Consider the following 113843-nt stretch of genomic DNA (forward strand, 5'->3'; position numbering starts at 1 on the left):
CCCGCTTTGTAGGTGTTCCAGCAGCTGCGGAATGTATTTCTGCGAGTGCTGCTGCCCCATCCGGAACGTCAGCGCCTTATTCATGGCCGCGCCCATCGGAACGGCGTCGATCAGACCGCCGTAAACACCCACGATGGATACCGTGCCCCCTTTCCGGCAGGCCACGATGGCCTCCCGAAGCACGATGGGCCGGTCGGTTTCCAGCCGCACGAACTGCTTGGCCTTGTCGTAGTAATAGTCCAGCCCCTCGCTGACGGCTTCCATCCCGACGGCGTCGATGCAGCTGTCGGGTCCCCGGCCGCCGGTCATTTCACGGAGGGCCTCCTGAATATTCACCTGCGAGAAGTCCAGCACCTCGGCTCCGCTGATTTCCCGGGCCGTCCGCAGCCGCTCCGGTTCACGGTCGATGGCGATGACGCGGGAAGCGCCGAGCAGGAAGGCGCTCTGAATCGCCATCTGGCCTACCCCTCCGCAGCCCCAGACCGCCACCACGCTGCCCGGCCTGATGTTCGCCATGTCCGCAGCCATGAAACCGGTCGGTACCGCGTCCGAAACGAATACCGCCGACTCATCGGTAATATTCTCCGGAATCACGAAGGCCCCATGGTCTGCAAACGGGACGCGGATGAACTCGGCATGGGAACCGGCATACCCGCCGAAGGCATGAGAGTAACCGAAGATGCCGGCCGTGGCGTCGCCGTATACTTTTTCAGGCATCCAGGCGTGGGGGTTGGAATTGTCACAAAGCGACCATTCCTGGCTTTTGCAGTAATGACACTCCCCGCAGCCGATGATCGACCCGACCACAACCCGGTCGCCCTTCCGGAGTTTTTTGACTTCCGACCCTACTTCCACCACCTCGCCCATGAATTCATGGCCGATGATGTCGCCCTCCCGCATGGAAGGTACATAGCCGTTGAGCAGGTGCAGGTCGGACCCGCAGACGGAGGAAAGTTTGACCCGGATGATGGCATCCTTCGGATTCAGAATGGCGGGATCGGGAACGCGCTCGGTGCGGAGGTCCCCGATGCCGTTATAACATAAGGCCTTCATGCTTTTCGTCGGTTGATGCGTATTCGGAGGAGGGTTTGTCGAGCGGCTGGTTTTCCTTCAGCCGACCGGAGGTCTGGCCTTTGATCGTGGCGATTTCGCCGGTCTCCATCAGTTGCTTGAACCGCCGGAGGTCCTGCTTGATCATCTGTTTGAAGGTTGGGTTGAACAACTTCATGATGGCCCCGCCCAATTGCCCGACCGGCGGCCGGTAATGGATGACGGCGTGAATTTCCGTTCCCTCGCCGTCCGGCGAATCCACAAACCGCACCTCTCCTGCATTGTCGATCCGGGCACCCTCGACCGATTTCCAGACGAGCCGTTCGTTTTCAACCTCCTCGATGATGCGGGCTTCCCATTCGACCTTCCCCAGCACCGAAGCCAGCTTCGTATCGGCCAGTTTGGCTACCCAGTGCGAACGTCGGGGGTCGATTTGAGTTACTTCTTTCAGGTGAAACATGAACCGGGGCAGATTTTCCAGTTGCCGCCAGTACTTGTAAACCTCTTCCCTCGGTCGATTGATGGTCAGGCTTTTGGAGATTTCGATGGCATCGGGCACCTGATTTTCGGCTTCTGCCGTATTACGCCCGATCCGTTCGCTGATGGGGCAATGGCCCGAGGCTCCCCGGTAAGCCAGGTACCCCCCCGCCAGAGCCGTCAGCAATGATCCCTGCCGAAGGCCGAACGTCAACAGAAACGCTCCTCCGGCCGCCGACCAGATGCGCTCCGTCGAGCCGACGTTCAGTCGGCTGGAACCGCTCACTTCCGGTTCGATCTGGCCGATTCCCAGCACCTGGGAAACCGGTTTTTTCTTGTCTGTCATACCTGCATTTGGTGTTTAAGGTTGGGACAACACTAACCCGGCACCGGTAGCCGGTGGGGCTTTCTTTCTGAACCGGAAGCCCGTCGGGATGTTTAAAAAAAGAGTGATCGGGCAGGAAACGCAGCCCGGATTTTTGTCGTTTATTGATATTCTTTGAAATATTTCATAGTATCGTCCTGTGTTTTTACTTCAATCCATCCTTCTGAGCTATGGGAAAAGGAGACGTTAAATCAAAACGCGGTAAAATCTGGCGGGGCTCCTATGGGGTCAAACGGCGGAGAATCAAAGGCGACAAAGCCAAAGTAGAAAAGGCCGTCAAGTCCGAATAACCACTCGAATCCGTACGAAGCCCCGCCCGTCGCGGGGCTTCGTACGGATTTCTCCTGCCTCCCTTAAAATCATTCCGTTCTATGGCAAAGTTAAGAACCCATCGAGCCGCCTTGCCGATTTCCAATTCTGTTGCACAAACATCAATAAAATCATCTGTTCCATCACCGGCTTCCCGGGTCCGATTTCGGAGGCCGGCCTTTGCTCTGCCAGTTCTGGCCCTTGTGGTGCTGTTCGCCTACTCGTTCGGCTTCTCCAACGATTTTGTGGATTGGGACGATGCGGAATATGTTTTCGGCAACCCCTATGTCCTGAACCCCACCCCTCAGCGTTTGCGAACGCTGCTCGACGCCGTGGTGGCGCTGAATTTCCACCCGCTGACCATGCTTTCCTTAGCGGCCAATTCCGCCCTGTTCGGCCCCGGCCCAACCTCGTTCATTCTTACCAATACCCTGATTCACGTCCTGAATACAGGGCTGGTCTATGGGCTGGCCTACCAACTTTCCCACCGGAACCGGCAGGTCGGCCTGTATACGGCCCTGATCTGGGGCCTGCATCCCATGCATGTCGAATCGGTCATCTGGGTTTCCGAGCGGAAAGATGTGCTGTACACCTTCTTCTTCCTTTCGGCCTGTCTGACTTACCTGAAATACCAGTCCGCTCCGGCAGCCGGGAAACCGGCCGGTTATCCTCTTCTTTTCATCACCTATATTTTTTTTGTACTATCATGTTTATCTAAAGCCATGGCCGTGGTTTTTCCGGTAGTTCTCCTGCTTCTCGACTTTATGCAGGCCGGTCCAGAAACCGGGTGGCAGGGGCGGCCTGGGGTAAACTCTCTGCTGGAAAAGCTTCCCTTCTTCGCGGTAGCCATCCTGTTCGGGCTCATTGCCGTGGATGTGCAGGCCGGTGGGGATTTTCACGGTCTGCTGGTTCGGATTTCCGAAAAGAAAGACGCCGTCGGCCAGGAACCGTTCGCAGCTCGCTGGCTGGTGTACGGCAGCTACGGCTTCACGATGTACCTGGTCAAACTCCTGCTCCCTTTCCGACTCTCGGCCTTTTACCCCTACCCGGAAGTCGTCACCCAAATCGAGGCCCGGCACTGGATCGGGCCGGTGGTTTTCCTGACCTGCCTCTTTCTTTGCCTGCGTGCCATCCTGAAACCGCAAACCGCCGGGCACCGGCTCCTCGGTTTCGGCCTCGGATTTTTCCTGGTTACCATCTTCCTGGTTCTTCAGTTCATGACCGTGGGAGCCGCCCTCATGGCCGACCGGTATAGTTACCTTTCCTATTTCGGCCTGATCTTCGGAATCGTCGCCGGAATATTCGCGGAAGGGAGACACCGGCCGTCGCTCATCCGGTGGAGAGAACCGGCTATTCTGCTCTTTGCGGCCCTGTGTTTCTACCTCACCACCCGCCAGGTTCAGGTCTGGAAAAACACCGAAACCTTATGGACGAACGCCCTGCGGTATTACCCGGAAAACGATCAGATCCGGGAGGGCCTGGGCGACTATTTCGGCAAACGAAACCGGATCGACGAGGCCCAGGCCCAGTTTGAAGCCGCCCTGGTCAACGGCAGCAACCGTTATCATTGTTATGAAGGATTAGCCAATGTGTACGGCCTGAAAGGCGACTTCCCGAAAGCTCTGGCCCTTTACGATCAGGCCATTCGCATGGATTCCACCAAAAGCGACGTCTTTTACAACCGGGGGCTGACCCTGAACAAGGTAGGCCGCTTTACGGAGGCCCTGCGCGACTTTGACCGGGCGCTGACGCTGGCTCCCGAACGGGATACCATCGTTCTGGCGGCCCGGGCTTATTCCCGAATGCAGTTGAAGCAGTACGGCCCCTCCCGGGATGATTACGACCGATTCCTGCTGCTCAAACCCGACGACCCGACGGCCTTCCACAACCGGGGCGTCGACCGGTATTATCTGGGTGACCTGAAAGGAGCCGTTGCCGACCTGCGGAAAGCCCTTGCCCTCAAACCGGACTATGAGGAGGCCCGGCGGAATCTCAGCCGGCTGGAGCGTTTAAACCGGTAAACTACTCATCGCTCGATGGTGATCCCTTCAGCGTTTTCCATCCGGGCGATGAGGCCCCAGCCGAAGAAGTCGTTGGTCAGCGCAATCAGCATTTCATTTTCACCGGCCTTCAGGGGCACTTCAAAGGAGGAGTTTTCGACGGAACAGCGTCCCCCCGGCTTTTTCATGATGGGCTGCCCGTACAGGTTCTTATCAAAATAAACCGGCTGCCGGTTGACGAAGACCCAGACTTCGTCGCTGAACCCGAAATCCAGCCGGCGTTTTTCATCGGTTTTGGCGGTGATGCGCGTCCGGAGCCAGATCAGACGGCGGCCCTCCGTTTTGCCGAACCGGCGCGTCAGATTGACCAGCCCCCGGCGTTCGGCTTCGACCGGCTCCCAGGCGGTTTCGGCCGTAGGAAGATCTTTTCCGGTCAGTTCCTGTCCGTAAGGCATCGATACCGGCTGGGTGACCGACCACTTCCGAAGGTAGCGCGGGTCGTGGGCGGTGGGGTCGATACCGGCCGTGGGAGCCAGCCCCTCGACGGCCTGCGGTTTGACCACGAGGTTGGCAATGACGGCTTTCCCCTGAAAGGCCAGACCGCCCTCCTTCGTATTGCCTTCCAGCTTCGGCACTTCGAGGGCCGGGCGGTTCAGGTCGTTGATGTACACCCGCATCTGTTCGCCCGAAATGACCAGTTTGACGTGGTTCCACTGATTGCGCCGGAATGACCCCGGACCCTGATAATATTCCAGCATGTCCCAGAGGTTGACCCCTTTGAGGATGGGCGCATACTGGATCGCCCAGCGGATGCCGGGGTCTACACCCCCGTCAACCCGCAGGTAGAAATATTCACTTTCCTGGTCGTTCTGACGGCGGAAATAAATTCCGGCAAAATTCGGGTCTTCGGGTTCCATGTCGAACTCGATGGTGCCGTTGGAAAAGTTGAGGTCTTTCAGCACCACCCGGTCCGAACTGGTCAGGAGCTGCAGCGCCGGGACGGCTTTGTGCTCCAGAAACCGGGCCTTTTCCGGTGGAAACTCCCAGCGGCCGGCCTCCATCGGAACCCGGATTTCAGCGGGTGATGCGGCCACGGCTCGCGCGGCCGATTTGTTTTTCTGGGCAAAAGCGGGAAGGGAAATCAGGAGGGCCAGGACCAGCCCGGTACGATGAACAAGATTCATGAGAATTGCCGGTTACGTTTACCGGTAAAGCTCCGCATTGGCTTTCAGGAGCCCCGTTCAGAAGTACGGCAAGTTCGTCCAAATTTCAACTCACTGTAAATGAATAGCATTAGGCAAGTTCAACGGTCGGTTAAGAGGTCGTCCGGGGAAGTGGTGAAGTGCCTGAAGGCACTACGTCGAGGGTTGCCGTCTATCGATAGCTTTAAACATTCGGTCGCTCTGCGACCCAAAGTTGGGCATTGTCTTCCGACCGGTTAAGTCATCCCGATGGGTTTGTCATCACTCCCGGTTTTCCATCATGCCCGGTTTGTCATCCCGACAGGGTGGGATGGCAATAGATTCGGGATGACAAAAGAAAAGGGAGATCAGATTGAAAGGAGAGGAGAATGGCGCTTCCCGAAACCAATTTTACCGGACCAGAAGCACGGAGCCACGTTTTTCCAGGGGGCGTTTACCCACCCGGGTGATCTCCAGCCGGTAGGCATAAGAACCGGCAGGGAGGGCAATTCCCTGTCGGGTGCCGTCCCAGCCGTCGGAGGTTTCGGTGGCCCGGAAAACCACCTCGCCCCAGCGGTTGAACACGGTGAGCCGGTAGGCGGAGATTCCCTCGGCCAGCGGAGCAAACCGGTCGTTGATGCCGTCTCCATTCGGTGAAAAGGCGTCGGGAACAAAAAAGGCCGAATCCGCTGAGGCCGGGGGCTCCGGCGCTGGGGGCACATAACAGACTTCCGGAGAATACCGATTCACCGAACAGGTATCCACCGACGACAGGCGGAAGCAGACCACCTGGGCGACCTCCGCCGGGAAACGAACCGCACCGTTTTCGATCTCGAAAATTTCAGCACCGGCCCGGAACGAACCGCCCGGAAGCCGCTGTTCGACGCGAAACGCCCGCCCGCCCGGATTCCGAATCTGAAGGGCCAGTTCCCCTGCACCGACCCGACTGACCGCTGCGATTTCCGGAACCTGCCCGGAAGTGGACGGCCGGAACGAAAGCCGGGTCGTGCCCCCGCAATTCCCGTATTTATGAACCCCCTGCACCGCAATGACCCGGCGGTCGTCGCCGGTGAAACGATGGACCGCCGAGGGTCGAAGGCCGTCCAGGGAGTCGGTCCGGCCATCGCCCCAATCGACCCGGTAAAAATCGTACTGGTACCGGGCCGCGTTCGGGATAGAGAGAGAAACCCGGTTTCCGCAGGATTGAACGGACACCTCGGGCGGCAGGGTGTCGTACACCTGCACGATCGAACAGGCTACCAATTGCCGCCCTTCGTGTTCAGACAGTTGTAGAATCCGGTACAGACCCGGCAGTCGGTAGGTGTAGACGGAATCGGTCGTAATCTGAGCCGGACGGACCGCTCCGCCCTGATAATCATAGACATAGCGGATATTTCGGGCGTCTTTCAACCCACTCGCGGTTTTCACCCGCAGGGGAACGCAGCCGATGCCCGGCGTTACGTACAGAGAGCCGGTGAAGGTTCCGGCTGCGGGGGTGCACTGATCCGGCTGGGCCAGAACCGCGGGTACGGCAAAAAGCATAAAAAAACCGCAAAGAACGCAGAGTAAACTCTTTGCGGTCCTGGCGGTTTTCATGGCTCCGGTTTCTAAAGCTTCAGGTCAGTTTCACGGACTGGCCGGATTTGGCCGCCCGGTAAATCGCTTCCACGATCCGGATGTCCTTCAGACCTTCTTCTCCGGGCACGGGCATGGCCCGGTTGTTCAGGATGTGGTCGGCATCGTCGTCCATCTGGTTGGCCTGCTGCCAGGGCACCTGATACGGATGGTCGATGACAATCCCGCCCGTGGCTTCTCCTTTCACCCCGGCGTAGGCCGAATACGGCTCCATATTCAGGGTTCCTTTTTCGCCCACCACTTTCAGATAGTTGACGTTCTGGCCGAAGCTGGTCCTGATGTTGGCCACGGCCCCGCTCGGAAATACCAGGCGGGCCACGGAAGTCTCATCCAGCCCGTTTTTGTAAATTTCCGGCCGGCTGGTCGATTGTTCGGCCGTCAGCGAAATGGGTTCTTCCCCGGTGGCCAGCCGTGCTCCCTGCAGCGAATAAACACCCATATCGTACATGACGCCCCCGCCGAGTTCCTTTTTCTGCTTCCAGTGGTTGGTGCGGTTTTCGACGTACCCGGCCGCACAGTTGACGGTCTTGATTTTTCCGATTTTTCCGTCCCGCAGGAGTTTGACGTACTGCTTGGTATTCGGCTCATGCTGAAGCCGGTAGCCGATGGCGAGCTTCTGTTTGTTCTTGCGACAGGCGTCGATCATGTCCTGGCATTCCCGTTCGGTGATGGCCATCGGTTTTTCACACCAGACGTGCTTTCCGGCATTCGCGGCCCGGATGACGTACTCCCGGTGCATGGAAGGCGGCAGCACGACATAGACCACATCGATGTCCTTGTTGTTGGCGATCTGGTCGAAGTTCTGATAGTTGTAGACGTTCTTTTCCGGGAGGTTATACTTCTTCATCCACTGCTCCGCCTTGGAGGGGGTGCCGGTTACGATCCCGGCAAGGTAGCATTTTTTCGTCTGCTGAAGGGCAGGGGCCAGAAGGTCGGTGCTGTAGTAACCCAGACCCACCAGGGCGATGCCCAGCCGGTCTTTTTTCTGCCATCCGGCGAGGGTCAGCGGGGAATAGGCGACGGAGGCCGCTACCAGCCCCGCCTGCTGAAGGAATATTCGACGTGAAGCCATAAGGGTCAGAAGTTAAAACCCGGCACCCGTCAAACCGGGTGCCGGGTGGAATGGTTATTCGTTTCCGGTCAGACCGTACTGCTTGAGCACATCGGCCGGCGGGCCTTCCCATTGGTTGGGGGTGTTCCCCATGTAACCGATGTCCTTGATGCCCATCTGGCTGGTAAAAAAGCCGGTGGCCGTAAAACCACGCATCAGGTTGAAGAAAGATACGCCCTGGCTTACCTCCGGCGTCGCTTTTTCGGGATAGGCGATCAGCTCGACCATCTCGATCTGCTGGGCTTTCAGGCATTCGGCGAACTTCTTGCCGTAGCGTTTCACCATCTGGTTGTCGAGCCAGCGGAGGCCGCCCCGGAAGGGCGTCTGGAGCCGCGGCTGGTCTTTCACCATGAACTCGATGAACGCCGGAACCCCGGCCTGCGAGGCACTCCCCGACCGGCTGTCGGCCGGAATGATGATGTCCGAAAGAACGGTCAGGGTCTGAAGCTCCTGCGGGGTGAAAAATTTCTCCGCCATCAGCTTCGCGTCGCGCTCGGCCTCAAATTTCTGACGGCCGCCCGGAATTTTCACCGGTTTGACGTCGGGGGGCGTCAGCGTCTCGGCAGCCGCGATCTGGGGGTTCAGGCCGGCCAGACCTAAGCTGCTCAGGGTTATGGTTTTAAGAGAATCTCTCCGTTTCATAGCTTAGATATTCTTCTGTTTAACCTGATCGATGATGTAATCGGATACCCGCCAGGAGTTGGCCAGGATGGTCCAGGTCACGTTTTTATCGCCCTGTGAAGGGAATGCGGCCGCATCGACCACGAACAGGTTCTTGACGTCGTGAGCCTGCGAGTATTTGTTCAGCACCGAGTTTTTCGGGTCGCTGCCCATCCGGGCGGTACCGACTTCGTGGATGATCTTTCCGGGCGCTTCCAGACCGTAGTTGTTTTCCGGACCGGGTTTGTTGCCCATCGGCATCCCGCCCAGGGCATGAATGATCTCTTCGAAGGTATCCTGCATGTGCTTGGCCTGCTTGACCTCGGCATCCGACCATTTGTAGTTGAACCGCAGCGTCGGAATCCCGTACTTATCGACCGTGTTCGGGTCGATTTCGCAGTAGTTGCTCTCCAGAGGCACCGGCTCACCGCGACCGGCCATCCCGATGTAGGCGCCGTAGAACCGCCGGTAGTCATCTTTCAGACCCGCACCGTAGCCGCCGGCCGGTTTCATCTTGCCGTCGCGGCCTGCTACCTTGCCGTTCAGCCCTTCGATGCCCATCCCGAACCCGTACATCGGCATGCCCATACCGCCCCCGTACTCGATGTGGTAGCCGCGCGGGAAGTCGAGTTTGGAGTTGTCGAGCCACCAGGGGGTAAAGACGTGCATCCCGCCGACCCCGTCCTCGTTGTAGCGCTTGCGGTCCATCAACGCCGGGATAAACGCACCCCGGGAAGCGCCAGTGGAGTCGTTCAGGTACTTGCCGACCACTCCGCTGGAGTTGGCCAGACCGTTGGGGAAGCGGGCTGATTTGGAATTCAGCAGCAGCCGGGCGGTTTCGCACGTACTGGCGGCCAGCACCACGACCTTGGCCTGCACGGTCTGCTCGGTCATCGAAACCGTATCGACGTAGGAAACGCCGGTCGACAACCCGGTTTTGGCGTCGGTCAGGACTTCGCGGGCCATGGCATTGTTGATCAGCGTGACCTTGCCGGTTTTCACGGCCGGAATACAGAGCACCGACGAGGACGAAAAGTCGGCGTAGGCCTGACAGCCCCGGCCGCACTGGGCGCAGTAGAAACAGGCTCCGCGTTCGTTGTTGATGGTTTTGGTCAGGATCGAAAGCCGCGACGGTATCACCGGGATACCGATGTTCTTGCCGGCTTTTTTCAGCATCAGTTCGTGCAGTCGGGGTTTCGGGGGCGGCAGAAAGATACCGTCCGGTTCGTTCTTCAGACCTTCCTTTGAGCCGAATACCCCGATCAGTTTATCGACCTTGTCGTAGTACGGAGCAAAATCGTCGTAGCCGAGGGGCCAGTCTTCTCCGATACCGGTCATGGATTTGCGCTTGAAGTCGTCCGGGCCGAAACGCAGAGAAATACGGCCCCAGTGGTTGGTCCGTCCGCCGAGCATCCGCGAACGGAACCAGTGAAATTCGGTTCCTTTTACCGCTGAGTAAGGTTCACCTTCAATTTCCCATCCGCCGTAGGCTGCATCGAAATCACCGAAGGCGCGGGTGGTTCCGGCACCCCGACGGGGAGATTCGTACGGCCATTTCAGCTGGGTAATGTACTTGGGGTCGGCCGGGTCGTAATAGCCGCCTGCTTCGAGCAGGACAACGTTGGCCCCGGCCTTGGAAAGTTGATAAGCTGCCATTCCGCCCCCGGCTCCGGAGCCTATAATGGCAACATCATAAACCTTCGGAGCCTTTTTAATCTGAGGAATGTCCATTGAATTAAGGTTTAGTGAGGAGATCACTGTTTTGTTACTATAAAGCAGCCTAAAAGTACTATGATTACCGCAAACAATCTATAGTTAAGGGCAGAATACAGCCGATTCCTCAAAAAGTCATGAGGTGGGGCCAAAACCGGATACGCCGGAAGTCCGGACGGACTTCAGGGGAAGAAAAGGAGGGGTGCGGTATCAAATCCGCAGGAGTTTCTGCTCCAGCAGTCGTTTTTCGGGACCGGAGGTGGTCAGTTCCAGGGCCATCCGATAGTGCGGTCCGGCCCGGTCGGGCTGGCGGGTCTGTTCGTAGAGGTCACCCAGGACCGCGTGGTAATACTGATTTTTCTCCAGCCCCTGGATCTGAAGGACCGTGATCAGGGCTTCCATCGGCCCTTCGGCCCGGGCCAGGGCCACCGCCCGGTTCAGGGCCACGACGGGGGTCGGTTTCCTTTCCAGCAGTAGGTCGTAATACTGAAGAATAAGGGTCCAGTTGGTAGAGGCAAAATCCGGGGCTACGCAGTGCTGCATGGCGATGGCGGCCTCCAGATGGTACTCGGTCAGCTCCTCCCCTTCCGCCGACCGGGCCAGGTATTGCCTGCCGCGCTCGATCAGGTCGGGGTTCCAGCGGGTCCGGTCCTGATCTTCCAGCAGAATCACGTCGCCTTCGCCGGAGGTGCGGGCATCGAAGCGGGCGGCCTGAAAGCACATCAGGGCCAGCAGGGCACCGGCGGCCGGGGCGTCGGTGAGCGGGTGCCGGGTCAGAAGCAGGTTGAGCCGCATGGCCTCCGAACACAGGTCCTGGCGGATAAGCATGTCGGGATGGGACGAATTATAGCCCTCGTTGAATAACAGATACAGACTTTTCAGGACGGAGCGCAGCCGGGCCGGGAGCTGAGGGCCGGACGGCACTTCAAGCCGGATTTCGTCATTGCGGATTTTCTCTTTGGCCCGATAGAGCCGTTTGGTGATGGTTTCCTCGCCGGTCAGGAAGGCGCCGGCGATTTCCCGGACGCTCAGCCCGCAGAGGATTTTCAGGCACATCGTTACCTGCGCTTCAAAGGCCAGGGAAGGATGGCAGCAGGCAAACAGCATCCGGAGCTGGCTGTCCGTAATCTCCTCCTCGAAAAAATACCGCTCGAACATGGCTTCCTCCTCCCGGCTTTCCCGGGCCATTTCTCCGCTGATTTCCCGAAACTGCTTTTCCCGCCGAAGCAGGTCCAAGGCCCGGTTTCGGGCCACCCGGTAGAGCCAGGCCGAGGGATGGTCCGGGATGCCGTTGAAGGGCCAGGTCCTGAGAGCCTGAACCATCGTATCCTGAACAATGTCCTCGGCCTGTTCGACCCGGTCGAACCCCAGCAGGCGGGTCAGCACGGATACGATCCGGCCCGCTTCGTGCCGAAACAGATGTGCGACCAGCTGAGTGGGTTCGGTCATCTTCAGGCAAAATTCATGATCTGCCGGACTTCCACCGAATTACCCGGCCCCTCGAAATGCGGGCAGCCATGCGCCAGTGAAACCGCTTCGTCGAAGGATTCGGCCGTCATAACCAGGTAACCGCCGACGATTTCCTTGCCTTCGGTGTACGGCCCGTCGGTCACCACCTTACCTCCTTCGGTCATCACCTTCCCGCTCGGGAGCAGGGCTTCGGTTCCGATGAGTTTGCCCTGGGCCGCGATACCGCCGATCCATTGGTTCCATTTTTCAATTTCGGCCTGGATCTGTTCAGGCGATTTCTGGTTGAATTCGAGTTCGGCCGAGTTCGAACTGTGGAAGACGAGCATGAATTTTTCCATGATAAACAGGTGGTTTGAAAGTGAACAAGTTGATTTTCCTCCTTAAGACGAACGGGGAAACGCAAACCGGACACGTAAATAAAAAAAATTTTATCCTGTACCTTTGCGGCATGGCTGAAACCGGAACCCATATTGAAACCGCAAAGAAATTACTCGAAGCCGGGGAGGTGATCGGTATTCCGACCGAAACGGTATACGGTCTGGCCGGCAACGCCCTGGACCCGGAGGCCGTCCTGAAAATTTTCCGGGTTAAAAACCGGCCTTCCTTCGACCCGCTGATCGTGCACACGGATACGCTCGGGAAAGTGGAACAGTTCGTCAAAACCCTTCCTGACCCTGCCCGTCGGCTGGCGGACCGCTTCTGGCCGGGGCCGCTCACCCTGCTGCTTCCCAAAAAGCCGGTCATTCCCGATCTGGTGACCTCCGGGCTGGATCATGTAGCCGTTCGAATTCCCAACCATCCGCTGACCCTCCAGCTGCTGGCCCGTCTCGACTTTCCGCTGGCCGCTCCGAGCGCCAACCCGTTCGGATACATCAGCCCGACCGCGGCCGGCCATGTCGTCGACCAGCTCGGCGATCAGATCCCCTACGTACTCGACGGAGGCTCTTCTCAGGTCGGTATCGAATCCACGATCATCGGTTTTTCGGAAGGCGGCCCGGTCGTGTACCGGCTGGGAGGAATGTCGCTCGAACAGCTGGAAAAGGTGGTCGGGAAGGTGTCGGTTCGGAGCCATTCGACCTCCAACCCGAAGGCGCCGGGGATGCTCAGCAGTCACTACGCTCCACGCATCCCGGTGGTGCTTCAGACTCCGGAAGCGGCCCTGAAAGACCATCTGCCGGAGCGAATCGGCGTGCTGGCCTTCCGGCATATTTCGCCCCTGATCCCAGCCGAGCAGCAGCAGATTCTTTCCCCGGCGGGCGATGAAACCGAGGCCGCCCGTCATCTTTTTGCTGCCATGCGTTCGCTGGACGCAATGAACATAGACATTATCGTTGCAGAATTGTTACCGGATATGGGACTGGGCCGCGCCGTCAACGACCGACTGCGCCGGGCCGCCGTGAAACTGTAATATGCCTGACTTCACTGAACCTGCGGTTTTCTGGTCGACCGCGTTTTTTCTCTTCTGCGGTATTTTCGGGCGGTATCTGTTGTTTGCCGCCGTATTTTACTGGGTATTCAAAGTGTCTTTCCGTCACCGGTTCGCCGAACGTGAGGTGCAGAACCGCCCCCGCCGGGCCGGGCAGGTGGGCAGGGAAATCGGCTGGTCGCTGCTGACCTCGCTCATTTTCACCGCTATCGGCATGGGCCTGGTGCTGGCCTGGCAGATGGGCCTAACCCGGATCTACCTGGACCTGGGCGACTACCCGCTGCTCTGGTATGTGGTGAGCATTCCGCTGGTGCTGTTCCTGCACGAGACGTACTATTACTGGCTGCACCGGTGGATGCACCGGCCGGGGGTATACCGGTGGCTCCACAAGACCCACCACGAAAGCATTACCACCTCGGCCTGGACCTCATTTTCGTTTCACCCCCTGGAGAGCCTGCTTCAGGCGGTATTTATCCCGGCCATGGCGTTCCTGATGCCGCTGCACCTGTCGGCCATCGCCCTGATTCTCACCATCATGACCACCACCTCGGCCATCAACCACCTGAATACCGAAATCTACCCCCGGGATTTCAACAACCACTGGTTCGGCCGGTGGCTCATCGGCGCGACCCACCACAGCCTGCATCACTCCCAGTTCCGGTTCAACTACGGGCTGTACTTTACGTTCTGGGACAAGTGGATGAACACTGAAAGTCCGGATTTTATCAGACTGTTCCGGCAGAAGACCGGACCAAAAAAAGAAGCGAAGATCCCCTCGGATTCCTGAAAACCCGGTGGTTCCTCACTTCTTTCCGGACATACCGTTCCGGCATCACCTCAGCACTGGTTTCAGGCTACCCTGCCGGCCGGCAGTGGTTTTTCGGAAAAGTTATAGGAGGTTTTGGTAGCTGCTTTGGCGGGCGCCGGGCCGGACTTCCAGGTAGCCCCGGCCCGTTTTCCCGATGTCCCCTTGGATTTGAACTTCACCCTCGTCGGGCGGGCGGGCTCCAAGCCCGGGCTTGCCGCACGGCCGGATCGACGTGCCGGTGCCAGGGCCGGAGCCGCCGGGGCATCGGGAACCTCCGGTGCCTGCGGTGCAACCGGGGCGATGGCCGGTTCAGGCAGGTCGGCAACGACGGCCGGTTCCGCCGGAGAAGCCGGCTTCGGGGGGCGGGGCATATCAGCCGGGCTGTCATACCGTTTACCGTTGTACCAGTAGGCCCCTTTTACCCCGGCCGGGGCCGGTTTCGGACTTTTCGGGACTTTGGCCGGGCGCGGGGTCGCGGGGGGCACGGGGGCGATGGCCGGAGCCGGTTCCGGGGCTTCGGGCGGTTCCGGCATTTCAAGCGTATCGATCCGGTTCAATTGCAGATGCAGCTGCTGCACCTCGTTCAGGTGCCGGGCCGATTCTTCGATAATCCGGGAGGCCCGTTCTGAAAAGGCGCCCATCGAGTCGTGCAGCACCCGCAGTTTTTCCTCCGTCAATTCCCGGAGTTTCTCATGCAGGCCGTTTATTTCCCGCTCGTTCATTTGTTCGAGCCGTTTCTGGTTCATCGCAATCTCTTCCTCGACCTGCCGGAGTCGTTTCATTTCGGCGGCCGTCAGTCCGTTTTTACCCTGCCCGCGTTTCATTTCCAGCGTAGCGGCCTCCTGTAACTTTCGATCCATTTCGACCTGAATCCGGCGCATTTTCTCTACTTCCTGACGCATAACCTGATCGGACCGCTTCATCGCTTCGTCCTGGAGCTTCATTTCCTGATCGAGCCGGGACAGGGGCACTTCCAGTTTCTGCAATTCACGGTCGAGCCGTTCCATTTCCATTTCGTGCCGTTCCAGATTTACCCGAATCTGTTCCTCGACCTTCGGGTCCAGCGTGTCGTTCTCCACGGTAAGGATGACCTTTTTTCCGTTCGGGTCCGTTTCGATCCGGTAGGTTTCCCCTGTCTTCACTTCAATTTTCTCCGTGACCTGAATGGTGGTATCGCGATCGGTTCGCCGGGTACCGGACCCGGCCGGTTTGCGGACCTGCTGCCCCACCACCAGACCCGCGAAAAGGAGCAGGCAGACGGCAACGGCGATTCCGTTGCTGTTCAGAGCCGGTTTTTCCTCGGCGATCCCGATCACGCGCTTTACCCGCTGGAGCAGCGACTGTCGGCGGGCTCCGAACGCCATGGCGAGGACCGGAGCCGACAGACTGGCCTGCCGGCGTTCCTCGATATGGACCAGCGCCTGCGCCAGACTCGTCCGGTCACCGCACAGCCGGATCGCCACGTCGTCGCAGCAGTGTTCGCGTTCCTCCCGCACCCGGGCCGAAAGCCACCAGGTGGCCGGATGGAAGAAAAAGACCACTTCCACGACGGACTGAAGGATATTGATCAGGTAGTCGTATCGGTAAATGTGGGCCAGTTCGTGGGCCAGAACGGCTTCCAGCTGCCGGGGAGACAGGCCGGTCAGCAGACCGACCGGAAGCAATACCACCGGTTTAAGCCAGCCGATGGTCATCGGAACCGGGATTTCGGCGGACTCTATCAGCCGGACCGTTTTTGAAACGCCGAGGTCGGCGGCCAACTGTTTCAGGTAAGTCGACCAGGCTTCGGGAGCGGGCCGGACGCCCTGCCGGGTCAGGCGCTGGACCATCATCCACCCCCCGATGAGCCGGACCAGGAGCATACCGGCCCCCAGAATCCAGAACCCGACCACCAGCGGCAGATACTGGTTGAAAAAGTGGTTGAGGCCGGAAAGCCAGGAGGTGGCCGAAGACGCCATTCCGGTTTCGGCCGCCTGCCAGACGAGGGCCACCCGGCGGCCATCCGGCATCATGGTCAGGCTCCGGCCGGGACTGTGACAGACAGCCATCGTTCCCAGAAAGAGCAGCATCTGAAGGGCCATAGCTCCCATCGCGATGGTATACCTCACGGCCGCAGGCCGGAACCGGGTCAGACGCAGCAGCAGGGCAGCCCCGAGCGTAAGGGCGGTTCCCTGCCAGATCGAGTGGAGGAGGGCCCATCCCAGGGCAACCACCATCGGCTCCGCGAAAAAGTCAGAAAATGTCGTCATAGCCTTGTTTTTTAAGGGCGGATCGGGGTTCGCCGGGCGGTTATTTCAATTGGTCGATCAGTCGTTTCAGTTCATCGAGTTCCTGGGGGGTTGCCTTGCTGTTGCCCAGGGCCTGCATGACCAGCTTCATGGCCGATCCCCGGAAGGCGGTATCCACAAACCGGTCGATCAGGTGCTTCTGCGTCTCCTCTTCACTCAGGAGAGCCTCATAAACGTGGTATCTCCCCTCCTCGGTACGGCTCAGGATTGCCTTCTCATGCATGATCTGCATCAGTTTGAGGGTGGTGGTGTATCCCACCTCCTTCGCCTGGTTGAGCTGCTCGTTCACCTGGCGGACGGTGCTGGGACCTTTCTCCCAGAGTACCTGTAAAATTTCGAGTTCGGATTCGGTCGGTTTCATAATCGGACTGGAAGTAACCTGATGTTGTTCAACGGTTCGGACGCGGCCTGTCAAGCATTACGAAAGGCTTCGTAACAAAGGTATACGAATCATTTCGTAGATGTCAAGCTTTATCTACGAATTTTTTCGTAATAAAAGTTAAAAAGTGTTTCCCTTCAGAGGTTGTTTGGGGAAGGCTTGGTCATCGCGGAGCTTTGTCATCCCGAGGAACGAGGGATCCTGGAGCAGGGCGATCCGGTCTGAGTGGGTGCCGAAACGGAGAACCACCCCCCGACCCCCTCCTTGCTAAGGAGGGGGAGTGCTCCGCCAGTTTCCAGAGATCGCGAAGCTACCCCCACCTTAGCAAGGAGGCCGGGCCGCCGTTGCGGGGCGGGGGGTGGTCTCCGGACGCAGGAGGACGTTTGTGGCTACGCATGGCCCATCTGCCTGAGCCCCGAGGCACAGGGTCCCTCCTGCGTCGGGATGACAAACATGCGGAAGGACAAACCGGTCGGGATGGAAAATACCGCCCTCACGGTTCTGACTGACGCTTCCCCGGAGGTGGTCCAGAGAACCCCTTGCTTCCCGGGAATAAAAAAGCTTGCAAACTTCAATCAATAAAACTATAATTATCGTTAGATGAAAGACTGAGAAGTTCAAACCCCTGAAACCCATGAAACTCACCATAACTCTTTTTTGCCTGCTGCTTTGCCTTCGGACGTTGGCCCAACCGGTTTGCCTGAGCCGGGAGGAACATGATAAGGTAGCCGCCCAACTGGCCAGACAATATACCCTTCTGGCCGATCAGGTAGACCCGGGAAACCGGACCCGGTCGCCGGGCATTCGGATGGATTGGGAGAAAACCGAAGGCGAGAAAAAGATGGCCGGGATTTATTCGGAAGTAACCAATGCCGTTCGGGAGGAGTTCAGGAAAGCCGGCCTGCTTCAGGACGGCGCCTATGATCTGATGCTAACCCTATATGGAAATCCGGACGGCTCGATCCGGCAGGGAAGCTTCTTTCTTGCCGTTCTGGGGAACCGGCCGGACACGGCCGTCCAGAATGCGCAGGAGCCGATGCGGGCGCTGGTGTGCCGCTGGATGGCGGATTACCGGCTTCCGGTGACGGTGGAACGGCCGTTCCGGCTGGGAATGAATGTGCCGATCGGAAAACTTGTCTCCGCCCCCCGCCGTCCCCGCCGGGGACCGGGCATCATGGCGACTCTGGAAGACGCCCGGAAAACCGACCGGCCCGACACGGTTCGGTTGCTGGCCCTCAATAGTCTGGGACTGAATACCGTTCCGGAGGAAATTTACCGGTTTCCGAATCTGGAAGATCTGGACCTGAGCAACAATGCCCTGACGAAAATCCCGGCAAAAGTCTTCGGTATTCCCAAACTCCGGCAACTCAACCTGACGGGAAACCCGCTGGGGAACGAGGGGCTGAAAGGGGTGCCGAACGACCACTTAAAAGTTCTCAATCTGCAACGAACCGGCCTGACCACCATCCCGAAGGCAATTCTGGAAAACCGGGGGCTGACGAGCCTGTGGCTGGGATACAACGATCTGTCGAAAGGACTGGATATACGGCTCCTCCGCAGGCTCCGGCATCTGAACGACCTCAACCTGTACCGCTCGAACCTCTCCGAATTGCCTTCCTCCCTCGGTCGGCTGAAGCGGCTGGAAGTGCTTGATCTGTATTACAACCAGATCCGGGGGCTGCCTGAAAAACTGAGTCGACTGCGCCGGCTGCAGCAACTGGCCGTGTCGCACAACCGCCTGGCTGCTTTACCGAAACGGATCGGAAAACTACGCTCCCTCCATACCCTCTATACGCACCATAATTCTCTGAGCGCGCTCCCGAAAAGCATCCGGAAGCTGCGCAAACTGCAAATCCTGGACATCAGCGACAACGCCTTTACCCAAATTCCCGACCATCTTGCCGGCCTTTCCGCCCTGGAAGATCTCAACCTGGGCCACAATCGCCTGGCCCAGCTGCCTCCGTCTCTCGGCCGGCTCAAAAACCTCCGGAAATTGTATCTGCGCGGAAATCCGGCCCTTGACGGCAACCAGGCCACGGCCGCGCTGCCCGTGATCCGGCAGCTAGAAGGAAACCGCACGGAAGTGCAATACTAATGGAATTGTAGAATGATTGAATTTTGAATGAGTGAATGTTAACATTCGATCATTCTACTGCTTTTTTGATCTGTTTGATGCGTTCGTTGAAGCTGAGGTTGTGGAAATCGACGTCGCGGACGCAGATGGTGTTCAGGAAATCCATCACTTCGGGGGAGTGCGGGATCCTCTTGCCGGTCAGGACGCTCACATATTTAGAAGTCATCCACAGGACGTTTTTCAACTGTTTGCCCCCGTCATCGGTCATATAGTACTCGGTGACGAGCGTATCTTCGTTGCAATAAATCAGCCTCGACCGAATCCGGATCCATTCGCTGACCATAGCCGGGCGGACATAAGCGATTTGATGCTGATACACCACCCAAGAGGTATTGTACTCGCGAAACAACTGCAACAGACTGAAGTTATAGAGTTTGGCAACCTGGTCTTCGCGGGCATTGAAGTAATAATCGAAATACTTTGAATTGTTAAGATGCTGAAGAGGGTCGCAATCCTGGAAACGGATCATCACACGGGATTCGGTTTCAGTCGGATAGGTTTTGCTGGGATCGAGAATGATCATGGACAAATGGGGGATGGAATACCGCTTAAGACTTTTTTGGGCAAAAATACCAACAATCCTCGTCCTGTATTCCGTTCCCTACTTTTCGGTTACCTTGTTTTTTGCTATTTTTACCATAAAAACGACAATTTTTGAGAAAGAAAATTTCGTACATGCAGCACCTATGAAAACCTTACGTACGCTTGCCTATTCGCTTACCCTTTTAATTACCTTCTGCGGCTTTACTCCTACCTTCGACCCGGACGCCGTTCTGGGCACCTGGTTGAACGGGACCCGGCGCGGTCATGTGCAGATTTACAAACAGGGAGATGCCTACTATGGGAAAATCGTCTGGCTGAGAGAACCCAACGACCCCCAGACGGGTAAACCCAAAACCGACCGGAAGAACAGCCTGGCCGTGCTCCGCAACCGCCCCATTCTCGGTCTCGACGTCATGAAGGGCTTCATGTATGACGGAAAGAATGTCTGGGAAGACGGCAAAATCTACAACCCGGAAGACGGCAAGGAATACAGCTGCAAGATGACCATGCGCACCCCCAATATTCTCGATGTCCGCGGGTATATCGGCATTTCCCTCCTGGGCAATACGCAAACATGGACCCGGGTAAAATAGTTATAGGGTTAATTACTCACGTTAAAACCTTATAATTGCCATGAACGAGACAACCATGAAAGGCGGCTGGAATGAGCTGAAAGGCAAAATCAAACAAGCCTACGGCGACCTGACCGACGACGACCTGGCCTACGAGGAAGGCCAGCAGGACGAAATGTGGGGCAAGCTCCAGCAGAAAACCGGTAAAACAAAAGACGAAATCCGGAAAGCCATTGCCGACCTTTAAGCAAAAATGGCCCATAATGAAAAGAGACAGCTTTCGGGCTGTCTCTTTTCATTTTCAGGGAGTTCGACGCTGAGAAAACCGGGTCGGCCCTAATTTTTGTTAAATCTCCCTCATTGCCCCCCTCCCGCCTTGCTAATGCGGTGAGAATCGTGTAATTATACCTTCCTTTACTTCCACAGTTCCTTAACGCTTTCACCTTTACCGTATGCTTCCTCAACGCTTCAAGGCCCGATGGCTGCCGGTTCTGGCGGCCGGCCTGCTCCACTTTCACTTCCTTTCCGCCCAGAACCTGCCCGAGGGCGTGACAAAAGTAACCTCCGTGGAAGGGATCACCGAATACCAGCTGAAAAACGGCCTGCGGGTCCTGCTGTTTCCCGATCCCTCCAAACCGACCGTCACGGTGAACATGACCTACCTCGTGGGGTCCCGGCACGAAGGCTACGGCGAAACCGGCATGGCTCACCTGCTCGAACACCTGGTCTTCAAAGGCTCCACCAAACACAAGAACATCCCGCAGGAACTAACCGAACACGGCTGCTGGCCCAACGGCACCACCTGGTACGACCGCACCAACTATTTCGAGACCTTCTCGGCCAACGACGAGAATCTCAAGTGGGCGCTCGACCTCGAATCGGACCGCATGGTGAACTCGTTCATCGCGGCCAAAGACCTCGAAACCGAGTTCAGCGTGGTGCGGAATGAATTCGAGATGGGTGAAAACTCCCCGCAGTACGTTCTGATGGAGCGGGTGCTGGCATCGGCCTACCTCTGGCACAACTACGGCAAGTCGACCATCGGCAGCCGGGAAGACATCGAAAAGGTTCCTATCGAAAACCTGCAGGCGTTTTACCGCAAGTTCTACCAGCCGGACAACGCCATCCTGCTGGTGGCGGGCAAGTTCGACGAAGCGAAAACCATCGGCCTCATCGACCAGTATTTCAGCCCCATTCCGAAACCGACCCGGGTGCTGCCTAAAACCTACAGCGTGGAACCCACGCAGGACGGTGAGCGCTCGGTCAGTCTCCGTCGCGTCGGCGATACCCAGGGCGTGGCCTGCGCCTACCACACACCCTCCGGCTCGCATCCCGATTATGCCGTACTCGACGTGCTGGTCGAACTGCTGACGAATGAACCTTCCGGCCGGCTGTACAAATCGCTGGTGGAAGGCAAGAAAGCCGCCTACCAGTATGGCTGGACGCCCTCCCTCCACGACCCCGGCTTTGCCTACTTCTACGCCGAGGTCCGCAAGGAACAGTCGCTCGATTCGGCCCGGACCCTCATGCTCGGTACCTTTGACGAACTGGCCCGCCGGGCTCCGACCGCCGAGGAAGTCGAGCGTTCCAAAACCAAACTCCTGAAAGACATCGACCTGATGTTCAAGAATGCCGACCGGGTGGGCCTGAACCTCAGCGAATGGATGGCGGCCGGCGACTGGCGGCTGATTTTCCTCTACCGCGACCGCCTGAAAAAAGTAACCCCGGCCGATGTCCAGCGGGTGGCCGCAGCTTACTTCAAACCTTCCAACCGGACCGTGGGCGTTTTCGTCCCGGACCAGAAACCCGACCGCGCCGAAATCCCGGAATCGCCCGACGTGATGGCCATGGTAAAAGATTATAAGGGAGACCAGAGCCTGTCGGCCGGAGAAGCCTTCGACCCCTCCCCGGCCAACATCGACGCCCGCACCAAACGGGGCCAGGAGGGATTAGGAATTAAATACGCCCTCCTGCCGAAATCCACCCGGGGCAACTCCGTCAATCTGTCGCTGCGACTGCGCTACGGCGATGAACAGAGCCTGATGAACAAGGGATTGGCGGCCCGCTTTGCGGCATCGATGCTGGAACGGGGAACGAAGACCCGCACCTACCAGCAAATCCGGGACGAACTGGACCGGCTTCAGGCCCAGGCCAGCGTGTGGGGCTATGGACAATCGGCCGACATCCGGATCGAAACCTCGAAGGAGAACCTGCCCGCGGTGATGAACCTCGTGATGGATTGCCTGAAAAACTCCACGTTCCCGGCGGCCGAATTCGAGAAGCTGAAGCAGGAAGCCCTGGCAAACATCGAGTCACAGAAACAGGAACCGCAGGCCATTGCCCAGAACGTGGCCGAGCGGCTGATGAACCCCTACCCCAAAGGCCACACCTTCTACACGATGACCTTCGATGAGGAAATCGAAGCCATCAAGGCGCTCAAGCTGGAGGAGGTAAAGCAGTTTTACAAGGATTTCTACGGCGCCCAGAACGCCACCATCGCGGTGGTCGGGGCCTTCGACGAAGCCGCTATGCGTAAAACCATCCGCGACGGCCTGGGCAGCTGGAAAGCCGCCAAACCGTATACCCGGATCCCGTTATCCCTCTTTGCCGACGTCAAGCCGGAGGTGAAGTCCATCCAGACCAATGATAAGGCCAACGCCATGTTCGTTGCCGGCATGAAGCTCCCGCTGCGCGACGACGACCCGGACTTTCCGGCCGTTTACATGGCCAACTACATTCTCGGCGACGGCTTTCTGAACTCCCGGCTGGCCACCCGGGTCCGGCAGAAGGAGGGCATCAGCTACGGGATCGGGTCATTTCTGTACGCCGACGATAACGATAAGGTCGGCAATTTCGGCTCCTACGCGATCTATAACCCGGAAAACGCCGAAAAGCTGGATCAGGCGTTCCGGGAAGAGGTGGAAAAACTGCTGAAGGAAGGCGTCACGGCCGAGGAACTCAAATCGGCCAAAGCCGCCGTCCTCCAGAACAATCAGGTCGAGCGTTCGCAGGACGGCATTCTGGCCGGAAAATGGACCCAGTACCTAACCAAAAAGGAACCGCGCACCTTCGCCTACGACGCCGAGCTGGAGAAACGAATCGCAGCACTGACCCCCGAACAGGTCAACGCGGCCGTGAAGAAATACATCGATTACTCCAGGCTGACGATGGTGAAAGCCGGTGATTTTGAAAAGGCGTCTAAAAAACTGACCGAGAAACAGGCTCCCGCGAGTGTGGGCGGAGCAAAAAATAAGTAACTTATTTTCAGACTGAAAGAGTAAATTTCGGTAACGCGGGCCACCGGTCCGCGTTACTTTTTTGCCCGTTTTCCTTCTAAAAGGGTAACATTTCTGCACTTTTCATGGAGGACAACGGGCGGTCGAATCCTTTCGGCCTGATAGCAAGGTTATTGCCGGAATGGGGTCAGGCGGCCGATGAGCTGTATCGGAATTATCATACCATAGACCGGATCATCTCCCAGGCCGGACAACTGCCGCTCCGCCGTAAAGACCGCAGGCGGCTCGTCGACCTGCGGACCCGCCTGCTGGATACACTGGCCGCCCTGATTCAGGACCTCCCTTCCTCCCACCGCCGTCTGGGCCGGAGCGGACGGGCGTGGCAGGACCATTTCCATGCCCATGCCGAAATGCTGAAGGGCCTCAATGCGGAGATCGGTTCCATCCTGAGCGACGTACGGACACGTTACCCGCAGGTAAAAAGCGGGCCGGACGAAACGCTTTGACGATCCGGCGGCAGATTGTATATTCCAAACCATTGCCGATGAACGATTCCATTCTGGTAAAAGAACTGATTCACCGGCTGAAAACCACCGGCGATCCTGCCCTCTTCGATACCCTGTTCCTGCTGTACGTGTATCGCTACCGTCAGGTCCTTCAGAACACCGTATACTTTACCGTCCGGGAGTCGGACCGGCGAGACCTGCCCGGACCGCTCAGATAGTTTCCCGCTATTATTAAAATTAATCGTTACCATTTAAAAAATTAATCGGCCAGCTCTGGAAATATTTCTATTTCTTTGCTGTTGAATCGGTATTAGAGCAACGTCGATGAATGATGAATACGGTTTTTGTTAAAAAAGTAAGCTCTCCCCGGGTAACCCTCTGGCTGGCCCTGGCCTCGGTTTATACACTCTGGGGCTCAACCTACCTGTTTATCCACTTCATGACCGAGAAGATGCCGCCCCTGTATATGGCGTCGCTCCGGTTGAGTACGGCGGGCCTGATCCTGTATCTCTACGCCCGGCTGACCGGTACGCCGGTTCCCGGCCTGAAACAATGGCTGTCGGCCGGAAGCATCGGGATTCTGCTGCTGACCATTGCCAACGGCTGCATGTCGATGGCGATTCAGTATGTGCCGACGAGCATCGCGGCCCTGATTTCGGCCACCGTCCCCCTGTTCATCATTCTGTTCAACTGGATCGGCTTCAGCCATGTGAAGCCCTCCCGGCTTTCGCTGGCGGGCCTGGCGGTCGGGCTGATCGGCGTTTCGCTGCTGGTGCGGCCCGCCAATGCCGGCACGGCCTCCATGAACCACATTGGGGTCGGCATCGGCCTGATCATGATCGGAAACATTTCGTGGGCCTTCGGAACGCTCCTGTCCTCGCGGCTCTCGCTTCCTTCGCAGTTGATTTCCAGTGCCATCCAAATGCTGGTCGGCGGGGTCATGCTGTTCATCTTCAGCATGTTTACCGAGAACGTCAGCCCTATCAGCATCAGTGAGGCTCCGGTGAAGGCCATCGGCGCCCTCGTCTATCTCATCATCTTCGGCTCGATCATCGGGTTCTCCTCCTTTGCGTGGCTGGCCCGGAACGCTTCTCCCCAACTGGTGGCGACCTATGCCTATGTCAACCCGGTGGTGGCGATGCTGCTCGGCTGGGCTTTTGCCGGCGAAACCCTCACGGGTCAGTCGATTCTGGCGGCATTGGTCATCCTCTCCGGCGTCGTGCTGATTACGCTCGGCAAAAAATAGGGCGGTTCGTATTTACACCGGCGGAGGGCTGACGGAGGTCCAGCCGCCGTCGACGACCAGACTCTGGCCGGTAATATGCCGGGATTGCGGGGCAACCAGAAACAGGGCCGCATTCGTTATATCGTCCACGGTAGCCGGCCGGCCCATCGGCGTAATCTTCGACCAGATCGGAATGTAGGAAGGATCATCGAGGGTCCGCTCCGTCTGTGTGGCCCCCGGCGCTACCGCATTGATGGAGATGCCGTGAGGGGAAAGGTCCAGTACCAGGTTTTTAGCGAGCATTTCCAGGGCGGCTTTCGTCATGGCGTAGGCGGCCAGCCCCGGGTGCGCCTGATGCCCCACGACCGACGACATCAGCAGGATGCTTCCGCCCTGCCCCTGCTCCCGCATCTGCCGGGCTGCGGTCTGCGTCAGGAAAAAGCTGCCCCGCAGGTTCAGGTTCATCACCTTTTCGAACGCTTCGGGCTGATAGTCGAAAAAGTCTCCGAAGATGGTAATCCCGGCATTCGCTACGACGATGTCCAGCCGACCGAATTCCTCCACCGCTCTTCGGATCATCTGCCGGATGAAGCTGACGTCGGAAGCGTCGCCCGGCCAGGCCAGGCAGCGACCCCCTTCGCCCTGAATGGCGTCGGCGGCTTGCCGGGCCAGGGTTTCATCGAGATCGTTGAGAAGAACGGAAGCGCCCTCGCGGGCCAGCCGACGGGCGATGGCAAAACCGATGCCCTGCCCCGCTCCGGTGACGATGGCAGTCTGGGTCTGGAAAATCATACGGAAAGATCAAATTCGGAAGTCGGGCGCAAAATAGAAGAACTCACCCATTCTTCCGCCAACTTTTTTTCAGGTTTCGATGTTTTTCATGTAGATACATTAAATTACAAGGAACCTGAACGATGACGATTGACTATTCTGAAACCAAAACTGCCCCGACGCAGCACGAGGTACTCGACGTAATCCGGAACCGCTGGAGCCCCCGCTCCTTTGCCGATCGCCCGGTGGCGCAGGAAGACCTTGAAACCTTATTTGAAGCGGCTTCATGGGCGCCGAGCGCCATCAACGAACAGCCGTGGCGCTATATATACGCCCACCGGTCCGATACCGAAACCTTTGAAAAACTGCTGGCCTGCCTGGCTCCCGGCAATCAGGTCTGGGCCAGAGATGCGGCCGTTCTGGTGCTGAGTGTGGCCCGAAAAACCTATTCCGCCACCGGAAAACCGAACCGGACCCACCTGTACGATACGGGTGCCGCCAACCTGGCGCTGCTGCTTCAGGGCACGGAAATGGGAATTTTCGGGCACCAGATTGGTGGTTTCGACCTGAACAAAACGGTTGAAACCGTTCAACTGTCCGACGATTTCGAACCGGCGGTTTTCATTGCCCTCGGGTACAGGGATTCGTATGAAAAACTGGCGGAACCGTTCCGGACCCGGGAAATGACCCCGCGTTCCCGTAAAACCGTTCAGGAGTTTACTTCCGAACTTTAATCAGTAACTATCCGAACAAAAAATCCCGGACGGCCGTCCGGGATTTTTTGTTTAGGGTGCTTAAAACCCTCTTATCAAATTTTAATCGATCCTTAAGCCGGCTCTAAGTTTTGCAGAATTTCTTCCGGAACGGACCGTCGAACAGCGTCTGCTCCCATTATCTGCAAGGATCATGAATGCGAATCTTCACCCGAAAGAATCCGGCACGTTCGCCGGCTCCAAACCCGGCCTGAGCCCGGTGGTGATTCTCTACGGGATCATTATTCTGCTCGGAATCGGGGCCGGTTACCTGCTTTTCCGCAACTGGCACCTCAAAAGGCAGTTTGCAGGGGAGCGGACCCGGCTGCTCGATTCCGCCCAGACCAACCAGCTCGCCAACGACCGGCAGCAGCTTACCTTCGGCATGAAAACGTTCGTCTGGGCGGTCCGGAATTCACTCCTGCAGAACAGACCGGGGGAAATCCGGGAGCACTTCAAGACGCTGGTCAAAGACCGGGGGGTGAAGGAAGTTCTGCTGGTCGATCCGGCCGGCCACGTGACGCTGTCGACCAATAAGAAAAATGAGGGCATCGACTTTGCGAAGCGGTATCCCGCCCACCTGCTCCAACAGCAGGACGTGTATTTCAACGATACTTATCCGTACGAGCTGTCGGCCCCGATCCACTCAACCGACCGGCGTCTGGGCACCCTGGTGATGTTCTACACTCCGACCCCGATCCTGCCGCTGGACGAATGAAAAAAAGCGATTCCAGGATATCCAGAAGGAAATTAAAACGGAGAAGGCGGCAGTAACTTACCGGGGTTCATGATCTGGAGCGGATCGAGACCGGCTTTGATGGAACGCATCACGGCCAGAGCCGGTCCGTGTTCGGATTCCATATACGCCAGCTTCCCGATGCCGATGCCGTGTTCGCCCGTACAGGTGCCTTCCATCTCCAGCGCCCGCCGGACAAGCCGTTCGTTGACGGCCCGGGCTTTCGCCAGCGCATCCGGATCGTCGGGGTGAACCGGGATGGAAAGGTGAAAATTGCCGTCTCCGACATGGCCCAGAATGGGGGCCAGCAGGCCCGATTCGGCAATGTCCCGCTGGGTTTCGGTGATGCAGACCGCCAGCCGGGAAATGGGTACGCAGACGTCGGTGGAGAACAGCCGGCAGCCGGGAACCAGCGTCTGCACGGCCAGGGCCGCATCGGTTCGGGCCTTCCAGAGCCGCTCCCGGGCGCTTTCCTCCTCCTCCCCCACGAAGCCCTCCGCCCCGAACCCGAAGGCAATGGACCGGGTGCGGTCGGCCTGGCGCTCCACTTCGCCCGATGACCCGTGAAACTCCAGAAAAAGGGTCGGCTCCTCGCGGTAAGTCAGGCCCGAATACCGGTTGATGACGCGCATCATGGTGGCATCCAGCAACTCCACCCGCGCCACCGGCACCCCCTGCTGGATGGTCCGGATGGCGGTATTGACGGCAGCCTCCACCGTCGGGAAACTGGTGACGGCGGCATAGACCGACTCGGGGTAACCCGAAAGCTTCAGGGTCAGGTCCGTTATGATTCCCAGCGTTCCCTCCGACCCGATGAACAGACGGGTCAGGTCGTAGCCGGCCGAAGATTTGCGGGCTTTGGAGCCGGTTTTCACGACCGATCCGTCCGGCAGTACCACCGTCAGCGACAGCACATTATCCTTCATGGTTCCGTACCGGACGGCATTGGTCCCGGAAGCCCGGGTGGCCGCCATGCCGCCGATGGTGGCGTTGACGCCCGGACCGATGGGAAAGAAAAAGCCGGTCCCCTTCAATGCCTCGTCGAGCTGGTTGCGGGTAACCCCGGCCTGGACCGTCACGTACATGTCGGCCGTATTGATCTCCGGAATCCGGTTCATTTTTCCCAGATCGACACTGATGCCGCCCCGGGTGGCGACGATATGCCCTTCGATGGAAGTCCCGGCCCCGAACGGAATCACCGGCACGCGATACCGGCTGCAAATCCGCAGGATTTCAGAAACCTCTTCGACCGATTGGGGATAAACGACCGCATCCGGCGGCATACAGGCATGGTAGCTGAACCCGGCTCCGTGCTGGTTCCGGACGTCGGTATTCTCGGAATACCGGTTCGATAAAAGGGCTTTCAGTTCAGTGGTGAAGGACATTCCGGTTTCCGGGTTCAGGCCATGGACCGGGACAGGTTCCGGCCGGACGTGAAGCTAACCATTTTGCCCGAAAGTCGCGGTCTGTCGCCCGTTTCAACGCACCGGAATCCGGATTTCCAGCTGGTCGGGCCGGGCCGGGTCGATCACGATCCAGGATTCGTGGTCGCGGATGTGCAGGAGGCTTTCCCGAACGGACTCCTCGATGATGGCCACCGGCATCAGGCCGCCGGCATTCCGGGAGGCTTCAAACCGGGTAAGAAGAAACCGCCCACCGGCTGCCGGACGGTTCAGAAAATCCATCCGGCTCAGAAAGGCCGCCTTCGCTTCTCCCTCCACCAGAAAACCGCCTTTGACGTACATCCGGGTTTTCGAGGCTGCGCAGCCGACGTTCGAACTGCTCAGGACCACCGGGCCGCCGATGATCGGCTGAAGCTCGAACAACCGGATCAGCCGCCGTAAAAATCCGGCTTCGCCCTGAGGCAGGTTGGGGTAACCGAGGAACTGAAAATAATACCGGGAAGGCGGCAGATGCTGGATGGAATACCGGTTTTCGAGCATCTGCCGGCGCCAGAGCGTCCGCAGTTCGGTCATGCCCTGCGCATCCCCGGCCAGGCTGTCGGGCACAAACAGATCCGCTTTCCGGCGAACCGCCGACGGTGCGTGGTTGAATTCCTGTGAAAAGGCCTTGCTAAACGAATGTTTGGACCCGTAGCCGACGAGTTCGCCGATATCGCCGACCGAATAGGCGGAGTGTTTCAGGTAACCGAAGGCGTGTTCCAGCCGCAGCCGACGGATAAACTGACCCAGGCTTTCCCCCATCGAATCCGCAAACTGGTGCTGGAGGTAAAAGTATGACACCCCCACCTCTTCACAGATGTCCCGGATGCCGAACGGGCGGTCGAGTCGGGATTCCACGAATTGCACCACCCGGTGCACCTGGTTCGTCTGGATTGGAGGAGCAGAGGTCTGGACCAACATAATAGCAATTTTGGACAACTCCGGAGGCCGCAGCTCTTCGGACTTTTGCAGTGATTTTGATAACTCTTTAAAATTCAGCATTCAGACCGCCCGGAAACAGAGGAACTACATCTGCGGACGAGGGGCCGGATGCAAGGACGATTCTTGACAACAAATACGATGATGCGATTCCGTACCTTCCTTCTGCTGGGTTTCCTTTTCATTCATTCCAAAGCCTCCGCCCAGGTCCGGCACATCCTGAGCGGCACGGTCCGCGATGCCGCCACCGGCGAAGTGCTCATCGGTGCGACCGTTCAGGTTGCCGGCCATGCCATCGGCGTCACTACGAACGCCTACGGGTTTTATTCACTCTCCCTGCCGGCCGGTCCCCACCGCCTGTCGGTCACTTTCCTCGGTTACCGCAGCCTGGAACAGCCGGTTTCTCTCAACACCGACCAGAAAGCGGATTTTAGCCTGGAAGCCGTCACCCAACAGATGGAAGAGGTGACCGTCACGGCCGAAAAACCCGGCGACCGGGTCCTCAATCCTGAAATGGGCTCGACGCGCCTGTCTTTCCGGACGCTCCGGGCGGTTCCGGCGATGCTCGGCGAGGTGGACCTGGTCCGGACGATGCAGACGCTGCCGGGGGTGACGACCGTCGGGGAAGGCTCGGCCGGGTTCAACGTCCGGGGCGGAAATGTGGACCAGAACCTGCTGCTGCTCGACGAAGCCCCGGTGTACAATGCTTCCCATCTGATGGGGTTCTTTTCGGTGTTCAACCCCGACGCCGTAAAAGACGTGAAATTAATGAAAGCCGGAATCCCGGCCCGCTACGGGGGGCGGCTCTCCTCGCTGATGGAGGTACGGATGCGGGAGGGCAACTCCAAACGGTGGGCCGCTACCGGGGGCATCGGCACGCTGTCCAGCCGGCTGCTGGTGGAAGGGCCGCTGGTGAAAGACCGGGGGTCGGTGCTGGTGGCGGGCCGACGCTCCTATTCCGACCTGGTGCTGCATCTTTCGGGCAATGAGGACCTGAAGAAAAACTCGGTTTACTTTTACGATTTCAGCGCCAAGGCCAATTACCGGATCGGGGCCAGAGACCAGTTATTTCTTTCCCATTATTCGGGCCGGGACGTTTTCAGGGTAGATTTCGAAGGCAACAAACTGAATCTCCGCTGGGGCAACCGGACCGGCACCCTGCGGTGGAACCACCTGTTTTCGAACCGGCTATTCGCTAACCTGACCGCCGTATTCAGCGATTACGACTACCGCATCTACATCCCGGCCGGAGTGCAGGACGACGCCGAAATCGAGATATCCAAAGGGGTTCAGGGAGCCAACTGGACGTCCCGGATCGCCAGTTACAACGCCAAAGCCGACTTTACCTTCTACGCCAACGCCCGAAACACGGTCACCTTCGGCACCAATTTTCTTCAATACCGATTCGATCCCGGAAGACTGAAAGCCGAGGGCGACCGCTCCACGGTTCACGAAATCATCCTGCCTTCGCAGCACGCCCGCGAATACGCCGTCTATCTGGAGAACGAGCAGACATTCGGGAACAAGTGGGCCGCTCAGTACGGTATCCGGCTGTCGGCCTTCGAATACCTCGGGCCGGGTACGGTGGTCGATTACCCCCGAACGCCTTCCGAAACCGGCGGGCCGTCCGGCGAGCGACGTTTTGAAAAAGGCCAGGTCATCGCATCCTACCTGCATCCCGAACCCCGGCTGGCGGTTCGGTTCAGCCCGGCGGCCGGCCGTTCATTGAAAGCGAGTTATAACCGTACCGCTCAGTATATCCACCTGATCTCCCCGACCACGGCGGCCTCTCCGCTGGACATCTGGTCGCCGTCGACCAACAACATCCGGCCGGGGCTGGCCGACCAGCTTTCCGTCGGGTATTACCACACCCTCAGCCGCTGGGAACTCAGTGGGGAAGTGTATTATAAAACGCTTCAGAATCAGATCGATTACCGCCCCGGGGCCGAAGTGAAGGTAAATCCGAAACTGGAAGCGGAACTGCTGTACGGCCGGGGCCGGTCTTACGGGCTGGAGGTGTATGCCCGACGGCACACGGGCCGGCTCACCGGATGGGTCAGTTACACTCTTTCCCGCTCCGAACAGCAGGTCGACGGCATCAATACCAACCGGTGGTATCTGACCAAATTCGACCGGCGGCATATGCTTTCCATAGTCGGCACCTGGGAGGCCGGGAAGCGGCTGAGCGTGTCGGCCACCTTTACTCTGAATTCCGGCACCCCCGTCACCGTACCCAACGCCCGGTATGAAGTGGAAGGCGGCACGATTTCGGTTCCGATCAACACCCGCAACCGGCGCAACACGTTCCGCCTTCCCTCCTATCATCGGCTGGACCTTTCGGCCACCTGGAAAAACCGGCCGAAACCCGGGCGTCGGCGGCAGGCCGAATGGGTAGCCTCGCTCTATAATGTGTATGGCCGCCGGAACCCGTTTTCGATCTATTTCCAGCAGGGAAGCAACGCCCAGGCCACCGAAGCCGTCCGGCTCTCCATCATCGGCACCGTTCTGCCCTCTCTCACCTACAACTTTACTTTCTAAAGCCATGAAATCGACCCACCGTTTCCTGAAACTCCTGCTTTCTGCCGTGGCCGTCCTGCCTCTGGGCGGCTGTGAGGATACCATTTCCGTGAACCTGAAGGAAGGCGAACGGCTCGTGGTGGTAGAAGGCTCGATCACCGACCGGCCGGGGCCCTACACCGTGCGGCTTTCCACTACGGCCCCGTATTTCAGCAATCAGCCGACGCCCCGGCTGTCGGGAGCGGAGGTGGTCTTGTCCGACGACCGGGGCGACCGGGAAGTGCTGACCGAAACCGGTCCCGGACTGTACCAAACGCACCGTTTACAGGGCCGGGTCGGCGGGAAGTACGCCCTGACCGTTCGGGTGAACGGGGAAGAATACGAGGCCCAAACCGAAATCCGGCGGGTGCCGGTCATCGACTCGCTGCGGTCGGGCTTCCGGAAGGCAACCGAAGCCCGGGACGCGGGGTATTTTCTAACTTATTTCGGTCCTGAACCCGCCGGCGGACCGGATTTTTACCGCGTCAAAATTTTCCGGAACGATACTTTGCTCAACGACCCGCAGCTCGATCTGTTCTTCTTCAGCGACGACCATATCGACGGCAACTACCTGAACGGGCTGGAACTGGGCGCCGGGCCGTTCCGACCCGGAGACAACGCCCGGGTGGAACTGCACGGCATCACGGAAGAGACTTTCCGGTATTTGAGAGAATTGCAGAAGCAGATGCGGAACGACGGACTTTTCTCCAGCCCGACCGCCAACGTGCGGACCAACATCCGAAATACCCGGCCCGGCGGCAAACCCGCCACCGGCTGGTTCGGCGGTTCGGCGGTCCGGACCGGAACGCTGGTCATCCGAAAATAAAAGGCAGAAAATCGTCAGTGGGAATCCCGCTTGACGACCGGCCCGGAGCTGCCCTGCAAAAAGTCGAAGTCGGCGCCTTCATGGGCCTGGGTTACATGGCGGATATACATTTTCGTATAGCCGCGCTCGTAGCCGAGGTCGATGGGCTGGAAAGACGCCAGCCGAAGGGCCAGTTCTTCCGGCTCGACGTGCAGGTGCAGCAGCCGCTGGTCGACGTCCAGCGTGATCAGGTCGCCGTCGCGGACCAGAGCCAGATTACCCCCAATGGCCGCTTCCGGCGAAACGTGCAGCACGACGGTCCCGAAGCCGGTCCCGCTCATGCGGCCGTCCGAAATCCGGACCATGTCATGGACGCCCTGCGCCAGCACCTTGGCCGGCAGCTGCATATTTCCGACTTCGGGCATGCCCGGATAGCCCTTCGGCCCGACGTTTTTCAGGACCAGCACGCAGGACGGGTCCACATCGAGGTTCGGGTCGTCGACGCGTTTCTTATAGTCGTCGATGTTTTCGAAAACCACCGCCCGGCCCGTGTGGCGCATGAGTTCGGGCGTTGCCGCGGAAGGCTTCAGCACTGCGCCGTAGGGACATAGATTGCCTTTCAGCACCGCAATGCCGGATTCCGGCTTGAACGGTTCGTCCACCGAGGCAATGACCTGCCGGTTATAGCATTCGGCGCCGGCGGTATTTTCCCCGAGGGTCTGGCCGTTGACGGTCATGGCGCCGGTATGCAGGAATCCGTGCAACTCCCTGATGACGGCCGGCAGGCCGCCCGCGTAGAACAGGTCCTCCACGAAATGCTCCCCGGAAGGCTGGAGGTTCGCCAGCAGCGGGATCCGGGCTGAAAGAGTATCGAAATCGTCGAGGGTCAGCTGAACCCCCATCCGGCCCGCGATGGCGGTCAGGTGGAGGATGAAATTGGTCGAGCCGCCGAGGGCCGCGTTGACCATGATGGCGTTCTCGAAAGCCTCCCGGGTCAGGATGTCGGAGGGCCGGACGTTCCGCCGTACGAGGTCAACGGCCTGCATGCCGGCCATGTGGGCCAGTACTTTCCTCCGGGAATCGGCGGCCGGGATGGTGGCGTTGTCGGGCAGGGCCAGCCCCAGCGTTTCGACCATGGCGGCCATCGTGGAGGCTGTCCCCATCACGGCGCAGTGGCCCTGGCTGCGGGCCATGCAGGCTTCGGCCGCCACGAATTCCTCCTGCGACATCTCCCCTTTCTTATTGGCTTCGGCAAACCGCCAGAGGTCGGAGGTGCCGATGTTTTTTCCCTTGTATTTCCCCGCCAGCATCGGCCCCCCGGAGACGACGATGGTCGGCAGGTCGACGCTGCACGCGCCCATGACCAGCGAGGGCGTCGTTTTGTCGCAGCCGCAGAGCAGCACGACCGCATCCAGCGAATTCCCCCGGATCGACTCCTCCACGTCCATACTGGCCAGATTCCGGAACAGCATGGTGGTGGGTTTCATCTGACACTCGCCCAGTGACATGACCGGAAATTCGAGCGGAAAGCCGCCTGCTTCCCAGACCCCGCGTTTGACGGCCTCGGCCAGTTCGCGGAAGTGGGCGTTGCAGGGAGTCAGTTCGGAGAAGGTATTACAGATGCCGATCACCGGTTTACTTTCGAAGAGGTGATGCGGGAAGCCCTGGTTTTTCATCCAGGCGCGGTAAATAAAGCCGTCTTTACCGGTGCGGCCAAACCATTCCTGTGAACGAAGCTGCATGCTTGCTTGAAAAGATTCGTTAAGAGTTCGGTGCCGAAATTTAGGGAGATTTCCGCACAATTCGGGACTTAGCCGGTTTTTCCTGCCGCTTTCCCGAAAAGGAATGCGCCGGAACCACTCCGGCAGGATTCGGGTGCGTTGAATCGAAAGATAAACCGTCAGGGGTGGCTGGTAGTTAATCCCAGTACTTCCTGATTCGGGGAGATTTGAAGGGTTGATCAGGAAAAGGAAACGTGTTTCAACGATCAATTCAACATTTTACACCATGCAAACCCTTTCATGCAGTTTCCGAACGCTACTCTTTTTTGGTTTACTGGCCGGCGTTACGGCCTGTTCGCGAAACCCGGTTACCGGAAAGAAGGAATTGATTCTGATGTCGAAGGAGCAGGAGATTGCCCTCGGTCAGCAGTCACACCCTTCAGTGGTGGCCACAATGGGCCTGTACGACGACAAAAAACTCAGCGACTTCATCAATGAAAAGGGCAAGGCCATGGCCCGTATTTCGCACCGGCCGGACCTTCCCTACCAGTTCTACATCGTGGATTCGCCGGTCGTCAACGCCTTTGCGGTACCGGGCGGTTATGTGTACTTTACCCGGGGCATCATGGCCCACTTCAATAACGAGGCCGAGTTTGCCGGGGTGCTGGGCCATGAAATCGGGCACATTACGGCCCGCCATTCGGCCCGGCAGCAGACCACCCAGTTGCTGAGTACGGCCGGTCTGATCGCCGGTATGGTACTGGCTCCCCAGTTGGGGCAGTTCGGGGAGGCCGCCCAGCAGGGGCTCGGCCTGCTGATGCTCAGCTACAGCCGGGCGCACGAGTCGGAGTCGGACAAGATCGGGGTGGAATATTCAAGCAAGATCGGTTACGACGCCCACCAGATGGCCAATTTCTTCGGTACCATTAAACGGATTCAGGAAAATTCCGGCGAGGCCATCCCCACCTTCATGTCGACCCACCCCGACCCGGGAAACCGATTCTCCAAAGTTCATGAAATGGCGAAGGACTATCAGGCCAAGAATCCGCAGAAATATGAAGTGGACCGGGAGAATTATCTGCGCATGATCGACGGCATCATCTACGGCGAGGACCCCAAACAGGGTTTCGTGGAGAACAATATGTTCTACCATCCGGAGATGCGGTTTCAGTTTCCGGTGCCGAACGGCTGGCAGCACGAGAATTCCCCCGCCCAGTTCCAGATGGCGTCCAAAAACGGCGAAAACGCCATGATTCTGACCCTGGCGAAGGGCAATACCCTGGATGAAGCCGCCCAGACCCTTGTCCAGCAGCTGGGCCTGAAGGTACTGGAAAGCGGCAAAACCTCCCTGAACGGCCTTCCGGCCTATGTGCTCATCTCCCAGCAGCAACCCCAACAGCAGCAGGGTCAGCCGCAACAGCAGCAGGACCCGCGGACGGCCGTTCAGATCGGCACCTGGCTTATTCAGTACAACAACGCCATCTTTGCGCTGCATGGGCTCGCCTACGCGAAGGATTTCGACAGCGCCTTCCGGACCTACCAGAAGGTGGCCGGAGGGTTTCAAGCCCTGACCGACCCTGAGAAGCTCAACCGGAAGCCGGAACGGGTACAGGTTCGGGCCGCCCCGCGCGACGGCTCCTTCAAAGACGTAATGACGGCCCTGGGAATGCCTTCCAACCGGATTGATGAACTCGGTGTGCTGAACAGCCTGAAGGCCAACGACAACGTGACGCGCGGTTCGCTGCTGAAAACCATTGGAAGGTAATCGCGTCCGCGATTACCTTCTTTCCGGTTTTTACCTGCCGTTCATAAAGAAAAACTGTTTCAACTCCTCCGACCGGCGGTATCTTCGCAGGTGACCATGCCTCACCTATGAGAATACGTTTACCGGTTATTGCCCTGCTCCTTTGCCACTGGACCGCGAAGGGGCAGGATGCCACCGTTTTTTCTCCCGATTCCGTTAAAAGGACCCTGGCGGCCGGCGGTATTTCGACGCTGCTGCGGATCGACGGACGCCTGAACGAACCTGAATGGCAGACGGTTCGTCCGGCCGGGTCGTTCGTGATGGTCGAGCCGTTTCAGGGCAATCCCGTCAACCACGACACCGAGGTCCGGGTGCTGTACAACCGCCAATATCTGTACGTCGGCGCCTTCATGCGGGATTCGCTCGGCCGGAAAGGCCTGCGGGTCACGGACTTCCGTCGCGACTTCAACATCCGGTCCCACGATCTGTTCGGCCTCGCCATCGACGGCTTCAACGACCAGCGCAACGCCATGGTCCTGATGACCAACCCCTACGGCACCCAGCGCGACCTGCTGTCGTTCGACGACGTGCTGTACGACAACGACTGGGACGGCCTCTGGCGCGTCCGGACCACCCGCACCGATTCAGGCTGGGTAGCGGAAATGGCGATTCCCTGGCAGACGCTTCGGTATCCCCGTTCTGCGGACTCGACCCGGAACTGGGGTATCAACTTTTTCCGGAACCGGCGCCTTACCAACGAAATCTCGGGCTGGTCGCGGTATCCCCGGTCGTTCAGTCCGCTGCGGATGGATTATGCCGGACGTATCACCGGCCTTCAGCCGCCCCCGCCCTCGCCCAACATCCGGATTCAGCCCTACCTGCTGACCTCGTTCGGCCGCCGGAAGGGAACAGACCTCGGCAACGGGACCGACCAGTCGCTGAAGCTGGGCGGGGAGGCCAAATGGGCCATCAACCCGAACACCGTCCTGGACCTGACCTTCAATACGGATTTTGCCCAGGCCGACGCCGACCGGCAGGTCAACAACGTCACCCGGTTTTCGGTATTCTTCCCGGAACGGCGGCAGTTTTTCCTGGAAAACGCAAGTCTGTTCGGGGCCGGCCTTCAGCCCAGCGACGACCTCTCCGGCGGCTCCATGCGGATTCAGCCCTTTTTCAGCCGGCGCATCGGTCTGGATGAAGCCGGCAACCCTCTTCCGATCGACGCCGGCGCCCGGCTCGTCTACCGGTCGCTGAAGCGAAACTTCGGCGGTTTGCTGATGCGCCAGCGGGAAACTGATCAGAGCCCGGCCACCAACTTTGCGGTGGGGCGCTATTCGCAGAATTTCGGGAAGCAGAACCGCATCGGCGGGCTGGTGACGCTTCGTCAGGAAGCCGACCTTCGGGTGGGAGCCGATTCCCTCCGGCCCGGCCGGACCAGCTGGGTGAGCGCCGTCGACGGCTTTTTCCGTCTGAATGCTTCGCACTCCCTGAACACCATGCTGATCCAGTCGGCCTCCACCGACGGCCGTCGGGGAAACGGCTTTGCGGGTTATGTGCAGTATTATTACACCTCGAACCAGTGGAAACTGTGGTGGACGCAATCGGTCGTGACGCGCCACTTCAACCCTACGGTCGGTTTCGTTTCCCGGAATGACGTCATCGCCACCACGCCGGGGCTTTTCTGGTACAACCGCGGCCGCTGGATTCCCTTCAAAAAACTAATCCGGGCCTTCGAACCCGGTGTTTCGGTGGAGATGTATCATCAGGCTTCGACCGGGCGGCTGATCGAAAGCGTGGTCAGCCTGAACCCGATTTGGTTCAACTTCCAGGGGGGCGGCTATTTCGGCTTCCTCATCAACCCGACCTACCAGTACCTGACCGAGCCGTTCGAACCGCTGGGCGTCACCATTCTGCCCGATCAGTACCGGTATACGCGGTATCAGTTTTATCTCGGCACCAACCAGGCGGGCAAGGTATCGGCTTCGGCCAACGCGGAAATGGGGCGGTATTACAACGGCCGGCTCTCCACCGCCGACCTGAGCCTTCGCTACTCCCCGATTCCCCACATCTCCCTGATCGGACGGTATGTAACCAACCGGTTCCGGAAGGTGGGTGAAGAACGTACCTCCGCCAACGTGGACCTGTATTCCGTGGAAGGCCGGCTGGCCCTCAACCCGCGTTTGCAGCTGATCGGCTTCTATCAGCACAATACCGCCGACACCCGCGATAATTATAACATCCGGCTGGCCTGGGAATACCGCCCGCTGTCGTTCCTGTACCTGGTGTTCAACCAACGGGCTTATACCACCCTGAGCCGCCAGCAGGAACAGAACGTCATTGCGAAACTGAGCTACCTGAAGCAGTTTTAGAAAAATCACTCAGCCTCGGGTGATGTCCTGCCGTTCCATCCATTTCCGGAAAGCCGGGGCGGTTTTCTGGCTGATGGTCAGTTCCGTACCGAAGGGCGGGACCAGCACCAGCCGGATCTTCCCGTAGTCGAGGCTCTGGTAGGAATAACAGGCCGAAAGCTGGACGATATTCTGGCGGTTGGCTCGGAAAAACCGGGCAGGGTCCAGCCGCTGCATGATCTGATGCAGCGGCTCGTCGAGGTGATAGCGGGCATTGTCGAAGGTGAACAGCCAGGTAATCCCGTCCTGAACACTGATCAGGCCGACCGCATCCAGCGGCACGTTGATCCGGCGCTGCCCGTGAATGCCGATCAGACTTCCCGCAAAGACCGTTTCTTCGGACAGGGTGCCGGGCCTTTCCAAAGCCTCCGGCCGGTTCCGAAGGTAATACGACAGGCCGGTATACAGAATGTTGACGAAAGTCAGAAACAGCACGATCACCGGAAATTCGGTTTGGAGAAAGGAATCCGTCCCGAAGACGTGGTCCGGGTCGATGAAGGCATATTGCAGGAAAGCAATGCCGTAGGCCAGCAGGCAGGAGCCGCCCAGACCTATCACCAGTTGAGCCGTGATTCGTTTCCCGTGCCCCGACTCCCACCCCACCCGGTCGTCCAGCAGACCGGTTACGAAGCTGATGTACTGAAACAGCAGAAAAGCCGCCGTCAGCGTAATCAGCAGGTCGCGGTAATAAGGCCAGGTGCGCAACAGGTTCACGAAGGGAACGTTGTTGAACGTCACCAGGAAAAAGGCGATGAAGGCCGCCCCGCCGACTTGAAACCACCGCTCCCGCGTCATGGATCGAAAAAGTTTTCAGGAAAGATAGGCCATCCGGCGCCAGATCCACTCTACCGGCCCGAATTCGTGCCGTCGGAGCCACCAGCGGCTGAAGATCGCCTGCACGAAGAAAATCACCAGCGACCAGACCAGCAACTCCTCCGGCATCAGCCTGCCGATCCGCCCGGTTCCGTAAAAAAGTGCGAACGCCAGCACGGTCTGCCCGAAATAGTTGGTCAGCCCCATTCGGCCGACCGGCGCCAGAAACCGCAGCAGCCGGTTACCCAGCGGACCATGATACAGTTTTACGAACAGGCCGAGGTAGAACAGACTGTGCAGAACCAGCCCGCCGGACACCGGAAATACCACCACCGCCATCCAGGGTTCCTCCATCGGGAGGGTGCCCTTTTTGATCGCCCAATAGAGTACGCTGCTCAGCAGGCCCAGCGTCCCCCCGGCCCGGAGCCACCGGTTGATTCGGCCCTGATGGTCGGCCGGGTTCCGAAAGAAGCCGATTTTTGCCAGCCACACGCCCAGCAGCATCTTCCCGAACATCGACACGAGGGTGATCGGCATATCCTGAATGAAATTATGCAGCGGGTCGATGATCCAGTTGGCTCTTAAAATCCGGGGATATGAGCCTTCGGTAAAAGATTGGAACACAAACGCCGGCAGCGGCATTTCGTCGATGGTTTCCGGAGCGGTCCGAAGCGGCAGGACGCCGTTCAGAATAAAGACCAGCGGGGTCAGGAACAGGATGAAAAGCAGGGAAAGCCGCAGGGTGGCCCGAGCCGAAAGATGCCCCACCAGCAGCAGGGCCGGACCCAGCAGGGCATAGTGCCGGACAATATCTCCGAACCAGAGCAGGTAAGCATGGAGGCAGGCGATGAGGAAAAGCAGGGCCATCCGTTTGACGTAAAACGGCCCGAACCCGACCCCCCGGGCGAGGGCACGCTGCCGCTGAATGGCAAAACCGGCTCCGAACAGGATCGAGAAGATCGTCACGAACTTCGTATCGATCAGAATGGTCAGTCCATCCGTCAGCAAACCGTCCGCCCGGCCGTCGGCCGGAAGCCACTCGTACCGCGAAAAAGACCAGCTGTTGACGATCAGGATGCCGAAGAGCGCAAACCCGCGCAGGGCGTCCATGAGTTGAATCCGTTCGTGGGAACGGACGGGCTGAAAGACCGCTTTCGTTTTCAGGGTGTTCATAGGCGGGTGGTGGCGTATAGAATCCGGTCGGCGAGAAATTGCTGGAGCGATTCCGAGTAGGGATATTTACCGAGGTCCTCCCAGGCCGGCACCCGGCCTGGGCTGCCCTTCGGCAGGACGAGCAGGCCGTCCAGCACCTCACGGCCTGCGGGAACCCGAACCCGCCGGAGCGTGGTGTCGGGTTGCGCCCGGGCCGTCTGAAGGATGAACGAAAAGAAAATGAGAAGGGTAAGAGCTGCTTTTTTCATCGTAGATCGGTTTATGACCGATCGCAAAGGAAAAAGCGTTTTTTAACGATACCGAGGGCGAAAACCGACTTCGGAAGTGAAGTAGAAATTTTCGGGAATGAAGTAAGGACAGGCCGTGCCGGGACTATTCCCCCTTCCAGAATACCTTGCCGGTTTTGGTGATGTAGACGGTTTTCAACCCGCCGAAGAGACTGCCGGTTTCCATCCGGGCCAGGCCGTGGCGGTACAGGCTGACGCCGGTGTAGGTCGGCTTTACGACTTCCCTGCCCGTCCGGTCGATGAAACCCCAGCCCCGGTCTTCGCCCTGCACCCCGGCCAGCCCTTCCCGGAAGATGCCGACGAATCGGTAGGGCAGTTCGGCAATGGTTTTGCCGCTCCGGTCGATCAGACTCCAGTGCCACTGTCGGCGGTCGGCCGACAGCCTCGCGACGGAGGCAATGCCTTCATACATGGTATGCCCGTCCTCGTACCGGTCGGGTTTGATCACCCACCGGCCCTTCGCGTCGATGAACCCGATGTAGGGACTGTCCAGCGGCCGGACCATCGCCAACCCCTCATGAAACGGCTGCACGAAAGAGAAGTCGGGCGGGATAACGAACCGGCCCGAATGGTCGATGTACCCGGAGGGACCGTCGTCGTAGGTGGTGTAGACACTGGCGAGGCCCTCCGAAAAGACGGAAGCCGTACAGGACCGACTGAACTGGGGCGCGATGACCATCTTCCCGGCCTTGTCGATGAAGCCGTTTTTGCCGCCCAACTTCACACAGGCCAGCCCCTCGGAAAAGGAGGCCGCATCTTCGTATTGAAGCGGGATGACCTCCTTCCCTTCGCGGTCGATGAAGCCCCATTTTTCGTTCCGGGCCACGGCCGCAAGGCCGTCGCTGAAATCCAGCATCCGGTCATAACCGTCGGCCACTACCCGGCCGGTCGTATCGATGAGGGCGTAGGTACGGGCGTATTCGGGTTCCACCGTCAGTTTCTGCACCACTGCCCGGCCCTCGAAAAAATCACCGGCGGCAAAAAATACCGGTTTGATGATCCATTCCTTTCGGGAGTTGATGTATCCCCATTTTTCCTTACCGCCTGCCGGATACAGGGCATTCGGCGGCAAATTTTGAACCTCCTGAAGCAGTTGGGGATTGGAGTCTGCCGCCTGATCCCGAAGTTTCAGCCAGAGGTACCGAACGGCCCATACCGCCCCGACGGCGGCCAGCAGGTAAATCAGTTTCATACGTCCAGTTCCCGCAGTAAGCCGGCGAGGTCGAGCGGCCGGGTATACATCAGTAGGGATCCGTCCGGGTTGGCAGGCCAGAGTTCCTTCGGGCGATCCCAGTACAGCTCGACGCCGTTCTGATCCGGGTCGTTCAGATAAAGTGCTTCGGACACGCCATGATCGGACGCACCGGTGAGCGGATAATGGGCGTCTCTCAGCCGCTGGAAAGCTACGGCAAGGTCCTTCCGGGTCGGGTACAGGATGGCGGTATGAAACAAACCGGCGCTGCGGGCCGGAGCCGGAGGGCCGCCCTTGCTGTACCAGGTGTTCAGACCGATGTGGTGGTGATACCCACCCGCGGAGATGAAGGCGGCATCCTCCCCGTAGAAGGTAGTCACGGTAAATCCGAGCAGGTCACAGTAAAACGCCAGGGACCGTTTCAGGTCGGAAACCTTCAGGTGAACGTGCCCGATTTGAGTGTGGGCGGGTATCGTGTAATCCATGAGTGGGAAAAGTTTCGGTAAAGCAAACGCTCAGGAATCCGATCCGGTGGCCGGATGCAGGATCCGGGCCGTAACCAGCAGCTGGCCGAGGTGGCGGCTGGTATGCTCGGCGGCATGGAACAGCAACCCCAGCACCGTCGAGGGAATCTGCGCTCGTCCGACGCCCCGGCCTTCCGTCAGCGTCTGCTCGTCGGTGGCCTTCAGCTGCTCCAGCGCCCGGTCGACCTGCCCGGCGAAACGGGCCACGAGGGCCTTCACCGGTTGTTCGCCCGGGAACGGCTTTCCCTCGGCCGCCAGGGCTTCCCGCTGGGCCTCGTCGAGCGGCCGGGCCTGGGCATAGGTGAACAGCCGGTCGAGGACGCCGGAGAGGTGCTGGAGGTGAAAACCGACCGCAGCCACCCCGGCCGGGCGTTCCCAGAGCAGGTGATCGGGAAAACCGGCCAGGGCACGCTCCACTTCCTCCCGGGCCTGAATGAGGGTGTGCGCCACCGGCTGAAGCAGGGGCGGGATGCCGGGAACCGGCCCTCGCTGCCAGGCTTCCCGGGTATCGGGCTGAGTCATCATCGGAACAGGTTATTGCGTTATTTACTTCAAAGCCGCTAGGACCCGCCGGATCAGCTCGTCGGGGCTGCCCTCATGCCAGCGCCAGACGATCACCAGGTCGTGTTCGGGATCGATCCAGATCAGGTTCGACCCGGCTCCGATGGCCGCAAAACTGCCGGCCGGGGCGCTGGGCCAGGCCTTTCGTTCGGTGTTCAGCCACCACAGGTAGCCGTAGTCGGGGCCGGCGGGGCCGCGCGTCACGGCTTCTTTCAGCCAGCCGGAGGAGACGATCTGCCGGTCGGCCCATCGCCCGTTGCGCAGGATAAGGTACCCGAACCGGGCCTCGTCGCGGGTGCTGATCCAGAGGCCTCCTCCCCACCGCGAGCCTCCGCTGACCGACGACATCCGCCGGCCGTCGATTTCCACCCGGGCGTTCGGATAGGTCACATACTGCCAGGTGTTCGACGCGCCGATGGGGTCCATGATCTCGTCTTTCAGGACGTTGGGCAGCGGCTTTTTCCAGAGTTCGAGCAGGGACAGCGCCAGCCGGTTGACCCGGACGTCGTTGTATTCGTAAAACGATCCGGGTTCCTGGAGCGGACGCGGTTTGCGTTCGCCCCGACCGAAGGCTTCCTTCCCGACAAAATCGTGTTTCTTACCCCAGAGTTCGCCTTCCCATTCGCTGGTCTGGCGGGCGTGGTGCTCCCAGGTCACCTTTCGGTTCTGCCCGGAGTCGTACCCGCCGTCGTGAATGTACCGGGCCACCGGGTCCTTCACGGTTTGGATCATGCCCCGGTCGATGGTGATTCCGAGAATCGTCGACAGGACGCTTTTCGCCACGCTGTAGGTCGGATCGGGCCGTTGGGTTTCTCCCCATTCGGCCACGATATAGCCATGGCGCAGAATCAGGCCGTTGGTGGCCGCCCGGTCGGACGGAATCGGACCGAGCAGGCTGCCGAAAATATCCTCTTGCGTCGAGAAGTCCCGGGGCATCTGCTTCGTTTCCTGCTGCCGGGCAAAGGCGACGGCCTCCTGTAGTTTAGTGTTGTCCATACCCACCTGGCCCGGCTTTCGCCGTTCCCAGGCATCTCCAGCCGCCGGAAAATAGGGTTGGGTAGCGGGCTGGGCAACCGGCTGGGCGGAAGCGAAAAACCCGACGAAAAGAAGGCCGGCAATCAGCCGAACGGCACGCATACGGTATTGAAATCTAAGGTTAAGCCAGATTCTTTTTGAAGAAATTGATGGTTCGCTCCCAGGCCAGTTTGGCGGCCGCTTCGTTGAAGCGCGTGGGGGCGGTGTCATTATGGAAAGCGTGCTGGGCGCCGTCGTACACGTAAAGTTCGTATTTCACACCGGCTTTTTTCAGCGCTTCCTCATAGGCCGGAATCCCGGCATTGATGCGCTCATCCATCCCGCCGTAATGCAGTTGAACCGCAGCCTTGATTTTCGGAACATCTGCAACGTCCGGCTGGCGTCCGTAAAACGGCACGGCGGCTTTCAGTTCGGGCGAATGCACCGCCAGCTGGTTGGCCATGGCCCCGCCCCAGCAGAACCCGACCGCTCCGAGTTTGCCGTTGCTGTTCGGGTGATTTTTCAGAAAATCCAGGGCTTTCAGGAAGTTCTGACGGGTTTTGTCCGCATCGAGTTTCCCGAACTGTTCGCGCATCTGGGTCTCGTCGGCCGGGGTGCCGCCCGTCGCGGAGAGGGCATCCGGAGCCACCGCCAGAAAACCGGCCAGGGCTACCCGGCGGGTGACGTCCTCGATGTGGGGATTCAGGCCCCGGTTTTCGTGGATCACCACCACGGCGCCGTGCTTCGCATTGTCTTTCGGCCGGGCCAGATACCCTTTCATGGCCGTATCCGTACCGGGGTAGGTGATGCGTTCGGTCACGATCCGGTCGTCCTGGCCGGAGATGGTTTCGGCATGGGCGTAATTCACTTCCAACATCGGAAGAATCGCCAGGGCCGCGGCCATGCCGCCGGTCATTTCGGCGAGCCGTTTCAGGAATACATCCCGTTTCAGGGGTTTGTGCGTGTATTCGTCGAAGAGGTTGATAATGCGCTGATCCATAAACGTATCGGTTTTAGGGTTTGGTTATTTCACCTTATACAGGCGGGCACCGAAGAGGAAAATGACAAGGTAACAAATGATCGGCAGGTAGTAGGCGGCCGCCACGTCGCGGTCGGCCACCAGGCCCATCACCGGCGGAAAGAGGGCGCCCCCGACCACCCCCATCACGATGAAGGAGGAAGCCTGCTGCGTATGCGGCCCCAGGCCCTTCAGCCCGAGACTGAAAATGGTGGGAAACATGATGCTGAAGAAGAAATTCAGCAGGATCAGGGCGACGAATGACGGCCAGCCGAGGTCCTGGGTGATAATCAGGCACATGGTAATGCTGCCGAGGGCAAAAGCCGCCAGCAGTCGGTTCGGGGCGATGAACCGCATCAGGAAAGTCCCGACGAAACGGCCCACCATCATCATCACCATGCTGAAAGCAAAGTAATAGGCGGCTTTTTCGGCCGTAAAATTCATTTTCTCGACGCCGTAATTGATAAAGAACGCCCAGGTGCCGCCCTGTGCGGCCACGTTGAAAAGCTGGGCGACGGCGGCCCAGATGAAATGGGTATGCTGGAAGAGGGATTTGGGCTGTTTCAGTACGGCCGGGTCGGTCGGGACCGCATAGGCGTCGGCTTCGGCCGGAACCGGATCCACGGCGTGGGCGTCCTGCACCGGGGGTACCTTCACGAAGGAGAAGGCCGCGGCTATGGCGATGATCAGCCCTCCGATGATGACATACAGCATCTTGACCGACTCCAGGTCGTTGGAGTGTTCCTGCCCGGCCCGGAGGATGAAATACCCGCCGATGACCGGTCCGATGACGGCTCCCAGCCCGTTAAAAGACTGGGCGAAATTGATGCGCTGGTCGCTCGTACGCTGGTCGCCGAGGCCCGCCACGAACGGGTGAGCAACGGTTTCCAGCGTCGCCAGCCCGCAGGCCAGAATGAACAGGGCAATGCGGAAGAAACCGAAAGAGGCCGCATTGGCCGCCGGAACGAACAGAAAAGCACCGAGGGCATAGAGGGTCAGGCCCAGCAAAACACCGTTTTTGTACCCGAACCGCTTCATGAACAGCCCGGCCGGAATTCCCATGACCGCATAGGCCCCGAAAATTGAAAACTGCACCAGGCCGGATTCCGCCTTGGAGACGTGAAGGACGCTTTGAAAATGCCGGTTCAGGACGTCGCCCATCGTGATGGCGATGCCCCAGAGCATAAACAGGGAGGTGACGAACACCAGGGTAAGGATGTACTTTTTCTCGGTGAAGGGAGCTTGGGTTGCAGAAGCTGCCTGGGTCGTCGGCTGCGCCATGAATGCTGGGTCAGGTTAAATGAAACTGGAAATTTCCCGAAGGTAACAGACCTCCGTTGTAAAATGAAATTCGGAACCGGTTCGGGCCTACCAAAGCCATTTTAACCGCAAATCAGTTTACCCATCATCAGGCTCAATCAAACCTGAACGAACGTATGGAAATTTCGGATGTCAATACCAAACCGGTTCAGTCGCTGGCCAGCGGGCTGGCCGGCGCCCTGGCCCTGACGCTGGTTCACGAAACGGCCCGGCGGTTTATCCCGGAAGCGCCCCGCGCCGACCTGCTGGGGATGCGCGCCATTGCAAAAATTATGGAGAGTGCCGGCCAGAAGCCGCCGGCCGACGACGAGCTGCATACCCTGGCACTGGCCGGTGACGTGGTTTCCAATGCCGCCTATTATAGTCTGGTCGGGCTGGCCCGCGATCAGGACACGCGGCTGGTCGGGTCCGCGCTGGGGGCGCTGGCGGGGCTGGGGGCGGTTCTTCTGCCGGGACCGATGGGACTGGGAAAGGCGCCCAGCGCCCGGACGCCCGCCACCGTCGCCATGACCATCGGATGGTATTTTATCGGCGGTCTGGCGGCCGGAAGTCTGCTGCATTGGTGGCGTAAACAGGCCTGAGTTCGTGCGGGTCAGGAACCCGCACGCTCCGTTCCTCCTCCCCCTTTGGTCCGACGGGCCGAGGGTCTTCTCCGGTTGTCGCGACGGTTTCGCTGGGGCTGCTGCTTGTCGCTCCGGGCCGGGTTGTACGACATGGTCTCTCCCAGCTGGGGAGGCAGCGTTACCTTCGTAACGGTCTGTCCGATCAGCTTTTCGATCATCGCAAACTTTCGGTGTTCGGTTTCGCCGATGAAGGTGTAGGCAATGCCGTCGGTTTCGGCGCGGGCCGTGCGGCCGATGCGGTGGACGTAATCCTCCCCGTCGTGGGGAACGTCGTAGTTGATGACGAGGTCGATGTTGTCGATGTCGATGCCCCGGGACAGAATGTCCGTGGCTACCAGAATCTTCAGCTGACGGCTCCGGAAGGCGCCCAGCACCCGCTCGCGCTCGGCCTGCTCCAGGTCGGAGTGGATGGCCTCGGCCAGAAAACCCGACTCCTTCAGCTCCCGGGCCAGATGCTTCACATTCTCCTTCCGCGAGCAGAAGACGAGAACGGACGGAAAGTTATGGGACTTCAGCAGGTGTTTGACGAGAGGCACCTTCTGCTTGTTATAGACCACGAAAGCTTCCTGCACGATCTTGGCCGGCGGTTTCGACAGCGAGAGGGTGATTTCTTCCGGCTGGTTCAGAATCTTACGGGCCAGCTCGCGGATCTTCGGCGGCATGGTGGCCGACAGCAGCAGGCTTTGCCGTTTGGTGGGCAGGAACGAGATGATCTTGATGATATCTCCGTAAAAACCCATGTCGAGCATCCGGTCGGCCTCGTCGAGGATCAGAAACTGGAGCCGGTCGATGTTGACGTACCCCATGTTGAGGTGGCTGATCATCCGGCCCGGCGTGCAGATCACGATGTCCGCACCGGACGAAAGGGCCTGTCGCTCCGTGCTGAAAGAGGCTCCGTCGCCCCCGCCGTAGACCGCAATGGAACTGACCGAGGTAAAGTAGGAGAACCCTTCCAGGTTCTGGGCGATCTGTATGGCCAGCTCCCGGGTCGGCACGATCACCAGCGCCTTAATGTGGTCATCGGGGTTGCCGGTGGTGATTTTCTGGAGGATGGGTAACAGATAGGAAGCCGTTTTCCCCGTTCCGGTCTGGGCCGATACGATCAGGTCTTTTCCGGCTAAAATAAGAGGTACGACTTGCTCTTGTACGGGCGTGGGCGTATCATAATTCATGGCGTCGATGCCGTCCATCAGGCGGTCACTGAAGCCAAAGTCTGAGAATTTCAAGCGGTTTTACTGTAGGTTATGTGATCAATCTGTCAATATAACACCATAAACCGGACAAATGCAAGTGTCCGGCCCGGGCACCGGCCTTTGTCCGGAATGCGGAATGGGCCGGAAGCCCAATTCGGAAGGTGGAATTCCCTCAAACCGGCCGGTTTCCGGAATGTGGAAGCGGTTTAGACCCCCTCTGCCAGTTTTTTCATTTTTTCGAGGCCGGTCTTCGCCACCGTCAGGGCGTCCTGGGCGTAATAGGTCTTGTTGAACAGCTCCAGCGAGAGGACGACGGTCTTTCCCGGGGTTTTGATGGTTTTCAGCGTCTCCCGGATCGGGGCCACCCCATCGCCCGGATAAACCCGGTCGGCATCCACGATGGTTTCGCGGGGCGGGTTGGTCGGGTAATCGTTCAGGTGGAAGATGTCCATCGCCGGCTTCCCGACAAACTGAAGGCTGGCCGGGCTGGAACCGCCTTTGTAGAGGTGGTAGATGTCCAGCAGGACGCGGGCGGAGGGATGGCCGCTCTCCAGCGCCACATACATGACCTCGCTGAGTTTGCTCAGGTTTTTGGAGAAACCCCACAATTCCAGCTGTGGCACCACGCCGGTCCGGTCGCCCAGTTCAAGGATGGCCCGGTACCGTTCGGCGGCTTTTTTCAGGTCCAGGCCGGCGCCCTGGGTGGCGCCCATGGGCGGGGCCGCGATCCGTTTGCAGCCGATCTGGGCCAGCAGTTCCATCTCCTGCTTCAGCTGGTCGAGTCCTTTGGTCCGGGCCGCGTCGTCGTCGACCACCCACTGGGCAAAGCCGATGGCGTCCTCCACGGTTAGACCCAGGTCTTTCAACCGGTTGCGGGCATCGGCGACGGTTCCGCCGTTCTTAAGGTATTCCTGCAGGGAATTGATCCAGATTTCGACCGAGCGAAAACCGGCTTTGGAGGCCGTTTCCAGCTCTTTAACAAAGCCCAGGTTCTGCCCCCGGATGGTGCTTACGTTCAGACAGTAGGTAAAGGCAGGTGGAGCGGCAGGGGCGGCAGCCATGGCGGTAGCGGGCAATAACGCGCTCCCGGCCGTAGCGCCGAGGGCCGCAAAAGATTGACGACGGTTCATGAAAATCAGGAATAGGAACGATTCAGGGCGTAAAATACGGATTTCCCGGAATTTGCCGTTCACTTTCGGCAAAATGCCCGGTTTCCGTCAGAATCTCTCGACTTCGAAACTTTCATATGCCTGAAGCGGAGCCTGGGCTACCTCCAGCCCGCTCACCTGCGCCCGGGGCGGTCCGATGCGGCACCAGTCGAGGAAGGTCTCCAGTTGATCGGACTCGCCTTCGACTTCGATCAGCACCGTACCGTCGAGTTCGTTCCGGACCCGGCCCGTCAGACCGAGTTCGAGCGCCGTCTGCCGGGTCGACTGCCGGAAAAAGACGCCCTGGACTTTTCCGAAAACGCGAATGGTCAGGTGTTTTTTCATGAAAGTAAAAACGTATAGATGTTAGCGTAAACGGTACACGGTTCGGCTCAGGGTTGCCCGCTATCCTGAAAAAGGCCGGCCAGCTCCTGCCAGGAAATCAGGCCGATGGCCAGTAGAGCCAGCACCAGCCCCACTTTATTGATCGGCAGCAGCTGCTCTCTGAACCAGATCCGGGCTACCAGGGCCGAACAGAGGATGACCCCAATGTTATAAAGCGGATACACGAAAGCACCGTTCCCGCCAAATTGCGACAGGGCCAGAATCAGGGTATAAAAACTGAGAAAATTGGGCACCCCCAGCGTCAGGGCGCCGATCAGATTCCGGCCTTCCAGCTTCTCCTTTCCCTGGATCAGCCGGATCAGAAGGAGCAGCAGGCCCGCCGAAATAGCCCCCAGGACCATGGTGAGCGTCACCACCAGCGTCCGGTCGCCGGACTGGATATACCGGATGTTCATGTAGTTGATCATCGTGTTCGTGATGCCGTACATGGCGAAAACGGCCAGCGGCAGCAGAAGGTCCGGACCGGAAACCCGGCCCGACCTCGCTTCCTCCTTTTTGAAGGTACTCAGGCCGACGGCCACCAGCGCCAGGATCAGGCCGGAATAGTTCAGCAGGTCGAACGCCTTTCCGCCGGTGCCGAAAACGAAGAGGCTGAACGTCACCGGAATGACGAGCGACATATTGTTGGCCAGGGACGTTGCCGTGATGCCCATCCGCTGGGTGGAGGCACCGGACAGCATGAAGGTGATGATGAAGCCCACCCCGAGGGCCAGGGCCAGCCAGGTCCAGGTCTGGCCGAAATCGATGGAAAACGACTGCCCGGCCGGCAGCAGCGCCAGTCCGGTCAGGAAACAGACGGGGTAATTGAAAACGATGGCCTGAAAGGTATTGACCCCGAAGCGGGGAAACAGGCGGAAATTCAGTAGGAGAAGAACGGATAACAGGACGCTCAACAGCAGAAACAGCATTATCGGGACAGGTTCGGGTGGCGGATTAATACTATTTTAATGAACGTCGGAAGGAGTTTAATTGACGTTTAATCAGGTGACTGCAACTTATTCCCATCTTTACAAAACCAAATATCTGCCTGCCGTATGAAAGCTGCTCCCCTGCCTGATAATGAACCCGAACGACTGAAAGCCTTACAGGATTACCACCTGCTGGACACACTCCCTGAAGAGGTTTTCGACGAAATTACCCGCATCGCCACCGAAATCTGCCGGACTCCGATCTCCCTCATCAGCCTGGTCGATGAAAACCGGCAGTGGTTCAAATCCAGACAGCGGCTGAAAGCCGAGGAAACTCCCCGCGACCAGTCCTTCTGCGCTCATGCCATCCTCGATCCCGACAAGGTGATGGTCGTGTCCGACGCCCGGCAGGACGAGCGGTTTTTCGACAACCCGCTGACCACGGGCTACCCCAACGTGGTTTTTTACGCCGGCGCCCCGCTGCTCGATTCCGAAGGCCACGCCCTGGGGTCACTCTGCGTCATCGACAACCGGCCCCGCACACTGACCGAAAACCAGCTACTTTCGCTCAAATCCCTCGCCAAACTGGTGATGGCGCATTTTGAGTTACGTAAAAAGCAAATGGAGCTGCTAAAGAAACAACAGGAACTGGACGAAGCCAACCGGATCAAAAATAATTTTAAGTTTTTCCTCATCAACCACCTGAATCCCACCCTCCGGACCATGGAGGATCAGATTGAAGGGCTTTTTTCGTCGGATCCGGCGCCGGAACAGATGGCCCGGGTCCGTTCCCTTAAAGAATCCGGGAATGAACTCAAAACCGCCGTCGAAAACCTGATGATTGAAAAACAATAATGTAGTTTTGTCCGATTTTTGACAGACTACATGATTTGGTACGAAGAAGAAGTTAAAGGCCTTGAATTGAAAATCAGGGAGCTGCCCGCCACGGCTCATCGGACGGTATTTTACGGCAGTTCCTCGATTCGGTTGTGGGAAACGCTGGCGCACGATTTTCCCGACCGGCACACCCTGAATCTCGGTTTCGGCGGTTCGACGCTGGCGGCCTGCAGCTGGTTTTACGAACGGCTGGTCCTTCCGGCACGGCCCCGGACCATCGTCTTCTACGCCGGCGACAACGATCTGGGCGACGGCCGCCATGCCGAAGAAGTATACCTGTTTTTCTGCGCGCTGATGGCCCGGGTGCAGCAGACCCTCCCCGACGTCCCGCTGACGTTCATGTCCATCAAACCCAGCCCCGCCCGCTGGAACATCATCGACCGGATCCGGTTCGCCAACTTCCTCATCCGGCAGAAAATCGAAGCTACGCCCGGCTTCCGGTTCATCGACGTTCATACCCCCATGCTCGATTCGCACGGCCGTCCCCGACGCGACCTGTTCGATACCGACGGTTTGCACCTGAGTCCCAGAGGGTACGCGCTCTGGAAGCAGGTCCTCGCTTCCAGCCCCGAAATTTTTTAACAATATTTTTAAACAGGCCTCATTCCGGACAGTTGAAAACTATGCAAATTGACCGGCGTTTGAACGAGTGACGATGCACCGCGAATACCAAAAATGGTTCAGCAAACCGCTGAACCGCCGAATGGAGCTGCTGGTTTTCGGTCATTCCGGGGCCCGGGTGCTTGTTTTTCCGACCCGGAAGGGGCGCTTCTTCGATTTTGAGAATTTCGGGATGGTCGAGGCCCTCCGGGAAAAGCTGGATCAGGGGTTCATTCAGTTGTTCTGCGTGGACAGTGTAGACGCCGAGGGGCTGTACAGCCGCCAGGTTCCGCCGGAAAAGCGGATCCAGCGGCACATTCAGTACGAAAAGTACATTCTGGAGGAAGTGCTTCCGTTCACCCGCCATGCCAACCCGCAGCCCTTCATGATTTCGATGGGGTGCAGTTTCGGAGCCTATCATGCGGTCAACCTGGCGCTCCGGCATCCCGAGTTTTTCGGTAAGGTAGTGGCTCTCAGCGGCCGGTACGACCTGTCGACGCCGGTCGGGGAATTTCGGGGGCTGTTCGACGGATACTATGACGAAACGATCTACTACCATACCCCAACCCATTTTCTGCCTAAACTGAACGACGACCGCATTCTACAGCTGCTGCGCCGGATGGAGTTCACCATCGCCATCGGCCGGGAAGACCCTTTCCTTGAAAACAACATCGCTTTCTGCCAGGTCCTGAGCGAGAAAAAAATACCGCACGATCTGTATATCTGGGAAGGCCGCGCTCACAAGGCCGAATACTGGCAGAAGATGGTACAGTTGTATCTATAGCAAAGAAAAAGGCCGGATTTACCGGCCTTTTTCGTCTGAAAGTCAGGTTATTTTCCGGCGGCCGGCAGAAAAACCGTATCGACGGAATGGATAACCCCGTTGGTGGCTTCGATGTCGGCCCGGTTGACGGTGGCCGTATTTCCCTGAGCGTCGGTCAGTGTAACCGTTTCCCCCTGCTTGCTGACGGTGAGTGTGCCGCCCGCGAGGGTTTTCAGTTTCTGACCGTCCTGCAGCTGGTCGGCCGTCAGGTTGCCTTTGACGACGTGATTGGCGAGCAGCCGGATGAGCTTACCCTTGTTGGCGGGCTGCATCAGCGGGTCGAGCGTTTCGGAACCGATTTTCCGGAAGGCTTCGTTGGTCGGCGCAAAGACTGTGAAAGGGCCTTTTCCGGCGGCCTGTTCGGTTAGGCCGGAAACCCGCAACGCCCGGAACAGCATGGTGTGATCGGCAGACCGGGCGGCACTCAGCGCCAGGTCACGACCGGTCGAACCGCCCGGTAGCATACCGCCCCGCGATTCACGGCCCCGGCCCATGTCGCCGTAGGCGTTACCGGCGCTCTGGGTCGAGACGGAGGTGTTGCTGGGGGGCATCACCGTCGTATTGGCGCTGGTTCCGGTGCTGTTGGAACCGGTCGCACCGGTTTGCGGGGCGGTGCCGGTCCGAAGGGTCGAATCGGGACTGGTCTGGGCAACGGCCTCCTGCTGCATTCCTACCCAAACGCCGACGGCCAGCGCGGCTGCGATTACTGCTTTTCTTTGCATCTTAGACAGAATTTAGTGAAACAAAAACGTTGAGAAACAAAATACCTTCCGAGTAAACACAGAAGCCTCCCGGGATGTTATTTCCCTGATCATAGGGTCAACGGACGTTGGCCGGCAATATTTTGTCGGTCTTTTTTCGTGGGAAGTAAACTTATCGTAGGTCGGGGAGCCCCATTTGCTTCCTACCCCAAATGATGTAACCTTTGTTCTTTACTAATTCGTTTGTTATGGAAATTACGAAACACAAAGTGGCCGGGATCCACTACACCCTTCGTGACAATGAAGGCAATGTGCTGGACTCCAGCGAAGGGCGGGAGCCGCTCTACTACCTGCACGGCGAAGGTAACCTGATCCCCGGGATGGAAAACGGCCTGGAAGGGAAATCCGAAGGCGATAAATTTCAGCTGAAGATCACTCCGGAAGAAGGGTATGGGGTCCGGGATAACGAGATGATCCAGGAGGTACCCATCAGTGCCTTCGGAGGGCAGCCGGTGAAGGTCGGTATGCAGTTCCATACCAATCAGGGCCATGTCGTGACGGTCACCAAAGTCGGTCTGGAGCAGGTCACCATCGACGCCAACCACCCCCTTGCCGGGAAGGAACTCAACTTCGACGTGGAAGTGGTGGAAGTCCGCGACGCCACGGTTGAAGAAGTAGCCCACGGCCATGTTCATGGCGAGGGCGGACACGACCATTGATCCGGCCGGTCTCCAGTAGGTGGTAGGCAGGTCCCGGGAGACTCCCTGTCCCGGAATGCCCACTGCCTACCTGGGGCTGCCTGCCGACGCTTTCCTGCTGCCATCTAAACCTTTCTCTTTTATGAAACTCCTCCTCCCTCTGGCTTTTGCCGGTCTGCTGACCGTCAGGGCTGCGGCTCAATCCGCCGTTGCCACCCCGGAACTTCAGATTCAGACCGCCCTCCTGGCCGCACCGGCCGACAAACGGGCCGACGCCACGGTGTACGGATACACGGCCAAACAGGAAATGGTCGTATTACGAAAAGGCTCCAACGACTTCGTGTGCCTGGCCGACGATCCGGCCCAGAAAGGCTTCAGCGTCTCCTGCTACCACAAATCCCTCGAACCTTTCATGGCCCGCGGCCGGGAACTGAAGAAAGAAGGCAAAACCACCCAGCAAATCATGGAAATCCGGGAGCAGGAGGAAAAGGCCGGTAAATGGAAAATGCCGAAACAGCCTTCCACCCTCTTCGTGTATTCCGCTCCGGATTCCAGCTACAATGCCACGACCGGCTCCGTCCGGAACGGCTATCTGCGGTACGTGGTCTATATCCCCTACGCCACGGCCGAAACCACCGGCCTGCCTTTGAAACCCGAAATGCCCGGGATGCCCTGGCTGATGGACCCCGGTACGCACCGCGCCCACATCATGATCAACCCGCCCGCCGGGAAATAGCCGGCCCGGTTTCTTAAAGGATTCGCCCGCTTGCTCAATATCAAGGCGTTGTCTTGATATTGAGCAGAGACTTCCATAGGTTCGGAATCACCCGAACCTTTTTCTTTTTCTGCTGAATCATGAAAAAAACGACGTTTCCCGCACCCTTCGTTTACCGGATCGGCGCTTTCCTGATGCTGAGTCTGGTGGTGGTTTCCTGCCTGGAGGATCACGAAGGCCCCGACCCGGCCTCGGCCTGCATCATGTCGACGGGTGCTCCCCGGCCCTACCCCTGTGAGTTCGTGCTGGAAAAACTGATCATCCTCAACAAGGACGGAACGACGATGGATGAGGTGACGTCCACGGACGGGATTCTGAACCTCGACCGCACCCAGGCCAAGCTGGTTTTTGAGGAAACCATGTTCTCCTATTTGAAGGTGGACGTCAAGGCGGTGATCAAACGGGTGGCCAATCCGTCGTTCACCTCTCCCGATAATTACCGGTTTATTTCTACCTCGGTGCTGGAGGCTCTTACCTCCGATACGCAGACGACCATCGCCGGCCCGGTTCCGGTCACGGCCGCCGTCGGCAGTTCGGTGGAGGTGCCGTTCGAGTGGCAGTTCAACTATCAGTTCTCCGGAGGAATCCGGACGCTGTTTGCTCCCCCCCGCGTTTTTTACATTCAGAACGTGGCCACGTTTCCGATGGTCGGCGGCACCATCAAGGTCCGCGACAAAGCGGAAGCCTACCTGAACTTTACGGTGACTCTTTAAGGGCGCGGCTTTCGGCCCAGCGCATTCGGTAGGCGTTCATGGCGGTTTTGCCGAGGGCGTCGATCATCCGGTAATTGACCACCAGCCCCACGGCCGCTCCGATGCCCGGAATCAGCTGGGCCATTTTGGCGAGGTCGATGTAGTCGCGGTATTCCTGCTGAAACGTCCGCCAGTCGAACTGGTGAATGTCGTCGGGAAGTTCCTGGCTGCGGGCCTGCCAGTGGGTCATCAGGAGATACACCTCCCGACGGCGTTCCTGGCTGGAGAAGGCCAGCTGAAAGATGTGCATGATGTAGAGCCGTTCCCGGTAGTCGTTCACCGAATAGCCGTAGAGGGAAGCGATCTCAAACAGAAGTTTCATCTTCAGGGCCAGAAACAGCGGGAAGTCGGCCAGGCCGAGCAGCAGGCCGGCCGCCCCGGTCAGCCCGCCTTCGGCGGCTCCGGCGGTTTTGTAAAAATCGATCCGGGCCCGGACCCGGTCTTCCCGTTCCTCCAGGCTGAGAGGCCCTTCCACCGGCAGGCGAGTGAGAAATTCGGCGCCGAACAGCACCGCCCGGGTCATCTGTTTGATGGTGGCCGTAATGGCCTGATGGAATTTTTCGGGAATGATCCGGTTCATTCGGGTCTGCAGGGCTTTGGAAAGCCGGTTGACGGCAGACGGTCGGCGCAGCATGCGCTGCCGCCAGGTGCTCAGTTCGCGGAGGACGGCTTCTTCGTACGGGGGAATGGGGGTGGTCATGGGTTATCGGGGTTGTCGGCGGTAGTTGTGACGCACTCCGCTTCCGATTCTGGCGTGATTCGACACCTGATTATACCCCTCAAACGTGGAATTGTCAACTGTCGTATTGAAAGTGTCCATGCTCAGCTGAATGGCGGTCCGGCTGGTGTCGGTCGTGACGAACTGGCTGCCGGCGGTGATCCGGCTGTTTTTGATTCTTGCTCCGATGATGCTGCTGTTGTAAAACCGGGTGTTTTTCACCAGCAGTTCGGTCTGGTGGCCGTTGTAGTAGCGCAGGTTGCCGCCCCGCAACGTGGCCCCTTCGAGGGTAACCCGCCGGGAGCCGGTATTTTCGTAGCTGACCAGCACATCCCGGTCGAACTCGCAGCCCGCCCCGATCACGGTTTCCTCTTCCGTATAAAAACCGCCGGCATAATTGCAGAATGCGTTCCGGGCCAGGGTGGCGCTGGTTTTCGCGTTGGTCAGGGTGACGGGGCCGGTGAAGGACAATACGCCGTCGGTTTCGGCGTTTTCAAGGCCCTTCCCACAGCCTTTGGCCATAAAACCCGCCACCCTCACCCGATACCGGTGATTGATCCCCCGGACGGCATGGACGCAGTTTTCGGCGGTACCGTTCCGGATGTCGGCCTTGACGCGTTCGGAGATGCCGAAGCCGTTGGTGAAGCCGACCGCCCGGCAGTTCAGCCAGGTCACCTGATGGTCCGAATCGGTCTGCTCTCCTTCCGACCAGAAACCGGCGAAGGGGCTGATGCCTCTGGTCTGGCGGGCCACGCAGTCGGCAAAGATGGTTCCGGGGGCATTGTCACTGTCGAAGGCGTCGGCGGCACAGTCGGTGACGGTGCAGGATTCGAACCGGGTGTTGCGGGCATAGTCTCCGGCGATGAAGGGGGATTTGCCCCCGGCGTCGTGGTAACGCTTCTGGCCCGACGCCCGGCAGTTCCGGAAGCCGTTGGCCGACGACGGTCCTTCTCCCCCATTGAACAACAGCCCCGACACGACGAACGAAGCGGCATCGGCATTGCGGACGCTGACGCGGTCTCCCCAGCAGTTGGTGCAGCCGCCGAAATAAATTCCTCCTTCGATCGGGCTTCGGTCGCAGTCGATGGTCAGGTCCCGAACGGTGACATTCCGTTTGCGGTTGGCCAGGAAAGCGTACCCCCGCTGGGTATTCCGGACAATGACGGTCCGGTCCAGGCCCGCGCCCCGGATCGTGATGCCTGATGCGGTAATCTCGACCGGTCCCTGAAGGAAGCGCCCGGCCGGGTAGGTCAGGACGCCCCCACCCTGCTTCCTCAGGTAGTCGATGGCCCGCCGGGCCGCTGAAGTAAAGTCGGTTTCTCCGGATTTCTTATATTGCAGAATGGAAACCGTCGGGAGGGCCCATGCGCCCGAAATACCGAGGCCGAAAAACAGCAGTAATCCGGAAATTTTCTGTGCCATTGTAAAAAAACAAGAATTAAACTGAATTTTTCCTGAACAACTGACGTTTACTATCTACATCCAAGTTATTTTCTGACGAGTAAACCAACGTTTTATGAAAAAAGCGCTGTTGATCTTCTTTGCACTTTTACCAGTCAGTCTTGCCAGTGTAGGAACCACTCCCGAAAAATCCTCTCACGTATTTGTCGATCCGAAAACGTCCTGGTTAACCATTTATGATGAACTCGGTCTGGAAGCCACGGGCCTTCGGAAAGACGTTTATGAATATGCCCTCCGGGGATTGCTTAAAAATTCATTTTCAAAATCGGTCCTGAGCATCGTCGACCTGAGCCAGCCTTCCAGCAACAAACGGCTTTACGTGATCGACCTGGCGACTCATAAACTGCTGTTCCATACGTACGTGGCCCACGGCCGCAATTCCGGCCAGTTGATGGCCAACAGCTTTTCCAATACGAATTCTTCCTATAAATCGAGCCTCGGTTTTTACCAGACCCTCGGTACCTATCAGGGTAAACACGGCCTTTCGCTTCAGCTGAAAGGACTGGAGAAGGGTTTTAACGATAACGCTTTCGACCGGGCCATCGTGATGCACGGCGCCGATTATGTCTGTGAGGATATTATCAAACAGACCGGCCGGCTAGGTCGCAGCCAGGGCTGCCCCGCGGTTCCGAATGCGTTGAGCAAATCCATCATTCAGGCCATCAAAGGGGGTTCCTGCCTCTTTATCTATTCTCCCTACGAAGAATACCTGAAAAAATCGAGCTTTCTGATTTAAACGGGCTTTCGTCCTGAATCAGAACGACGCTCCCCCGGATCATTTCCGGGGGAGCGTCGCCGTTTTCAGGGGTATCGAACCAGATCAGCTGTCCAGTCCGTAAACGTCTTTATAAACCCGCAACTTTCCCTGAGAATCGATGTCCGCCCGGTTATAGACTACGAAGACCGGGAACGGTTTGGGAAGGGAGAGCGTCTGCGGTTTCTGGTCGATCAGGCAACGGTCCATGAAACCCTGATCCAGCACCTGTTTTCCCATCAGGTAATTGGCCAGTTCGACCGGCTTCTGCACCCGCATACAACCGTGGCTCCGCCAGCGGTCGCTGGTCTGGGTGAACAGATCGCGGGCGTTCGTATCGTGCAGGTAGATGGCTCCCGGCCCCGTCAGGTTGAATTTCACCAGCCCCAGGGAATTGCTGCAGCCGGAAGCCTGCCGGAATCGGTAGGTAAAATTCTCCGGGGTCATGCTCGCCCAGTCGATGGAGTAAGGATCGACCACCTGTTCCTTTTCATCCAGGACCTCCAGGTTCTGGCTTTCCAGAAAATCGATATTTCTCTGCACCTTGGGCAGAATTTCGTCAACGGCTATGCTCTTCGGAACGTTCCAGTACGGATAGGTAATAATGTCCGTCAGGTAGGTCGTAAAGAAAGGCGTCCGGGAGTCTTTCTTCCCGGCGATTACCTGCATCGGCAGCAGGCATTTTCCGGTACGGTCGTAGATGTTCAGTTCAGCGGCCGGAATGTTGACGACCAGAAATTTTTCGTACCCGAACCGGTTCAGATACCGGTAAAAATTCAGCGTTTGCCGGATCAGATGCAGCGTATCGCTGGACGGGTTGTTCCGCAGCTGGTGGTAGCTGTTCACCAGGGCCGGATACATGCCGAAGACCGGCGTCTTTCTCAGGGAGTCGAGCGCCGACCGGCCTTCATCCTTTTTCAGCATGGCGATGGCCCAGGTCGTATCGACCTTTTCCGGCAGCTTGGAATAAGAGATACGGGAAGGCTTCTGTCCAAACCGCAGTTCGAGCAGCAGATCGGTAAATTTTTCGCCGAATTCCTTCTTCGTATCCGACGCCAGGAACGCGTACCGGGTGGTATCGATCCCGACCGAGTCGGCGGCCCGACAAAGCTGCCGCATCACCTTTTCCGCCTGGCTGCGGTCCCAGCCCGTGGTAGTCACTTCATTTTTATCGAACCAGCCGAATTGCCGTCCCGCGAGCCAGACGGCAAGGCCAAGCACGGCGATGCATACGCCAATTATCAGGATTTTACGATTTTCGTTCATGATTCCTTTTTCATGTAGTTATTGACCCACATTCATTGGTAAAACAACCAAATTAGGCCGGGTGTTTCACCGTTGTGGGTTTTCGGACAGGTACTTACTGGGAGTCAATGGCTTAAAAACAAAGGCTCCCTATCGAACAGCACGATAGGGAGCCGGAATACAAAGAGCTGAATCCGGATCAGTCCCGGCGACGGCCCCCGAAAAGGTACATGACCGTCCCGACGATCAGGCCGATCCCGACGGCCCGGGCCACATGATAGGAAACTGGAGACGGCATATCCACGATGCCTTCTTCATCGGTGTGGGCCGGTTGTTTTGCGTACCGGCCGCCCTCAGGCACCTCCCGGCTGTCGAAGTGAGCCACCAGGTCGTCGAGCATCTGGGGCAGTTGAATACCCCGGATGGCTTTCCCATGACCCGTACCGGCGGAAGTCGGGTTCAGAGCCGCCAGCGCCTGGATCGACCGTTTCGCGGCCTGCCAGTCGATGGTGAAATACGCCGGCGGTCCGTGCAGTTCTTCCTTCTGGGTCATGACCGAAAAGGCCGAATTCTGGTTGGTGGCGGTGAAGGCGTCACCGGCAAGAAGCACCCGGTCGCCCTCGCGGAAGAAGGAGACATGGCCGGGCGCATGGCCGGGTGTATGAATCCAGCGCCAGCCGTTCAGTTCAGGCACCGATCCGTCTTCCGGCAGCGGCCGGACCCGATCCCCGAAGTCGTACGGACCCGTCGGGAACATCCAGGACATATAGGCCATGGCTCCTCCTCCGACGGCCGGGTCCGGGGGCGGATAGTTGGATTTGCCACGGAGGTAAGGCATTTCGAGCGGGTGTGCGTAAATCGGCACGTCGGTCCATTCCTTGAGCAGCGGTTCCAGCGCTCCCACGTGGTCGAAGTGGCCGTGGGTCAGCAGGATGGCCTTCGGCGGGTTATTTTCCCCGAACAGTTCGGCGGCTTTCTGCCGAATCGAACCGGCTCCCAGCGAAAGCCCGGCATCCACCAGGACCCAGGGACTACCGGGTCGGGGTTCCCCAACAAAAAAGACATTGACAAAAATAATTTTCATTCCGGCCACGTCCGAAGCGACCGAATAGGCCTCCAGTTCTCCGTCCGTCTTCGGCTTGGCAGTCGTCTGCGTTTCCATGCCCCACAATGGTTTGGTTTCAGGGTTCAACACCGCCGGGCCAGGATTGTTGGTTTTAGTTATTTACCGTTTCAAACAGCAAAAACTACCATTCAGATAATAACCCGTTCGTGAAATGGACCGGCCGGGACAACTTTGTGCCGATGAACGAACAACAACTACTACCATGAACTTCTTAACTACTGCACAAAAAAGCCTTCTGACCCGGCTGGGTCTGCACTCCCTCTGCGCGGCCCTGATCCTTTCCACGGCCGTTTCCTGCAAAAAGGAAAACGACGTCGAACCCAACCAGGGGAAAGTGGTTTTCTGGACGCAGAACTCTGCCGTCACGAAAATCAAGGTGGATTGTTATGTGGACGGCGAACTGATCGGCACGCTCAGCAAGATCTCTTCTTCCAAGCCCTCCTGCGACGCGGCCGGCCTGCCCATCGCCAAAGTCGATGCGGGCGAGCACGTGCTGGAATTCCGGGCGGCCAACGGCCAGAGCTTCGAGGAAAGCTTTGAGGTGGAAGCCGGTAAATGCACGGATTTCGAACTTTATTGATTCGGTCCTCACCATAAAAAATTTGAAGGGGTCGGCGTTTTCGCTGACCCCTTTTCGTTATTCTGGCACCAAAAATGTAACTTTGAGGATTGAAACCACCGTTCCGAATGAACCTTCAGAAGTTGACCAAATATACTCCGATGCTGCATGAATTACGGGCTTCCTGGGGTATGTTGCAGGCCGGAAAATACCTCCTGGCCGAATCGGTTCAGAATCCCTCCAAATACCCCGACTTTTTTGCCTACGAAAAGGACATTGCCGAACTGAAGCGGATCGAGCAGAAACTGGACCGCCTGTACGACGAGATCAAGGCGACTGAACTTCTGCACGAAGCCGCCGTCCTGACGGGCAACTTTCAGGAATATTCGAGAAAGCGCAACAACCGCAAATCCTGACCCCCGGCCGTCATTCCCCATTGACCACCCGGAGCCCCTTCTGCCGGTAAAGCGCCAGTACGGCCGGTTCAGCCTGATCGTCGGTGACCAGCACCTGGACCAGACCGATCGGGGCAAACTGGACGTATTTATCCTTTTCCAGCTTCGAAGAGTCGCAGAGCAGGTAGGTACAGCGGGCGTGCCGGGCCATCGCCAGCGTCATCCCGGCTTCAATTTCGCTGTGGGCACTGAGTCCGTTCTCCGCCGAAATACCGTCCACGCCCAGAAAAGCCCGGTCGGCCCGGTACCGGGACACGTGTTCGTCGGCCATCAGCCCATGCACGGCCTGCCGTTCCTTATCCACCTCCCCTCCTGCCAGATTGACCGTTACTTCCGAGTTCATCAGCTCGTTGGCAACCGGTAAGGAATTGGTCACCACCCGAATGCGCCGGTTTCGGATAAACTGGCACAGCCGAAAAACCGTACTGCCGCAGTCCATGAAAATCACCTCGCCATCCTGAATCTCCCGGGCCGCCAGCCGGCAGATGTAGTCCTTTCGTTCGGCATTGGCGGCCGCCTTATTTTCGAACCGTACCGGACCGGTCGCCAGGCTTACGCTCATGGCTCCGCCGTGGGTCCGGTAAATCAGACCGTCGCCGGCCAGCAGACTCAGATCCCGGCGGACCGTGATCTCCGAGGTCTGAAGCAGGTCGGCCAGTTCCCGCACATCCACTGACCCTTTCGCTTCTACCGTTTGTAAAATCAACCGCTTGCGGTTTGGGAATCTCATGCAAATGGTATTTATTTGTTCAATATTAATCAAAAACGATCAAAAATAATCATGAATCCACGCATTCAGGTTCTGAAGGAAGAAATTTTATCCGACAACTGGTACATTTTGCGAAAGGTGACCTTTAACTACCGCCGGAAAAACGGGACATGGGAAATGCAGTCGCGGGAGGCCTATGATCGCGGCAACGGAGCCACCATCCTGCTCCACAATCCGGAAAAGAACACCGTCATCCTGACCCGCCAGTTTCGCCTGCCGACGTATGTAAACGGCAACGGCAACGGCATGCTGATCGAAACCTGTGCCGGACTGCTGGACAATGAAAACCCGGAGGAGGCCATTCGCCGGGAGACGGAGGAGGAAACCGGTTTCGTGATTCATACCATCCGGAAGGTATTCGAAGCCTACATGAGTCCCGGATCGGTGACGGAAAAACTGTACTTCTTCCTGGCCGAATACTCGGATCATACCGAAAAACGAAACGGCGGAGGGATCGAGGAAGAGGAAATCGAGGTGCTCGAAATACCGCTTGCCGAAGCGATGAGCATGATTGAAGAAGGCCGTATTGCCGACGGCAAAACCATTATGCTGCTTCAGCATCTGGCCCTTCGGCAGCTCCAGACGGTCTGACTCCCCGGGATTCGGGAATAAAGTGGCAGCGACGGCGGCCGGGATGCAACCCGACCGCCGGTTTTTTTATCTTTGACCGGACTCCTTCCAACCCCGGCCCATGAAAACCCGACTCCTTGCCATCCTCACCCTGCTATTCCTCCTGTATTTCCCGGTATTGACCCGCGCCCAGAATCCGGCCCCGCCGGAGATCGACCGGCTGGTGAGGCAGTTGATGGATAGTGCCGGCGTGCCGGGTTTATCCCTGGCCCTCATCCGCGACGGAAAACCAACTTACAGCCAGGCTTACGGGCTGGTGAAAAGCGATTCGACGCAGAAAGTAAGCCGATCGACGATCTTTGAAGCGGCTTCCCTGAGCAAGCCGGTATTTGCCTTCGCCGTGCTTCAACTGGTGGAGGAAGGCCGGCTGGACCTCGACAAACCGCTGGCCGACTACCTGCCGTATCCCGACGTCGCTTCGGACGAACGGTACCGAAAAATCACGGCCCGCATGGTGCTCAGCCACCGCACCGGTTTTCCGAACTGGCGCGGCTCCCGCCCGCTGACCGTCAAAAATGATCCGGGAACCAAATTCGGGTATTCCGGGGAAGGCTTCGTCTATCTCCAGAAAGTCGTTGAAAAGATCACGGGCCGGCCGATCAATGCCCTCATGACAGAGCGGGTTTTCAAACCGCTGGGGATGGCACGGAGCAGCTACCTCTGGCGTGCCGACTTCGAGCCGGATTTTGCCCGGCCGCACAACCAGTTCGGCTTTCCGTTCACGAAGGGCAAACCGGAAAATGCCAACATGGCGTATTCCCTGCAAACCACCGCCGACGATTATGCCCGTTTCCTGTCCGAAATCCTGAATCCGACCCACCTGAAACAACCGACTATCCAGGCGATGCTGAATCCGGAAACCCGGCTTCCCGTCCGGTTCAACCGGGATACGACCCTTTCCGAATCACTGTTCTGGGGGCTGGGCTTCGGGCTGGAGAAAACGCCGGCCGGCGATTATTTCTGGCACTGGGGCGACAATGGTACCTTCCGCTGCTTCGTGGCCGCCGATCGGGGGAGAAAAAATGCCGTGGTTTACCTTACCAACAGCGCCGGCGGGCTAAGTTTCATTAACGAGCTGACCACCGCCCTGATCGGAGGCCCGCACCCGGCGGCCGGTTTTCTGGGATACGATTCCTACCGGGACCCGGTCGGCCTGTTCGCGCGGAGGCTTCAGACCGGAAGCGTTCAGGAAGCCCTGAACGCGTTGACGGGCCAGCCCGGAAAACCGGCCCTTGATGAAAACCACTTTTTTTCCATCGGGAATCAGTTCCTGGAGGCAGGCCAGTTTGAAAAAGCCCTGGAAATTTTCCGTTATAATGCGGATACCCACCCGGCTTCGGCCAATGCCCGGTATGGATATGGAGTGGCGCTGCTTCTGAGCGGACAGCGGGAGGAAGCCGTCCGGCAGGTGCAGAAAGCCGTTTCGATGAAGCCGGCCGTTGGAAAGTCCACGCAGATCCTGGCGGGTCTGGACAGGCTGAAACAACCGGCCGGAGGGACCCGGCTGGTGCTGAAAGGGTTTCCCGACGCCCGGCTGGTGACACTGGCCGGCAGTTTTAACGGCTGGGACAATCTCCATACGTTTTTCGAGAAAGCGGGAGGAGAATGGGTTTGCCATCTGGATCTGAAGCCCGGAACCTACCCGTATAAAATAGTAGTCGACGGTAACTGGATCACCGATCCCGGGAACCTTTCGACCGAAAAAGACGACCAGGGGAACGTCAACTCCCTGCTGACGGTAAAATAAGACGACCCCGGCTTCGATAGTGGTTAACCGGAGCCGGGGTCTTACAAATGTACGGGGATAGCGGAATCGTTACAGCGTTCAATAGGGTTTGAGCATCGCGTTACGGCGAATGATCAACGGCAGGCCACTCAGGTAAAATTCATCGATGGGTTGTGAGGAAAGCCGGCGGAAGCGGTCTTCCAGTACTTTGATATCCAGGCGTTCAGATTCAGTCTGTCCGGTTTTATAAAGTTCATCTCCCATCAGGCAGGAAATCATAAAAAAGCGGTCGTAGGTCATTTGGATAGGAACTGGTTTGGTGTCTTTCTTATGACTACAAAATTCCTCTAAAGTCATTAAATCGGGATGTAAACAAGATTAACCGGTCATTAAATGGGTCCGGAAGGCCGTTCCATCATATTAAATTCCTGTTAAAACCGTGCCAAACTTATGGTTTTCCGCTAAAAAAAAACGGAGTAATCAAAAGCACAATCAATTCTGAAGAATCGGTGTTATTCTACCGTCAGCAAACTATCCATCCGTCGAATGAACACGCTCGCCGACCCGTTTACCGAAATGCTGAAATCGCTTTCCGCCCTTCGGAAATACGTCAAAATCTTTTATTTCAGCGATTTACACGAACTGTTTTCCGTCACCTCCCTCATTAAGACGTACCACGAGGATGCGCAGGGTGACAGCATCTCCCTGGCGTCCGGTGAAACGATTCCGGTAAGCCGCCTGGTCAATGTAGACGGGGTGTATCCGCCGGACAAGGAAGACTACGCCGAATGCCTTGCCTGCCGTATTTAGGGGAACCTTCGCAGAAAAAACAATATTAATTTGGTAGGGAGAGGACAAATCCCGTTATTTACAGAAATTTAAACAAGTCAATGCAAACAGGAGTAGTTAAATTCTTTAATGAAACCAAAGGATACGGTTTCATTAAGCCGGACGCGCCGGGTGAAGACATTTTCGTTCATTCAACTGGCCTTGTGGATCAGATCCGCGAAAACGACAAAGTAAAATTTGAAGTAGAACGCGGACGCAAAGGTCTCAACGCAGTCAACGTAGAATTGGTATAATCGCAAGATATATCGTTTTCTTCAGACGAAAGAACATGCCTCCCGGCATGTTTTTTTTTGCCCAAAATCTTCATTCCTGCTTATTTGCGGCTTTATTTCGCGAACCGCTTCATGAATCCACCCCTTGAACAACGCGTAGCCGGACTGCTCAGTCTCAACGTCCGGCAGGTCGCCAATACTATCCAGCTGCTCGAAGGCGGGGCGACAGTCCCGTTTATTGCCCGCTACCGCAAGGAAGTCACCGGCCAGCTGGACGAAGTTCAGATTGCCGCCGTCCGGGACACCCACCAGAAACTGGTCGAACTCGACAAACGCCGGGAAGCCATCCTGAAATCCATCGACGAGCAGGGTAAACTCACCGAAGAACTCCGCCGTAAAATCGAAGACGCCGGCTCACAGACCGAACTCGAAGACTTCTACCTGCCCTATAAGCCGAAACGGAAAACCCGGGCCACGACCGCCATCGAAAAAGGGCTGGAGCCGTTGGCCCGGCTGATCTACCTCCAGAGAGAACCCGAGGTGGAGCGGAAAGCGCGGACGTTCCTCAACGACCAGATAGCCTCCGTGGAGGAAGCCCTGCAGGGTGCCCGGGACATTATCGCCGAATGGATCAGCGAAGACGCCGACGCCCGGCAGCGCGTCCGAACCCTCTTCGAACGGGAAGCCCTCATCCGGTCGGTAGTGAAGAAGGGGAGGGAAACCGAAGGCGCTAAATACCGTGACTATTTCGACTTTGCCGAACCGCTGCGCCGGGTTCCCTCCCACCGCCTGCTGGCCCTCCGCCGGGGCGAATCGGAAGGCATTCTGTCGGTCGGCATCGCCCCCGACGAATCGGCCGCCCTGGAACGTCTGGAACGGCAGTTTCTGCGCGGGGTGCCGGAAGCCCGGGAACAGGTTGCCCTGGCGCTGAAAGACAGCTATAAACGACTGATCCGGCCGTCGATCGAAACGGAATTCGAACATCTGTCGAAACGGAAAGCCGACGAGGAAGCCATCCGGATTTTTGCCGATAACCTTCGTCAGCTGCTGCTGTCACCCCCGCTCGGTCAGCAGCGGGTGCTGGCCATCGACCCGGGTTACCGAACCGGCTGCAAGGTGGTCTGCCTCGACGCCCAGGGCAGCCTCCTGACCAATGACGTCATCTACCCCGAAAGCAAACGCCAGCCGGCGGAACAAACCCTGCTGAGTCTGGTTTCCCGATACCGGATCGAAGCCATTGCCGTCGGCAACGGGACGGCCGGGCGGGAAACGGAAGCCTTCGTCCGCAGCCTGAATTTCGGCCGGACGGTGCCGGTATTCATGGTCAGTGAGCAGGGCGCTTCGGTCTATTCGGCTTCCGAGGTGGCCCGGGAAGAATTTCCGACCCAGGACGTCACGGTGCGGGGGGCGGTGTCGATCGGGCGCCGGTTGATGGACCCCCTGGCCGAGCTGGTCAAGATCGACCCGAAATCCATCGGAGTAGGACAGTATCAGCATGACGTCGAACAGAACGACCTCAAAAACAGCCTCGATCAGGTGGTGGAAAGCTGCGTGAACCAGGTCGGGGTTTCACTCAATACGGCCAGCAGCCACCTGCTGCGCTATGTGTCCGGGCTGGGCCCTCAGCTGGCTCAGAACATCGTGGATTTCCGAGCCCGGAACGGCCCCTTCAAATCCCGCGACCAGCTGAAAAAGGTGGCCCGGCTGGGACCGAAGGCCTTCGAACAATGCGCCGGTTTCCTCCGAATCGATCAGGCCGCCAACCCGCTGGACAACAGTGCGGTCCACCCGGAAAGTTACCCGGTGGTCGAGCGAATGGCCAGAGACCTGCAATGCACCGTCGGAGACCTCATTAAAAAACCGGAGCTTCGAAAGCAGATTCGACCCGAACAGTACGTTACGGAAACAACGGGCCTGCCCACCCTCCGCGACATTCTGGCCGAACTGGAAAAACCCGGCCGGGATCCCCGCGAACCTCTGGCGGTATTCGAATACGACGACCGGGTCAAAAAGCCGGAAGACCTGCACGAGGGTATGGTGCTGCCCGGGGTGGTTACCAACATTACGGCTTTCGGCGCTTTTGTGGACATCGGGGTCAAGCAGGACGGTCTGGTACATGTTTCCCAGCTGTCGCACCAGTACGTCACCGACCCGAGGCTGGTGGTGAAGGTGCATCAGAAAGTGACCGTTAAGGTTCTGGAGGTGGATTTGCAGCGGAAGCGCATTGCATTAACGATGAAAATTTGATAGGTTGTCAAACGATAGCCTACTGGTCAAGGAAGGTATGCAGGAAATCATCTTGCGGGCTGTATCCCGCCCCCTCTGGTTTGTGGTCGCACTGGCGCTGTTCGTTTCGTCCTGTTCGTTTTTCCGTTCTTCCCCCTACACGCCACCGGCCCGGCGCAAAGCTCCGGTAACGGCAACCCGGAAACCGGCGGCCAAACCCCTGAAAGTAGTCGATACGAAAACCTACCAGAAAGGGTATGTCCCGCAGGTGGTCAGAATTGCCCGGACCTACACCGGCACCCCGTACCGCTCGGGCGGCTCGACCTCAGACGGGATGGACTGCTCGGGGCTGATTTTTGCGGTTTTCAATACGGTCGGGCTGGAGATGCCCCGGATTTCCTGGCAGCAGTCCGAAATCGGGTATGAAGTCGAGGTCCCGGAGATCCAGGCGGGGGATATTCTCTTTTTCGTTCCCGACAAGGGGAAAGCCGGCTACGTATCCCACACCGGCATCGTGACGGAAGTGCGGGGAGAAACCAACATCGTATTCATCCATGCCTCCTCCTCCCGGGGGGTTCGGGAAGACAATCTCTTTTCGGATTATTTCAAAGGGCGGTTCGTCAAGGCCGTCCGGCCGTTTTAAAGGTCCCGCCAGTGAAACCGGGGTTGGGCAGGCGTTGAAACCGATCCGGTTTTCAGGAAAGCATCGATCCCGTTCAGGGCATACAGAAACATTTTCGGAAGCGGTATGAGGGGCAGGGTCCGGCTTCGGCCCGTCAGTTCGTCTTTCAGGCCGGACAAAGGAAGGTAGCGAATTTCGGCAATTTCTTCTTCCTGAAATTCAAATCCGTTCACCGGCCGGTCGGTCCGCCAGAGATAGACGGCGGTATGCTCCCGGTCGGTCAGGCCGCTGCCTTCGTCAAACCCGTCGACGACCATAGTGTATAGAAAATGCAGGTCTTCAAGCCGGATCGTTACCCCAAGTTCCTCCTCCAGTTCCCGCCGGGCCGTTTCTTCGTAGGTTTCCCCGGCCGAAACATGCCCCCCGAAGCTCAGGTCCCACACGGAGGGAAACAGGTCCTTATCGGCCTGCCGCAGGTTGCACAGCAGTTCGTTTTCTCCATTCAGGACGTAGACATGGGTGGTCCGGTGCCAGTCGCCGTCCCGGTGAATCTGCGGTTTCGGTTTGGAATACCCCAGCGGGCGGTTCGCTTCATCGACGACATCCAGCCATTCCATAGGATCGGTTGTGATTTCCGGTGCAATACCGAAAAAACAAAAAAGCCGCTTGGGGCGGCTTCGGTTTTTGGTGGAGATAGTCGGATTCGAACCGACGGCCTCTACAATGCCATTGTAGCGCTCTAGCCAACTGAGCTATACCCCCGAATTGTGGGTGCAAAGATGAGAGACAGTTTGCAAAAATGCAAATCAATTTTTGAACTGTCGAATGGTTGAATGATCGAATTGGGCTTCGCCAGACCCCATTTCGGGATGTTTTCAATCATTCATTCAATCATTCAACTACTCAATCATTGTTCAATCATCTCAGCATCAGCGATGATGTAGTTCAGCTCGTAGATATTGTCGGCGTTCAGCTTCAGAGTACCCGTAAACGTCCGGCGTTCATCGGTTTTAAATTTCCGGCCGGTTTTTTTGAATTTCAGGGAAACGACCGATTCCGGACCGGCGCCCCCGCAGAAGAAACAGGCGCTGTAGGGAAAGGCCGAAAGCACGTAGGAATTGGATTCGATGTCGACCGGAAGGACGTAGCCGGTCAGTTCGACGGACTTGCCGTTCAGTTTCTGAATGCTGGGGCCGAAGGTCGGATACAACATGTACACTGACTCTTCCGGGTACCATTTTTTCTTGAACGTCACATCGCGCAGCGTCTCCCACGACAGCTTCACCGGTTCGGCTACGACGGAGGGGTTACCGGACTTGATAACCGGGGTAAAAGCGGTGGAAGCAAACAAGGCTAAAAGGGTAACGAGAGCAGTTATTTTTTTCATGAGCGGATGTCACTGAATCGGTTTATCACAAATCTACATCGTTTTGCCCTTTTAAAACAAGCCCCGAAACGGATTGGTTCGAAACAGGCCGTTTTCAAATCATCGGGGCCGTTTCACCGCCAAATATTTGTTTATTTTGTTACCTTTACCATATCAACGTGGTTGACTATTAGAACCGTGTCGGAATTACTTAACGTTTCAACAGAGACTGACCAGCCTTCAGCCCGTCATTTCAGCCGCCTGTTTATTATCACGCTCGTCATTGTGGCCCTGCTTCTGACGGTCGGCGAAGTGGTGACCCAACTGATTACCCAGCACCAGGTGGACCGGGTAATGGTGATTCGCGTGGCTGCCATGCAGCGCCACCAGAGCCAGCAGATCGTCAACAAGGCCCTTCAGCTCAGCAGTTCCGCCAACAGCCCGCGATTCTACAGCATCCTCTCCGAACTTCAGCAGATCTATGCCGTCTTTGAAACCAACCACCGCTACGTCGAGCAGGGGCGGATTCCCGGTCAAGACATCGTAATCTCGAACAGCGACAGCGTTCAGTACCGTTACCGTCAGGTTCGCCCCTATTTCGATTTTTTCCGTCAGAGCACCACCCACCTGATCCGCAAAGCCCGGCAGGCCGGCAGCGCGCGGAACCTCCACGCCGATGAGGAACTGGCGGTTCTTCTGGCCAACGAAAGGCCGTTTCTCGAAAAAATGGACGCGGTTATCCAGCAGTACAACCGCGAAAACATTTATTACCTGAATACCCTCCAGAAACTGGAAATCTTCATTTACCTCTTTACCATCACCGTACTCGCCCTGATCGGCTGGTTCGTGCTGCGGCCGGCCGTCAGCAAGTTTCAGGAAGTGATTTCCCAGCTGGTCGAAGCCGAAAACCGGACCGCCACCACCAACCGCAAACTGCTTTCCCTGAACCGCACCCTCAAAGAAACCCGCCAGCAGCTGTTCGACGCCACCCGGCAGCAATACCAGCAGCAGATGGACGAGCAGAAAATGCGGACCTCCTACCTCGTGGCCGGACAGGAGGAAGAACGGAAACGGCTTTCCCGCGAGCTGCATGACGGCATCGGTCAGATGCTGACCGCCATCAAACTCCAGGTCGAAAGCCTGGAGAAAAGCCTGAACGGCCCGGCGAAAGAGGTGAAGAATCTGGCGGTGCTGAAAACCCTGATCGCCCAGACCATCCAGGAAACCCGGAACGTCTCCAACAACCTGATGCCGACGGTTCTGAGCGATTTCGGGCTGATTCCGGCCGTCAAGATGCTCGCCGATACGCATGACAAGAACAGCCCCATCGAGGTGAGTTTTCATACGAACCTCTCCAACGTCCGGCTGGATAAAAGCGTGGAAATCGGGCTGTACCGGATCGCCCAGGAGGCCGTCAGCAACGCCATTCGCCACGCCGAACCGCACCAGATTACGATCGATCTGTTCGAGAAAGACGATTACCTGCACCTGATCGTCAACGACGACGGCAAGGGCTTCCGGATTCACCGGAGCCGCAAGGAAGAGAATAAAAGGCCGTCGCAGGGCATTCACAACATGCACGAAAGAGCCGCCCTGATCAACGGGAAGTTCAAGATTTCGTCCGCGCCCGACAAAGGCACCAAAGTCCAAGTCAGTATACCTTTTAAACTCGCTTACCAGGAATATGAGTACACTCAAACTAATGCTGGTCGATGACCATTCCATCGTCCGAAACGGAATCCGATCACTGTTGGAACAGAGCGATGAATTTACCATCATAGATGAAGCCGGCGATGGCGAAGAGGCCCTTGAAAAACTCAAAACACAGCAGCCGGACATCGTTCTGATGGACATTTCCCTGCCGGGAATGTCGGGGATCCAGACTACCCAGATCATCTCGCGTTTATATAAGAATGTGAAGACGCTGATGCTCTCGATGCATAACAACGAGGACTATATCCTGCGCTCGGTCGAAGCCGGGGCCTTCGGGTATATTCTGAAGGATTCCTCCAGCGATGAGATGATGAAAGCCCTCCGGACCATCTCCAGCGGGGAGAAATACTTTAGCTCCCCCGTGGCGACCATCATCCTGAACGGCTACATGCATCAGCTCAAAAAGACGGAACGGAGCAGCAAAATGCGTCGGTCGAAACTCTCCAAGAAAGAAAAGGAGATCCTCCAGTTCCTCGTCGACGGCATGAGCAGCCGCGAAATTGCCGAAAAGCTCCAGCTTTCGGTCCGCACCGTCGACAACCACCGCGCCAATATGATGCGCCGGCTTCAGGTGAAAAATGCGGCTGAACTGGTGAAGATGGCCGTAGAAGAAAAATTAATTTGAATTATTAATTGTTTAGTCTAAAATTTCGGCGACTTATCCTCGGCCCAGGCCGACCGATAAGTCGCGGGATTTTTCTATTAATTATATAGGATAACTAAACAACATACGACCATGGCATTACGATTAGGCGACATCGCCCCGGACTTCACCGCCGAAACCACCGAAGGTACGATCCACTTCCACGAATGGCTGGGCAACTCCTGGGGCATGATCTTCTCCCACCCGGCCGACTTTACACCCGTCTGCACCACGGAACTGGGCCGCACGGCTTCCCTGAAAGACGAATTCGAAAAGCGGGGGGTGAAGGTCGTCGCCGTCAGCGTCGATCCGCTCGACTCCCACCACGAATGGATCAAGGACATCAACGAAACCCAGAACACGACGGTCAATTTCCCGCTGATCGCCGATCACGACCGGAAGGTGGCCGAACTGTACGACATGATTCACCCCAACGCCAGCGAAAAAGCGACGGTGCGTTCGGTGTTCATCATCGGCCCCGACAAAAAGATCAAGCTGACGCTGACCTATCCGGCTTCGACGGGTCGGAACTTCTTCGAAATCCTGCGCGTGATCGACTCGCTGCAGCTGACGGCCAACTACCAGGTAGCTACCCCGGCCGACTGGCAGGAAGGGGAGGACGTCATTGTCGTTCCGGCGGTCAGCACCGAAGACGCCGTGAAGAAATTCCCGAAAGGGGTCAACATCGTCAAGCCGTATCTGCGGACGACTCCCCAGCCGAATAAATAATTAGGAATTTTCCTGAAAAGGCGGATCCGGCGGGTCCGCCTTTCTTTTTTTCGGGTCATTCTTCGATCATTATTTCTAACATTTTTGAAGAATCGCCGGTTGTCATTACTGTTACATCAAACATGCTTCGTTATGACAACTGACGTAAAAAAAGGCGCAAAAAATTTCAATCCCCAGCACAAGGAGGGACCGGTAGCCGAGGCTATCGAAGAACAAACCGCCAAACTGCCTTCGGATATCTTCCTGTGGGCGGCCCTGGCCTCGATGGGGGTTTCGCTCTTTTATAAATTCCAGGGTGAAAACGACAAGAGCCTGTTTGTGGGCCAGTGGCCGGCTCCGTTCCTGCTGCTGGGTCTTTACAACAAGCTCGTCAAGCTGGAAGGCCACGATTAATCGACCGGTATCCCGAAGGGAAAATAAAAAGGGGGAGGCAAATGCGGAATTTCAATTCCCTTTTCCTTCTCCCTTTTTATTTTTGCCCCGACTATGGAGCAACTCATTCTCTTTCTTTACCGGAAACGGAAGGCCCTGATTGGGCCGCTGGTGGTGGGAATGGTGGTGGTGACGGCCCTCTGGTGGTTTCCCAAAAAGAAGGAAATCAATGAGTTGCAATGGCAGTATGTCCAGCCGTTCGGCATCCGGGTTCCGCTGAAATACACAGTCCACGGCATCGACGTCTCTCACCATAACCATCGAATCGACTGGAAGCGGGTCTGTCAAATGCAGGCCGGCGGTCTGGCTCTCCAGTTCGTGTTCGTAAAAGCCACCGAGGGGGCTACCCTGGTCGACCGACGATTCCAAAGTAACTGGCGCGAAGCCCGGAAGGCCGGCCTCCGGCGCGGTGCCTATCACTTTTACCTCCCCCGTCGCGACCCCGTCAAACAGGCGCGCAACTTCATCAATACCGTCACCCTGGAATCCGGTGACTTTGCCCCGGTTCTCGACTTCGAAACGGATGCCGCCGGGAAAATACCGTCTGACCGGCTCATCGCCGACCTCCGGCTCTGGCTGAGCATGCTGGAGGCCCATTACGGCATCAAACCGATAATTTATACCAACCGACATTTTTATCTGCTTTACATTGAGGGTAATTTTGACGACTACCCGCTCTGGATTGCCGACTATACCACCGAACATCCCAAAGCGTTCCAGAGTGACCGGCTGTACCTCTGGCAGCATAACAAGGGCGGGTGGGTCGACGGAATCCGGGGGCATGTCGACTTCAATGTGTTCGTTCACGAACCCGAGCGGATAAATGAGATCTGTGTGAATTAATGAATCAGTTGTAACCTTTACTTCCAGCGATGCTCTCCAATCATTCTTTCCTGCAACTTCCTGCTTATCAACAGCTTCAAGACCACTTTGAGCAGATTAAAGACCGGCACATGAGGGACCTGTTTGCGGAAGACCGGGATCGGTTTTCCCGCTTTTCTCTCCGATTCGAAGACATCCTGGTCGATTTTTCCAAAAACCGTATTACCGACGAGACCCTCCGGCTCCTCCGCCGGCTGGCCGGGGAAGCGGGGCTCTATGATGCCATCGAAAAGATGTTTTCCGGGGACCGCATCAACGTGACCGAAGACCGGGCCGTGCTTCATGTCGCGCTCCGCAACCGCTCCAACTCCCCCATCGAAGTAGAAGGCAAAGACGTCATGCCGGAAGTGAATGAGGTTCTGGACAAAATGAAGGTGTTTTCGGAGCGGATCATCTCCGGAGAATGGAGAGGGTATACCGGAAAGCCGATCACCGACCTGGTCAATATCGGCATCGGCGGCTCCGATCTCGGCCCGGTGATGGTAACCGAAGCCCTGACGCCTTTCAAGGTACCGCACCTGAATGTCCATTTCGTGTCCAACGTCGACGGGGTACATATCTATGAGACGCTGCAACGGGTCGATCCTGAAACCACCCTGTTCATGATCGCTTCCAAAACCTTCACGACCCAGGAAACCATGGCCAATGCGCACAGCGCCCGCCAATGGCTGATCGGGAAAGCGGGCCAGGAAAGCGCCGTGGCCCGCCATTTCGTTGCCGTCTCGACCAATCGGTCCGAAGTGGAAAAATTCGGCATCGACCCCGCCAATATGTTCGGTTTCTGGGATTGGGTGGGCGGCCGGTATTCCCTCTGGTCGGCCATCGGGCTATCCATTGCCTGCTCGGTCGGGTTTGAAAACTTCCGGGAACTGCTGGAAGGCGGCCACGCCATGGACCTGCACTTCCGCAATGCCCCGCTCGAAGAAAACATCCCGGCCACGCTGGCGCTGCTCGGAATCTGGTACAACAATTTCTTCGGGGCCGAGTCGCAGGCGATTCTTCCCTATGACCAGTACCTGCACCGGTTCGCGGCCTATTTTCAGCAGGGCGATATGGAAAGCAACGGTAAATCCGTCGACCGCGACGGCAACCCGGTCAATTACCAGACGGGCCCCATCATCTGGGGAGAACCCGGCACCAACGGCCAGCACGCCTTTTACCAGCTGATCCACCAGGGGACCAAGCTCATCCCCTGCGACTTCCTGGCACCGGCGATCACCCATCGGCCCCTCGGAAACCACCATCAGTTACTGCTTTCCAACTTTTTTGCGCAAACCGAGGCCCTGATGAACGGGAAGTCCGGGGAGGAAGTGGTGACCGAATTCCGAAAGGCCGGAAAATCCGAGCAGGACATCGAACTGCTGAAACCGTTCAAGGTGTTCTCCGGAAACCGCCCGACCAATTCCATCCTGGTAAAGAAAATAACCCCCCGGACGCTCGGCAGCCTGATCGCTCTCTATGAACACAAGATTTTCACGCAGGGCGTAATCTGGAACATCTTCAGCTTCGATCAGTGGGGCGTCGAACTGGGCAAACAGCTGGCCAACCGAATTCTGCCTGAACTCGCCGGGGAAGCGCCCGTTACCACGCACGACAGTTCCACAAATGGTTTGATCAATTACTACAAAGAATTAAGAAATGCCTAAACAATCCAAAAGATGGGCAGTTATAAGGGTGTATGTCAATCATACACCCTTTTTTTGTGCAACTTCAACAACGTTATGACAATGAAAACCAAAAGTACCTTGCTTGCGCTGTGCCTGGTAGGAACGTGGGGCGCATACGCTCAGACAAGCACTACGTATTCGTCGGATTCTTCGCGTACCAATACCACGACGACAAACACGAATGCCATCGGCACGGATTCTACGATCCGTTCAAATTCTACAGGTTCTACGGGTTCAACGGGTTCGACCACCGGTACCACCGGATCAACCGGTTCGACCACCATGGACAACAACTCTTCGAACACCTCCAGCCCGTCGATGTCCAATTCCTCGACAAACAGCTCGATGGGTACGACCGACAACACCTCAACAGGCACCTATCAATCTACGACCTCCTCTTCCGGCAGCAACCGTTCACGGGAAGGGCGTCCGAAGTACGACAAGCCTTACAAAGCCTTTACGGGTGGTTTTTATGCCGGTGCCAACACGACCCGCTACCGGGGTGAAGATGTAGACGGCAATAACCTGAACGGTCGGCTGGGTTACCAGATCGGTGTCTTCGCTCGCGGGGGCGGTCGTCTGTACGGTCAGCTGGGGGTTGAATATTTTGCGACCAGTTCCAATTTCTTCAACCCGGGCGACGGTCAGACCCTGAACGACATTTCGGGTAAGATCGACACGAAATGGATCCAGGTTCCGGTTCTGGTCGGTGTGAAACTGGCACAGTCCGAGCGTGGTATCTCCGCCGTGCGGCTTGCCGTCGGTGCCGAGTATGCTAACCGGCTGAGTTCCAGCAACAACGTAAACATCGACGAGGGTGAAATCCGGAGCGGCACCTTCCTGGGTCTGGCCAATCTCGGCTTCGACATCGGGCCGCTGCTGATCGACTTTGTTTATCACCACGGATTTTCGGATGCCGTGCGGGGCTTCAACAACTCGCAGCGCCGGACACTGGGCCTGAACGTAGGCTTTAAGTTTTGATTATACGTCATCAACAAACCGTTTGGGCTCTGCCGGTATCGGCAGAGCTTTTTTATTTTCTACCTGCCGCAGCGAACAGGGATTCCAGCGATTGCCGCCGTTTGCCCTTCTGAAGCATCCGGGCCAGGTTCAGGCCAATACCCCGTTGGAAATCGGTCCGACGATAGACCCAAACCTCCCCTGCCTTCAGGTCATACACGTTGGAATAGGCCGTCAGTTCCTGCTGGTGGGTTTTCGATAAAATCCGCACCGCATTGGCTACCGTCGCCGACGAATCCCTTGCCAGTAGGTCCGCAGCGGTTTGAAACCGGCGGCAGACCGGCTCGTTGCCGTAGGAAGGATCGACCAGGTTGAAGTTGGTCAGAAGCTGAAACGGTTGGCCCTCTCTCCGATGAATGACCGGTTTACCGTCGTATGCGCCGAGAACGGCCGAAGCTCCGGATCGATCGGCCAGCAGGATATGCGCCCGTTCGAGGTCGGGCAGACGGTATTGGGTCAGGAAGGTCAGGGCTGCCTCAACGGTCGGGCAGCGTTCCAGCAAGGCCCGCCAGACGGCTCCTGGAAAAGCCGGTTTGTTTCCGAAGTCCAGCGGTACGAACGGGGTGGCGGTCCCGTCGAAAAACAATCCGGCGGTATTCATGCCGCCCTGAAGCGCATGGTCCGAGGAAAAGGCAAACCCGATAAAGCCGTATCGGCCGGCTCCGGCCGGTTCAACAATCACTTCGGCATCCCGGGCAGGCCAGTCTTCGTGATTGGCGATCAGGACGTTCCGCCCGTCGGTCAGTACCAGAATCAGGCAGGCGGAAACGGGTTGAAGCAGGAGAAGCAGGATCGTGGTCAGGACGGTCCGTCTCATGGCGTCAGCAGGGTCCGACTGAATTTCACCTGCAGGTCGGGATACATCTTTGGGCCGTTGCCGGTAAAGTCGGCATAAGCGGCCAGCCCCGCCTGCACCGTCTCCGGCCAGTTATCCCGACGGATGCTTCGGACCAGCGTCCAGTCGCCAGCGCCTTCTTTCCGGGTCAGAAACCGGAATTCATTGCCCCGTCGTTCGATCCGGAGCCATTGGTTGTCCGACTCCGTACGGATGGGCTGTACCGCCGACCGCCCCTGTATGGTATTCTGAATCAACAGTTTGAGATTCTGATTTCCCCCCGTCCCCAACCCGAAGAACAGATGGTCGGGGGCATCATCGTGGTCCGGTACCCGAATCAGCAGACCTCCGGCCTGAAACCCGCGGTCGGGCGCCTGCGTGGTATCCCGGGCTTTTCGAACCTGTACCAGGGCCTCCAAACCGAAATCCCCCGTTCGGTTCTGGTACAGCATTCCTCCCGTGCGGTCATCCCTCCAGGCCGATTTGACCAATGGTCTCAGAACCAGGGTGGACGGCTGTTCCATTACCTGCAGGAAAGGCGCCTGAAGCTTTTTCCAGACCGTATCCTGCCGGAGGCTCGGGCCGACGACCGCCCCGCCCAGTTCCCGGGCTACCTCCCGAATGGCGGTAGTCGGGCTGATTACCGGCAGGGCGCCCCAGAAGGTTTCGTCATAGTCGGTGGGGAGATTGATGGCCAGATTTTGCGGGAGCCAGCGGTCCGCGACCACGGGCGGCTCGACCGGCCCGGCGCTTCGGCCGGTGATCACCAGTTCGCTGGTGATCACTGCCTGAACGTCAAGGTCTTTTTTAGGCTGTCGATACTGAAAATGAAAGGAAAAGGCGGCATAGGTCATTTCCCAGATGCCTTCCCGAAACCGGTAATCGGCCCGCACATCGAGTCTTTTCCGGACCAGATCGATCCGGAGCAGACCGGCAATCAACTGGTCCGAACCACTCAGGTGCCGGAGGTAAGGAAGGCCGCGGGGACTGAATCCGGCTTCATACCGCACCACGGCCGCAGTGGCGGAATCGAGGTACATCACCCCTTTCTGCAACGCTTTCCGGACGCCTTCCCGCTGGTCGAACCGGACGACATATACCGGCCGCTCGTCCAGCACCGTCATCGAATCGAGCGTGTAATCGTAACGATCCAGAAATTCATTCTGTAAAAAAGTGGGCGGGTTCAGCCGAATGTCAAACCCAATGGCCTCCTGCGGCCCCCCACCAGGGTGGAAATCTTCGAACAGCCGGGTGGCTTTCACATTCCGGCCGGACCGTCCCTGCACCAGTTTCAGCAACACTTTTTCCTTCTTTCCGGGAAAAGTAAAAACCTCGAAAACGGCTTCGGACAACGCCATATCCGCTTCCTGATCGCGGATGATTTCCCGGTAAAATGCCTGAGACTTACCAGGTTTTTGTTCGTATCGGATCGGGATGGCTTCAATAGCTTTCCGCACCAGGGCCACGGCTTTCGGAAGGACGACGTTTACTTCCGCCAGTTGAATGACGCCCGGTTTCAGAATTACCTCCATCGGCGAGGTCGCCGGCAGTCGAAGCCGCTGAAAACCCAGCAGGGAAAAAGTCAGGGAATCGCCCGGTCCGGGAAATGAAAGCCGGAAGACTCCCTCTTCATTCGTCACTGTTCCGACCCGGGCATCGGAACCGGTAAAAACATAGACTCCGGCCAGCGGTTTTCCTTCCGGGTCCGTCACCCGGCCTTTTGCCCAATGGACTTGCCCGATGACCGGTAGGCCAGTAAAAATAAGGAGAGCCGGCAAAAGAAGCCGAATGCGCGTGAATTTCATGCTTCAAAGCTACCTTCCGCCGGCCCCACCGTGTTCCGGTTGTTCAAAGCGAACGTCTTTTCCGGGCAATTTTCGGTATTCCGACGGACTCAGGCCGGTTACTTTCTTAAACGTGGTGTTAAAGGCCGTCTTGGAATTGAAACCGGCTTCGAAACCGACTCCGACGATGGAAAAGTGCGCTTTGGCCGGGTCGGTCAGGAGTTGTTTAGCTACCTCCACCCGGTAGCCGTTGACCAGATCGGTAAAACTTTTTCCGAGCTGTTCATTAATGACTTGAGAGACATAAAACCGGTTGATTCCCAATTGTTTGGCCAGCCCGTCGAGTGTCAGGTCCGGTTCAAGATAGGCTTTCTTCTGTTCCAGATAATTCAGGATTTGCCGGAGATATTGCTCCTTGTCAGGGGCGGTGAGGGCCGAGTTCTGATACCGGGCCTGCTCCCGGGCGGCTTCCTGCCGGGGTTTGACCAGATCCGGCTGAACCAGCGCCCAGTAGGACATCACATACACCACGCCCACACACCCCACCTGAACTACCGGCAGCAATCCGGCCGCAAACGGCATTCCGAAAGCCAGCAGGTACGTCGTGATAAAGGCCAGCGCATACACGCCCAGTAAAAGGAGCAGCAGGCCGTTCATCCAGGCCAATACCGCCCGGTCCGCGCTTCCGGCCTGCCGGGCCCGTCGTACCCTTCTCAGCGATGCCAGCGTATACCCGATCAGCTGAAGAAAGAAGAAGTTGGCCATCCCGAATTCCACCAGGTCGTTCCCTTCGTTTCCGATCAGGCTCCAGAGAAGCAGCAGCGCCCAGTAGATTGGGGTCGTCGATGTATGGCGGAGGATGATCCTGAACCCGACCGGATCGCCCAGAAAAGACCGGACATAAAAATAAAGGAGCGGACCATACAGAAAAACCAGCCCACCCAGGGCCGCATTGGCCCAGAACGGCAGGATGGATTGGTAAAAAGGTTCGGTCAGGCCGAGGGCGAACAGGGCCACAAACAGCGCCCAGAACCGGTTGGCGGCCCGGTTGTTCTTCCGGAAAACCAGCAACAGGGCCAGCAATCCTCCCTGGACAACCCCCAAAATGGATATGATTTCAAACCACTGCATCCTCCGGCGCGTTGATTCCGCCTTAAAGATGCAATTTTATCCCGATTGGCTGCTCCCCCAATCTGTGTGGGGGTTTCGGCTCAGAAGAGACTCAGCGCCCGTTCCAGCAGGGTGTCGCGGCCCCGCAGCCGGTCCTCCTCGGTCTGATCGACCCGAAGGTCGGGTTCGACGCCGTTTTCGATGATGAAACCGTCCGGCAGATAGGTAATCGAGGAGGAAAAATTGAAGGACCAGCCGTTGGGCAGTTCCCAGCCGACGGGGGAGCCTCCGCCCCCGCCGGTGCGGTCGCCGACGACGGTCACGCCCGGAAAGGCTTTCATCATGGCCGTGAAGAAATTGGCCGCGCTGTAAACCGTCCGGTTCGTCAGGATTACGACCTTTTTCGGAAGCGGCTTGCCCGAGGGTTCCAGATAAGCCTCGTCCGGGGCCGTGAAGTCGTTGGGGCCGGGGCCGTTCTTGTAGAGGGTAGTATAGACGTGCCGTCGCTGATCGGCCAGCCGCCGTCCGAGCCGGAAACCGTTGATCGGGTTGCCGCCCTCGTTATTCCGGATATCGATGATGACGCCCTGCGCCCCGGCAAATTTGTCGGCCAGGTAATCCAGTTGGGCGTCGGTGATCGGCTGGATAAAGCTCCCGTAATAAATGTACCCGACCGTCCCGTTTTTCAGCAACGTATTGACCATCCGCCCCGTCCGTTCAGTGTCTCTCCAATAGGATTTGTCCAGCAGATGCCGGTCGAAATTGGCCGGCGCGTCGATATACCAGTTGTAGTAATACAAATCGAACTCCGATCGCAGGTTCACATGGCCGTCGCGCAGCACATCCAGCATATCCGACATGAGGTTCCACAATTCCCGTTCGGTGGTCTGGGGCGTAACCCGGGGGCGGTAAACGGCATACACCGAATCCCAGTCGATGTGTTTGTAGGCAAAAAAGGAATAACGCTCCTTCAGCGTCGTCCAGAGGACGTCGAAATTTTTCTCGGGCGTATTGGGCGGGTCCTTCTCGATAAAGACCTGCTCGCAGCCTGTCAGAAAACCAAACACCAGCAGGAACAGACTCAGTTTCAATGCTTTCATAAACTGATCATTTCAGGTTGTGTGGGATGCGCGGCTCAAAGCCGGATCAGAAGTTGAACGGATAGGGAATGCCGGCCGATGGTGGCCGGAAAAGGCCGGTCGTACTGATAGAAACTCCACTCGTAGGTCAGCCGTAGCTGATTTTCACCGGCAATCGGGTAGGTCAGCCGGGTGGTGGAGAGCAAAGCCGGAAACCGGTTCAGGGTGACGATCCGGGCGTCCTTCAGCCTCTCCCCAAGAAAGTCGTTCTGCGGGTCGATGTAGTTGTAAAGATTGAGGTAACTGGGCCGGATAACGTGACTCAGAAGCGGCAGTTCTCCCATCCAGGATAGCCGGGCGGATTTCCGGCCCAGCCGCACGGTTCGTTCGACGCCCCCGGTGGCTTCGAGGGAGTTGGCAATCAGAAAGGAGATCATGCCGGTGTCGTTCTGCTCGGTGACCCGGATGGAATTGTGCCAGCGCCAGGCCCCTCCCAGAAACCACCGCCAGCGGTCGGATTCGTCGGAAAGCCAGCGGTTGTGGTTGTAAAAAAGGTCGGCCCGGTAAACCGTGCTTTGCATCGGCCGCAGGGCCGTCGCGTTTTTGGAGTGAAGCTTTCCGAGGTCGCCGGTCAGGCTCCAGCCGGAAAAGGACCGGGATTTCCGTTTCTCGTAACTCAGGCCGATCAGAACGGGGTTGCCCCGGTAGGTCAGGGGCGATACGGTCGGGTCCCGGAGGGTATAGAACGAGGACCCGACCGCGAGGCCGCCGTATCGTTCTTTCGGGGTCTGGCCGAAAGCGGCCTGAAGCCCTGACACAGCAATGAAAAAAAGGAATCGAACCATGTGGACTGGCGGTATTTTCGGGTAAACATCCGCAGTCGGTTCGGCTTCCCTGTTCCGATTGATATGATCGAACGTCAAATAATTAATTTAGTCGGCTACGGCCGTCACTTTTCGGAGGATTTCTTCGGCGCTCAGTTTTTCCTGCGTTCCGCTGACCATGTTTTTTAGCGTCAGAAGGCCGGTTTCCAGTTCCTCCGACCCGATCAGCACCACGAACGGAATACGTTTGGCGTTGGCGTAGTCCAGTTGTTTCTTCACCTTGGCGGTATCGGGGTAAGCCTCGGCCGGGATGTTGTTCTCCCGAAGACGGGTCAGCAGGGGCAGCCCCGCCTTCCGGGCGGCTTCCTCCAGATGCACCACCAGTACGCGGGTCGATTGCAGGCCGGTTTCGGGAAAGAGGCCCAGTTCCTCCATTACATCGTAAATCCGGTCGACGCCGAGCGAAATCCCCACCCCTGAAAGGCCCGGCATCCCGAAGGCGCCGGTCAGGTTGTCGTAGCGGCCCCCGCCACTGATACTGCCGATCTGCACCCCGTTGGCCTTCACCTCGAAAATGGCTCCGGTATAATACGAGAGGCCCCGGGCCAGGGTCACGTCGAGCTGCATCCGGGCGTCCGTCAGACCGTACTGTTCTACCAGTTGCCAGACCTCCGCCAGTTCGGCCACCCCTTTCAGACCGGTTTCAGAAGTCGCCAGCCAGGACCGCAGTTGCTGAAAAGCCGCCGGCGTGTCCTCGGGGAACCGGAACATGGGTTCCAGCCGGTCGATGGAGCCCTCGGAAAATCCCCGCTGGCGGAGTTCTTCGATCACTTTCTCCCTGCCGATTTTGTCGAGTTTGTCGATGGCGACGGCCAGGGGCCCCTCCTGCCCTTCGGCCCCGACCACTTCCGCAATACCGGTCAGAATTTTGCGGTTGTTGATTTTGACGGTAAAATCCTGAATGCCGAGGTGGCGGAGACTTTCATGGAGCATCAGGACGATTTCGGCCTCACAAAGCAGGGAATCGGTGCCGACGACGTCGGCATCGCACTGCATGAATTCCCGGTAGCGGCCTTTCTGAGGGCGGTCGGCCCGCCAGACCGGCTGAATCTGATACCGCTTAAAGGGCATCGTCAGGGCATGGCGGTTCATGACCACAAACCGGGCGAAGGGCACCGTCAGGTCGTAACGCAGCCCTTTTTCAGAAATTTTCAGGGTGAGTTTCCGGGGACCGGCCTGCCAGTCGGCTTCGTTCAGACCGTTGGTATATTCGCCCGAATTCAAAATTTTAAATAACAGCTGGTCCCCTTCCTCCCCGTATTTGCCCATCAGGACGGACAGATTCTCCAGGGCGGGCGTTTCAAGCGGCTGAAATCCAAAGCGCCGGAACGTTTGCCGGATGGTTTCCAGCAGAAAGAGTCGCCTGCTCATCTGTTCCGGACCGAAATCGCGGGTGCCGCGGGGTAAACTCGGTTTTTGCATGCCGCAAAAATAGTAGCTGGGATTGGTTTATTCCCCTGTTTCCCTTAATTTTGCGGACTATTTGGTAACAGATTAATCAAACCATACGATCATGGGTGTATCAGAACTGAAACGGAAAGACCGGAAAAATAAAGCGCGTGCCAACAACAAAGTGGCCAAAATCAAACAATTGCTACGTCGGCCGGACATCAAGAATGTGGACGTAGAAGCCATCAAAGCTTCCTTTGCCGAGAAGAAAGGCCAGGCGTAACCGGGAAACGGCCGGTTGCGAAAAGGCGTCCTGCCGTTCGGTTGCCGTCGACTGTTCAGCAGCATTGAACTGAAATTTCAATACCTCGTTACGGTCGCCGGACGGGGTTTTGTTTTTTCTGGCGCTCCCGAACCTCTTTTCTGAGCTGCCGGCGGATGGTGCGCCGGACGTCGGTGCGAACCCGGAAAATGATGGCTTGCCCGAACAGCGACAATCCGGTGTTGATCACCACCAGGCTATATGTTCCGAGCAGGAACCAGCGGTTGAAGGGTTCTCCCGTATGCTTCAGATTTGCCGCTTCGCTGAAAACGCATAGGCCATACCCGATCAGAATTAGACTGAACGGTGCCAGCAGAAGCCATTTGGTGCGCGTACTCATGCGCTTGATCAAACGGCGGCCGGGGGGTTTGGCGGATGTGGGCATTGGATTCACGGTTCAAATGAATGAAACCTTATTAACCGGGAAAAACACCTGAATAGTGCCCCTGGGGTTAATAATAGCTTAACATAACAATTTGTTAACGAATAACCATCGTTAATTAGCAAACGCGAACGCATGGCGACCATTTTTTCATGAAAAAACTCATCAGCTTCGTCCTGAGAACCGTTCCCCGGCCCGTTCTCCAGCGGGTCAGTCACTACGCCATGAAGGTGATGGCGGTTTTTTACCGGGGCGACAAAGTCGAGTGTACGGTTTGCGGCAGCCATTTTCGGGAGTTTCTGCCCTACGGACGGAATGTGGCCCGGCCGAATGCCCTCTGCCCGAGCTGCCTTTCGCTGGAACGTCACCGGCTGATGAATCTGTACCTCAAACGGCGGACCAACTTTTATCAGGCCCCACTGAAAGTCCTGCATGTGGCCCCCGAACACTGTTTCATCGACCGCTTCGAGAAGCTGCCGAACCTGGACTACATCACGGCCGACATCGAATCTCCGCTGGCCAAGGTCAAGATGGACATCCACCAGATCCCATTCCCGGATAATACCTTCGACGTGGCTTTCTGCAACCACGTCATGGAACACGTCGACAACGACATTCAGGCCGGCAGCGAACTCTACCGGGTGCTGAAGCCGGGCGGCTGGGCGATTATCCAGTCACCGGTGGATTACTCCCGGCCCACGACCTACGAAGACGCGACCATCACGGACCCCAGGGAGCGCGAAAAACATTTCTGGCAGAGTGACCATGTCCGGCTGTTCGGGCAGGATTATGCCGAGCGGCTTGCCAAAGGCGGCTTCACCGTTCAGGAAGACCGGTTTGTGTTCGAACTGCCTAAGGAAGAAGTCCAGCGGTATGCCCTTCCGGGTGGGGAAATCATTTACTTCTGTCAAAAAGAAAAGTAGTAATTCCGCTTTAGGGCGTCAGGAGGGGTATTCCATATTGACCCCGGTTTCCTGATGGCCTTTCGGTTCGCGCAGTCGTTTCCAGCCCTCCTTCAGAAAACCGACTCCGTACCCGGTCAGCTGCACAAAAGCGGCTGCTACACTCAAAAACCCCACTTTCAGGCTTTTTTCCTTCCGGGTCGCATCGATCAGGATCAGCACCGAAAACAGCAGGAGGGCTCCGGTTGCCAGTACGCCCGGCAACTGATGAATGAACCACCAGAAGGGCACCGACATCCAGAAAAGGGTAAAAAGCGCCGGAAAAAGATGAACCAGTTTCAGTTCTGAAGGATAAAACCGGGAGATATTGATCCGCGCCCGGCCAAAAAACCGGAGCTGCCGGAAAAACTGACCGAAGTTCGTCCGGCGTTTGTGGTAGATGAACGCTTCCGGGATCAGGCCGGTTTTGAAGCCGTGGTCGATGATCCGGATGGCGAATTCGATGTCCTCCCCCATCCGGCTGATCCGGTAACCGCCGATGGTTTCGTACACGCTCCGCGACAGCCCCATATTGAAGCTGCGGGGGTGATAATTCCCACCCAGGTTCTTTTTACTACCCCGGATGCCGCCCGTCGTGAAGGGCGAGGTCATCGAATAGCTGATGGCTTTCTGGATGGGCGTAAAATCCGGATGGGCGGCATCCGGCCCCCCGTAGGCATCCAGCCAGGCGGTCTTCAACTGCCGGTCCACAGCCTCGAAATAATGGGGAGGCACCAGCGCGTCGGAATCGAAGATGACGAAATAATCACCGCTGGCCCGCTCGAAACCGTAATTCCGGGTAAAGCCCTGCCCACTGTTCGGCTTGAAAAAATACCGGATATCGAAGGTTTCCCGAAAAGCCGCCACCACGCTCTCCGCCCGCTCGACCGATCCGTCTTCGATGACCAGAATTTCGTCCGGCTTCCGGGTCTGCCGCGACAGACTGTCGAGCAGCTCGCGCAGTTCGTCGGGGCGGTTATAAACCGGAATGATGACGGAATAGCGGATGTTCATTCCCTTAAAGTACTTCCTTCAGCGACTCCTCATTGGCCTGAATGACCTGATCGACCAGATCGTCCGTCAGGGCTACCGATAGAAACAGGCTCTCGAACTGCGAGGGAGCCAGATACACGCCCCGACGGAGCATGGCGTTAAAATACCGCCCGAACAGGGGCAGATCGCAGGTTTTGGCGTGGGCAAAGTCGGAGACCGGCCGGTCGGTCATGAACAGGGTGTACATGGACCCAAGGTGGTTGATGGTGAAATTCAGGCCGAGTTTTTCCAGCGTCTGCCGGAAGCCGCCGACCAGCCGGGAGCCGATTTCTTCGAGCCGGGTATAGACTTCCGGATGGCCGTTCAGATACCGGAGCATGGCCAGCCCGGCCGACATGGCTATGGGGTTCCCCGACAGCGTACCGGCCTGATACACCGGCCCGACCGGCGACACTACCTCCATAATTTCCTTCCGGCCCCCATAGGCACCGACCGGCATACCGCCCCCGATGATCTTTCCCATCGTGGTCAGGTCCGGCCGGATGCCGAACCGCTCCTGCGCCCCTCCTTTCGCCAGCCGGAAGCCGGTCATGACCTCATCGAAAATCAGCAGGATGTCATATCGGTCACAAAGATCGCGCAGGCCCTGAAGGAATCCGGGTTCGGGCAGGACACAGCCCATGTTCCCGACGACGGGTTCCAGAATGACGGCCGCCACCTGGTTGGCGTTGGCCTGGATCAGTTGTTCGACGGCCGCCAGATTGTTGTACGGGGCCGTCAGGGTGTCCAGGGCGGTGGCCCGCGTAACGCCGGGGCTGTCCGGTGTACCCATCGTGATGGCTCCGCTGCCGGCGGCAATCAGAAACGAATCGCCATGACCGTGGTAACAGCCTTCGAATTTGATGATTTTGTCGCGGCCGGTGAAGCCCCGGGCCACACGGATGGCCGCCATGGTGGCTTCCGTGCCGGAATTGACCATCCGGACCATCTCGACGGAGGGCACCATTTCGACGATCAGCTCGGCCATCTCCACCTCCTTCCGGGTTGGTGCCCCGAACGAGAAAGAGTGCCGGATGGCCTCCCGAATGGCTTCTTCGACCGGTTCGAAGGCGTGGCCGAGAATCATCGGCCCCCAGGAGTTGATCAGTTCGATATAGCGGTTGCCGTCTTCGTCAAAAATATAAGGGCCTTTGGCGGATTTGATGAACAGGGGGTTGCCGCCCACCGCCCGAAACGCCCTGACCGGGGAGTTGACGCCACCGGGAATCAGTGTTTTCGCCTTTTCAAATAATTGCTCGCTCAGCGACATGGGAATGATTGAATGATGGAATCATGGAGTGATTGAATTCCATCATTTGATTTGGGTGAATTTTGTGCCGTCAAATTTAACGATGGGAACGACCTGGTTTTCATTTCCGGCGGTATAATCGAAACCGGAAAGCAGAAATCCCTCTTCCGGCGCCCCCCTCATCTGGTTCCGGCCCATCAGTTGACCCCGGTTCCGGGCCAGCGCCCGGCCGAAGAAAAGAAGCATATCATAGCCCTGGTAGGCATAGGTCGACGGAATGATGTTCCGCTGTTCCAGGTACTGCTCGCCGAATTCGTTCAGCTCGGGTCGCTGCGGATCGACAAAATCCGGATACAACAGGTAAAGGTCCGTCCGGGTAAAGGTCGAAAGCGGCTCCTTTTCAAAATCGAAGCCGGAGGAGGTGGCAATTACCGGGACGTTGATTTTCCGTTGAGCCAGCAGTTTAACCAGCTTCGGCCCCATAGACTCATCGCTGAACGCCAGAAAAACGTGGGCGGGTTTGTTCGTCTCCGAAACCCGGATCATTTCCGGGTCCCCAATTTTCAGGGCGTCGATGAGCTGGAAGCCCTGCCGGCGAAGTTCATTCTGGTACAGGGCGGCCAGCGTAGAGTCTTTGCGGCTGGTTCCGAAGTAGACGGCGGCTTTTCGTCCCGGTGACAGGCTTCGGGCAAAATTGGCTGTTTTTACCGCCTGCTGATTCAGGGAGGGGGCGGCCAGAAATGCCAGCGGCTGGTTGGCCACCAGGTCGCTGCTGGTCGAAATCGGATTGACCAGAGGAATGCCGTTCAGGTTCGCGTATTCCATCGCAATGCGGTTCGGCTCGGCGTAGAGCGGACCAATCAGGAGATCGTTCTGGGCAAAACCCGGATTCACGATCAGACCGGTCATTTTGGCCGGGTCGTTATCGACGTCGTACGCAAACAGATTGACGGTGATCCCCTCCGACTGAAGGCGGTTTTTAGCCATCTTCATGCCGTTGTACAGATCAAGCGCGTACTGGTTGGAACGGGCACGCTCCTCCGGATCGAGGTCATTAACCCGGAAAGGAAATAAAACCGCCACGTTAAAATAGCCTTTGTTCCGATTGCGTTCGGGTTTACCCGGAACCGTTGTGCTGCTGGTTTCCACCTCAACCGGTTTTGGCCGGCTGGAGGCCGTCGGGACCCCGAAGCGGTTGGTGAGCCGGTCGGAAAGCTCCAGGTCGGCGGTGGCGGTGGACGACCGCTGGATGAGGTCGATCAGGGCCAGGGCCAGATTCCGGTTGTTCGGGTAGGCCTTCTGCAACTGTTTCAGCCGGTTGAGGTCGGAGATCTGGCTGAAATAATACGGTTCCATGCGATTGATCTCCGTTTTCAGGGACGCATCGGAAATCCGGCTCAGGGCTTCCAGTCCGTCCTCAAACTGGCCGCTTTCCAGACTGGCCGCGGCCAGCAGGTAATGGGCATCGTCCATCTTTTTCCAGTCCGGAAAACGGTCCTTCAGCTGCTTCAGCATCAGCCGGGCCTCCGAATACCGTTTCTGTTTATATTCGGCCAGGGCGTAGTAATAGTGGGCATAAGGGGCAATGCCGCCGTTCTGGCGCTCGGTCAGGGGCGCCAGTTCCGCTTTGGCTTTCGTGTAGTCCCCCTGTTGGATGAACCGGACCGCCGACCGGTACCGCCTTTCGCCGGGGTCGGTCTGGGCCTGAACCATCCCTTCGGCTCCCAGTAGAGCCAGAAGCAGAAACAGGAACCCTGATAAAGTGGTGTGACCAGTAACCTTGTGCATGTGATTCGCTGAAATGGAAGCAGGACAAAACTAACAAAACCAACACGTCTGTGCTGGTTTTGTTAGAACATCTTCTCGAAAACAGGGCGAAATCTCAGGACTTTTTGCTTCGGCGTTTCGCTTCCTCAGCCTGTTTTCTGGCTTCCTCGGCCTGCTGGAGAGAGCGTTGAAGCATATCCTGAAACTTGGATTTCTTTCCTTCACCCCGGACAAACTTTTTCCGGTTTTCTTCGAGAACCGCCTTGAGTTTATCCTCGTCGACAAACCGGCGGATCAGCTGCTGCTGGGTAATCGTGACGACGTTGGACACAAAATAATAGAACGTCAGACCGGCCGGGAAGGAGTTCAGGACGAACATGAACATCAGCGGAAAAATATAGCTGAGGGCCTTCATATTGACCGGACTGCCCGGCTGGGCCGGCGTCATCTGGTTGTTATACCAAGCATACACAAGGCTCGATGCCGTCATCAGCACCGTAAACAGGCTCAGGTGCGACCCGAGGAACGGAACCGTGAACGGAAACCTGATGAATGAGTCGTAGGTGGAAAGGTCGTTCGACCACAGGAAGGATTTCTGCCGCAGTTCGATAAGGTTGGGAAACAGGAAGAACAGCGCCATCAGGATCGGCATGGTCGCCAGAACCGGGATACAGCCGCTGAGCGGGCTGACGCCCACCTGCTGATAGAGCTTCATGGTTTCGGCCTGCTGCTTGGCCATATCGTCACCCACCTTCTCCCGGATGGCGTTCACCTCCGGCCCCAACACCCGCATCTTGGCCATGCTCACGTAGGAGCGGTAGGTCAGCGGGGTCAGGATCAGTTTGACAAAAACCACCAGCGCGATGATCAGGACACCATAGTTTCCGATAAACTGCTCGAAGAGGTTGAACACCGGCACGAAGAAATATTTGTTGACCGGCTTCAGGAAGGCATACCCGAGGTAAACGTTCTGGTCGAATTCGGGGGCCACCTCATCCAGAATCTGGTAGTCGTTGGGACCGAAATAAAACCGGTAACTGCCTTTGCCGGAACTCAGGTCGGCCATCGGCAGCCAGACGTCGGCCACCGCCGTTTTGACGTAGGTCTGGTCTTCGGGATCGACCACGGTTTTCAGATTCGCCTTCGGAAACGGACTGGTCCTGGCAATGAACCCCGCCAAAAAGTATTTGTGCTTGATGGTAAACCAGCGAACCGGTTCTTCGAGCGTCGTCTCCTGATTGCCCGACCCTTCGGTCAGTTTGTCGAAGTTTTCGTCGGCGGTCAGGTAGTTGATGGTGGCCGATTTCCGATTTTCTTCGAGGTCGTTTTCAAACTGCCGCATCCGGTCTTCCCAGATGAAACGAACGTCCTCGTTCCGGACCAGATTCTGCAAACCATTCAGTTTCAGATCATATTCCACCACATACCCTTCGGCCGGGATGGTGTAGGTCTGCTCAATGGACTCCGTCGGTGAAAGGGCCAGCCGGAAGGTAATCCGCTGCGCTCCACCCTGAACGGTGGTGGTCGCCGGCGCGGTGGTCTGAAAATACAGCTTTTCGAGGTTGGTTTTGCCGGTTCGGGTCGGCAGTTCCATCGTCATCCGGCTGCTGTTCTGGTCGATCAGAATCAGCGGTTTCTGATCGTAGGTCTTGTATTTCTTCAGCAATACCTCCTTGACCCGGCCTCCCAGCGTACTGAAAGTCACCCGGATATCCGGGTTCTCCACGACGATGTCACGGCTCTGGCCGGTCGCGGCCGACGCAAAATCGCCGTACAGGGCCCGGGCAGCCGCCGAATCGACGGGGGCATCGGCTTTCCGGGCGGCAGCCGGGGCGGATTTGGTGCTGGTTTTGGCCTGTTCGGGTTTCTTTTCCGGTGCCGGCTTGGGCACCAGCAGTTGATACCCCAGCAGCATTGCCAGAATCAATACAATCCCAATAACTTGATTACGATCCATTTGTCAATTTGAACCGCACCGTCTCCCGACGGTGCGAATAAACGTATAACTGCACAGTCGGGAGACTGTGTTTGAAGAGAACCGCAAAAATACGGCTTTCCCCGGCTTAACCAACATTGGCCGACGTTTCGACCATGCGCTTCTGCTGCGAGTAAACCAGCGACGCCCGCACGAAATGGACGAACAGCGGATGCGGATTCATGACGGTGCTTTTCAACTCCGGGTGGAACTGGACACCCACGAACCAGGGGTGGTTTTTCAGTTCGACGATTTCTACCAGGCCGGTTTCCGGATTGATCCCGCTCGGAATCATGCCTGCCTTTTCAAACCGGGTCAGGTATTCGTTGTTGAACTCATAACGGTGCCGGTGTCGTTCGCTGATCGGGTTCTTCCCGTAAATCTGGGAAGCCATCGAATCCCGCTTCAGTTTGCAGGGGTAGGCGCCCAGCCGCATCGTACCGCCCTTGTTGGTCACCTTCTTCTGGCTCTCCATCATGTCGATAACCCGATGCGGGGTATTTGGGTTCATTTCGGCCGAGTGTGCCTCGTTCAATTCCAGCACATTACGGGCAAATTCGATGCAGGCGCACTGCATGCCAAGACAGATGCCGAAGAACGGAACGCCGTTTTCGCGGGCATACCGAATGGCGTTGATTTTGCCTTCGATGCCCCGCTCTCCGAAACCGGGTGCCACCAGAATACCGTCCAGATCACGTAATTTTTCGGCCACCTGAACGGCGTCGCCGAGCGTTTCGGACTGAATCCACTCGATGTTGACCTTGCATTCGTTCTGGGCCCCGGCATGAATGAAGGCTTCGGCGATGGATTTGTAGGCGTCCCGCAGTTCGACGTACTTCCCGATCAGGCCGATGGTGATGGCATCGGTGGGATTCTTCAGACGGCCCAGAAAGTCCTTCCACGAGTCGAGGTCGGCGTCCTGGTCGTTGTAGATGTCGAGCATATACAGCACCCGCTGGTCGAGTTTCTCCTTCTTCATCAGCAGCGGAACGTCGTAGATGGTTTCGGCGTCGATGGCTTCGATGACCGAGTTGACCTGCACGTTACAGAAGAGAGCGATTTTACGACGGATGTCGGGCGGCAGGGGGTGTTCGGTCCGGCAGACGATGATGTCGGGCTGTACTCCGTTTTCCAGCAGCATCCGGACGGAGTGCTGGGTCGGTTTGGTTTTCAGCTCACCGGCGGAGGCCAGGTACGGCACCAGCGTCAGGTGGATGACCAGCGTATCGGTTTCGCCCAGCTCGAATTTCAACTGGCGGACGGCTTCGACAAACGGGAGCGATTCGATGTCCCCGACGCAGCCCCCGATCTCCGTGATGATGACGTCGTATTCGCCGGTTTCACCCAGCAGGCGGATATTTCGTTTGATCTCGTCGGTAATATGCGGAACCACCTGAACGGTTTTCCCCAGAAAGTCGCCTTTCCGTTCCCGGGTGATGACGTTATTGTAGATGCGGCCCGTGGTGATGTTATTGGCCTGTGAAGTTCCGATGTTCAGGAAACGCTCATAGTGGCCCAGATCGAGGTCCGTTTCAGCTCCATCGTCGGTCACGTAGCATTCGCCGTGTTCATACGGATTCAGCGTACCCGGGTCGATGTTGATGTAGGGGTCGAATTTTTGAATCGTGACCGAGAGGCCGCGAGACTGAAGCAATTTGGCAAGCGAAGAGGCAATGATCCCCTTGCCTAATGATGAAGTTACACCGCCCGTAACGAAAATGTACTTAGCGGTTTTCTGACCGGATTGAGCCATGTCTGAAAACGGAATATCGTTGTTACGGGATGTAAAGGTACGAAGATTTCAGAGGAAAAAGGTAACAACCCGGGGGAAAAAGTTGCCGCCTTCCAATAATCCTCTGAGGCTCACAGCCGCCGTTCAGCTCAGCCGATCCCGGAAGCTTTCGTAACCGTAAGTACGGACGAGCCGGAAGGTTTCATCCTCCTGCCAGATACCAATGGAGGGCAGGTTAACACCGTTAAACGTGGTGGTTTTCACCATCGTGTAATGAATCATATCGTCGAAAATCACCGGGTCTCCGGCCTTCAGGGGGGCATCGAAGGAGTAGTCGCCCATGAAGTCGCCGGCCAGACAGGTCATGCCGCCCAGGCGGTACGTCGGTTTGCCGGCCACCGGTTCGTGGTAGGAGTTCAGAATCCGGGGTTTGTAGGGCATTTCAAGCGTATCCGGCATATGGGCCGCAAAGGAAGAGTCGAGGATAGCGACCTTTATTCCCTGGCTATCAACCACATCCAAAACCGTGGACAGCAGCACGCCCGTCTGCCAGGCAATGGCTGATCCGGGTTCGAGAATCACCTCGACCTGATATTTTTCGCGGAAAGCCCCGAGCAGATCGATCAGATGGCCGGTATTATACCCCTCGCGGGTCATGAGGTGCCCCCCTCCCATGTTGACCCACCGGGCCTGGTGCAGCAGATCGCCAAAGCGGCTTTCGAGCGCTTCGAGCGTCCGCTCCAGCGTATAGGAGTCATTTTCGCAGAGCGTATGGAAATGAATGCCCTCCATGCCTTCGGGCAGGCGGTCGCCGATCAGGTCACGGGTGATGCCCAGCCGGGAACCCGGCACGCAGGGGTTATACATATCGGTCGCCACTTCCGAGTACTGCGGGTTGACCCGGATGCCGCAGGAGACGCCCGAATCCGCCACCCGGTCCCGAAACCGTTCCCATTGGCTCATCGAATTGAAGGTGAGGTGACTGCTTCGCTCCAGCACTTCGTCGAATTCGTCCTCGCGGTAGGCCGGTATGTAGGTGTGGGCCTTCACGCCCATGAACTCGTTCACGAGTTTAATTTCGTTCAGCGAACTGGCCGTAGCTCCGCTGAGATACTGTCTGACCAGCGGAAAAACACTGAACATCGAAAATCCCTTCAGGGCCAGGATGATCTGGATGCCGGCCTGTTTCTGAACCGAGTCGATCAGTTCCAGATTCCGGCGCAGTTTGGCTTCCTCCAGAATGAAGCAGGGCGAGGGAACATTTGAGTACTCAATCATACGGCGCAAAGATAATTGTTGAGTGATAGAATTGTTGAATGATTGAATGGGCTCCGCCAGTTTTAACATTGCGGAGCCCATTCAATCGCTACGGCGAACCGTCATTCAACAATTCTATCACTCAACATTTCCCATTCATTCCATCTGGAACACGATGGGGAGATTATATCTCACCCGCACCGGCCGGCCGGCCTGCTTGCCGGGCTGCCATTTCGGCATTTTCTGGATAACCCGGAGGGCTTCCTCGTCGCACCCGAAGCCGATGCCCTTGATGACGGTGGCCTCCACGATGGAGCCGTCCGTATTGACGATGAACTGCACGAAGACCTTACCGGAAATACCGGCCCGGGAGGCCGCCGGGGGATATTTCAGATTTCTTTCCAGAAACTCCGCGAATTTCGACATTCCGCCCGGAAACATCGGCTGCTGTTCGACGCCGATAAACACCTCGTCCTCCTTGGGTTTGACATCGATGTTTTTCTCGACCGGGGCCGGACCGGCGGTTTCGTTCGGGGCCTCGATTACATCTCCTGCATTAGGATCTCCCTCGACGGTTTTATCGCTGGGGGTGGTTTTTTCGAGGTCGTCGGTCGTCGGAACCACCACTTCCTCCGGTGCGTCGGCCAGCACCTCCGGGGGCAGATACCGGGTCGTCGGCACCTGAACCACCGGTTGCTGGACGGGCGGCAGCACCACCGGCGGTTCTTCCGGCTGCTGAAGCTTCAGGTCTTCCAGAATCACTTCGTTCATGTACTGCTGCGGGTCCTCGGCAGGCTTCAGCCGGTCGTACACGGTGGGAGCAGTCAATCCGGCGGCAAAGAGAAGAATACCGAGCCAGAGCGCCCGTTCCGTATGGCGGGAATACCGTTGGCGGAGATCGTAGGCGCCGTACTGCTTGTTGCGGTTCTCAAAGACGATGTCATTGAGCGTAGGATACCGCAGATCATAGGTCTGTTCCATGGGTTTCAACAGGTATGGTTTGCATACAAATATATATTGGTAAATTATATATACAAGGAAAGTGCTTATTTTTTTACATCCGTTTCTCTCTAACTTTCCGTTCTTTCCCATGACACCATGTTCTCCTTCCTATTCTTTTTGACGAATGACCCTTATATCTCCCGGTTTCGAACGGCTATCCGGTTCCTCCTATTCCTGACGATCGGCCTTTCCGCCGTACAACCGGCATCGGCCCAGAACCGGTCGATCGCCACCTCCCGGCGGTTCCTGGACTCGCTTCAGCGCGACACGTTCCGGTATTTCTGGGAATTGGGCGACAATCCGCATGGCCTGCTTCCGGATCGGCACCCTACGCCTTCCTTTGCCAGTATTGCCGCTACGGGTTTCGGACTGACCGCCTACCTGATCGGCGTCGAGCGGGGATACGTGACCCGTGCCCAGGCCGCCGAACGGGTGGTGCGGACGTTGCGGTTTTTCGCGCGGGCGCCCCAGTCGGCCGATCCGGTCCAATCGACTGGTTTTCGCGGTTTTTTTTACCATTTTCTAGATATGAAAACCGGCCTCCGTTACCGACAGGTGGAGTTGTCGACCATCGATACGGCCCTGCTGCTGGCCGGAATGCTCAGTTGCCAGTCTTACTTCCGCGAAAATTCGACGACGGAAAAAGAAATCCGGTCGCTTACCGATCAGATCTACCGGCGGGTGGAGTGGAAATGGATGCAGGTGCGGTCCCCGTATCTGGCGATGGGCTGGCATCCCGAAAAGGGGGCCATTGACTCGGACTGGAAGGGGTATAACGAAGCGATGATTCTGTACGTGCTGGCGCTGGCTTCACCCACCAACCCGATCGGCGCCGAAGCCTGGTCGTGGTGGACCTCCACCTATGAATGGAAGGATTTTCAAAACATGACTCACGTCAACTTCGACCCGCTGTTCGGCCACCAGTACTCACACATCTGGATCGATTTCCGGGGTATTCAGGATGAATATATGCGCAGGAAAGGCATCGATTACTTCGAGAACAGCCGCCGGGCCACTCTCGCCAACCGGGCTTACTGCATCGAAAATCCGAAGAAGTTCTTGGATTACGGCCCGGATATCTGGGGGCTGACGGCCTGCGACGGCCCAAAAGACACCGTAATCGACGGCCGGGCTTTTTTTTCCTACCGGGCCAGGGGCGCTGCGGCCACCGGAATCGTCGACGACGGTACCATTGCCCCCACGGCGGCCGGCGGTTCGATGCCGTTTGCACCGGAGGAGTGCATCTCCGCCCTGCGGGCCATGAAAACCCGCTATGGTAGCCGAATCTATGGGGAATACGGTTTCAGGGATGCGTTCAATCCCTCCTATCCGAAAGGCTCCGGTACGGACGAAACCGGTTGGTTTGACATCGATTACCTCGGTATCGACAGCGGCCCGATCCTCCTGATGACCGAAAATTACCGAACCAACCTGATCTGGAACCTGATGATGCGCAATCCGACCCTCCGGAAAGGACTCCTGCGGGCAGGGTTTCGGGGAGGTTGGTTAAAGTGAAGTTGAGGAGTCGGGGAGTTTGGGAGTTGAACTGTTACCTGACCCGCTTCGCAACTCCCCAACTCCTCAACGCTTAAATTCCCCGACTATTTCTCCACACTCAACTGCTGCCCCACCTGGTCCTGCACCGGGAGTCCCTGAAGATTCATCTGCTCGATGAACGGATCGGGGTCCATTTCTTCGCAGTTCCAGACGCCGGGCTTCATCCAGACGCCTTTGAGCATCAGCATGGCGCCGATCATGGCCGGAACACCCGTCGTGTAGCTGACGGCCTGGCCGCGCACTTCCCGGTAAGTTTCCGCATGGTTGCAGTTGTTCCAGATGAAGTACGTTTTCTCCTGACGGTCCTTGACGCCCCGGATCTGGCAGCCGATGGAGGTCTGGCCGGTGTAGTTTTCTCCCAGCGTTTCGGGCGCGGGCAGGACGGCTTTCAGAAATTCCAGCGGAACGATATCCATCCCCTGAAACTTCACCGGCTTGATGCTGGTCATTCCCACGTTTTCCAGCACCCGCAGGTGGGTAAGGTATTCCTGCCCGAAGGTCATCCAGAACCGGGCCCGTTTCAGGGTCGGAAAGTTTTTGACGAGCGATTCCAGTTCCTCGTGATAAAGGACATAGGATTCGCGGGGGCCGATTTCGGGGTAGTCGATGGGTTTGTGGATCGACATGGGCGGAATTTCCACCCAGTCGCCGTTTTCCCAGTAGCGACCCGGCTGGGTGATTTCGCGAATGTTGATCTCGGGGTTGAAGTTGGTGGCAAAAGCCTTGCCGTGGCTGCCCGCGTTGCAGTCGATGATGTCGAGGTAGTGCATCTCATCGAACTGGTGTTTGGCGGCATAGGCCGTGAACACCTGGGTTGCTCCGGGATCGAAACCGCAGCCCAGCAGGGCCATGATCCCGGCCATTTCGAACCGCTCCCGGTAGGCCCACTGCCAGCTGTATTCGAATTTGGCGACGTCTTTCGGCTCATAATTGGCCGTGTCGAGGTAATGCACCCCGGTCTCCAGACACGCGTCCATGATCGGGAGGTCCTGATACGGCAGAGCCACATTGATCACCAGCGCCGGCCGGAACTGCTTGATGAGCATGACCAGTTCGGCCACGATGTCGGCATCCACCTGAGCCGTTTTGATTTCGACGCCGTGCATCTCCCGGATCTCGGCGGCAATCCGGTCGCATTTGGAAAGCGTACGGCTGGCGAGCATAATTTCCGTAAAAACATCGGCGTTCATGGCACACTTGTGCGCCACCACACTTCCCACTCCCCCAGCCCCGATAATCAGCACTTTAGCCATTGGTTCTTTCTGATCTTTAAGGATTCGCCAGCCCGACCGGTTCTCCGGAACCGCGGAGGCAACCCGGTTAAACAAATTCGCGCAAAGATAGCTACGTCGGCCGGTTGAAGGGAACCCGGAAGAAAAAAGATTTGATCGGCACAAAATAAAGAAGAAATAAAACCCTTGCCGGTATGCAGGCAATTATTTATATTTGTTAATAAGGCGAGTTAACTCTATAATAATCAACCACTTCGACGTTATGAAACTTAACTGCTCCACCGGTTCGTTCGAACTGCTGATTAAAGGATACGGAAGAAAAAGCACGAACTGGCGGGAGAGGAACAGTCTTCTGTGTGAGTTATCGACTCAATGGCAGGAGGAATCCCATAAACAGTCGGCACCGCTTCATACCTGGGAGATCAATCGCCTGATCAATGGGCTCAAGCTGCTCTGGAAAAGGGCCGTTCCTCATGTGACGCTGACGTTCTCGGAACCCGGCCTGAGCATGGAGGCCGCAGCACTTCCCGATGAGCAGTTTCACCTCCAGATTCAGCTCGACCGGGCGATGGCTCCTTCCTGGCATCCCTACCCCGACTTTCCCCTGCTTCTCGACCTGACCCTGACCCGGAATCAGCTGCGTGAAGCCATCCGCGATCTGTCTTTGCAGCTTTCCAGCTATCCTGAACGCTGACCCAATACGGTCTACGGTCTTGCTGCTTAAACCCGGAACGAATTCAACCTCCTCCCAAACAGACCCCAAACTTTATTTGCCCGAGTAGGCGGAACCGATTTGGTATTCCGGCGGTATTTCGTATATTCGTCTGCGTTAACGACCTGTAAACAGGTTACTTCCGTACTGTTGCAAAGGGTATCAGTCCGGAATTCAAGCAATCAGATTCACGCCGTCCGATCGGGCCGCCCACCTTTTTGAAGTTCACCTGGCATTTCAACCAATTATTCGCCTGAATCATGGTTCTGACCGGTCCGCGCAGCCACTTTGAGCTGAACATCCTCGATTACGAATATAAGACAAGCAATCCTATCGATCTCGACCGGAACTGGCTGCTGGTGGGGCTGAGAACCCGTTGGCAGAACCATGAAGCCACCTTTACCGCCCCCCTTCTACTTACCTGGGAGATCGACCTGCTGATCAAGTGGTTATCCTTTATCGGCTCTACCCGGCGGCCGCTGCCCCGGCTGGTGTTTACCGAGCCTTGTCTGAGCTTCGAGTGCCTTTCCGTGGGCAATTCCGAGTTTCTGATTCAGGTCAAGCTGGACTGTGAAGTTTCCCCCTACTGGCACACCGACCTTTCCTCGGCTTTCTGGCTCCCCGTTATACCTACCCTGAATCAGTTAATGGATGCAGTGACCCTGCTAAAGACCCAGATGGAGAAATTTCCGGTGCGGGCCTGAAAAGTGGAGAATATTGCCAAATAACTGCATTATTGATTCAAATTGGAAAAATCCGGTCCCGTCTATCGTTTTAATATGCTTACTTTGTATAATAAGCTTACTAACTACAAAAATAGTAGCCGGATGTATGAAGCACCCCATGCGTCCGACAAAGAAAGGGAACGTAACAAAGAAATGATTGAAGTCCGTAAAAGGAACCGTTCACAGACCATGGAACGTATTCTCCAGGCTGTGGGTGAAGTAATTGCAGAACGCGGTGCCGAACGAGCCGGCATCAATGCCGTTGCCGAAAAGGCCGGCGTCAACAAAGTCCTGATTTATCGCTACTTCGGAGGGTGGGAAGGTTTGATGGAGCAATTCCTGAAGGAAGGCCATTTCCTGACCACTTATAATGAACAGTTTCTTGCCGGCCTCACCGGTCTGAAAACCGAATCCCCCAACGAGGTCTGGGTTCAATATCTGACCGGGCTGATGAAGGAACTCCGGGAACGAAAGCCGGTCCAGGAGCTACTGAAATGGGAGATCAGCAACCCGACCTCCTCCCTGAGCCAGCGGCTGGCGGTGGTTCGGAACGAATCCTACCGCAAAGTGGTGGAACAACTGGTCCAGGACCGCAGGGAGGAAATCGACCCGGTGGTGGCCCTGCTGGTTTCGGGAATCACCCTGCTGCTGTTGATCGGCCCCTCGCACGGAAAAATCATGAACGTGGACCTGAGCGGTGACGAAGGCTGGCAGCGGATCGAATGCGCCATCCGCCGGATCATTGCCGGGTTGCCGGAGGCAGGCAACTAAGCGTTTTCAGCCCCCTGCTGCCTCATCCCGCCTTCATCAACTCCTCTATTTCCTCCGCTTCCAGCGGGATCGACTCCATCAGATCGATGTTGCCGTCTGCCGTAATGAGGATGTTGTTTTCCAGCCGGATCCCAAGACCCTCCTCCCGAATATAGATACCGGGTTCGCAGGTGAAGACCATACCGGGTTCAAATCGCCGGTATTTGTTGCCGACGTCGTGCACGTCGAGGCCGAGAAAGTGCGACGTGCCATGCATGAAATATTTTTTGTACAGCGGAGCATCCGGGTCCTGAAGCGCTACCTTTTTGGCATCCAGCAGCCCCAGTCCAATCAGTTCGGCCTCCATGATCCGGCCGACCTCCTTATGGTAATCATCCCAGATATTTCCCGGAACCAGTAACTTTCTGGCTTCCCTCAATACCCGCAATACGGCATTGTAAACGTCTTTCTGCCGCTTCGTGAACCGACCGCTTACCGGAATGGTCCGGGTCAGGTCGGCGTTCAGATTGCCGTATTCGGCCGCCACATCCAACAGAATCAGGTCGCCCTCCCGGCATTGCTGGTTGTTGGCGACGTAGTGCAGGATGCAGGCATTGGCGCCGGAAGCGATAATCGGCTCATACGCAAAACCGCGTGAACGCTGCCGGAGGAATTCGTGGGCCAGTTCGGCCTCGATCTCGAATTCCCAGACGCCGGGCTTTACGAAACCGAGCAGTCGCCGGAAGCCGTCTTCCGTAATCCGCACCGCTTCTTTCAGCAAATCCAGTTCCTCGGGCTGCTTGATCGCCCGAAGGGTGTGCATCAGCGGAGCCAGCCGTTCCAGGCGGTGCAGGGGATACCGTTCCTTAAACTGCCGGACATACCGCGCATCGCGGGATTCGACTTCCGACGAGTTTCGGGTATGCTCGTTGGAATTCAGGTAAACCTGGTCGGCCTCGAACACCATATTGATGAATACCGACTCGAACTCGTGCGTCCAGTAAATCGAATTTTTCGGGATCCCGGACGTCCGCACAGCCTCCTCTTTGGTCAGCTTGTGGCCTTCCCACGTTTCGATCAGTTCATTGGTTTCCCGCAGAAAAAGCACTTCCCGGAATCGCTCGTCGGGGTGGTTCGGAAACAGCACCAGGACCGTCTCCTCCTGGTCCACGCCGGAAAGGTAAAACAGATCGTTATTTTGCCGGAAGCCCATCGTCCCGTCGGCGTTGGTCGGCATGATATCGTTGGCATTGAGAACCACCATCGACTTCGGCTTCAGAAGGTCGGCCAGGCGCCGGCGGTTCCGGATAAACAGTTCGTTTGGGATCTGTGTGTATTTCATAACTACCGGACAGGAACACGGAATTCGCCGTGTTCCTGTCAAATTTATTGCGTATTTTAGGCGTAAAATTGAAGGTTTCGCTTTAATGAAAAAAATTGTTGCCTTACTTTTTGGATTAACGGTCGGAATCGCCGGTGGAGCCCAGGCTCAATCCAAATACTGGATCAGGCTGAAGGATAAGCCTTCCGCCGGAACTCCTGCCCTTTCTCCCTCCTCCCTGGCCAAACGGCAGTCGCTCGGCCTGCCCGTCGATGAAACCGACCTGCCCCTGAACCCGGCCTACCTTGAAACCCTCCGCGAACAGGGCGTACGCCCTCTCCTGCGTTCGCGCTGGCTCAACGCGGTTTCGGCGGAACTGACCGACGAGCAGACCCGGAAGATCCAATCCCTGGCCTTTGTTCAGGAAATCGTCGCCATCGACCGGAACCTGATCATCAATAGCCTCGACAACGACATCACCAAAACCCAGCTGGCGCCGGTCATGTCCCAGATTCAGGCCGACGTATTCCGGCGGGCCAACCTGACCGCCCGGAATGTTACCATCGGCGTTATTGATGCCGGTTACTTCGGTGCGGATTCGGCCAGCGCCCTGAAACACATCTTCCAGCGGAACGGCATCCGGGCCGTCCGGGATTACGTCAACCCCAGCCGTTCGAGCGACACCTTCTTTCACTCGCTGGAAACGCTCTCCGACTTCCACGGCACCGAGGTGATGGCCGCCATATCGGGCCATGATCCGGGCGAGAACGTTCAGTACGGTCTGGCGACCGAGGCCACCTTTTACCTGGCCCGGACCGACCACGGCGCCCGGGAATTCCGGGGTGAAGAAGACAACTGGGTAGCCGCGATGGAGTGGATGGACAGCCTGGGCGTCCGGATTATCAACACCTCCCTCGGCTACGCCAAAGGCTTTACGAATCCGAAAGAGAATTATCAACCAAGCCAGATGGACGGACATACCAGCCTGATCAGCAAAGCCGCCCAGCTGGCCGCCGACAAAAAAGGCATTTTGGTGATCGTTTCGGCCGGAAACGAGGGCGACGACCGGGCCTGGCGCATCATTTCGACGCCGGCTGACGCGCAGGGCGTGCTGGCCGTCGGAGCCACCAATAACAAACTCTGGAACCGCATCGGGTACAGCAGCATCGGGCCGGAATTTCTTTCCTACCTGAAACCGAACGTGGCCTGTTACTCGCTCTACGGCACCTCGCTTTCGGCACCGGTCATTACCGGCTTTGCCGCCTGTCTGATGCAGGCCAATCCAAAACTTACCAACAAGGAACTGATCAGCATCATCGAAAAATCCTCCCATCTGTATCCGTACGGAAACAATTTCGTCGGTTACGGGGTGCCCCAGGCTTCCCGGGCGCTGGCACTGGCGAAAGGCCAGACCCTGCCCGCCACCTCCCGAACCATCAGGGCCACCGGGAAAACGTACACCCTCAGCCTGACGGAACATTCCGACGCCATGGTGTCCATTTTTCATAAAAGAGACGGAATGCGGGTCCTCCAGCAGGAAGCAGGCCGGGTTCAGGACGGCAAGCTGATCCTGCGCCGGAACCACGACGAAAAACAGACGACGGTCGACCTGAAAAAGGAAGTAATCGAGGTAATCTGGGAATGAGAAATAGGGTCGAAAGGTAAGGATTTACAGGACCTTACCTTTCGAAAGGAATTGCTTCACGTAATCGTCAATCCCCTCTTCCAGCGAATGAAAAGGCTTTGAATAGCCGATGGAGCGGAGTTTGCTCATGTTGGCCTGGGTGAAGTACTGGTATTTGTCGCGGATGTCCTCGGGGGTGTCGATGAAGTCGATCTGGGGAGTGACGCCCATCGCGTGAAAGGTGTTGGTGGCCAGATCGAGGAAGGTACGGGCCTTGCCGCTGCCGAGGTTGTAGATACCGGAATTTCGTCGCTGGTGCATCAGAAACAGGCAGACATCCACCACATCCTTCACGTAAATAAAATCCCGCATCTGTTCACCGTCGCGGAAATCCGGGTGGTGCGAGCGGAATAAGCGCATCCGGCCGGTCTGGCTAATCTGGCAGAAGGCGTGGTAAATCACCGACGCCATACGGCTTTTATGGTATTCGTTGGGCCCGTATACGTTAAAAAATTTAAGGCCGGCCCAGAAGAAGGGCCGTTGCGGCTGTTCCAGCACCCAGTTGTCGAATTCATTTTTGGAGTCGCCGTAGGGGTTCAGCGGCTTCAGCTGCGGAATCAGCGATTCATTGTCGTCATAGCCCAGTTCGCCCAGACCGTAGGTGGCGGCCGAGGAGGCATAGACCAGCGGAATCTGGTAGGCGATGCATTTTTCCCAGATTTTCTTCGAATAGTCGACGTTCAGGTGTTCAAATATCCGGCGGTCGAACTCGGTCGTGTCCGTCCTGGCACCGATATGAAACAGAAACTCGACCTCGTGATAATTGGAATCCAGCCACTCAAAAAACTCTTCCCGGTCTACCCGTTCGTGAATGCGTTTTCCTTCGAGATTATGGAGTTTTTCCGGACGTGAAAAGTCATCGACGGCAATAATAACATTGAAATTTTCCTGATTCAGCTTTGAAATCAGGCAGCTCCCGATGAAGCCGGCTGCGCCCGTAACAATAATCATACTCTGTAGAAGTGAGCAACGATTGTTTTAGGTAAATAAAAACAGGTAGGTTGGCAAGAGTAAACTGGCTGTAAAGTTACATCTTATCCCTGCAGGAACCTATCCACCATTTAAGGAAAAAATTGCAATATTCTAATTCCACCCTTCGTCTGTTTTCATGCGCAGGTCTTCGGTTTTCAGGGAATTAATCTTCCGGCTTACGCATCTTTTCGGTAGATTTTTGTTAAACGAAGGAAGACCGTAATTTTGCAGACAAATTCAGGACGGGACGGCCCGAAGCCGCCGACCTGCCGAAGCAATGGTATACATTAGCAGAAAAGAACATTTTAATGCGGCCCACCGGCTTTACAACCCGCTGTGGTCGGAGGAGAAGAATCAGGAAGTCTTCGGACCCTGTGCCAATATCAACTGGCACGGCCATAACTTTGAACTGATTGTCACCGTTAAGGGCCAACCCAACCCGGATACGGGCTTTGTGATCGACCTCAAACTGCTGGGCGACATCATCAAACGGGAAATCATCGAGAAAGTAGATCATAAAAACCTGAACCTCGACGTCGATTTCATGCACGGCAAAATGGCCAGCTGTGAGATCTTCGTCGTCGAAATCTGGAAGATTCTCGAAAAGACTCTCGAAGCGGTCACCGAAGCCCGGCTGCATCAGATCCGGCTTTACGAAACCCCCAGGAATTACGTCGATTATTTTGGCGAATAATCCGGATGACCTACTACCTCATAGCCGGAGAACGGTCCGGCGACCTTCACGGCGGCAATTTGATCCGGGCCATCCGGCATCATGACCCCGAAGCCCGGTTTCGGGCCTGGGGTGGGGAGCAGATGGAGGAGGCCGGCGCCACGCTGGTCCGCCATTATCGCGAAATGGCCTTCATGGGCTTTCTGGAGGTCGTTCAGAATCTGGGAACCATCCGGAAAAATCTGAACGACTGCCGGAAAGATCTTCTGGAAAGCCGGCCGGATGTTCTGATCCTGATTGATTATGCCGGATTTAACCTCCGGATGGCCCGGTTCGCCAAACGGCAGGGTATCCGGGTTTTTTATTACATCTCCCCAAAGGTCTGGGCCTGGAACCAGAAACGCGCCCTCAAAATCAAGGCAACCGTCGACCGGATGTTCGTCATCCTGCCGTTCGAGGTCGATTTCTACCGCCGGTTCGATTATCAGGTCGATTACGTGGGCAATCCCCTGATGGACGCCATTGCGGCCTTTCGGCCCGACCCTCGGTTTCTGCCGGAAACCGGTCTTGCCGCAGACGGAAAGCCGATCGTTGCCCTGCTTCCGGGAAGCCGCCGGCAGGAGGTGACCGGGATCCTGCCGGTAATGCTCGCTGCCTCCAGGCAATTTCCTGACTATCAGTTTATCGTGGCCGGCGTCAGCAATCTGCCCCGTTCTTTGTACGACCCGCTTCTGGCCGGCTATCCGGATGTTCCGCTGGTCATCGATAAAACCTACGATCTGCTGACGGTTTCGACAGCCGCCCTGGTGACTTCCGGGACGGCCACTCTGGAAACCGCCCTGCTGAATATTCCCGAGGTAGTCTGCTACCGGACGTCCTGGATCTCATTTCAGATCGCGAGCCGGCTGATAGCGGTTTCCTACATCTCCCTCGTCAACCTTATTCTGGACCGGGAAGCCGTCCGGGAACTGACGCAAGAGGGTCTGTCTCCCGAAAATGCAACCGTGGAGCTGAAGAAGATTTTGCCCGGAGGGCCGGAACGGGAACGCCAGCTGACCGATTATGCCGAGTTGCAGAAAAAAGTCGGCGGGCCGGGAGCATCCGAACGGGCCGGGATCCTGATGGTAAACCACCTGAAAGAATTAAAAAGGGATACGCCGGTCAACCGATGATACCGGTTTCTTCATACCGTTTCAGCCAGTCTTTCCGTTTGCCCTGAATGGAGCTGAAAAACGCGTAGATGGGTCGCATATCGGTCTCAAAATCACCGGTCATGTACATCGGTTCGCTCAGGATAACCGACTTTCGGGGATAATCCACCCCGACCAGAATCAGGGGTACGCCGGACTTCAGTGCGATGTAGTAAAAGCCGGTTTTCAACTTCTGCACGTTGCTGCGGGTTCCTTCCGGCGTAATGCAGATATGCAGCCGGTCGGTTTGCTGAAGGACGTCGACCACCACATCCACCATATTGGTGGCCCGGCTCCGATCGACAGGCTTACCGCCCAGGGCTACAAAAAACCAACCCGAATACCATTTGAACAGCTCTTTTTTGGCCAGGTACCGAATCCAGATGCGGGTTTCGGCCCGGGCACCCACCCCAACCAGAAAATCCCAGTTGGAATTATGCGGTGCGAGGGTCCAGATGCCCTTCGGAATGTCGGGTACAGGACCGATAAGCTTCCATCCGGCCAGTCTGTACACCCATCTTGCAAAAGCGCTGAACATACGTTTACGATCCGGCCGGCGGCCGGCGGTTTATCTGGATGTCAACCCGTTACGAACGGTTTCGGACTGAAACACAGGATAAAGATAAGTAATGCCAACCATCCCAGCACTTTTCGGGTCGGATCGAGCGGTTTTTCATCCATCGTCTCCGGGTGGTAAACCCCCAGGAACCGGCCCAGGATCAGGATAAACAGCAGAAAACCGGGGTATCCTTCGGCGGTGGGCCAGATCAGCGACACCACAAACTGTCCGGCCACGACGCTCAGCGCTAGCAGCAATGCCGTGGTCCGGTTGTCGTTGATGCGCTGAAAGGAAATATAAAGGGCCAGGATGTAGAGTCCCAGATTTCCCAGTTGGTTGAGGTAATCGAAATCCCCGGTCAAAGCAAAATCGGCGGGTTTGAAGAACCCCAGTCCGGCATAAAACGCAAAACCGACCAACAGAACCGGGGCCACCGTCTGGAAAGCCCGCCGGCCGATCAGCCCGTAGAGAATATGCCCTCCGTCAAGCTGTCCGATGGGAATCAGGTTCAGCGAGGTGAAGAACAGGGCAAAATAGCCGGCAAGGAGGTACGGATAATGAAATATCTCGTATTTGTGCGGAAGCCGGGCCGGGTCGGCCACATAGGTTTTGAAGAACCAGAAGATGGCGTTGTCCCCGAGGGTAAACCGTTCACCGGACGGGATGTTATTATAGGCGAGCCGGGCGAATCCGAGACCAAACTTCTTGTATTCGGGATGAATAGTGAAAATGTACTCCGGGGGCGGCAGGTGGGTAAAACCGTACCACAGTACGACCAGCGCCAGCACGAACCCGGCCAGCGGCCCGGCTATGCCGATGTCGAAGTATTTTTTCCGGCTGCTGACGTAATCCTTTATGCGAATGAAGGCGCCCAGGGTTCCGAGGCTCTGGCCGACACCGAACCAGAGCGGAATATAATACGGCAGGGTAACCCGGACCTGATGGTACCGGGCGGTAAAATAGTGACCGAACTCATGAACCGTAAGGATCGCCAGAAAGGGAACCGAATAGTGCAGCCCATTCCGGATTTCCGCCCAGCCGAGCCCGGAGTTAACATCCAGAAACAGCCGTCCGTACATCCATTCCGTGCCGGCCACCGTCGTACTGACCAGGGTCAGCAGGAACAGACTACCCTGAATAAGGTACGTTCTGGCTCGCGGATTCATCACGCAGATAATCGAGGATCGTCAGTGGGGGCTGCACCTGAACGGCCTTGATTCCCAGTTCGGCGGCCGCCCGGATGTTGTGCGGGTTGTCGTCCAGGAACACCGTTTCTTCCGCCTTCAGACCGGCCGTTTCCAGAACGTGGTTGTAGATCTCCGGTGACGGTTTTGCCAGCCTTACCTCATAGGAATAATACACTTTCTCGAAAAGTTCTTCGAGAGTCGGCTGGCCCAGTTCGCTCAGGATCTGATTGACCCGCACAATGTGAATCCGGCTGGTGTTGCTGAGGAGAAAGAGCCGGTAGCGTTCCCGAAGCTCCAGGATCCGCTGGACCCGTTCGACGGGTAGTTCCAGCAGGACGGTATTCCAGGCGGTGTCGATGACCTCGTCGGCCCAGGAGTCGTTTTTCAGCAGGTCACGGACGTGCCGTCGGAAAGCGGCATCGTCGATCAGTCCGGTTTCGTACTGAAGCGTCAGCCCGTGGTCGCGCCAGAGGTTCTCCACCTCCTCTTCGCTCAGGCCGGAAAGCGTGGCGAAGTTGCGGATCGGTCCCCGGAGGTCGATCGGTATGATGACGTCACCCAGGTCAAAAATGATGTTCTTAATTTCAGGTTGCAGTACGCTTGACATATTCTGTTCGCAGGTTATTCGACAACGACGCCCATCGAGCAGAACTTGTCGATCCGCTGCGAGACGCGTTCTTCGGGGGAGAGCCGGTTCAGTTCCTCCAGCGTATGAAGAATTACCTCTTTCATGTGCCGGGCCATTTCGGCATGATCGGCATGGGCTCCGCCCACCGGTTCCTCGACGATGCCGTCGACCAGCCCGTATTTCTCCATATCCCGGGCCGACAGTTTCATGGCTTCGGCGGCCTGTTCCTTGTAATCCCAGCTACGCCAGAGGATGGTCGAACAGTTTTCGGGGGAGATGACCGAATACCAGGTATTTTCCAGCATCAGAACGCGGTCGCCAATGGCGATACCAAGCGCGCCCCCCGAGGCCCCTTCCCCGATGATGATACAGATCACGGGTACTTTCAGGGAGAACATTTCTTTCAGGTTCCGGGCAATGGCCTCGCCCTGACCCCGTTCTTCGGCTTCCAGACCGGGAAAGGCCCCCGGGGTGTCAATCATGGTAATGATCGGCTTGTTGAATTTCTCGGCCAGCTTCATCAGCCGGAGGGCTTTCCGGTATCCTTCCGGATTCGCCATCCCGAAGTTGCGCTGCTGCCGCTGTTTGGTATTCCGGCCCTTCTGTGTTCCAAGGATCATGACCGTTTGCCCGCCCAGTTCGGCAAAACCGCCCACCATGGCCGGATCGTCGCGAACTGCACGGTCGCCGTGCAGTTCGATGAACTGGTCGCACATCAGGGAAATATAATCGAGGGTATAGGGACGGTCCGGATGGCGGGAGAGCTGAACCCGCTGCCACCGGGTGAGATTTTCAAATATCTCCTTCCGGAGCTTGCTGATACTGACTTCCAGCGATGCGACCGCTTCGCTGACATCCACATTGCTGCTTTCCGCCAGTTTTTTCATTTCTACCAGTCTTGCTTCCAAATCGGCAATCGGTCTTTCGAAATCCAGATACGTCCTCATTCAAAAATCGGTTCACAGGCGAAGGCAATCTGCCCATAGCAGATCACCTGCCCCTATTTCGGTTGGCAAAGTTAGCGGAAAATCCGGTTTGGCAACCCTCCCCTGATCACAACTCGTACGTCTGTCCCTTTTTCGGAATTTCGACCTCCGGAAACCCTTCTTCGACCAGTGTCTGCTGGAAGGCGGACATGCTCGTGAATTCTCCGTGGACCAGGAATACCTTTTTCAGCCGGTCGGGTGTCTGCTGCTTGACGAACCGCAGCAGGTCGTCACGGTCGCCGTGGCCGCTGAATACGTCGGTGCGTTCCACCCTGGCCATGACGGGCAGATCCTTGCCCTTGACGGAGATGGTCGGCTGTCCGTTGAGCAGCCGCCAGCCCAGCGTTCCCTCGGCGCAGTAGCCGATGATCAGGATCGTGCAGTACGGATTACTGATGTTGGTGGCGACGTGGTGTTCGACGCGCCCGCCCTGGACCATCCCCGAAGAGGAAATGATGATGCACGGCTGGTTATAATTGGAAACTTCCTTGCTGGCCTTCGAAGATTCGAGGTACTCGAAGTTTTCGAAATCGAACAGCGATTCATTTTCCTCGAAGTAAGTTTTGGCCTCCTTGTTCAGAATCCGCAGGTTTTTCTGGTAGACTTTCGTGCTTTCCAGCGCCAGCGGGCTGTCCGAGAAGACCTTGATCGGAGGAAATCCCTGTTCGGTATACAGCCGGTTGAGGGTATAGAGCAGCGCCTGGGTCCGGCCGACCGAAAAGGAAGGTATGATCAGGCGTCCGGGAATGTCGATGCAGGTCCGGCGGATGACGTCGGCCAGAACGGCTTCGGGTGCCTGCGCATCGATATGGAGCCGGTTGCCGTAGGTGGATTCGCAGATCAGATAATCTACCGGCGGAATCGTTTCCGGATCGCTCAGGAGCGGATAATTTTTCCGCCCGATATCACCCGAGAAACAGATGGTTTTCTTCTGGCCGTTTTCGTAAACGCTGATCAGGATGTGGGCCGCACCGAGCAGGTGGCCCGCCGGAATAAACGTAACCTCCACATTGTCGGCCAGCTTGAATTTCCGGTTAAACTGAATCGGAACGACGTTCGCCATGGATTCCCGAACCTGTTTTTCCAGAAAAAGATCTTTCTGCAATTCCGCCAGCCGCTTCCGGACGCGCTGTTTTTTGCTTTTGCCGAGTTCGTTCAGGCGTTTCAGATTCAGCGAAGCCGCATCCTGAAGCAGGAGATTCGTCAGGGCGAAGGTCGGTTCCGTACAGAGGATCTGGCCTTCATAACCCTCCCGATAGAGGTTCGGGATGTTTCCGCTATGATCGATGTGCGCGTGGGTCAGTAACACTACGTTAATACCGGAGGCTTCAAACGGAAAAAACCCGGTATCAGATTTCTGGGGCTGGCCTTCCTGACCATTTTGAGCAGACTTACTATCCAGATCGGACCCACAATCGATCAGAATTCTGTAGTCATCGTCGGTTTCCAGGAGAAACATACTGCCGGTCACCTGTCTGGCCGCCCCCCAAAAAGTTAACTTCATTCGATTCTATTGATGCCTTGATTAAAGTGATTTTTCAAGTTCGTGATGAACGGAAAGAGGCTCCAAAAGCCCAATTTTTCCGGTAGAACAACAGAGAAGAGCGTAAAATTCAGACTTCCTATTGCAATAATACGGGATAGAAGGTTCTAATACACCATCGGTTCCTATTTACCTCTTTTCAGGAAACCGATTTTAAATTGAGGTGTTTGGGATTCCGCATTTTCTATGAGGACACTTTCTTTTTGAAAGCGAATCGATTGACCGGTTGAAGCATGGCTTTGGAAAAATAAACGATTTATTTTTCTTCCGGCCAACCCTGGGATCGGCCGCTTTTCCGGCAAAAAGCCATTGATTTCGCTCTGAATGATTTTTCAAACGCCTACCTTTACGGATGGATTCGTTTCCCGGTTTTCCGGACCGGTTTCCAACGGGTTCAGGTTCCGCAATCCAACAGTGTATCCTATGGCCCGATTTTCCATCGGTTTGTTTCTTTTTTTCCTAAGCTTGCAGCCGGTTTTTGCCCAGCCGGCCGATTCCCTGTCCATCGAACGGCTGAAGGAAACGGCCAGTCAGCTGCAGAACAGCCCCCTGGTCCGGAACGGCACCGTGGCATTGTCGGTCCGGCGGGTTCGGGACGGCAGCCCGCTGGTCGAATTTAATGCCGGCCTGAGTCTGCCTTCCGCATCGACCCTGAAACTGGTGACGACGGCCACCGCCCTGGTGGTTCTCGGCGACAACTTTACCTACCGGACGATTCTGGAGTATGACGGCACCCTGCGCGACAGCGTCCTGACCGGCAACCTATACATAAGGGGTTCCGGAGATCCTTCGCTCGGCAGCAGCCGGTTCGCCGAATTCGCGGACGCTCCCACCCTGCTGCGTACCTGGACCGATGCCGTCCGGACCGCCGGAATAAAACGCATTCAGGGTTCCGTCGTCGGGGATGCTTCGGCCGTGCAGACCCTTCCCATTCCGGACACCTGGGTCTGGGGAGACATCGGAAACTACTATGGAGCCGGTCTAAGCGGCCTGAATTTTAACGAAAACCTTTACCGGGCGGTTTTCCAGCCGGCCCGGGCGGTGGGCCAGCCGGCCCGTTTACTCCGAACCGAACCCGCCACCCCGTTTCTCTCCATGCAGAACCGGGTCCGGACGGGTCCGTCGGGGTCGGGAGACGAGGTCATCATTTACAATGCTCCCTTTACCTCCCAG

General features: G+C 57.3%; 110 protein-coding genes and 1 tRNA gene (2 of these 111 only partly in view). 50 read left to right on the plus strand and 61 right to left on the minus strand.

The window, feature by feature from the left end; all coding sequences use genetic code 11:
* Together DX909_RS03840 and DX909_RS03845 are read right to left on the minus strand one after the other, a co-directional pair.
* Positions 1–1053: the 5' portion of a zinc-dependent alcohol dehydrogenase gene (locus DX909_RS03840; protein ID WP_128543732.1), read on the minus strand. 117 nt of this gene lie to the left of the window's left edge; the window shows 1053 of its 1170 coding nt (coding positions 1–1053); the start codon lies at positions 1051–1053; its stop codon lies off the left edge, out of view.
* Complete coding sequence (locus DX909_RS03845) at positions 1034–1873, minus strand: SRPBCC family protein (protein WP_128543734.1); 840 nt, start codon at positions 1871–1873, stop codon at positions 1034–1036. The genes DX909_RS03840 and DX909_RS03845 overlap by 20 nt, the downstream gene beginning before the upstream one ends.
* Positions 1874–2082: 209 nt before the next feature.
* Here DX909_RS03845 and DX909_RS03850 point away from each other — a divergent pair, with 209 nt between their 5' ends.
* Both DX909_RS03850 and DX909_RS03855 read left to right on the plus strand, forming a co-directional pair.
* Positions 2083–2202, plus strand: coding sequence for a 30S ribosomal protein THX (locus tag DX909_RS03850; RefSeq protein WP_128543736.1), 120 nt, complete (start codon positions 2083–2085; stop codon positions 2200–2202).
* Positions 2203–2424: 222 nt separating this feature from the next.
* Complete coding sequence (locus DX909_RS03855; RefSeq protein ID WP_164851187.1) at positions 2425–4242, plus strand: tetratricopeptide repeat protein; 1818 nt, start codon at positions 2425–2427, stop codon at positions 4240–4242.
* 5 nt (positions 4243–4247) lie between these two features.
* Here the strand turns inward: DX909_RS03855 and DX909_RS03860 are convergent, their stop codons facing one another.
* The 7 genes from DX909_RS03860 to DX909_RS03890 all read right to left on the minus strand — a co-directional run bounded on the left by DX909_RS03860 (position 4248) and on the right by DX909_RS03890 (position 12329).
* Positions 4248–5405 carry a LamG-like jellyroll fold domain-containing protein gene (locus DX909_RS03860; RefSeq protein ID WP_128543752.1) on the minus strand — a complete coding sequence of 386 codons (1158 nt, stop codon included), beginning with the start codon at positions 5403–5405 and terminating at the stop codon, positions 4248–4250.
* A gap of 408 nt (positions 5406–5813) precedes the next feature.
* On the minus strand, positions 5814–6944 hold the full coding sequence (locus DX909_RS03865) for a T9SS type B sorting domain-containing protein (RefSeq protein ID WP_164851188.1): 1131 nt from the start codon (positions 6942–6944) through the stop codon (positions 5814–5816).
* Positions 6945–7017: 73 nt separating this feature from the next.
* Positions 7018–8109 carry a Gfo/Idh/MocA family protein gene (locus tag DX909_RS03870; RefSeq protein WP_128543755.1) on the minus strand — a complete coding sequence of 364 codons (1092 nt, stop codon included), beginning with the start codon at positions 8107–8109 and terminating at the stop codon, positions 7018–7020.
* A 54-nt stretch (positions 8110–8163) separates the two neighbouring features.
* Positions 8164–8790 carry a gluconate 2-dehydrogenase subunit 3 family protein gene (locus DX909_RS03875; protein ID WP_128543756.1) on the minus strand — a complete coding sequence of 209 codons (627 nt, stop codon included), beginning with the start codon at positions 8788–8790 and terminating at the stop codon, positions 8164–8166.
* A gap of 3 nt (positions 8791–8793) precedes the next feature.
* Positions 8794–10539, minus strand: a complete 1746-nt coding sequence (locus DX909_RS03880; protein WP_128543758.1) for a GMC oxidoreductase — start codon at positions 10537–10539, stop codon at positions 8794–8796.
* Between the two features lie 192 nt (positions 10540–10731).
* A complete protein-coding gene (locus DX909_RS03885; protein WP_128543759.1) occupies positions 10732–11970 on the minus strand; it encodes an RNA polymerase sigma factor in 1239 nt (412 codons plus the stop codon).
* A 2-nt stretch (positions 11971–11972) separates the two neighbouring features.
* Positions 11973–12329: a YciI family protein gene (locus tag DX909_RS03890; protein ID WP_128543761.1), complete on the minus strand. Its 357-nt coding sequence runs from the start codon at positions 12327–12329 to the stop codon at positions 11973–11975.
* A 110-nt stretch (positions 12330–12439) separates the two neighbouring features.
* Here DX909_RS03890 and DX909_RS03895 point away from each other — a divergent pair, with 110 nt between their 5' ends.
* Positions 12440–13399, plus strand: a complete 960-nt coding sequence (locus DX909_RS03895) for an L-threonylcarbamoyladenylate synthase (protein ID WP_128543763.1) — start codon at positions 12440–12442, stop codon at positions 13397–13399.
* A gap of 1 nt (position 13400) precedes the next feature.
* Positions 13401–14204, plus strand: a complete 804-nt coding sequence (locus DX909_RS03900; RefSeq protein ID WP_128543765.1) for a sterol desaturase family protein — start codon at positions 13401–13403, stop codon at positions 14202–14204.
* Positions 14205–14266: 62 nt separating this feature from the next.
* On the opposite strand, the gene DX909_RS03905 is transcribed toward DX909_RS03900, so the two are convergent.
* Together DX909_RS03905 and DX909_RS03910 are read right to left on the minus strand one after the other, a co-directional pair.
* On the minus strand, positions 14267–16474 hold the full coding sequence (locus DX909_RS03905; protein WP_128543767.1) for a M56 family metallopeptidase: 2208 nt from the start codon (positions 16472–16474) through the stop codon (positions 14267–14269).
* A 40-nt stretch (positions 16475–16514) separates the two neighbouring features.
* Positions 16515–16874 (minus strand): BlaI/MecI/CopY family transcriptional regulator, encoded by a 360-nt coding sequence (locus DX909_RS03910; RefSeq protein WP_128543769.1) that lies wholly within the window; start codon positions 16872–16874, stop codon positions 16515–16517.
* A 652-nt stretch (positions 16875–17526) separates the two neighbouring features.
* On the opposite strand from DX909_RS03910, the gene DX909_RS03915 reads away from it, so the two are divergent.
* Positions 17527–18987: a leucine-rich repeat domain-containing protein gene (locus tag DX909_RS03915; RefSeq protein ID WP_128543770.1), complete on the plus strand. Its 1461-nt coding sequence runs from the start codon at positions 17527–17529 to the stop codon at positions 18985–18987.
* 49 nt (positions 18988–19036) lie between these two features.
* Here the strand turns inward: DX909_RS03915 and DX909_RS03920 are convergent, their stop codons facing one another.
* Positions 19037–19549, minus strand: a complete 513-nt coding sequence (locus DX909_RS03920) for an acyl-CoA thioesterase (protein ID WP_128543771.1) — start codon at positions 19547–19549, stop codon at positions 19037–19039.
* Positions 19550–19712: 163 nt separating this feature from the next.
* Between DX909_RS03920 and DX909_RS03925 the strand changes: the two genes are divergently transcribed.
* From DX909_RS03925 to DX909_RS03950, 6 genes are all read left to right on the plus strand, one after another.
* On the plus strand, positions 19713–20162 hold the full coding sequence (locus DX909_RS03925) for a DUF2147 domain-containing protein (RefSeq protein ID WP_128543772.1): 450 nt from the start codon (positions 19713–19715) through the stop codon (positions 20160–20162).
* A 40-nt stretch (positions 20163–20202) separates the two neighbouring features.
* Positions 20203–20388 (plus strand): CsbD family protein, encoded by a 186-nt coding sequence (locus DX909_RS03930; RefSeq protein ID WP_128543773.1) that lies wholly within the window; start codon positions 20203–20205, stop codon positions 20386–20388.
* Between the two features lie 205 nt (positions 20389–20593).
* Positions 20594–23398, plus strand: coding sequence for a M16 family metallopeptidase (locus DX909_RS03935; RefSeq protein WP_128543774.1), 2805 nt, complete (start codon positions 20594–20596; stop codon positions 23396–23398).
* A 104-nt stretch (positions 23399–23502) separates the two neighbouring features.
* Complete coding sequence (locus tag DX909_RS03940; protein WP_128543776.1) at positions 23503–23883, plus strand: hypothetical protein; 381 nt, start codon at positions 23503–23505, stop codon at positions 23881–23883.
* 38 nt (positions 23884–23921) lie between these two features.
* Positions 23922–24101 carry a hypothetical protein gene (locus DX909_RS03945; protein ID WP_128543778.1) on the plus strand — a complete coding sequence of 60 codons (180 nt, stop codon included), beginning with the start codon at positions 23922–23924 and terminating at the stop codon, positions 24099–24101.
* Between the two features lie 113 nt (positions 24102–24214).
* Positions 24215–25129 (plus strand): EamA family transporter, encoded by a 915-nt coding sequence (locus DX909_RS03950; protein WP_128544270.1) that lies wholly within the window; start codon positions 24215–24217, stop codon positions 25127–25129.
* A 12-nt stretch (positions 25130–25141) separates the two neighbouring features.
* On the opposite strand, the gene DX909_RS03955 is transcribed toward DX909_RS03950, so the two are convergent.
* Entirely contained in the window at positions 25142–25900 is a 759-nt protein-coding gene (locus tag DX909_RS03955; RefSeq protein WP_128543781.1) for an SDR family NAD(P)-dependent oxidoreductase, read from the minus strand.
* Between the two features lie 122 nt (positions 25901–26022).
* Between DX909_RS03955 and DX909_RS03960 the strand changes: the two genes are divergently transcribed.
* On the plus strand, positions 26023–26613 hold the full coding sequence (locus tag DX909_RS03960; RefSeq protein ID WP_128543783.1) for a nitroreductase family protein: 591 nt from the start codon (positions 26023–26025) through the stop codon (positions 26611–26613).
* Positions 26614–26785: 172 nt separating this feature from the next.
* Entirely contained in the window at positions 26786–27349 is a 564-nt protein-coding gene (locus tag DX909_RS03965; RefSeq protein WP_229310938.1) for a hypothetical protein, read from the plus strand.
* 32 nt (positions 27350–27381) lie between these two features.
* Here the strand turns inward: DX909_RS03965 and DX909_RS03970 are convergent, their stop codons facing one another.
* Positions 27382–28752, minus strand: coding sequence for an FAD-binding oxidoreductase (locus DX909_RS03970; RefSeq protein ID WP_128543785.1), 1371 nt, complete (start codon positions 28750–28752; stop codon positions 27382–27384).
* A 93-nt stretch (positions 28753–28845) separates the two neighbouring features.
* The gene (locus DX909_RS03975) at positions 28846–29730 is read right to left on the minus strand and encodes a helix-turn-helix transcriptional regulator (RefSeq protein WP_164851189.1); all 885 of its coding nucleotides are present in this window, start codon (positions 29728–29730) and stop codon (positions 28846–28848) included.
* Positions 29731–29889: 159 nt separating this feature from the next.
* Between DX909_RS03975 and DX909_RS03980 the strand changes: the two genes are divergently transcribed.
* Together DX909_RS03980 and DX909_RS03985 are read left to right on the plus strand one after the other, a co-directional pair.
* Positions 29890–32286, plus strand: coding sequence for a TonB-dependent receptor (locus DX909_RS03980; protein ID WP_128543788.1), 2397 nt, complete (start codon positions 29890–29892; stop codon positions 32284–32286).
* Positions 32287–32290: 4 nt separating this feature from the next.
* Complete coding sequence (locus DX909_RS03985) at positions 32291–33130, plus strand: DUF4249 domain-containing protein (RefSeq protein WP_128543789.1); 840 nt, start codon at positions 32291–32293, stop codon at positions 33128–33130.
* A 14-nt stretch (positions 33131–33144) separates the two neighbouring features.
* Here the strand turns inward: DX909_RS03985 and DX909_RS03990 are convergent, their stop codons facing one another.
* Entirely contained in the window at positions 33145–34851 is a 1707-nt protein-coding gene (locus DX909_RS03990) for an IlvD/Edd family dehydratase (protein WP_128543790.1), read from the minus strand.
* A 265-nt stretch (positions 34852–35116) separates the two neighbouring features.
* On the opposite strand from DX909_RS03990, the gene DX909_RS03995 reads away from it, so the two are divergent.
* Positions 35117–36595, plus strand: a complete 1479-nt coding sequence (locus DX909_RS03995) for a M48 family metalloprotease (RefSeq protein ID WP_128543792.1) — start codon at positions 35117–35119, stop codon at positions 36593–36595.
* Positions 36596–36702: 107 nt separating this feature from the next.
* On the plus strand, positions 36703–38943 hold the full coding sequence (locus DX909_RS04000; RefSeq protein WP_128543794.1) for a carbohydrate binding family 9 domain-containing protein: 2241 nt from the start codon (positions 36703–36705) through the stop codon (positions 38941–38943).
* Positions 38944–38952: 9 nt separating this feature from the next.
* On the opposite strand, the gene DX909_RS04005 is transcribed toward DX909_RS04000, so the two are convergent.
* The 9 genes from DX909_RS04005 to fucP form a co-directional block, all read right to left on the minus strand.
* Positions 38953–39777 (minus strand): LytTR family DNA-binding domain-containing protein, encoded by an 825-nt coding sequence (locus tag DX909_RS04005; protein WP_128543796.1) that lies wholly within the window; start codon positions 39775–39777, stop codon positions 38953–38955.
* 15 nt (positions 39778–39792) lie between these two features.
* Entirely contained in the window at positions 39793–40968 is a 1176-nt protein-coding gene (locus tag DX909_RS04010; protein ID WP_128543798.1) for a DUF418 domain-containing protein, read from the minus strand.
* The gene (locus DX909_RS04015) at positions 40965–41216 is read right to left on the minus strand and encodes a hypothetical protein (protein ID WP_128543800.1); all 252 of its coding nucleotides are present in this window, start codon (positions 41214–41216) and stop codon (positions 40965–40967) included. The genes DX909_RS04010 and DX909_RS04015 overlap by 4 nt, the downstream gene beginning before the upstream one ends.
* A gap of 124 nt (positions 41217–41340) precedes the next feature.
* Positions 41341–42447, minus strand: coding sequence for a WG repeat-containing protein (locus DX909_RS04020; RefSeq protein ID WP_128543801.1), 1107 nt, complete (start codon positions 42445–42447; stop codon positions 41341–41343).
* Positions 42444–42932, minus strand: coding sequence for a VOC family protein (locus DX909_RS04025; RefSeq protein ID WP_128543802.1), 489 nt, complete (start codon positions 42930–42932; stop codon positions 42444–42446). The genes DX909_RS04020 and DX909_RS04025 overlap by 4 nt, the downstream gene beginning before the upstream one ends.
* Before the next feature lie 30 nt (positions 42933–42962).
* Positions 42963–43493 (minus strand): DinB family protein, encoded by a 531-nt coding sequence (locus tag DX909_RS04030; protein ID WP_128544272.1) that lies wholly within the window; start codon positions 43491–43493, stop codon positions 42963–42965.
* Between the two features lie 24 nt (positions 43494–43517).
* Complete coding sequence (locus DX909_RS04035; RefSeq protein WP_229310939.1) at positions 43518–44669, minus strand: serine hydrolase domain-containing protein; 1152 nt, start codon at positions 44667–44669, stop codon at positions 43518–43520.
* A 19-nt stretch (positions 44670–44688) separates the two neighbouring features.
* Positions 44689–45546 (minus strand): dienelactone hydrolase family protein, encoded by an 858-nt coding sequence (locus DX909_RS04040; protein WP_128543804.1) that lies wholly within the window; start codon positions 45544–45546, stop codon positions 44689–44691.
* A 24-nt stretch (positions 45547–45570) separates the two neighbouring features.
* Positions 45571–46845 (minus strand): L-fucose:H+ symporter permease, encoded by a 1275-nt coding sequence (gene fucP, locus DX909_RS04045; protein ID WP_128543806.1) that lies wholly within the window; start codon positions 46843–46845, stop codon positions 45571–45573.
* Positions 46846–47000: 155 nt separating this feature from the next.
* Between fucP and DX909_RS04050 the strand changes: the two genes are divergently transcribed.
* Positions 47001–47465: a hypothetical protein gene (locus DX909_RS04050; protein ID WP_128543808.1), complete on the plus strand. Its 465-nt coding sequence runs from the start codon at positions 47001–47003 to the stop codon at positions 47463–47465.
* Positions 47466–47476: 11 nt separating this feature from the next.
* On the opposite strand, the gene DX909_RS04055 is transcribed toward DX909_RS04050, so the two are convergent.
* From DX909_RS04055 to DX909_RS04070, 4 genes are all read right to left on the minus strand, one after another.
* On the minus strand, positions 47477–48733 hold the full coding sequence (locus tag DX909_RS04055; RefSeq protein ID WP_128543809.1) for a DEAD/DEAH box helicase: 1257 nt from the start codon (positions 48731–48733) through the stop codon (positions 47477–47479).
* 173 nt (positions 48734–48906) lie between these two features.
* Positions 48907–49830: a sugar phosphate isomerase/epimerase family protein gene (locus tag DX909_RS04060; protein ID WP_128543810.1), complete on the minus strand. Its 924-nt coding sequence runs from the start codon at positions 49828–49830 to the stop codon at positions 48907–48909.
* 87 nt (positions 49831–49917) lie between these two features.
* Entirely contained in the window at positions 49918–50193 is a 276-nt protein-coding gene (locus DX909_RS04065) for an acylphosphatase (RefSeq protein ID WP_128543812.1), read from the minus strand.
* Positions 50194–50240: 47 nt separating this feature from the next.
* The gene (locus DX909_RS04070; protein ID WP_128543814.1) at positions 50241–51161 is read right to left on the minus strand and encodes an EamA/RhaT family transporter; all 921 of its coding nucleotides are present in this window, start codon (positions 51159–51161) and stop codon (positions 50241–50243) included.
* 126 nt (positions 51162–51287) lie between these two features.
* Here DX909_RS04070 and DX909_RS04075 point away from each other — a divergent pair, with 126 nt between their 5' ends.
* From DX909_RS04075 to DX909_RS04085, 3 genes are all read left to right on the plus strand, one after another.
* A complete protein-coding gene (locus tag DX909_RS04075) occupies positions 51288–52016 on the plus strand; it encodes a GAF domain-containing protein (protein WP_128543816.1) in 729 nt (242 codons plus the stop codon).
* 30 nt (positions 52017–52046) lie between these two features.
* Positions 52047–52640, plus strand: coding sequence for an SGNH/GDSL hydrolase family protein (locus DX909_RS04080; RefSeq protein WP_128543818.1), 594 nt, complete (start codon positions 52047–52049; stop codon positions 52638–52640).
* Between the two features lie 73 nt (positions 52641–52713).
* Positions 52714–53442 carry an esterase family protein gene (locus DX909_RS04085; RefSeq protein ID WP_128543819.1) on the plus strand — a complete coding sequence of 243 codons (729 nt, stop codon included), beginning with the start codon at positions 52714–52716 and terminating at the stop codon, positions 53440–53442.
* 47 nt (positions 53443–53489) lie between these two features.
* Here the strand turns inward: DX909_RS04085 and DX909_RS04090 are convergent, their stop codons facing one another.
* The gene (locus tag DX909_RS04090) at positions 53490–54203 is read right to left on the minus strand and encodes a fasciclin domain-containing protein (protein WP_229310940.1); all 714 of its coding nucleotides are present in this window, start codon (positions 54201–54203) and stop codon (positions 53490–53492) included.
* A gap of 227 nt (positions 54204–54430) precedes the next feature.
* Here DX909_RS04090 and DX909_RS04095 point away from each other — a divergent pair, with 227 nt between their 5' ends.
* The 3 genes from DX909_RS04095 (at position 54431) to DX909_RS04105 (ending at position 56368) form a co-directional block, all read left to right on the plus strand.
* On the plus strand, positions 54431–54901 hold the full coding sequence (locus tag DX909_RS04095) for an FKBP-type peptidyl-prolyl cis-trans isomerase (protein WP_128543821.1): 471 nt from the start codon (positions 54431–54433) through the stop codon (positions 54899–54901).
* Between the two features lie 121 nt (positions 54902–55022).
* Positions 55023–55616 carry a hypothetical protein gene (locus tag DX909_RS04100; protein ID WP_128543823.1) on the plus strand — a complete coding sequence of 198 codons (594 nt, stop codon included), beginning with the start codon at positions 55023–55025 and terminating at the stop codon, positions 55614–55616.
* A gap of 119 nt (positions 55617–55735) precedes the next feature.
* The gene (locus tag DX909_RS04105) at positions 55736–56368 is read left to right on the plus strand and encodes a hypothetical protein (protein WP_128543825.1); all 633 of its coding nucleotides are present in this window, start codon (positions 55736–55738) and stop codon (positions 56366–56368) included.
* Here DX909_RS04105 and DX909_RS04110 read toward each other — a convergent pair.
* Together DX909_RS04110 and DX909_RS04115 are read right to left on the minus strand one after the other, a co-directional pair.
* Entirely contained in the window at positions 56352–57095 is a 744-nt protein-coding gene (locus DX909_RS04110) for an EcsC family protein (RefSeq protein ID WP_128544275.1), read from the minus strand. The two genes, DX909_RS04105 and DX909_RS04110, sit on opposite strands and share 17 nt — an antisense overlap.
* Before the next feature lie 15 nt (positions 57096–57110).
* Entirely contained in the window at positions 57111–58547 is a 1437-nt protein-coding gene (locus tag DX909_RS04115) for a pectate lyase family protein (RefSeq protein WP_128543827.1), read from the minus strand.
* Between the two features lie 94 nt (positions 58548–58641).
* On the opposite strand from DX909_RS04115, the gene DX909_RS04120 reads away from it, so the two are divergent.
* Positions 58642–59322 carry a murein L,D-transpeptidase catalytic domain family protein gene (locus tag DX909_RS04120; RefSeq protein ID WP_128543829.1) on the plus strand — a complete coding sequence of 227 codons (681 nt, stop codon included), beginning with the start codon at positions 58642–58644 and terminating at the stop codon, positions 59320–59322.
* An 84-nt stretch (positions 59323–59406) separates the two neighbouring features.
* On the opposite strand, the gene DX909_RS04125 is transcribed toward DX909_RS04120, so the two are convergent.
* Positions 59407–60606 (minus strand): L,D-transpeptidase family protein, encoded by a 1200-nt coding sequence (locus tag DX909_RS04125; protein ID WP_128543831.1) that lies wholly within the window; start codon positions 60604–60606, stop codon positions 59407–59409.
* A 178-nt stretch (positions 60607–60784) separates the two neighbouring features.
* Positions 60785–61747 carry an MBL fold metallo-hydrolase gene (locus DX909_RS04130; RefSeq protein ID WP_128543833.1) on the minus strand — a complete coding sequence of 321 codons (963 nt, stop codon included), beginning with the start codon at positions 61745–61747 and terminating at the stop codon, positions 60785–60787.
* 166 nt (positions 61748–61913) lie between these two features.
* Between DX909_RS04130 and DX909_RS04135 the strand changes: the two genes are divergently transcribed.
* Both DX909_RS04135 and DX909_RS04140 read left to right on the plus strand, forming a co-directional pair.
* Positions 61914–62291 carry a hypothetical protein gene (locus DX909_RS04135; RefSeq protein ID WP_128543834.1) on the plus strand — a complete coding sequence of 126 codons (378 nt, stop codon included), beginning with the start codon at positions 61914–61916 and terminating at the stop codon, positions 62289–62291.
* Positions 62292–62398: 107 nt separating this feature from the next.
* A complete protein-coding gene (locus DX909_RS04140) occupies positions 62399–62686 on the plus strand; it encodes a hypothetical protein (RefSeq protein WP_128543836.1) in 288 nt (95 codons plus the stop codon).
* A 10-nt stretch (positions 62687–62696) separates the two neighbouring features.
* Here the strand turns inward: DX909_RS04140 and DX909_RS04145 are convergent, their stop codons facing one another.
* Positions 62697–63455: a DeoR/GlpR family DNA-binding transcription regulator gene (locus tag DX909_RS04145; protein ID WP_128543838.1), complete on the minus strand. Its 759-nt coding sequence runs from the start codon at positions 63453–63455 to the stop codon at positions 62697–62699.
* 51 nt (positions 63456–63506) lie between these two features.
* On the opposite strand from DX909_RS04145, the gene nudK reads away from it, so the two are divergent.
* A complete protein-coding gene (nudK, locus tag DX909_RS04150) occupies positions 63507–64085 on the plus strand; it encodes a GDP-mannose pyrophosphatase NudK (protein WP_128543840.1) in 579 nt (192 codons plus the stop codon).
* A 100-nt stretch (positions 64086–64185) separates the two neighbouring features.
* Entirely contained in the window at positions 64186–65871 is a 1686-nt protein-coding gene (locus tag DX909_RS04155) for a serine hydrolase (RefSeq protein ID WP_128543842.1), read from the plus strand.
* Positions 65872–65949: 78 nt separating this feature from the next.
* On the opposite strand, the gene DX909_RS04160 is transcribed toward DX909_RS04155, so the two are convergent.
* Positions 65950–66150 carry a hypothetical protein gene (locus DX909_RS04160; RefSeq protein ID WP_128543844.1) on the minus strand — a complete coding sequence of 67 codons (201 nt, stop codon included), beginning with the start codon at positions 66148–66150 and terminating at the stop codon, positions 65950–65952.
* 246 nt (positions 66151–66396) lie between these two features.
* Between DX909_RS04160 and DX909_RS04165 the strand changes: the two genes are divergently transcribed.
* The 4 genes from DX909_RS04165 (at position 66397) to DX909_RS04180 (ending at position 69780) form a co-directional block, all read left to right on the plus strand.
* The gene (locus tag DX909_RS04165) at positions 66397–66660 is read left to right on the plus strand and encodes a hypothetical protein (RefSeq protein ID WP_128543846.1); all 264 of its coding nucleotides are present in this window, start codon (positions 66397–66399) and stop codon (positions 66658–66660) included.
* A gap of 80 nt (positions 66661–66740) precedes the next feature.
* Positions 66741–66932: a cold-shock protein gene (locus DX909_RS04170; RefSeq protein ID WP_128543847.1), complete on the plus strand. Its 192-nt coding sequence runs from the start codon at positions 66741–66743 to the stop codon at positions 66930–66932.
* Positions 66933–67043: 111 nt separating this feature from the next.
* Positions 67044–69158, plus strand: coding sequence for a Tex family protein (locus tag DX909_RS04175; RefSeq protein ID WP_128543849.1), 2115 nt, complete (start codon positions 67044–67046; stop codon positions 69156–69158).
* 37 nt (positions 69159–69195) lie between these two features.
* The gene (locus DX909_RS04180; RefSeq protein ID WP_128543850.1) at positions 69196–69780 is read left to right on the plus strand and encodes a C40 family peptidase; all 585 of its coding nucleotides are present in this window, start codon (positions 69196–69198) and stop codon (positions 69778–69780) included.
* Here DX909_RS04180 and DX909_RS04185 read toward each other — a convergent pair.
* From DX909_RS04185 to DX909_RS04195, 3 genes are all read right to left on the minus strand, one after another.
* Positions 69777–70376: an NUDIX hydrolase gene (locus tag DX909_RS04185; protein WP_128543852.1), complete on the minus strand. Its 600-nt coding sequence runs from the start codon at positions 70374–70376 to the stop codon at positions 69777–69779. The two genes, DX909_RS04180 and DX909_RS04185, sit on opposite strands and share 4 nt — an antisense overlap.
* A 68-nt stretch (positions 70377–70444) precedes the next feature.
* Positions 70445–70521, minus strand: a tRNA-Ala gene (locus tag DX909_RS04190).
* Positions 70522–70666: 145 nt separating this feature from the next.
* Positions 70667–71146, minus strand: coding sequence for a DUF3299 domain-containing protein (locus DX909_RS04195; RefSeq protein WP_128543853.1), 480 nt, complete (start codon positions 71144–71146; stop codon positions 70667–70669).
* A 177-nt stretch (positions 71147–71323) separates the two neighbouring features.
* Here DX909_RS04195 and DX909_RS04200 point away from each other — a divergent pair, with 177 nt between their 5' ends.
* The 7 genes from DX909_RS04200 (at position 71324) to DX909_RS04230 (ending at position 78172) form a co-directional block, all read left to right on the plus strand.
* On the plus strand, positions 71324–72841 hold the full coding sequence (locus DX909_RS04200) for a sensor histidine kinase (RefSeq protein ID WP_229310941.1): 1518 nt from the start codon (positions 71324–71326) through the stop codon (positions 72839–72841).
* Complete coding sequence (locus DX909_RS04205) at positions 72810–73463, plus strand: response regulator transcription factor (protein ID WP_510186345.1); 654 nt, start codon at positions 72810–72812, stop codon at positions 73461–73463. Before DX909_RS04200 ends, DX909_RS04205 begins: the two co-directional genes overlap by 32 nt.
* Positions 73464–73574: 111 nt before the next feature.
* A complete protein-coding gene (locus tag DX909_RS04210; protein WP_128543856.1) occupies positions 73575–74210 on the plus strand; it encodes a peroxiredoxin in 636 nt (211 codons plus the stop codon).
* A gap of 132 nt (positions 74211–74342) precedes the next feature.
* A complete protein-coding gene (locus DX909_RS04215; protein ID WP_128543857.1) occupies positions 74343–74603 on the plus strand; it encodes a hypothetical protein in 261 nt (86 codons plus the stop codon).
* Between the two features lie 93 nt (positions 74604–74696).
* Positions 74697–75485 (plus strand): glycoside hydrolase family 25 protein, encoded by a 789-nt coding sequence (locus DX909_RS04220; RefSeq protein ID WP_229310942.1) that lies wholly within the window; start codon positions 74697–74699, stop codon positions 75483–75485.
* A gap of 29 nt (positions 75486–75514) precedes the next feature.
* A complete protein-coding gene (gene pgi / locus DX909_RS04225; protein ID WP_128543859.1) occupies positions 75515–77170 on the plus strand; it encodes a glucose-6-phosphate isomerase in 1656 nt (551 codons plus the stop codon).
* Between the two features lie 303 nt (positions 77171–77473).
* On the plus strand, positions 77474–78172 hold the full coding sequence (locus DX909_RS04230; RefSeq protein ID WP_229310943.1) for a PorT family protein: 699 nt from the start codon (positions 77474–77476) through the stop codon (positions 78170–78172).
* A 52-nt stretch (positions 78173–78224) separates the two neighbouring features.
* On the opposite strand, the gene DX909_RS04235 is transcribed toward DX909_RS04230, so the two are convergent.
* The 6 genes from DX909_RS04235 to hisS all read right to left on the minus strand — a co-directional run bounded on the left by DX909_RS04235 (position 78225) and on the right by hisS (position 85325).
* A complete protein-coding gene (locus DX909_RS04235) occupies positions 78225–79028 on the minus strand; it encodes a carcinine hydrolase/isopenicillin-N N-acyltransferase family protein (protein ID WP_128543862.1) in 804 nt (267 codons plus the stop codon).
* Positions 79025–80758 (minus strand): hypothetical protein, encoded by a 1734-nt coding sequence (locus DX909_RS04240; RefSeq protein WP_164851190.1) that lies wholly within the window; start codon positions 80756–80758, stop codon positions 79025–79027. Before DX909_RS04240 ends, DX909_RS04235 begins: the two co-directional genes overlap by 4 nt.
* Before the next feature lie 102 nt (positions 80759–80860).
* Positions 80861–81961, minus strand: coding sequence for a helix-turn-helix domain-containing protein (locus DX909_RS04245; protein ID WP_128543865.1), 1101 nt, complete (start codon positions 81959–81961; stop codon positions 80861–80863).
* Positions 81962–82041: 80 nt separating this feature from the next.
* Positions 82042–83040 carry a S41 family peptidase gene (locus DX909_RS04250; protein ID WP_128543867.1) on the minus strand — a complete coding sequence of 333 codons (999 nt, stop codon included), beginning with the start codon at positions 83038–83040 and terminating at the stop codon, positions 82042–82044.
* Positions 83041–83075: 35 nt separating this feature from the next.
* Positions 83076–83864 (minus strand): hypothetical protein, encoded by a 789-nt coding sequence (locus DX909_RS04255; protein WP_128543869.1) that lies wholly within the window; start codon positions 83862–83864, stop codon positions 83076–83078.
* Between the two features lie 87 nt (positions 83865–83951).
* Complete coding sequence (hisS, locus tag DX909_RS04260) at positions 83952–85325, minus strand: histidine--tRNA ligase (protein WP_128543871.1); 1374 nt, start codon at positions 85323–85325, stop codon at positions 83952–83954.
* Positions 85326–85416: 91 nt separating this feature from the next.
* Here hisS and DX909_RS29435 point away from each other — a divergent pair, with 91 nt between their 5' ends.
* Entirely contained in the window at positions 85417–85575 is a 159-nt protein-coding gene (locus DX909_RS29435) for a hypothetical protein (RefSeq protein WP_164851191.1), read from the plus strand.
* 88 nt (positions 85576–85663) lie between these two features.
* Here DX909_RS29435 and DX909_RS04265 read toward each other — a convergent pair whose 3' ends face one another.
* On the minus strand, positions 85664–85999 hold the full coding sequence (locus tag DX909_RS04265; protein WP_128543873.1) for a hypothetical protein: 336 nt from the start codon (positions 85997–85999) through the stop codon (positions 85664–85666).
* 149 nt (positions 86000–86148) lie between these two features.
* On the opposite strand from DX909_RS04265, the gene DX909_RS04270 reads away from it, so the two are divergent.
* Entirely contained in the window at positions 86149–86919 is a 771-nt protein-coding gene (locus DX909_RS04270) for a class I SAM-dependent methyltransferase (protein WP_128543874.1), read from the plus strand.
* Between the two features lie 18 nt (positions 86920–86937).
* On the opposite strand, the gene DX909_RS04275 is transcribed toward DX909_RS04270, so the two are convergent.
* From DX909_RS04275 to DX909_RS04305, 7 genes are all read right to left on the minus strand, one after another.
* Positions 86938–87945: a glycosyltransferase family 2 protein gene (locus DX909_RS04275; protein WP_128544278.1), complete on the minus strand. Its 1008-nt coding sequence runs from the start codon at positions 87943–87945 to the stop codon at positions 86938–86940.
* 10 nt (positions 87946–87955) lie between these two features.
* A complete protein-coding gene (hemL, locus tag DX909_RS04280) occupies positions 87956–89239 on the minus strand; it encodes a glutamate-1-semialdehyde 2,1-aminomutase (protein WP_128543876.1) in 1284 nt (427 codons plus the stop codon).
* Between the two features lie 42 nt (positions 89240–89281).
* Positions 89282–91006, minus strand: coding sequence for an ABC transporter substrate-binding protein (locus DX909_RS04285; protein WP_229310944.1), 1725 nt, complete (start codon positions 91004–91006; stop codon positions 89282–89284).
* A gap of 94 nt (positions 91007–91100) precedes the next feature.
* Positions 91101–92942 carry a membrane protein insertase YidC gene (gene yidC, locus DX909_RS04290; RefSeq protein WP_128543878.1) on the minus strand — a complete coding sequence of 614 codons (1842 nt, stop codon included), beginning with the start codon at positions 92940–92942 and terminating at the stop codon, positions 91101–91103.
* 106 nt (positions 92943–93048) lie between these two features.
* Complete coding sequence (gene pyrG, locus DX909_RS04295; protein ID WP_128543880.1) at positions 93049–94713, minus strand: CTP synthase; 1665 nt, start codon at positions 94711–94713, stop codon at positions 93049–93051.
* A 123-nt stretch (positions 94714–94836) separates the two neighbouring features.
* On the minus strand, positions 94837–95970 hold the full coding sequence (gene nspC / locus DX909_RS04300) for a carboxynorspermidine decarboxylase (protein WP_128543881.1): 1134 nt from the start codon (positions 95968–95970) through the stop codon (positions 94837–94839).
* Between the two features lie 135 nt (positions 95971–96105).
* Complete coding sequence (locus tag DX909_RS04305) at positions 96106–96930, minus strand: energy transducer TonB (protein ID WP_128543882.1); 825 nt, start codon at positions 96928–96930, stop codon at positions 96106–96108.
* A 117-nt stretch (positions 96931–97047) separates the two neighbouring features.
* Between DX909_RS04305 and DX909_RS04310 the strand changes: the two genes are divergently transcribed.
* Positions 97048–98466 (plus strand): glucoamylase family protein, encoded by a 1419-nt coding sequence (locus tag DX909_RS04310; protein WP_128543883.1) that lies wholly within the window; start codon positions 97048–97050, stop codon positions 98464–98466.
* 86 nt (positions 98467–98552) lie between these two features.
* On the opposite strand, the gene DX909_RS04315 is transcribed toward DX909_RS04310, so the two are convergent.
* Positions 98553–99761 (minus strand): saccharopine dehydrogenase family protein, encoded by a 1209-nt coding sequence (locus DX909_RS04315; protein WP_128543884.1) that lies wholly within the window; start codon positions 99759–99761, stop codon positions 98553–98555.
* Between the two features lie 241 nt (positions 99762–100002).
* Here DX909_RS04315 and DX909_RS04320 point away from each other — a divergent pair, with 241 nt between their 5' ends.
* The 3 genes from DX909_RS04320 (at position 100003) to DX909_RS04330 (ending at position 101948) form a co-directional block, all read left to right on the plus strand.
* Positions 100003–100434 carry a WapI family immunity protein gene (locus DX909_RS04320; RefSeq protein ID WP_128543885.1) on the plus strand — a complete coding sequence of 144 codons (432 nt, stop codon included), beginning with the start codon at positions 100003–100005 and terminating at the stop codon, positions 100432–100434.
* A gap of 278 nt (positions 100435–100712) precedes the next feature.
* Positions 100713–101156 (plus strand): WapI family immunity protein, encoded by a 444-nt coding sequence (locus tag DX909_RS04325; protein ID WP_128543886.1) that lies wholly within the window; start codon positions 100713–100715, stop codon positions 101154–101156.
* Between the two features lie 210 nt (positions 101157–101366).
* Positions 101367–101948: a TetR/AcrR family transcriptional regulator gene (locus DX909_RS04330; RefSeq protein ID WP_128543887.1), complete on the plus strand. Its 582-nt coding sequence runs from the start codon at positions 101367–101369 to the stop codon at positions 101946–101948.
* A gap of 22 nt (positions 101949–101970) precedes the next feature.
* On the opposite strand, the gene DX909_RS04335 is transcribed toward DX909_RS04330, so the two are convergent.
* Positions 101971–103269: an aminopeptidase P family protein gene (locus DX909_RS04335; protein ID WP_128543888.1), complete on the minus strand. Its 1299-nt coding sequence runs from the start codon at positions 103267–103269 to the stop codon at positions 101971–101973.
* An 85-nt stretch (positions 103270–103354) separates the two neighbouring features.
* Here DX909_RS04335 and DX909_RS04340 point away from each other — a divergent pair, with 85 nt between their 5' ends.
* On the plus strand, positions 103355–104893 hold the full coding sequence (locus tag DX909_RS04340) for a S8 family serine peptidase (RefSeq protein ID WP_128543889.1): 1539 nt from the start codon (positions 103355–103357) through the stop codon (positions 104891–104893).
* Positions 104894–104917: 24 nt separating this feature from the next.
* Here the strand turns inward: DX909_RS04340 and rfaD are convergent, their stop codons facing one another.
* A complete protein-coding gene (gene rfaD, locus DX909_RS04345; RefSeq protein WP_128543890.1) occupies positions 104918–105883 on the minus strand; it encodes an ADP-glyceromanno-heptose 6-epimerase in 966 nt (321 codons plus the stop codon).
* Positions 105884–106181: 298 nt separating this feature from the next.
* Between rfaD and DX909_RS04350 the strand changes: the two genes are divergently transcribed.
* Positions 106182–106598: a 6-pyruvoyl trahydropterin synthase family protein gene (locus tag DX909_RS04350; protein WP_128543891.1), complete on the plus strand. Its 417-nt coding sequence runs from the start codon at positions 106182–106184 to the stop codon at positions 106596–106598.
* A 5-nt stretch (positions 106599–106603) separates the two neighbouring features.
* On the plus strand, positions 106604–107749 hold the full coding sequence (lpxB, locus tag DX909_RS04355; RefSeq protein WP_128543892.1) for a lipid-A-disaccharide synthase: 1146 nt from the start codon (positions 106604–106606) through the stop codon (positions 107747–107749).
* Here lpxB and DX909_RS04360 read toward each other — a convergent pair.
* From DX909_RS04360 to DX909_RS04380, 5 genes are all read right to left on the minus strand, one after another.
* The gene (locus tag DX909_RS04360; RefSeq protein ID WP_128543893.1) at positions 107739–108305 is read right to left on the minus strand and encodes a 1-acyl-sn-glycerol-3-phosphate acyltransferase; all 567 of its coding nucleotides are present in this window, start codon (positions 108303–108305) and stop codon (positions 107739–107741) included. The two genes, lpxB and DX909_RS04360, sit on opposite strands and share 11 nt — an antisense overlap.
* Before the next feature lie 41 nt (positions 108306–108346).
* Entirely contained in the window at positions 108347–109492 is a 1146-nt protein-coding gene (locus tag DX909_RS04365; RefSeq protein WP_128544280.1) for a site-2 protease family protein, read from the minus strand.
* Positions 109455–110120, minus strand: coding sequence for an HAD family hydrolase (locus DX909_RS04370; RefSeq protein WP_128543894.1), 666 nt, complete (start codon positions 110118–110120; stop codon positions 109455–109457). The genes DX909_RS04365 and DX909_RS04370 overlap by 38 nt, the downstream gene beginning before the upstream one ends.
* Before the next feature lie 14 nt (positions 110121–110134).
* A complete protein-coding gene (locus DX909_RS04375) occupies positions 110135–111088 on the minus strand; it encodes an acetyl-CoA carboxylase carboxyltransferase subunit alpha (protein ID WP_128543895.1) in 954 nt (317 codons plus the stop codon).
* 106 nt (positions 111089–111194) lie between these two features.
* Positions 111195–112631, minus strand: coding sequence for an MBL fold metallo-hydrolase RNA specificity domain-containing protein (locus DX909_RS04380; RefSeq protein ID WP_128543896.1), 1437 nt, complete (start codon positions 112629–112631; stop codon positions 111195–111197).
* 462 nt (positions 112632–113093) lie between these two features.
* Here DX909_RS04380 and dacB point away from each other — a divergent pair, with 462 nt between their 5' ends.
* Positions 113094–113843 carry the start of a D-alanyl-D-alanine carboxypeptidase/D-alanyl-D-alanine endopeptidase gene (dacB, locus tag DX909_RS04385; RefSeq protein ID WP_128543897.1) on the plus strand. The gene runs 774 nt beyond the window's last position, so 750 of the gene's 1524 nt are visible here — the first part of the coding sequence; the start codon lies at positions 113094–113096; its stop codon lies off the right edge, out of view.

This window comes from Larkinella soli, assembly GCF_003703975.1.
In the GTDB taxonomy this organism is placed as follows: Bacteria; Bacteroidota; Bacteroidia; order Cytophagales; family Spirosomataceae; genus Larkinella; species Larkinella soli.

Excerpts from the sequence above, each read along its gene's own strand:
- DX909_RS03845 (WP_128543734.1), bottom strand. The coding sequence starts at position 1,873 with ATGACAGACAAGAAAAAACCGGTTTCCCAGGTGCTGGGAATCGGCCAG.
- DX909_RS03850 (WP_128543736.1), top strand. The coding sequence starts at position 2,083 with ATGGGAAAAGGAGACGTTAAATCAAAACGCGGTAAAATCTGGCGGGGC.
- DX909_RS03860 (WP_128543752.1), bottom strand. The coding sequence starts at position 5,405 with ATGAATCTTGTTCATCGTACCGGGCTGGTCCTGGCCCTCCTGATTTCC.
- DX909_RS03865 (WP_164851188.1), bottom strand. The coding sequence starts at position 6,944 with ATGCTTTTTGCCGTACCCGCGGTTCTGGCCCAGCCGGATCAGTGCACC.
- DX909_RS03870 (WP_128543755.1), bottom strand. The coding sequence starts at position 8,109 with ATGGCTTCACGTCGAATATTCCTTCAGCAGGCGGGGCTGGTAGCGGCC.
- DX909_RS03875 (WP_128543756.1), bottom strand. The coding sequence starts at position 8,790 with ATGAAACGGAGAGATTCTCTTAAAACCATAACCCTGAGCAGCTTAGGT.
- DX909_RS03880 (WP_128543758.1), bottom strand. The coding sequence starts at position 10,539 with ATGGACATTCCTCAGATTAAAAAGGCTCCGAAGGTTTATGATGTTGCC.
- DX909_RS03885 (WP_128543759.1), bottom strand. The coding sequence starts at position 11,970 with ATGACCGAACCCACTCAGCTGGTCGCACATCTGTTTCGGCACGAAGCG.
- DX909_RS03890 (WP_128543761.1), bottom strand. The coding sequence starts at position 12,329 with ATGGAAAAATTCATGCTCGTCTTCCACAGTTCGAACTCGGCCGAACTC.
- DX909_RS03895 (WP_128543763.1), top strand. The coding sequence starts at position 12,440 with ATGGCTGAAACCGGAACCCATATTGAAACCGCAAAGAAATTACTCGAA.
- DX909_RS03900 (WP_128543765.1), top strand. The coding sequence starts at position 13,401 with ATGCCTGACTTCACTGAACCTGCGGTTTTCTGGTCGACCGCGTTTTTT.
- DX909_RS03905 (WP_128543767.1), bottom strand. The coding sequence starts at position 16,474 with ATGACGACATTTTCTGACTTTTTCGCGGAGCCGATGGTGGTTGCCCTG.
- DX909_RS03910 (WP_128543769.1), bottom strand. The coding sequence starts at position 16,874 with ATGAAACCGACCGAATCCGAACTCGAAATTTTACAGGTACTCTGGGAG.
- DX909_RS03915 (WP_128543770.1), top strand. The coding sequence starts at position 17,527 with ATGAAACTCACCATAACTCTTTTTTGCCTGCTGCTTTGCCTTCGGACG.
- DX909_RS03920 (WP_128543771.1), bottom strand. The coding sequence starts at position 19,549 with ATGATCATTCTCGATCCCAGCAAAACCTATCCGACTGAAACCGAATCC.
- DX909_RS03925 (WP_128543772.1), top strand. The coding sequence starts at position 19,713 with ATGAAAACCTTACGTACGCTTGCCTATTCGCTTACCCTTTTAATTACC.
- DX909_RS03930 (WP_128543773.1), top strand. The coding sequence starts at position 20,203 with ATGAACGAGACAACCATGAAAGGCGGCTGGAATGAGCTGAAAGGCAAA.
- DX909_RS03935 (WP_128543774.1), top strand. The coding sequence starts at position 20,594 with ATGCTTCCTCAACGCTTCAAGGCCCGATGGCTGCCGGTTCTGGCGGCC.
- DX909_RS03940 (WP_128543776.1), top strand. The coding sequence starts at position 23,503 with ATGGAGGACAACGGGCGGTCGAATCCTTTCGGCCTGATAGCAAGGTTA.
- DX909_RS03945 (WP_128543778.1), top strand. The coding sequence starts at position 23,922 with ATGAACGATTCCATTCTGGTAAAAGAACTGATTCACCGGCTGAAAACC.
- DX909_RS03950 (WP_128544270.1), top strand. The coding sequence starts at position 24,215 with ATGAATACGGTTTTTGTTAAAAAAGTAAGCTCTCCCCGGGTAACCCTC.
- DX909_RS03955 (WP_128543781.1), bottom strand. The coding sequence starts at position 25,900 with ATGATTTTCCAGACCCAGACTGCCATCGTCACCGGAGCGGGGCAGGGC.
- DX909_RS03960 (WP_128543783.1), top strand. The coding sequence starts at position 26,023 with ATGACGATTGACTATTCTGAAACCAAAACTGCCCCGACGCAGCACGAG.
- DX909_RS03965 (WP_229310938.1), top strand. The coding sequence starts at position 26,786 with ATGAATGCGAATCTTCACCCGAAAGAATCCGGCACGTTCGCCGGCTCC.
- DX909_RS03970 (WP_128543785.1), bottom strand. The coding sequence starts at position 28,752 with ATGTCCTTCACCACTGAACTGAAAGCCCTTTTATCGAACCGGTATTCC.
- DX909_RS03975 (WP_164851189.1), bottom strand. The coding sequence starts at position 29,730 with ATGTTGGTCCAGACCTCTGCTCCTCCAATCCAGACGAACCAGGTGCAC.
- DX909_RS03980 (WP_128543788.1), top strand. The coding sequence starts at position 29,890 with ATGATGCGATTCCGTACCTTCCTTCTGCTGGGTTTCCTTTTCATTCAT.
- DX909_RS03985 (WP_128543789.1), top strand. The coding sequence starts at position 32,291 with ATGAAATCGACCCACCGTTTCCTGAAACTCCTGCTTTCTGCCGTGGCC.
- DX909_RS03990 (WP_128543790.1), bottom strand. The coding sequence starts at position 34,851 with ATGCAGCTTCGTTCACAGGAATGGTTTGGCCGCACCGGTAAAGACGGC.
- DX909_RS03995 (WP_128543792.1), top strand. The coding sequence starts at position 35,117 with ATGCAAACCCTTTCATGCAGTTTCCGAACGCTACTCTTTTTTGGTTTA.
- DX909_RS04000 (WP_128543794.1), top strand. The coding sequence starts at position 36,703 with ATGAGAATACGTTTACCGGTTATTGCCCTGCTCCTTTGCCACTGGACC.
- DX909_RS04005 (WP_128543796.1), bottom strand. The coding sequence starts at position 39,777 with ATGACGCGGGAGCGGTGGTTTCAAGTCGGCGGGGCGGCCTTCATCGCC.
- DX909_RS04010 (WP_128543798.1), bottom strand. The coding sequence starts at position 40,968 with ATGAACACCCTGAAAACGAAAGCGGTCTTTCAGCCCGTCCGTTCCCAC.
- DX909_RS04015 (WP_128543800.1), bottom strand. The coding sequence starts at position 41,216 with ATGAAAAAAGCAGCTCTTACCCTTCTCATTTTCTTTTCGTTCATCCTT.
- DX909_RS04020 (WP_128543801.1), bottom strand. The coding sequence starts at position 42,447 with ATGAAACTGATTTACCTGCTGGCCGCCGTCGGGGCGGTATGGGCCGTT.
- DX909_RS04025 (WP_128543802.1), bottom strand. The coding sequence starts at position 42,932 with ATGGATTACACGATACCCGCCCACACTCAAATCGGGCACGTTCACCTG.
- DX909_RS04030 (WP_128544272.1), bottom strand. The coding sequence starts at position 43,493 with ATGACTCAGCCCGATACCCGGGAAGCCTGGCAGCGAGGGCCGGTTCCC.
- DX909_RS04035 (WP_229310939.1), bottom strand. The coding sequence starts at position 44,669 with ATGCGTGCCGTTCGGCTGATTGCCGGCCTTCTTTTCGTCGGGTTTTTC.
- DX909_RS04040 (WP_128543804.1), bottom strand. The coding sequence starts at position 45,546 with ATGGATCAGCGCATTATCAACCTCTTCGACGAATACACGCACAAACCC.
- fucP (WP_128543806.1), bottom strand. The coding sequence starts at position 46,845 with ATGGCGCAGCCGACGACCCAGGCAGCTTCTGCAACCCAAGCTCCCTTC.
- DX909_RS04050 (WP_128543808.1), top strand. The coding sequence starts at position 47,001 with ATGGAAATTTCGGATGTCAATACCAAACCGGTTCAGTCGCTGGCCAGC.
- DX909_RS04060 (WP_128543810.1), bottom strand. The coding sequence starts at position 49,830 with ATGAACCGTCGTCAATCTTTTGCGGCCCTCGGCGCTACGGCCGGGAGC.
- DX909_RS04065 (WP_128543812.1), bottom strand. The coding sequence starts at position 50,193 with ATGAAAAAACACCTGACCATTCGCGTTTTCGGAAAAGTCCAGGGCGTC.
- DX909_RS04070 (WP_128543814.1), bottom strand. The coding sequence starts at position 51,161 with ATGCTGTTTCTGCTGTTGAGCGTCCTGTTATCCGTTCTTCTCCTACTG.
- DX909_RS04075 (WP_128543816.1), top strand. The coding sequence starts at position 51,288 with ATGAAAGCTGCTCCCCTGCCTGATAATGAACCCGAACGACTGAAAGCC.
- DX909_RS04080 (WP_128543818.1), top strand. The coding sequence starts at position 52,047 with ATGATTTGGTACGAAGAAGAAGTTAAAGGCCTTGAATTGAAAATCAGG.
- DX909_RS04085 (WP_128543819.1), top strand. The coding sequence starts at position 52,714 with ATGCACCGCGAATACCAAAAATGGTTCAGCAAACCGCTGAACCGCCGA.
- DX909_RS04090 (WP_229310940.1), bottom strand. The coding sequence starts at position 54,203 with ATGCAAAGAAAAGCAGTAATCGCAGCCGCGCTGGCCGTCGGCGTTTGG.
- DX909_RS04095 (WP_128543821.1), top strand. The coding sequence starts at position 54,431 with ATGGAAATTACGAAACACAAAGTGGCCGGGATCCACTACACCCTTCGT.
- DX909_RS04100 (WP_128543823.1), top strand. The coding sequence starts at position 55,023 with ATGAAACTCCTCCTCCCTCTGGCTTTTGCCGGTCTGCTGACCGTCAGG.
- DX909_RS04105 (WP_128543825.1), top strand. The coding sequence starts at position 55,736 with ATGAAAAAAACGACGTTTCCCGCACCCTTCGTTTACCGGATCGGCGCT.
- DX909_RS04115 (WP_128543827.1), bottom strand. The coding sequence starts at position 58,547 with ATGGCACAGAAAATTTCCGGATTACTGCTGTTTTTCGGCCTCGGTATT.
- DX909_RS04120 (WP_128543829.1), top strand. The coding sequence starts at position 58,642 with ATGAAAAAAGCGCTGTTGATCTTCTTTGCACTTTTACCAGTCAGTCTT.
- DX909_RS04125 (WP_128543831.1), bottom strand. The coding sequence starts at position 60,606 with ATGAACGAAAATCGTAAAATCCTGATAATTGGCGTATGCATCGCCGTG.
- DX909_RS04130 (WP_128543833.1), bottom strand. The coding sequence starts at position 61,747 with ATGGAAACGCAGACGACTGCCAAGCCGAAGACGGACGGAGAACTGGAG.
- DX909_RS04135 (WP_128543834.1), top strand. The coding sequence starts at position 61,914 with ATGAACTTCTTAACTACTGCACAAAAAAGCCTTCTGACCCGGCTGGGT.
- DX909_RS04140 (WP_128543836.1), top strand. The coding sequence starts at position 62,399 with ATGAACCTTCAGAAGTTGACCAAATATACTCCGATGCTGCATGAATTA.
- DX909_RS04145 (WP_128543838.1), bottom strand. The coding sequence starts at position 63,455 with ATGAGATTCCCAAACCGCAAGCGGTTGATTTTACAAACGGTAGAAGCG.
- nudK (WP_128543840.1), top strand. The coding sequence starts at position 63,507 with ATGAATCCACGCATTCAGGTTCTGAAGGAAGAAATTTTATCCGACAAC.
- DX909_RS04155 (WP_128543842.1), top strand. The coding sequence starts at position 64,186 with ATGAAAACCCGACTCCTTGCCATCCTCACCCTGCTATTCCTCCTGTAT.
- DX909_RS04160 (WP_128543844.1), bottom strand. The coding sequence starts at position 66,150 with ATGACCTACGACCGCTTTTTTATGATTTCCTGCCTGATGGGAGATGAA.
- DX909_RS04165 (WP_128543846.1), top strand. The coding sequence starts at position 66,397 with ATGAACACGCTCGCCGACCCGTTTACCGAAATGCTGAAATCGCTTTCC.
- DX909_RS04170 (WP_128543847.1), top strand. The coding sequence starts at position 66,741 with ATGCAAACAGGAGTAGTTAAATTCTTTAATGAAACCAAAGGATACGGT.
- DX909_RS04175 (WP_128543849.1), top strand. The coding sequence starts at position 67,044 with ATGAATCCACCCCTTGAACAACGCGTAGCCGGACTGCTCAGTCTCAAC.
- DX909_RS04180 (WP_128543850.1), top strand. The coding sequence starts at position 69,196 with ATGCAGGAAATCATCTTGCGGGCTGTATCCCGCCCCCTCTGGTTTGTG.
- DX909_RS04185 (WP_128543852.1), bottom strand. The coding sequence starts at position 70,376 with ATGGAATGGCTGGATGTCGTCGATGAAGCGAACCGCCCGCTGGGGTAT.
- DX909_RS04195 (WP_128543853.1), bottom strand. The coding sequence starts at position 71,146 with ATGAAAAAAATAACTGCTCTCGTTACCCTTTTAGCCTTGTTTGCTTCC.
- DX909_RS04205 (WP_510186345.1), top strand. The coding sequence starts at position 72,810 with ATGAGTACACTCAAACTAATGCTGGTCGATGACCATTCCATCGTCCGA.
- DX909_RS04210 (WP_128543856.1), top strand. The coding sequence starts at position 73,575 with ATGGCATTACGATTAGGCGACATCGCCCCGGACTTCACCGCCGAAACC.
- DX909_RS04215 (WP_128543857.1), top strand. The coding sequence starts at position 74,343 with ATGACAACTGACGTAAAAAAAGGCGCAAAAAATTTCAATCCCCAGCAC.
- DX909_RS04220 (WP_229310942.1), top strand. The coding sequence starts at position 74,697 with ATGGAGCAACTCATTCTCTTTCTTTACCGGAAACGGAAGGCCCTGATT.
- pgi (WP_128543859.1), top strand. The coding sequence starts at position 75,515 with ATGCTCTCCAATCATTCTTTCCTGCAACTTCCTGCTTATCAACAGCTT.
- DX909_RS04230 (WP_229310943.1), top strand. The coding sequence starts at position 77,474 with ATGGACAACAACTCTTCGAACACCTCCAGCCCGTCGATGTCCAATTCC.
- DX909_RS04235 (WP_128543862.1), bottom strand. The coding sequence starts at position 79,028 with ATGAGACGGACCGTCCTGACCACGATCCTGCTTCTCCTGCTTCAACCC.
- DX909_RS04245 (WP_128543865.1), bottom strand. The coding sequence starts at position 81,961 with ATGCAGTGGTTTGAAATCATATCCATTTTGGGGGTTGTCCAGGGAGGA.
- DX909_RS04250 (WP_128543867.1), bottom strand. The coding sequence starts at position 83,040 with ATGAAAGCATTGAAACTGAGTCTGTTCCTGCTGGTGTTTGGTTTTCTG.
- DX909_RS04255 (WP_128543869.1), bottom strand. The coding sequence starts at position 83,864 with ATGGTTCGATTCCTTTTTTTCATTGCTGTGTCAGGGCTTCAGGCCGCT.
- hisS (WP_128543871.1), bottom strand. The coding sequence starts at position 85,325 with ATGCAAAAACCGAGTTTACCCCGCGGCACCCGCGATTTCGGTCCGGAA.
- DX909_RS29435 (WP_164851191.1), top strand. The coding sequence starts at position 85,417 with ATGGGTGTATCAGAACTGAAACGGAAAGACCGGAAAAATAAAGCGCGT.
- DX909_RS04265 (WP_128543873.1), bottom strand. The coding sequence starts at position 85,999 with ATGCCCACATCCGCCAAACCCCCCGGCCGCCGTTTGATCAAGCGCATG.
- DX909_RS04270 (WP_128543874.1), top strand. The coding sequence starts at position 86,149 with ATGAAAAAACTCATCAGCTTCGTCCTGAGAACCGTTCCCCGGCCCGTT.
- hemL (WP_128543876.1), bottom strand. The coding sequence starts at position 89,239 with ATGTCGCTGAGCGAGCAATTATTTGAAAAGGCGAAAACACTGATTCCC.
- DX909_RS04285 (WP_229310944.1), bottom strand. The coding sequence starts at position 91,006 with ATGCACAAGGTTACTGGTCACACCACTTTATCAGGGTTCCTGTTTCTG.
- yidC (WP_128543878.1), bottom strand. The coding sequence starts at position 92,942 with ATGGATCGTAATCAAGTTATTGGGATTGTATTGATTCTGGCAATGCTG.
- pyrG (WP_128543880.1), bottom strand. The coding sequence starts at position 94,713 with ATGGCTCAATCCGGTCAGAAAACCGCTAAGTACATTTTCGTTACGGGC.
- nspC (WP_128543881.1), bottom strand. The coding sequence starts at position 95,970 with ATGATTGAGTACTCAAATGTTCCCTCGCCCTGCTTCATTCTGGAGGAA.
- DX909_RS04305 (WP_128543882.1), bottom strand. The coding sequence starts at position 96,930 with ATGGAACAGACCTATGATCTGCGGTATCCTACGCTCAATGACATCGTC.
- DX909_RS04310 (WP_128543883.1), top strand. The coding sequence starts at position 97,048 with ATGTTCTCCTTCCTATTCTTTTTGACGAATGACCCTTATATCTCCCGG.
- DX909_RS04315 (WP_128543884.1), bottom strand. The coding sequence starts at position 99,761 with ATGGCTAAAGTGCTGATTATCGGGGCTGGGGGAGTGGGAAGTGTGGTG.
- DX909_RS04320 (WP_128543885.1), top strand. The coding sequence starts at position 100,003 with ATGAAACTTAACTGCTCCACCGGTTCGTTCGAACTGCTGATTAAAGGA.
- DX909_RS04325 (WP_128543886.1), top strand. The coding sequence starts at position 100,713 with ATGGTTCTGACCGGTCCGCGCAGCCACTTTGAGCTGAACATCCTCGAT.
- DX909_RS04330 (WP_128543887.1), top strand. The coding sequence starts at position 101,367 with ATGGAACGTATTCTCCAGGCTGTGGGTGAAGTAATTGCAGAACGCGGT.
- DX909_RS04335 (WP_128543888.1), bottom strand. The coding sequence starts at position 103,269 with ATGAAATACACACAGATCCCAAACGAACTGTTTATCCGGAACCGCCGG.
- DX909_RS04340 (WP_128543889.1), top strand. The coding sequence starts at position 103,355 with ATGAAAAAAATTGTTGCCTTACTTTTTGGATTAACGGTCGGAATCGCC.
- rfaD (WP_128543890.1), bottom strand. The coding sequence starts at position 105,883 with ATGATTATTGTTACGGGCGCAGCCGGCTTCATCGGGAGCTGCCTGATT.
- DX909_RS04350 (WP_128543891.1), top strand. The coding sequence starts at position 106,182 with ATGGTATACATTAGCAGAAAAGAACATTTTAATGCGGCCCACCGGCTT.
- lpxB (WP_128543892.1), top strand. The coding sequence starts at position 106,604 with ATGACCTACTACCTCATAGCCGGAGAACGGTCCGGCGACCTTCACGGC.
- DX909_RS04360 (WP_128543893.1), bottom strand. The coding sequence starts at position 108,305 with ATGTTCAGCGCTTTTGCAAGATGGGTGTACAGACTGGCCGGATGGAAG.
- DX909_RS04365 (WP_128544280.1), bottom strand. The coding sequence starts at position 109,492 with ATGAATCCGCGAGCCAGAACGTACCTTATTCAGGGTAGTCTGTTCCTG.
- DX909_RS04370 (WP_128543894.1), bottom strand. The coding sequence starts at position 110,120 with ATGTCAAGCGTACTGCAACCTGAAATTAAGAACATCATTTTTGACCTG.
- DX909_RS04375 (WP_128543895.1), bottom strand. The coding sequence starts at position 111,088 with ATGAGGACGTATCTGGATTTCGAAAGACCGATTGCCGATTTGGAAGCA.
- DX909_RS04380 (WP_128543896.1), bottom strand. The coding sequence starts at position 112,631 with ATGAAGTTAACTTTTTGGGGGGCGGCCAGACAGGTGACCGGCAGTATG.